Below are 106,558 nucleotides of genomic sequence, written 5' to 3' on the forward strand. Positions count from 1 at the left end.
GACCGAGATCATCCTGCTCAACGGGGCCAGCCTGCGGTCGGACCCGGAACTGGTGGTCCAGCTGTGCGGGCCGTCGGCCCAGCGCGGCAACGCCCTGGCCGCGGTCGCCCTGACGCTGGTCGGCGCGAGAGCCCAGGCTGCCGACGCCGCACGCCATCAGGTCCGTCACCTCATCACCCCGACCCAGCCGACGCCCCCGGACCTTCTACGCCCCGAATTCGTCGCCCTGCTTGCCGAGGCGCTCGATGACCAGGAGCGCAGCGAACTCGGCGAAGCGCTCAAGGAGGGCGTCCTCAATGCAGATCGCCTGGCCATGCAGCGGCAGGAGCACCTCAACGCGCTCGCGAGCCTGGCCGCCAGTCTCACCGTGGAGCAGCGCGCCGAGGTCTACCCCACCGCGCTCGACGCCGCCGAAGGAAACCTCGACGGGAGCGCGGGAGACGAAGACGGCGGCATGCACCCCTACGACCGGTCAGGCATCAACTGGGGCACGACAACGCTTCGCTACGCCGGACTGCGCGCGGCCGCGGCTCTCTCGGACCGGCCCGAGCAGATCGAGACCCTCGCTACCCTCGCGCTGATCCAACTCCCGCACGCCGACGAGGACGAGGCTCTCACTCTCACCCAGGCGCTCACCATGCTGGACCCCGATCACACCGGCCTGCCTATCGAAGCCCTCGCGGCTCACTCCCTGCCCTGGGTCCGTGTCCTTGCTGCCCGGATGTGGTGCGCCGCCCGGGAAGGGCGGCCAGTCGTCGGAGCGAGCCTGGCCCGGGACCCGAGCCATCACGTGCGCCGGACCATGACAGCCTGTCTGACCGACACCGAACTCCACACATCGCTGCGCCTGGATCTGCGCCACGACCCCCGTCGATCGGTGCGTAGGGCAGCCGGGGCCAGCTGAGGGCCTGGATGGTCGGCGGCCGAGCGGGCGTCCCTGCTGTGACTACGCGAAGGGCTGGCCGCGGTGCCGGGGACCCGTACGACCTGCGCGTCCGCCTCTGTCCCCACCGGAGCTGCGGCAGCGGATGCGCAATCTGGCCGACAGGGGCCCCGCCGTGCTCGGGGGTCCACGGCGGGGCGCTGGGACACCAGCGTGCGATGTCTCCCCGATGTCGGCCACCGGCACTCGGCCGAACGGCGGCAGTCACCCCGGAGGTGGAGGCCCAGGTCCGAAGGAAGCGGGGCGGCGTGTCAGCCGGCGGGCGCAGCATGACGTTCAGATGCGGCCGACCTCCTGACCCGTCGGCGGGCTGGCGGTCCCGTACCGAGCCACGTTCTGCCTGGGGAGCCTGGCGGGGCCTGCAGCCGTCACGCAGGTCCTGGACTGGTTGCTCGCTGAGCACAGCCCACCCGGCGTCGCAGCCCACCCCGCGCCCGGAGTGGCAGGCGCGCCCAGCCGGGCAGGGGTCAGGTCAGCAAGTCGCACAACGCGGCGACACGAAGGTGGGCCCGTGAGGCTGCCGCGTCCCCATCAGTGCACCATTGCCCCCATAGCCCGGCCGGGGCGATGAACGGATCGGCCAGGTGGCTGCCGGCGACTTTGTCGATGTGCAGCAGCGCCCCGATCGCCCAGTGCTGGTCGTAGTAGAGATCCCGGCGGCGCAGGTAGCGCTCGAGGTAGAGCGAGAGATGTTGCGCGTCGGCCGGGGTGCCGAGCCTGGCCAGGGCCAGGCAGTATCCCTGGCCGGCGAAGCACATCTGGCTCGGTAGCAGCAGCTCGCCGAGCCGGTCGCGGAACGTCTCACGCCGGTCGGCGGCGATCATCCAGGCCGCGGTCAGCCTTGGGCGCCAATCGGGCTGTGCCAGAAGCCCGGTCAGCTCCCCGTCGCTCACCTGGGCCGCATCCCGGCGCAGAGAGGCAAGGAGATGGTCGCGATCGCGTGGCGGCATGGCGGCCACGTCCCGTGCAGCAGCTTGAGGTAGCGACGCTTGGGCTCATGCAGAGTCGTCACGTAGCGGCGGATCAGATCCGGCGTGCCGGTCCCAGCCTGGTCGGTATACACCCCGCCCATCCTGCCCCGCCTCAGCGGTCCGGCTCCAACCGATTCAGGAGGTCCCGGCGCCCGGTGGAACAGGCGTAGAGGCCTTGAAGGTGTGCGCTGTTGGCGGCCGGGCGCTGGCGCTCCCGGGGCCGCTATCGGTCTTCGTGGGTGCTGGTCCAGGCGGCGAGGGCCTGCAGCGTGCCTTCCGGCATCGCCCCGTCCCATGCCTGTTCGAGGACGGGCGGACGTTGTGGAGGCGCGCGCACAGGGGAAGGCTCATGGGGGGTCGAGGATCGGCTGGGCGAACCAGGCTGGCTCTGGGGGCCGTATCGGGTGAACAGGTGCTGCAGCCGCTCGCGGTGGCGGATCGCGAAGTCCTCCAGGCGGGCCTGGTAGGCCGCCTCGTAGCCGTCTTGGCCGTCGGGCGGGGTCGAGACACGGTCGGCGACGGGCGCCGTGCACTCAGTTCGCGCGAGGAGGCCTGATGCCACGTAGCTGGCAACCCGGGTCGAGAGCTGCCTCGATGGTAGGTGACCGGGGGAAGGTGGTCGCCGGTAGCGGGCCCCGCCCCGGTTGGGTTCCTGTCGGCTGTGCAGCTCTTCGTGGTCCACGCTCCCGGCGTGACCTCCGCAGTCCCGGTCGACCTCTGCCCGCGCGGCCACTCCGGTCGGCGGCTTCCCGACCGATCATGCTGCGCGGGTGGGCGACTTGGCGATCACCTGGCGGAGGAGGTCGGAGTTGCTTTCGGTTCGCTTCAACCGATCGAGGAGCAGCTCGGTGGCAGGCTGGGTGTCCAGGCCGCTGAGGACCCGGCGCAGTGTCCAGGTGGCGGAGGTGCGGGCGGGGCCGAGGAGGAGTTCCTCGCGGCGGGTGCCGGACGCGCGGACGTCGACGGCCGGGAAGATGCGCTTGTCCGCGAGGCGGCGGTCCAGGCGCAGCTCCATGTTGCCGGTGCTCTTGAACTCTTCGAAGATCAGGTCGTCCATGCGGGAGCCGGTGTCGACCAGGGCGGTGGCGGCGGTGGCCGAACACCACAGCCAGACCGGCTTCGGGTCCCGGTCGCCCGGCAGGCGCTCGACCTTCAACTGCACCAACGTGCCATGCAAGACGGGTAGTTCCTCTTCCGCGTGCTCTAGCCAGGGGCCGTGGTGGGCGAGTCTGGGGTGCATCCGGTCCCACGCCGCCGCCCTGCTGCTGGTCGGCGAGGAGGGGCTGAACGAGCTCGGCCTGGAGCCGCTCGGCCGCTACGTCGGCGGCGCCGCCGGGGTCGCCCGGACGTGATGGGCATCGGGCAGATCCGCGCAGTCCGGCGGGTGCTCCGGCGCACCGGCCGGTCGCTGGCCGGCGTGGACACCGCCGAGTCCAACGAGGCCTTCGCCGCCCAGGTGCCCTGGCCTGCGTCCGGGAGCTCGGCATCGCCACGGAGAGGGTCAACCCCCAGACCAGCGCGATCGCCCTGGGCCACCCGCTGGGCGGCTCCGGTGCCCATCTGCTCACCACGGCCCCCGATGCGGCGCGCCGGCGACCGCCGGGGCTCGGCGACCATGTCGGCGTCGGACACGGCACCGCCGTCCTCGTCGACCGCGACTGACCCCGCGCCACGGGGCACGCCTGCGGTCACCGCCATGGCTGCCCGCGGAATCGAGGTGTTCGTGGACGGCCCGGCCGGCCGGGTGCGATCCGGGGCCGGCCGGGCTGCGGTTCAGATTCCGTACACCTCGAACGACCACAGGGAGTAGCCGTAGGCGGTGCCGCGTGCGGTGGCGTTCAGCCGGATGTAGCGGCCCGAACCGGACAGGCCGGTGAGGTCCTGCACTCCTCCGGTACCGGTGGTGGTGGAGTAGATCGTCGTCCACGCGACGCCGTCGTTCGAGGTCTGGATCTGGAAGGCCCGGGCGTACGCCACCTCCCAGGACAGCTTCACCTCGGACACCTGACGCGTGGAGCCCAGGTCGACCTGGAGCCACTGCGGATCCGCCGCCGCGCTGGACCAGCGCGTCCCCGAGCTGCCGTCGGTGGCCAGGTTCGCGGTGAACCCCGTCCCGGACTCGACCGACGAGGCCGTGGTCGGCCGGTTCAGCGCGAGGTCGGCCGGGGTCTGTGTCCCGCCGCTGCCGTACACCTCGAACGACCACAGGGAGTAGCCGTAGGCGGTGCCGCGTGCGGTGGCGTTCAGCCGGATGTAGCGGCCCGAACCGGACAGGCCGGTGAGGTCCTGCACTCCTCCGGTACCGGTGGTGGTGGAGTAGATCGTCGTCCACGCGACGCCGTCGTTCGAGGTCTGGATCTGGAAGGCCCGGGCGTACGCCACCTCCCAGGACAGCTTCACCTCGGACACCTGACGCGTGGAGCCCAGGTCGACCTGGAGCCACTGCGGATCCGCCGCCGCGCTGGACCAGCGCGTCCCCGAGCTGCCGTCGGTGGCCAGGTTCCCGGTGAACCCCGTCCCGGACTCGACCGACGAGGCCGTGGTCGGCCGGTTCAGCGCGAGGTCGGCCGGGGTGACGGTCCAGGTGAAGGAGGCGCTGCCGGCGGTGCCGCTGGTGGCGGTCGCGGTGACGGTGACCGTGCCGGTGCCGGGGCCGGTGGGTGTTCCGGTGATCGTCCCGGTCGACGGGTTGACGGTGAGGCCGGCCGGCAGACCGGTGGCCGAGTAGGTCAGCGGGTTGCCCTTGGAGTCGCTGGCGCTGATCTGCAGCGACGCCGCGCTGCCGACCGTGCTGGACTGGGTGCCGGGGTTGACGACAGTGACGGTCTCGGTGCCGGTCGTGCCCGTCGGGGTGAGGGTCAGGGTCTGGTCGGCGGCGGTGCGGGTGCCTCCGACGCTGCTGCCGGTGGTGTTGGTCCAGGCGCGGGCCGGCGTGGTCTCGACGACCCGCCCGGAGACCGAGGACATGCCGAGCACCAGGCCGCTGTAGCGGTTGACGAGGCGGAACGTGCCGGTGGGCGAGGTGTTCTTGAGGACGAACCACTGCTGGCCGACGGTCGGGCTGCCGGACATGGTGGTGGCGGTCGGCGCGGTGCCCCAGGCCCGGTTCGCCGTGGAGGACGAGTTGACGCCCAGGGCCTGCCCGGTGGCGGCGTTGGTGACGGTGAAGGATCCGTCGCCATTGCCGGTGAAGGACCAGGATTGCAGGGTCGACCCGTTGGCCGCTGCGGACGTGGTCGCGTTGCTACCGGAGACCTGGGCCAGGACCTGGCCGGATCCGTTGCCGATCACGTAGGTCTTGGAGGTGTCGACCGGCGGGAGGGCCGGGGACGACGAGCCGAGCGTGATGTCGGTGTATCCGCCGAAGCTCCCGCACTCGATGACGCAGTAGTAGCGGAAGGTCTTGCCGAGGATGGTGGAGTTGGTGGCGTTCGCACCGTCGACCAGCCAGCGGTACCACGAGGCCTGGGTGTGGCTGCCGGAGTCGGCGGCCAGGTACCACTTCTGGGTCGACAGGTCGTCGGTGACGTAGAACTGCTGGGGCTTGTTGCTGGACTGGTCCGACTGGGGCGTGGCGATGTACAGGCCGAGGTAGGCGCTGTAGGAGATGTTCATGACGGCCAGGGGTGAGCTGGGGGGCAGCGTCCCGGCGGCGATCTGCTGGTCGACGTTGCCGGTGTTGGCCGGGTTGTAGTCCTTGGCGATGGGCGTGTAGCCGTTGGGGTTGGCGGCGGTGGCGGGGACCAGGTTGCTCTCCAGGCCCCCCACTCCGGGCTGGGACCAGGAGCCGTTGTACCACTTCTGCCAGGTGCCGGTCGCCATCTTTCCGGACATCGGCGCGCGGGCGATGTGGGTCAGCCAGTCGGTGCTGCCGCCGGCGCCGCTCTTGGGCACGATCCGGGTGCTGTAGCCCACGTAGAAGTAGCCGGAGGCCTGGTCGACGAAGAGCCGCGGGTCGCCGTCGCCGTAGGCGTAGGTCTGGTTCGGGAACGCGGTGGTGTCGTTGCGTAGGGTGCTGTAGGGGGAGGTGATGGCGTGGCCGGTGATCGTCCAGAGCTTGCCCTGGTTGGTGGAGACGGCGTAGTCGATCGAGTCGTAGTGCAGGCCGTCGCCGAACGGGCTGCCGGTGAACTCGTTGTGCACCAGGCCGTACCAGTTGCCGGTGTCCGGGTCGACCCAGGTGCCGATCAGGTCGCAGTAGTTGGGCAGCGAGTAGCCGCTGCCGGCGGTCGCGGTCACGCCGGTCGGGCTGTTGTTGCAGCGCCAGACCGTGTTGGCGTTGCTGTCCTGGGGGTTGGCGGGGTTGGCCGCGTTGCTGATGGCGGTGTTCTTCGAGGCGGTGTCGAAGTTGGTGCCGCTGTAGAACTGCCAGTAGTGGTTGGGGGAGCTCGCGTCGTCGTACTGCGAGAAGGACTCCTGGAAGTAGAAGGTGCCGTCCTTGTCGATGTACGGGGTGGCGGGGCTGTCCGTCCCGAACGGGAAGGAGCCGCTCGATCCGACCGTGACCGTGTAGGTGGCGCTCGGGGGCGTGGCCGACGCCGTGGCGGGCGCGCCGACCGTTGCGGCACCGGCGAGGAGGGCGGTGACGGCCAGTGCCGTGGCACGGCGTACGGCCGAGCCGAGGCGTGCGGCGTGCGGGGTTGGGGATCTCATGGGTGGTGCTCCTCCGATCAGAGGTGGTGCACGTGGGGGATGCTGACCCGTCTGTCGCACGGGTCAGGTCCTGCTTCCACCGGCTAGTTCGGCGCCCGTGCTCTCTTGCCGTCGAAGGCTGTTTCGGCGGGCGGGGTGCTGGTCGCTGGCGTAGGAGGTGGCGTTCTCGGGAGGTGGGGACACTGCGCCGGGCGGGCGCGAATGCGCTCAGTCCTTGATGTGGGCCACGAGTTCGTCGATGAACGCGGCCCACTCGGTCCGCTCCGCGGGCCTGCCGGGGACACCGGGCCGGCGCTGCCAGGGCAGCGGCCCGTCCGCTCGCCGGTACTCCACGCCGAGGGCGTCCAGCCGGAGCAGGTGCGCGGCGAGGCGGGTGCGGAAGTCGGCGACGTCGCGTTCTCCGGTACTCCAGAGGGCTTCGGCGATGGCGCACAGGCGGGGGAAGGCGTAGTAGTCGACGCTGCGCGGGGAGTCCATGTGCTCGGTCCAGATGTTGGCCTGTCCGCCGATGACGCGGGCCGCCTCCTCGGGTGTGAGGCCGTCGGGCACGGGGTCGAAGCCGTAGGCGTCCTCGAGGGTGAGGGGGACGGCGAAGGGGATCGGCTCATCCGGGTGTTCGGACTGCCGGTAGTCGAGGTGGACCTGGTCGTCGGGGCAGGAGACGACGTCGTAGCCGCGGCGGGCCGCGGTGCGGGCTCCGGTCATGCCGCGCCAGGAGGCGACGACGGTCCCGGCGGATACGGGGCCCTCCAGGATCTCGTCCCAGCCGAAGACCCGTCGGCCGTGCTGGGACAGGTGCGTGCCGAGACGCTCGATGAACCAGGCCTGCAGTCCGCTCTCGTCCGTCAGTCCCCGCTGCCGCATCAGTTCCTGGGTGCGATCGTCCGCGCGCCAGTGGTCCTTGGGGCATTCGTCGCCGCCGAGGCCGATGTGGGGGCTGGGGAACAGTTCGATGATCTCGTCGAGGACGCCGCGGAAGAAGTCGACGGTGCTCTCCTCCGCGTTGAGGATGTTCGGGTTGATCCCCCAGCGGGTGCGGACCTCCAACGCCTCACCGGGGAGCCCGAGTTCGGGATAGGCGGCGATGGCGGCCTGGGTGTGGCCGGGAACGTCGATCTCGGGCACGACGGTAATGTGCCGTTCGGCGGCGTAGCCGACGATCTCGCGGATGTCGTCCTGGGTGTAGTAGCCGCCGTGCGGCCGGCCGTCGCCGGGGGCGTCCTCGGCCGCACCGAGCTGGGACTCGCGGCGCCAGGAGCCGACCTCCGTCAGCCTCGGGTGGCGGCGGATCTCCACCCGCCAGCCCTGGTCATCGCTCAGGTGCAGGTGCAGCACGTTGAGGCGGTGCAGCGCGAGCAGGTCGACGAACCGGAGCAGGTCCCGCTTGGGCATGAAGTGCCGGGCGACGTCGAGCATGACGCCCCGCCAGTGGAACTTCGGCGCGTCCTCGACCGTCACGGCCGGCAGTGCCCAGCGCTGTCCGGGCACCCGGGCGCGGCGTTGGATCACCGGCGGCAGCAGTTGGAGCAGGGACTGGCAGCCGCGGAAGACGCCGGCCGGGGCGCCGCCCTCGATCAGCGCGCTCGCGTCGGTGACGGTGAGGCGGTACGCCTCGGGCGCGAGGTCCGCGCGCAGGCCCAGGCTGATCGGGTGCCGGGCGGCGGGGTCGAGGGGGAGGGGAAGTCCGGTGGCGGGACGCAGTGCGCCCTGGAGCCACACGGCGGTCGCGATGAGCTCGTGGTGGGCCGTGATGGCGGTGGTCTCGTCGAGGAGGAACTCGCCGGTGCCGATCCTGAGTGAGGCGGGGCGGGGCAGCAGCATGGGGTGGTTCAGCCTTTCACCGCGCCGGCGGAGACGCCGGAGACGAGCTTGCGCTGCACGAGCAGGAAGAAGACGACGACCGGGAGGGAGAAGACGACCGAGCCGGCCATCTGTCCGCTGAAGTCGGTGCCGGTGGTGGGCGTGCTGAAGGAGGCCAGCCACACGGGCAGGGTGTAGTGGTCCTGGTTCTTCATGAAGGTGAAGGCGATCAGGTAGTCGTTCCACGCCGTGATGAACGCGAAGACCCTGGAGGCGACGACACCAGGGGCGACGAGCGGTCGGACAGCCGCCGTGCCATCGGCAGGTCGTGCCAGCCCAGGTGTGCCGCCTGCCAGATGACGCCCTGGTCGTCGACGATGCCGGGGCTGGCGACCCGGCCGGGCGCTCGGGTGACCAGGTCTGCGGCCAGTTGCTCGACCAGGTCAGCGGCCCGGTCCGCGAGCGCGTCGCCAATCGGCAGCCGCGCTCGCTCGACCACTTCACCTCGCAGGTTCAGCAGCGCGCCGCGGAAGTGCTCGGCGTGCGAGAGGTCGAGCGCCACCAGGTGCGCGGAGCCGTCCTGGATCTCCATCAGCACGGACGGCTTGCCGAGCCGCCGCTGCGCCCGCACGTCGGGCCCGGTCTCCGCGACCAGCGCGTCGGCCTGCAGTTCGGCGATCAGCGCCGAGACCGTCGGCGCGGTCAGGCCGGAAGCCCGCACCAGGTCGGCCCGGCTCATCGCGCCGTCGTGGAACAGCGCCGCCAGCAGCAGCGCGCGGTTGTGCGGGCGGTTTTCCTGGGTCTGCGCCTTGGTCCGTCCGGCGGGGGGACGCGTTCCCGGTGCCAGGTCGAACAGGCCGCGCGGCGGACGGATCGACTCGGTGGGCGCGGAACGGGCGGAACCCACGGGGCACCTCCTTCGCTGACTGGAAGCCGTTTTTTCTTAGGTGGCCTTAGTTAATGTGCCACGAATGCTCGACGTCCCGACCGGCGACTGTCAAGCCCCCGGCCCCGATTGCGAGTTCCCCTTGACACGGGCCGTCGCCGCCAGCACAGTTTGCGCAAAGCTGCTCGATAGGCCCATGAAGAGTGCACCTTTGATCAACTACGTTGGCTACCCCGGTCCCCCGGCGCCCCCACCTTGCCCGTCGTCGAGAGAACAGCCGACCGCGAGGAGTCAGCCCCGTGCCCCCTCCTCCCGCATCAGCCGCCGCACCGTCCTGTCGGGCGCGGCCGCAAGCGCCGCCACCGGCGCGCTGCCCACCGCCCTCCGGGCCGTACTCGACCGTCCACTCCCCGCGGGCAGCGGCGGCATCGCCGACGTCGCGCACGTCGTCTGTGCGTCCACCCACATCGGCACGTCCACCGTGCCCAGCGGGAGCGGCAACCTGAAGGGGTGGCAGGGCGCTTCGTCGAGTACTACCTCGGCATCGACAGTTACTCGGCCATGCCCCGCGCGGACGTCGTCTTCGGCGGGCCGACGAGCACCGACGCGGGCGGGCTGATCGGCGCGTCGACGGCCAACTATGAGTACGGCGGCTGCGTCGGCCGGTCCAACTACCAGGCCACGCAGGCCGGCAGCGGTACCCACGTGTCCCGTGGGCACCTTTCCGGCGGCGGCGGGAGCGGGAGCGGGCTGGTGCCTGCGGCTTCGGGGCGGTGCCTGGACGATCCTGCGTCCAGTACGACCAACGTCAGGAGCAGGCCCGCGCCCTTCGGGGCGCGGGCCTGCTCGATGCACGCGGACGTGCGCAGCACGGGGTCGCCTCACACAGCGCTACCACCGATTACGAGACAGAGCCAGATGCGCCGGCGGCTTCGCCGGTTGCACAAGGAGGGCCTGGTGGAGAGCGTCGTCCTCCCGCAGGCCGGACGGCTGATGGCCTGGTACCTGACCGAGCACGGCGTTCGGATCGCCGCGACCTTCCCCGGAGTGGTCCGACCTGTATGCCAGGCAACCGGTCGACGCAACTCATGTAACCCCGAGCCGCGTTCCGGATCGATTTCGTGTCGAACGAGACCTTGACTATGGATGCGTCAACTGTCACCGTTTGCTTGAAATTGCTCATAAGGTCCATTGATCAAGCAGATTCAAGCATTGCCGTCCATCAGTCTCAGGGCGCCCCCATGAGATGGCACCACCGTCTGGTCGGCCTCGTTCCGGCGGTCACCCTGGGCAGCAACTCCTCGCAGGTACCTGCATGGCACCTCGACCTGGAGCGGAAGCAGCTGACCCGCCTCGGTTGGGAGCTCACCGACTACGCGAACTGCATGCACCGCTGACGCCGGGAAAGACCAGCACCTGCGTCGGGCTCGATGTGCGACGGCTCCGTCAAAGGATCCACAGCATGACGCAACAGGCCCAAGGTGCCGTCCTGCGGATCACCTGACCGAAGCGGCTGATTCGAGCCCCGCCTGTGAGCACCACGACTCGGCGGATGTCGTTGGTGGGGCGGGGGCGGGGGGCGGGTTCTGCGGCTGCCCTCGACAGAAACGGTACAGATCAGGGTTCCTTTCGGACGGGTGGAAGCCGGGACGCTCGAAGCCCGTCAGTCTCTGACGATCGGGGAGTTCTCGCCGCGTATGGATGACGTTTTCACAGCCGGCCCGTTCCACACGGTGCTGCGCTCGGCGATCGCTGCTCGGGGTCTTGGTCTGGAGCGCCTTCGTGATCGGCTGGCTGCCCGCGGCCTGTCCGTCAGCATCTCCACTCTCAGCAACTGGCAGCGCGGAGTCAGCCGCCCACGCCGGCCGGACAGTCTGCACGTCGTGGCGGTACTGGAGGCCGTGCTCGACCTGCCCGGTGGGACCCTCGGCCGCCTGCTGGACGTACCCGTCCGGGGCGGCCGCGCCGCCAGGCCACCCGGGGCCCAGGGCGCGCCATTGTGGCAGGCCCTGCGTCTGCGGGCCCTGTTCGACGAACCGGTCGACGACGGACTGGATGTCCTCGCCGTTCAGGAGGATGTGACGGTGACCCGTACCGGGTCCACGGCGACGGTCCGCCTCGTCGTCCGCGCCCGCCGCCCCGAAGTGGACCGGCATGTGGTGCTCACACGCGGCAGCGGCGCACTGCCCGAGATCCGGGCCGGCCGCGACTGCCGTCTCGGCCGGGTGCGCACCGATCCGGAGGCCGCCCTGGTAGCCGCCGAGCTGCTGTGGGCCCCGCTCGGCGCGGGTGAGACCTTCGCGTTGGAGTACCACCTCACGGCCGGTCGGCCGGAGCCCTGTCACGGCTGGTGGTTTCGCCGCGCCGGGCAGCGCCTCGACCTGACGGTCCGCTTCGCGCCTGGCACCGGCGTCGACCAGGCGTACCGGGTCTGGCAGCTGGACGGCGGCTCCCCGCACAAGGACGTGGCGACGTTGCGCGTCATCGACGGCCGGGTGCACCTGGCGGACTACGACGTACCGCCGGGCTTCCACGGCATCCGCTGGAACCCGTGACGCATTGCCGGATCGCGGCGGCCAGCACCTCGCGCTCTGCCCTCGGCCGTGTGGAACCTGGGCGGCCCGACGGTGCGGAACAGCGAAGACCCCGGGCTCCCCTGATGGTCGAACGCCGCCCCCTTGAAGGGGACTTGAGACGTCGAATCTGTAATTCAACAGCGGCAGGGACGCGTGACGCGGACATGGCCGCACCGCCACGCTGTCGCACTATGAAGCGAACCCTCCTTGTCGGCTCGCTGGCCCTCGTGGTCGGCAGCCTCGCGATAGTCGGCACGGGCGTCAGTGCGTCCGCCGCCCCCGCCGCTTCGGCAGCCGTGCAGCCCAAGCCCTCCGACGCCCAAGCCCTCCAGGATGCGACCGACCAGGTCACCGCCCACCCCCAGGCGGTCCTGGCCGGCTCCCACGACACGTTCCGGGCCCGCAGCGTGCAGGTGGACGCCGGCGGCACCCGGCACGTCCACTTCGACCGCAGCTACGACGGCCTGCCGGTCCTGGGAGGTGACGTGCTCGTCCACTCCGGCCCCGGTGGCCAGCTCGACGCCGTCACCCTCAGCCTCCGGGCCCCGCTCAGCCTGTCTGTGACCCCCTCGGTCACCGGCAAGGAGGCGGTCACTTCCGCCGCCCCCCTCTTCAGGGGTACCAAGGACAGCACCACCGCCACGCTGACGGTCGACGCCCTGGGCGCCGCCCCGAAGCTGGTCTGGGAGGTCGTCGTCCACGGCACTGCCGCCGACCAGTCGCCGAGCCACCTGCACGTCCTGGTGGACGCCAGGACCGGTGCCGTCGGGCAGAGTTGGGACACCTACTCGACCTTCCTGCCCGAGGGTGTCCACACCGGGCCCGCCGCTGGCGGCACCGCCCTGACCGCCACGGTCGCCGCGTCCGGCGCCGGAAGGGGCTATCAGGTCGGCGCCGTCACGCTGTCCACCACCGGCTCCGCCGCCGGCTACACCCTCGTCGACCCCGACCGCGGCAACGGAGAGACCCGCGACGCCCAGAACAAGACCGTCCTCCACGACTCCCCGCCCGCCGGCTGGGGCAGCGCCTTCACCGACGCCGACAACACCTGGGGCGACGGCACCCTCGGTGACCGCGCCACCGTCGCCGTGGACGCCCACTACGGCATCCAGGCCACCTGGGACTTCTACAAGAACGTGCTGGGCCGCAACGGCATCAAGAACGACGGCGTCGGCGCCCGTTCCTTCGTGCACTACGGCACCAACTACGGGAACGCCGGGTGGGACGACGACAGCTTCTCGATGGTCTACGGCGACGGAGCGGTGGGCTCGAAGCCGTTCACCGAGATCGACGTGGCCGGCCACGAGATGAGCCACGGCGTCACCGCCGCCACCGCGGGCCTGCTCTACTTCGGCGACGCCGGCGGCCTGAACGAGGCCACCTCCGACATCATGGGCACGATGGTCGAGTTCAACGCGAACAACCCGGCCGATGCACCCGACTACCTGATCGGCGAGAAGATCGACATCAACGGCAACGGCACCCCGCTGCGCTGGATGGACGATCCGAGCAAGGACGGCCGCTCGGCCAGGTGCTGGTCGCCCACCACCAAGAACCTGGACCCGCACAACTCCTCGGGCGTGGGCAACCACTTCTTCTACCTGCTCGCGGCCGGCTCCGGCCAGTCCCAGTGGGGCAACAGCCCGACCTGCAACACCTCCGACGTCGCCGGCATCGGCAACGACAAGTCCACCAAGATCTGGTACCGGGCACTGTCGGCCTACATGGTCTCCAACACCGACTACCCGGGCGCCCGCACCGCCACCGTCAAGGCCGCCAAGGACCTTTACGGAGCCGGCAGCACCGAGTGCGCCACCGTGGAGAAGGCCTGGAGCGCCGTAAACGTCGCCGCGACCAGCACCACTTGCGGCGCCGGCACCCCGACACCCACGCCGACCCCGACGCCGAGCGGCAACCTGCTGCTCAACCCCGGCTTCGAGTCCGGCACCACCTCCTGGAGCGCGACCTCCGGCGTCATCACCAACGGCACCGGCGCCACCCCGCACTCCGGCTCCTTCTACGCCTGGCTGGACGGCTACGGCACCGCACACACCGACACCGCCTCCCAGGCGGTGGCCGTTCCGGCCGCCGCCACCGCCGCCAGGCTCAGCTTCTGGGGGAAGATCACCACCGAGGAGTTCGGAACCACCGCCTACGACACCCTCAAGGTCCAGGTCGTCACCGGCACCACCACGACCACCCTGGCCACCTACTCCAACGCGGACGCCACCACCGGCTACGTCCAGCGCACGCTCGACCTGTCTGCCTTCAAAGGCAAGACCGTCACGATCAGGTTCACCGGCACCGAGGACGCCGGCCTCAGAACCAGCTTCCTTATCGACGACACCGCGGTCACCACCGGCTGATCCGCACCAACGACCGGCGGCCCGTGCGGGGAACTGCAGGCCCCCGCTCGGGCCGTCCTCGCCCGCCATGAGCGTCATTGCCGCCTTCACGGCGTTGCGTTCGCCGACACCACGCCCGTCAAGGCAAGGGGCGTTCGGGCTCCTCCCCGCACGGCAGTAGTCGAGGCCCACGCCCCCTCCGGGCGGCGTACGTCGTTTCCGGCACGGCCCGTACCCGTCGGCGCCGGGCTGATCGCCGCACATGGCCTCGTCCTCCCCACTGCTCGCCCCCTCTTCGCGACACCGCCACCGTGGACCGCTCCCCCGCCGTCCTGCCGCCGTCCGGCAGTGGACGGGCGGTAGCGGACGGATCGTGCCGAGTGACTTCGGCCGGATCGTCGCCCCGGACGGCTCGCCGCGAGGGTTGTCCCCTCAGGGACTGTCGACGGCGGTGTGGGGGCCGGGGACGTCGTCGCGGGTGGTGTGGAGCTTCTTGAGCGTCCTGGCGACGTGTTGCTCGACGGTGCGGGGCGAGAGGGAGAGGGCTTGGGCGATGTCCTTGTTGGAGGCGCCAGTGGCGAGGAGCCGGGCGACCTGGGTCTCGCGGGGGGAGAGGCGATCGCCGTAGCCGCGCCGGCCACGCGGTGCCGGGCGGCCCAGGCCGAGTGTGCGCAGGTGCTGTTGGCAGCGGGCGGCGTCGGCGGTGGCACCGAGGGCGGTGAAGACGGTGACAGCGTCGGTGAGGTGGCGGGCGGCGGCGTCCGGGTCGGCGGGGGTGAGGGCGAGTGCGGTGAGTTCGAGGGCGAGGGAGGCGTAGTAGGGGCGGCCCATGGCGGTGAGGATGCGGCGGGCACGGTCGAGGGATTCGGCGGCGCCGGCACCGTCGCCGCCGTACAGCAGAATCCGACCGCGGCTGTAGGCGAGGACTGCGCGGAGAACAGGGGCGTCCTCACCCTCCAGGGCCTCTTCGGCCTCGGCGACGATGTCCTGCGCGGCCTCGGGATGACCGTCGGCGAGCGCAGCATTGACGGCAGCCGCAATGAAGAGGGAGGACTGCCCCCAGTCGGACGTGCCGCGCAGCTTCTCCAGAGCGGAACGGGCCACCGCCCAGGCCTCCTGCGGCTGCCCGCGGTGAATGTGGATGGTGCTGATGGCGGTCGCCGCACGCAGGGCGCAGTCAGCCTCCAGGGCCGTTTCCCCGAGGCGGGCGGCGTGCCGGAGGTGCTCCAGGGCAAGCTCCCACTGCCCGCGGACCGCAGCCACGGCTCCACGGCCCAGGCAGGCCTCCATCAGGATGTCGGCGTTGTCGGGATAGCGCGCAAGGAGGGTCGCATGGTCCTCCTCCAGGTGCTCCCAGCGGCCCGCCATCCAGTCCAGCCGCAGCAGTTGGCTGGCACTGCAGGACTCGATGAGCGGAGCCGTACCCAGCCGTCGGGCGAGGTCGAGGCTCTCCCGCAGCAGGGCTTCCGCTTGGCGGTCGTGCCCGGTCGCGAGGGAGTAGTAGCCGACGTTGAAGAGGGCGCGGGCGCTCTGGCGCAGGACTTCGGGATCGGCGTCGTCGCGGGGCAGCCGCTCGACGAGGTCCCGGACGGCCGCGTCGTTGGCCCTGGCCATCAGCGTGAGACGGGTGGCGTGGACGGCGGCACGCGCGCCACGGTTGGGGCTGTCGTGGACGGCGTCCTCGGCACGCGCCATCCACGCCTGCACCTCCCGCGGGGGCCGGCTCGGGTTCACGGCGAGGGCGACCATCGCGCGGGCGGCCACGTCGGGCCGGACGGTGAGTTCCTCGATCGCCCGCTCCAGCTCGCGTTCGCCGCCCTCCGTGTCGCCTCCCTGGTTGACCATGAGCAGGCCGAGAGCGAGGCGGACCTCGCCGCGCGCAGCAGCCGGCAGGTGGGAAGCGGAGAGGATGCGGCGCAGCGCGGTGGCGCCGGTGGTGTAGTCGACACCGTTGACGGCGATCCGGGACAGCGCCAGGGCGGCGCGGGTGCGCAGGTCACCCTCCAGACGGGGCTGGGCGAGGATCTCGTGGATGAGGGTGGCGGCCGTGCCGTCGTCGCCCAGCGCGATGGCCTGGTCGGCGGCGGCTTCCGCCTGACGCAGCCAGGCCGCGGTGTCGCCGAGGGCGCGGGTGTGATGGGCGATCTGGACCAGGGGAGGCGAGGGGGCGGAGGAGAGTGCCCGGACGGCTTGACGGTGCAGATCGAGGCGGCGAGGGCCGAGGATGCCCCGGTGGACGGCCTGCTGGGCGAGTGCGTGGCGGAAGGTGTAGTGACCAGCGGTGCCTTCGCGGAGGACGGTGGCCCGCAGGGCTTCGGTGAGCGCCGGGCCGGCCCGGTCGGGGTCGATGCGGGCGACATCGGTGAGCAGGTGCTGGTCGGCGGGGACGGCGAGGACGGCGGCGGCTTCCACCAGGGCGACAGCGGAGTCGGACAAGGTCGCCATGCGCGAGGCCACCGCTTCGCGCAGTCCCCGGGGGACCTCCGCTTCCGCCAGCACCGCCACGTCGTCCACCGGAGGGCCGTGATAAAGGTGGCGCGGGCGCGGCTGCGCGGTGAGGGTGAGGAGGTCCTCCTCCACGACGAGGGGCAGGCCCGCGCTGCGTTCGAACAGGGTCCGGCTCAGGGCCGTACTCACGCGTGGGCCGAGGACGGTGGCGGCGAGCTCGTGCACCTCGTTCTCGGTGAGGGGGCCGAGGTGGATGTCCGCGCCGCCGGTTCCCGGCGGGCGGCGGTAGGGAGCGCCGAGGACGGGGGTGTCGTCGGAGAGGTCCTCTCCGCGGTAGGTGAGCACCAGGCCGAGCCGTTTGGGCAGGTCACGGGCGAGGAGCAGGAGCAGTTCGCGGGTGGCTTCGTCCGCCCAGTGCAGGTCTTCCACGACCAGGACGACGGGGCCGACGGCGTCGAGTACGGAGCGCACCGCGCCCATCAGTTGGAAGCGTCCGGCGCGTACGTCCTGCAGCGGCGCCGCGGTGGGGGGCAACCGGTGGGCGAGCGCGGGTAGCAGCGGCGCCAGTGCGCCGGCCTGCGGGTTGAGGCGCTCGGGAGGGGGCAGCCAGTCGGTGGTGTCGCTCAGGGCGTCCAGGACCGGGCCGAACGGCAGTGGTTCACGTAGCGGGTGGCACAGTCCGGTGACCACGCGCACCCCGCGCCTGGTCAGGGCGAGGGTGGCTTCGTGGATCAGGCGGGACTTGCCCACGCCGGGCTCGCCCTCCACCAGCACCACGGCCGGCGGGATCTCCAGCACGGTGAGCAGGAGATCCAGTTCCCGGCGCCGGCCGACCCAGGCGAAACCCCGTCCCGAAGCGGCGTCGGAATCACGGTCTACTGCCACAGCCGGCCTCCAAGGGGCGGCACAGCCCTTGCTCGCGCCCCTCCGGATCCCAACGTAGTCGCCGCCGGCTTCCCTGCCAATGTGCGGATGAGGTGACTGGGGCGGGGCCGGGGGCGGGTGCGATGCGACCAGGGCTGATCCCGGGCGCCGGTTCCTGTCGGAGGTGTGGGTGACGGGGTGAGGAGGCCGGCCTGGGTACATGGCGAAATCCGGCGGTTCGGGGCGTCCTGTGAGGGACGCCCCGAACCACCGGAGCTGTTGTGCGGGTGTGGCGTTCCGCTCGGACGGATCGGGGTCCGCGCGCCTACGTGATCCCTCGTTCACGGGAGGTTTGCGGAACCGCCGCTCGGGCGCGTCGGGCCATGAGGATGCTCCTGAATCCCTACCAGCTGTACACCTGGAAGGACCAGAGCGAGTAGCCGTAGGAGGTGCCGCGGGTGGTGCCGTTCATCCGGATGTAGCGGCCGGAGCCGGTGAGGCCGGTGAGGTCGTCGGTGCCGCCGTCGCCGGTGGTGGTCGAGAAGATGGTGGTCCAGGTGCTTCCGTCGTTGGAGGTCTGGATCTGGTAGGCCTTTCCGTAGGCGGCCTCCCAGGTCAGCTTGACCTCCTTGACGGACTTGGTACTGCCGAGGTCGACCTGCAGCCACTGCGGGTCGGAGTAGGCGCTGGCCCAGCGGGTCGCGGGGTTGCCGTCGGTGGCGAGAGTGGCGCCGAGGGTGCCGGCCTCGGTGGAGAAGGCGGTGGTCGGCCGGCCCAGAGCCAGGTCGCTGCCGGTGACGGTCCAGGTGAAGGTGGCGAAGCCGGAGGCGCCGGTGGTGTCGGTGGCGGTCACGGTGACACTGGCGGAGCCGACGCTGACCGGGGTGCCGGTGATCTGGCCGGTGGCGGAGTTGATGGTCAGGCCGGCGGGCAGGCCGGTGGCGGTGTAGGTGAGGGTCTGGCCGGCGGCGGAGTCGGTGGCGCTGACCTGGACCGGGCTGATGACGGTGCCGGGATTCGTGCTTCGGGCGCCGGGGTTGGTGACGGTGACGGTGTTGCCGGTTTCGGTGGTCCAGATGCCGGTGATGTCGGTGGCGGTCGCGGCGTTGCCTGCGTGGCTGGTCAGGCCGGCCAGGTCCTCCAGGGTGCGCAGCATGTTGTAGTGGTTGTAGGTGGTGGCGGTGGAGCTGCCGGGGGTGACATTTGCGCCGTAGAAGACGGTCGGGATTCGGTTGCCGGAGAGGCGATTGTCTTCGTCGAAGGTGACGACGAGCAGGCTGTTGTGGGCCTTGGCCCAGGTCGCGTAGGCGCCCAGGTTGTTCTGGATCCAGCTGTCGCCGGTGCCGACCGAGCAGTCGTGCATGTCGTTGCAGAGGTCCGGGACGACGAAGGAGACCTTCGGCAGTGAGGCGAAGTCGGTGGTCGGGAACTGGGTCATGGTCTTCGCCGTGCTGGTTGGCACGTTGTTGAAGCCGAACCACGGGTTGTGCTTCTGTGCGTAGTCGCCGCTGCTGCACACGGTCGACCCCTGGCTGGGCAGGCCCTCGTTGTAGCTTGCCCAGGTCTTGCCGGCGGCGATCAGTTCGGAGGCCAGGTTCGGCGCGGACATCGAGCCGACGGACACGCAGCTGTCGTCGGTGCGGCCCTGGTTGGAGCCCGAGAACAGCTGGTAGTAGTTGGGTTCGCTGGGGTGGGTGATGCCGTACGACTGGGTGAGGCTGGCCCCACCGGCCTTGAGGGTGTTGTTGATGTACGGCGCGCTGGCGCTGTCGACGACCTGCGAATAGGCGTGGTTCTCCATCACCACGACCACGATGTGGTCCGGGGCCGGAAGGGTTGCAGCCTGGGCGGTGCCGCCGGTGGCGGCCCAGGCGCCGAGCGATCCGGCGGAGAGGGCCACCGCGCTCGCGAGGGCGGTGAAGGTGCGCCGGGTGGGCTTCGGGGGCCGAACGGTAGTCACGTCCGCGAACTCCTCGGAAAGGCGAATGATGTTTCCATCCTTCGTAATGAGCACCCCTGAATGTAAGGCGTCGAAGGGAAACACCATGCGAATCTGCCATTTCCAAAGAAAACGTAAGTCGTACACGCTCCCATGAATTCGTACTGATCCTGGGACGCGGGGAAGATTCTCGCCGAGAAAAATCTGCCACTTGTATATCCACAGCTCAGAAGGTCTCGCCGCATGCGGCGAGACCTCGCGACATGAACAGTGATCCTCGTATTCGGCGCACGCACCGAATACTTGGAACGGATCTGTGCCTTCCAGATTGCCAAGGCATCTGCGATGGCTGTTTGATCGGCCGCCCCGAAGGTTCCTGGCCGTCCGGTAGCGGGACATTCGGTGGCTTCTCACGGGTCAGGGCCGGCGGCGTGAGAGACGGCGTGAGGAGCCAGCTGGTGCCCGGCTGCCGACGCACCGAACTCCGGTGGTTCGCGGATGCCTCGGAAGGCCACCCCTGAACCACCGGAGCCGGTGCGCGGCCCGTTCGGACGGCTTCCCGCCCGCAGACCTATGCGCTCACTTGGTCACCCATCACGGGATCCTGCAGGAGCTGCTGATCCGACAACTGGGGTGCCGGAATCGTCCCGCTACCAGCTGTACACCTGGAAGGACCAGAGCGAGTAGCCGTAGGAGGTGAGGGCGCGGGTGGTGCCGTTCATCCGGATGTAGCGGCCGGAGCCGGTGAGGCCGGTGAGGTCGTCGGTGCCGCCGTCGCCGGTGGTGGTGGTGTAGATGGTGGTCCAGGTGGTTCCGTCGTTGGAGGTCTGGATCTGGTAGGCCTTGCCGTAGGCGGCCTCCCAGGTCAGCTTGACCTCCTTGACGGACTGGGTGGTGCCGAGGTCGACCTGCAGCCACTGCGGGTCGGAGTGGGCGCTGGCCCAGCGGGTTGCGGGTTTGCCGTCGGTGGCGAGGGCGGCGCCGAGGGTGCTGACCTCGGTGGAGAAGGCGGTGGTCGGCCGGCCCTGGGCGAGGTCGGTGCCGGTGACGGTCCAGGTGAAGACGGCGAAGCCGGAGGCGCCGGTGGTGTCGGTGGCGGTGACGGTGACCGTGGCGGTGCCGACGCTGACCGGGGTGCCGGTGATCTGGCCGGTGGTGGAGTTGACGGTCAGGCCGGTGGGCAGACCGGTGGCGGTGTAGGTGAGGGTCTGGCCGGCGGCGGAGTCGGTGGCGCTGACCTGGAGCGGGGTGATGGCGGTGCCGGGGTTCGTGCTTCGGGCGCCGGGGTTGGTGACGGTGACGGTGTTGGCGGCGGTGCCGCCGACGGCGGTCAGGGTGAGGGTCTGGGCGTTGGCGGGGCGGGTGTCGGAGCCGGTTCCGGCGTTGTCCCAGTTCCGCTGGGGGGAGGTCAGGACGGACTGGGTGCCCTGGTTGGTGAGGCTCAGCGCGAGGCCGCTGTAGCGGTTGACGAGCCGGACGGCGCCGGTCGGGGTGGAGGCGCCGCTGGGGTCGGGCGTGGTGCGGGTGGCCTGGACGGACCACTGCTGGCCGATGCCGGCGGGGGTGCTGAGGGAACCGAGGGTGACGGCGGCGCCCCAGGCGCGGCCGGCGTTGCCGGTGCCGACGCCCAGTGCCTGGCCGGAGGCGGAGTTGGTGATGGTGTAGAAGCCGTCACCGGTGGCGGTGAACCTCCACTGCTGGGAGGGGGCGGTGCCGCTGGTCACCAGGCTGCTGCCGCTCTGGTCGAGGTAGCGGCCGTTGCCCGCGGCGATCTGGTAGGTCCGGCCGGTGTCCACCGGGGACGGCAGGTCGGAGCTGGTGCGGGGCGCGACGGTGATCTCCCGCGAGCTGCTCCCGCAGTCGGTGTGGCAGTAGGAGCGGAACGTCTTGCCGAGGACGGTGTTGTCGGTCTTGTTGCCGGAGTCGACCAGCCACCGGTACCAGGAGGCGTTCTCGGTGCCGGGGACGAGGCCCATGTCGGTCCACTTCTGGGTGGCCAGGTCGTCGGTGGAGTAGAAGTGCAGGGGGGTGAAGTTGCGGGTGTTCTGGGCGATGTTGTTCTGCGGGGTGCCGATGTACTTGCCCAGGTAGGCGTTCCAGGCGATGTTCATCACGGTGAGCTGCGAGTTGTCCGGCAGGGTGCCGGCGGCGACCTGGGCGGCGGCGCCGCCGGTGCTGGACGGCTTGTAGTCCTCACCCGACGGGATGTAGCCGAGGCCGTTGCCGTCCGCGGGGATGATGTTGCTCTCCGCTCCGCCCACGCCCGGACTCTGCCAGGCGCCGTTGTACCACTTCTTCCAGGAAGAAGCCGCCATCTTCCCCGAGATCGGGGCCCGGGCCACGTGCTGCTCCCAGACGTTGCCGCCGGGGCCGGACTTGGTGACGACGCGGGTGGCGTAGTAGACGTAGAAGTAGCCGGAGGCGTAGTCGACGAACAGGCGCTGGTCGCCGTCGCCGTAGTAGTAGGTCTGGTTCGGGAACGCCGCGGTGTCGTTCCTGGTGGTGCTGTAGGGCGAGGTGAGGGCGTGGTCCTGGATGGTCCAGGTGGAGCCGTGGTCCTTGGAGACGGCGGAGTCGATGGCGTCGAAGTGGAGGCCGTCGCCGAAGGGCGATCCGGTGAACTCGTTGTGGACCAGGCCGTACCACCAGCCGGTGTCGGGGTCGACCCACACCCCCACCAGGTCGCAGTAGTTGGGCTGGGAGTAGGTGGTGCCCGGCGCGGTGGCGGTGGCGGTCAGGCCGGTGGGACTGTTGTTGCACCGCGAGGTGGTGTCGCTGTTGTCGGGGGTGTTGCTGATCGGGTCGAGCGTGGCGCTGTCGTAGTTCGCGCCCGAGTAGAAGTTCCAGTACCGGGGGCCGGTGCCGTACTGCGCCAAGGCGTTCTGGAAGTAGAACTTCCCGTCGGCGTCGGTGTAGCCCGAGCTCGGGGAGTCGTCGCCCTGGCTGAAGGAGATGCTGTTGCCCGCGGTGAGGATGACGCCGGGCTGGGGTGCGGCGGCGGAGCCCCACTTCTGGGAGGTCTGCGCGGGGTCGCAGGGGGCGAGACCGATCCGGGCGTTGTTGGCGACGGATCCCTTGACGGCGAGGCACTTGCCGGACTTGGCACTGTAGATGGTGCCGTCGGGCAGGTACTTGAACCTCTGCTGGGGTGCGCCGGCGTTGCAGTCGTAGAGCTGGACGAGCGCGTTGTCCGCGTTGGAGCCGCCGGTGACGTCCAGGCACTTGGTGGTGCTGCCGACGGTGACGGTGAGGCTGCCGTTGTCCTGCCAGGTCCAGTTCTGCGCGCTGGCGCCGTTGCAGGTGAACAGCTGGACGATTGCGCCGTTGGCGGTGCTGAAGTCGGCGTCGTCCAGGCACTTGCCGCCGATGGTGACGGTGCCGGGGGCGCTGGCCGCGTCGGCGGCGGGGGTGATGGTCACGGCCGCGGCCGCGGCCACCGCCAGGGAGAGGGCGGCGGCGACGCCGGCCCGTCCCGCGGTCATTCTTCGGTACATGGCAATCTCCGTACCTCGTGGGGGGGTGGGTGGTGCGCTGAGCGCCGTGGGGGGTGCGCTCAGACCTTGATGTGGGCGACCAGTTGGTCGATGAAGGAGGCCCACTCAAGCCTGGTGGAGGGCTTGCCCTCGATGCCGGGCCGGGTCTGCCAGGGCAGGGGGCCGGTCTCGCGGCGGTACTCGACGCCGATCGCCTCCAGCCTGGGCAGGTGCGCGGCGAGGCGGGTGCGGAAGTCGTCGAAGTCGCGTTCGCCGGTGCTCCACAGCGCTTCCGCGACGGCGCACAGCCGGGGGAAGGCGTAGTAGTCGACGGTGCGCGGGGAGTCCATGTGCTCGGTCCAGATGTTGGCCTGGCCGCCGAGGACGTGTGCCGCCTCGTGCGCGGAGAGACCGGAGGGGACGGGCTCGAAGGAGTAGGCGTCCTGGAGGGTCAGGGGGACGGCGAAGGGGATCGGCTCGTCGGGGTGCTCGGACTGGCGGTAGTCGAGGTAGACCTGGTCGTCCGGGCAGGAGACGACGTCGTGGCCCCGGCGGGCGGCGGTCCGTGCTCCGGTCATCCCGCGCCAGGAGGCGACCGCCGTGCCGGGCGGGACCGGGCCCTCCAGGAGGTCGTCCCAGCCGAAAACGCGGCGCCCTCGGGAGGCGAGGTGTTCTCCCAGCCGGCCGATGAACCAGGACTGCAGCCCGTTCTCGTCCGCCAGCCCCCGCTGCCGCATCAACTCCTGGGTGCGGGGGTCGGTGCGCCACTGGTCCTTGGGGCACTCGTCGCCGCCGATGCCGATGAACCGGCTGGGGAAGAGGTCGGTGATCTCGTCCAGGACGTCGCAGTAGAACGCGACCGTGCTCTCCTCGGTGTTGAGGACGTTCGGGTTGACGCCCCACCGGGTGTGGACCTCCAGCGGCTCGCCGCCGACGCCGAGCGCCGGATAGGCGGCGATGGCGGCCTGGGAGTGTCCGGGGACGTCGATCTCCGGCACCACGGTGACGTGCCGGTCGGCGGCGTAGGCGACGATCTCGCGGATGTCGTCCTGGGTGTAGAAGCCGCCGTGGGGACGGCTGTCACCCGGGGCGTCCTCCTGCGCCCCGAGTTGGGACTCCCTGCGCCAGGAGCCGACCTCGGTCAGGCGGGGGTGGCGACGGATCTCGACCCGCCAGCCCTGATCGTCCGTCAGGTGCAGGTGCAGGGTGTTGAGACGGTGCATCGCGAGCAGGTCGACGAACCGCAGCAGGTCCTGCTTGGGCATGAAGTGCCGCGCCACGTCGAGCATCGCGCCGCGCCAGCGGAACCTCGGTGCGTCCTGCACCGTCACGGCCGGCACCGCCCACCGCTGCCCGGAGGCCCGGGAGCGGCGGTGGACCGCCGGCGGCAGCAGTTGGAGCAGGGCCTGGCAGCCGTAGAAGACGCCCGCCTGGGAGCCGCCCTCGATGAGCACGCACTCGGTGGTGGCGGTGAGGCGGTACGCCTCCTGCCCGAGGTCCGCGCGAAGCCCCAGGCGGATCGGCCGCCGGGCGACGGGGCTGATGGGAAGGGGAAGGCCGGTGGCGGGACGCAGTGCGGACTGGAGCCACAGGGCGCTGGGGGTGAGGTGATCGCCGGCGGCGATGGTGGTGGACGCGTCGAGGAGGAACTCGCCTTCGCCGGTCCGGAGCGAGGCGGGGCGGGGCAGCAGCATGGGGTGGGTTCAGCCTTTCACGGCGCCGGCGGAGACGCCGGAGACGAGCTTGCGCTGGATGATCAGGAAGAACACGACGACCGGGAGCGAGAAGATGACGGAGCCGGCCATCTGGCCGCCGAAGTCGGTGCCGGTGATCGGGGTGCTGAAGGAGGCGAGCCACACCGGGAGGGTGTACTGGTCCTGGTCCTTCATGAAGGTGTAGGCGATGAGGTAGTCGTTCCAGGCCGCGATGAAGGCGAAGATGCTGGAGGCGACGACACCCGGGGCGACGAGCGGGAAGAGGATCTTGTACAGGATCTGCCAGGTGGAGGCGCCGTCGATACGGGCGGCTTCCTCGATCTCCACGGGGACGGCGATGAAGAAGCCCCGCATCACCCAGATGGAGAAGGGCAGGACGACGGCGACGTACGCGAGGATCAGGCCCGCGTAGGTGCCCAGCAGCCCGACCTGGTTGAACACCAGGAAGGTCGGGATCAGCAGGGCGGAGCCGGGCAGCATCTGGACGACCAGGATCGCCACCATGATGGCGCGCCTGCCCCGGAACCTGAACCTGGACAGCGCGGCGGCCGCGAAGATCCCCAGCACGACGGCCAGCAGCACGGTGCCGCCCACGACGATCAGGCTGTTCCACAGGTTGCGGTAGAACGTGGTCTGGTTGATCGCCGCGTCGAAGTTCGCCAGCGTCGGGGACTTCGGGAGGAACAACGGGGTGGATGTCATCGCCTCGGAGCGGGGCTTGAAGGCGGTGTTGACCATCCAGTAGACGGGGAAGACCCACACGAGGCAGAACGCGACGGCGATCGTGTTGGCGAGCGCGCCGCCCTTGGGACTGCCGGCCCGGCTGCGGCGAAAGCGGTTGTTCACAGGTCCTCCCCGGAGCGCAGCAGGTTGCGGATGTAGAGGGCGGTGATCGCCACGAGGATGGCGGTGGTGATGACCGACAGGGCGGCGCCCTGGCCGATCTTGAAGCCGACGAAGGCGGTCCGGTAGGCGAAGATCCCCAGCGTGGTGGTCGCGGAGTCGGGGCCTCCGGCGGAGACGAGCCAGATCTGGTTGAAGACGTTGAAGTCCCAGATCACCGACAGCAGTGAGACGAGCATCAGGGTGGGGCGCAGGAAGGGCAGGGTGATGGACCACCAGACCCGGAGTTCTCCGGCGCCGTCGAGGCGGGCGGCCTCCTGGAGTTCCAGGGGCAGTTGGGTCAGTGCCGCGTACAGGGTGAGGGCGATGAAGGGGACGGCCTGCCAGACGATCAGCAGCCAGATCGACAGGTACGCCAGGAACGGGTCGTTGGCCCAGTCGGTGTCGGTCAGGTCGCCGAAGAGGCCGGCCTGGGTGAGCAGCCAGTTGACGACGCCGTAGCCGGGCTGGAAGAGCCACTTCCACACCAGGGAGGACGCCACGGTGGGCATCGCCCAGGCGAAGATCAGGACGATCGTCACCGTCATGCGCATGGCGGTGGTGAGGCGGGTGAGGAGTTGGGCGACGGCCGTGCCCACCGCGACGCTCCCGGCCACCATGGCGGCGGTGAACAGGACGCTGCGCAGCAGGGCCTGCCAGAACTGCGGGTCTTCGAGCAGCGCGGTGTACTGCTGCAGGCCGACCTGGTGGTAGGTGCCGGTGAACAGGGAGCGCTGGTTGTAGTCGGTGAAGGAGGTGTAGATCAGGAAGACGATGGGCGCGGCGGTGACGGTGATCATCACCAGGCCCGCGGGGGACAGCAGCCACCACGGGGCCCAGGAGGGGCGACGGCGGGGCGGGGTGTGCGGGCGGGGCCTGCTGGTGCGGCTCGTGCCCGCCAGGGATGGGGTTGTCATGGGTGTTCTCTTGTCCGGTCGGCGTAGGGCGTGCCGCACCGTTCGCCTCGTGCGCCCGGCGGTAACGGTGAGGCACGGCCCAGGGCGGGAGGGGGCGCCCCTGGGTCGTCGGGGCGCCCGAGGACGCTACTGACCGGCGTTCAGCGCCTTGGTCGCCGTGGCGTCGAAGGCACTCGCGGCGTCCCGGGTGCTCTTGCTCCCGGAGGCCACCGCGGCGAAGAGGTTGTTGATGTCCTTGTTGGCCTCCAGCTGCGCCCAGTTGGCGTTGGCGGGGGTGGCCTTGGAGCTGAGGGCCGCGTCGAAGAAGCCCTTCTTCAGCTCGCCGACGGAGGCCATGGCGGCCTTGATGCCCTCGATGCTGTTGGGGATGAAGCCCTCGTGGCCGACGACCCACTTGCTCTGGATCTCGGGACTGGCGGCGATCTTCGTCCACTGCAGGGCGAGGTCGGCGTTGGCGCTGCGGGCGGCGATGCCCCAGTCCGAGCCGCCGAGCATGACGGGCTGGGCCTTGCCGGACTTGCCGGGCAGCGGGAAGGTGCCGAGGTCGGAGTCGGTGAGGTTGGGGTTGGCCTTCTGGATGCGTCCGATGAACCCGCTGGTGGCGATGATCGCCGAGGCCTTGCCGTCGGCGAAGACCTGGACCTGGTCGGGGGTGGTGGTGTCGACGGTCCGCGAGGCGGCGGTGGAGAACTGGTTCTGGAAGGCCTTGAAGTCGGCGAGGCCGGCCTGTGCCGCGTCGGCGCCGAAGCCCGCGGTCCACTTCGATCCCGCCTCGGCGGCTATGTCGCCGCCCGCGTCCCAGATGAACTGCATGCCCGCGTACCAGTTCTGGCCGGGGAGGTAGAGCGGGGAGAAGTCGGTGCCGGGGTTGGCGGCCTTGACCTTGGCGAGGTCGTCGGTCAGCTCGGTGAAGGTGGTCGGGGCCTTGTCGATGCCTGCCTTGGCCCACATGGTCTTGTTGTAGATCACCGCGCGGGCGCCGGCGAAGCCGGGGACGGCGTAGAGCTTGCCGTCGACGGTCGCGGGGGCGACCAGGCCCGACAGCCAGGTCTGACCCTGCCTCAGGTCGGCGCCGTAGGGGGTGAGGTCCTTGAGGCCGCCGTTGGCGGCGAAGCTGGCGACCTGGGTGTTGCCGAGGTCCAGCACGTCCGGCGGGTTCGAGGTGGCCAGCGCGGTGGTGACCTTCGTGGTGATCCCGTCCCAGGCCTGGACCTGGACATCGACCTTGGCGCCGGTCTGCTGGGTGAACGTGTCGTTGATCGCCTTGAGCGACTGCTCCGAGTAGTCGCCGTCCATCACCCACAGGGTGAGGGTCTTGCCCTCACCCTTCGCGGTGGCGACGGCCTGCGGAGAAGTGGCCGCGGAGGGCGCCGTGCCGGCGGCCGAGCAGGCGCTCAGGGCGACGGTGACGGCCAGCGCGAGGACGGTGGCGGCAGCGCTTGATCTGTGGTTCATCGGATTTCCTAGCAGTATGTCCGGCGAGTAGGATCACCGGACTGTTGGGTAGTACTCACGGGTGTCTGGGTCGAGCCGGTGCACGCGGTTGCAGCCGCGGTGTCGCCGGGTGGTCTCGACCCAGAGATCAGTGGGTCCGCTCGGAGTTCAGAGGATGCCGAGCTGCGCGGCGAGCACTTGGCAGGCCCCGCCGAGCAGGACCAGGTCGTCGTCCCCGGCCAGCGACCGGATGGTCAGTGACGCGCCGATCGGGGCGAGGGTGCGTGTCTGCACCGTCTCGACGGCCGCGTCCAGTAACGGGCCGTCGATCAGGTCGGCGGGCCCGGTCAGGACGATCTCGTTCAGGTTCAGCGCGCAGGCGATCGGGGCGAGCACCGTACCCAGCGCCTGCCCGGCGGCGGCCAGGATCGCGTCGCGCTCACCGCCCGCTGCTGCGGCCAGGCGCCCGCGCAGGTGCCCGGCGTCGATCATCGGGTCCAGGCAGCCCCGGCGACCGCAGACACACGGCTCGCCGTCGACGTCGACCGTGAGGTGCCCGATCTCGCCGGCCGCGAACTGCTCCCCCTCCACCAACTCGCCGCCCACGACCAGGCCGGCACCGACACCGTGCTCATTGGCGATCACCATCAGGTTCTGCGCCTCGGTGCCCCGGAAGTGCAGCACCGCGAGGGCCGCCGTGTTGACGTCGTTGGCGACGTAGGCCGGGACGCCGAAACGCTCGGTGAGCCGGCGGGCCATCGCCAGGTCGTGCCACTCCAGGTGGGCGGCCTGCCGGACGGTACCCGTGTCGTCCACGATGCCGGGCGAACCCACGCCGATCCCCAGGACCCGGCGAGGGGCACGCTGAAGCAGGTCCGCGACCAACTGGATCACGTGGTCGTAAGCGGCGTCCCCGAGAGCGCCGCCGATGGCCACCTGCGACCGCTCGACGATCTCGCCCCGCAGGTTCGTCACCGCCCCCCGGAAGTAGTCACCGTGCGACAGGTCGAGCACCACCAGGTTCACCGCGTCGTCCTGGATCTCCACCAGCATCGAGGGCTTCCCCCGGCGCCGACCGCCCTCCTGGCGGGGCACGACGTCCGCGACCAGGCCGTCCGCCTCCAGATCCGCGACCAACGCGGACACTGTCGGCGCGGTCAGGCTCGACACCCGCGACAGGTCCGCGCGGCTCATCGCACCATCGCGGTAGAGCGTCGCCAGGAGGAGCGAGCGGTTGTGCGCCCGACTGTCCTGGGTCTGCGCCTTGGTCCGCCCCGCCCGCCGGCGCCGCGTCGGCGGCAGGTCGAACAGGCCTCGCGGCGGGCGGCGGCCCGCGACCGGGGGGGTGTGGACGGACTCAGTCACGGCGACGCTCCTTCCTGCTCCAGCCACCTGAAGTTATCTCTAAGGCGGCTTTACTTAAGATGCTTTGAATAATCAGCCTGCGGCCCAATGCCTGTCAAGGGACCGAAACTCGGCGGTGGTAACGATTTCGCACACCCCGCCGAGGGGCTGAATCCAACCCGAGGGAGACAGGCAACGCAGCGCCTGGCGCGGTCCACCCGTCCGACGACGCACTTCGGCGACCGCCCCGGTCGCGGCGGCGGCCCTCCGGAGGCGGCATCTACTCGGGGTGTTCGTCGGGTGCGTCGGACCGGCGGCGCCAGACGGTCGCGAGCGGTGTGGGCAGGATCAGGATTCGGCGGCATCCTGCGGCGATGAGCACCTGGTACGCCAGCCGGACACGGCGCCGCTCGCTGGAGAAGACCCAGGGCCCCGGTATCAGCAGCACCCGGTGCGAGCCGTCCATCACCGCATGGACGAGCGCCTCGAACTGGGGCCCGGGCCGTGGGCCGTGGGCGCGCGCGAGCTCGTCGACGTAGAGCGCCGGGGCCGGCAGGCCCAGGCGGGCGGCGAAACGCCGAAGGGTCTCACGGTGCACGTCCACCGCCGTCGCGCCGGGCGAAGAGCGGCGGCGCAGGTAGGCCGCGGGCTGCAGAAGGGCGGACGTGTCAGACATGTGCATGTGCATCTGGGCGACCTCCGGAGACGCTCGCCGAAGCACCGCCGGCCGGCACTCCTCGAAGTGGGACGGGTTGGTCGAAGGATCCGCAGTCGCCGGTGAGGGGTCACAGGTCGGCCCAGTACGTGGTGCCGTGGTCTGACGGGTGGCAGCCGTGTGCGGTGGCCAGTCCGGCGATGATGGCGCGGCCGCGGCCGTGCTCCTCGGGTGCACAGCTGGCGGTCCAGGTGCCTTCCTGGGCGGCGGGGCCGCCGTCGTCGACCGCGATGTGCAGCGTGTCGCCGGGGGTGGGGCGGCCGAGGCGGAGGGCTATCGGGGGGAGGGCGTGTTCGATTGCGTTGCTGACGAGTTCGGAGACGACGAGCAGGGCCTGATCGGTGATCTCCTCATCGCAGCTCCAGGCGCGGAGGGCGGCGCGGGTGATGCGGCGGGCGGCCCCCGCCGACGCGGGATGGTGGGCGAGCTCCCAGACGGCGCCCCTTCGGCCGCCGGCTGGCCCGTCGGCGGCGCCGGGATCCGGGGTGATGCCGCCCGCATGGCTCGCAGTGTCAGCGACCGATCTGACGGGAAGGGTGGCTACGGCCTCCATGAGTTCTCCTCTGCCGACACACCGGCCGGAATGTCCGTTCCGTCCCCCTCGCTTCCCCTCAATGAGGCCTCCAAGTGAAGATCGACAGGCGGTCGCGAAGGTCACAGCGAGACAACGGACGGCATCGGTGGTGCGGGGTTCATAGGGGAAGACCAAGTAGTCGGGCACGGAGCCGTAGGTACAACGACAGGCTCCCAGCAGCTGCCGTCCGCGGCCGTCGACCGCCGTCACGGCTGCAGCCGCTCCCGTACGGAACCATGCCTGGGAACAACAGCGCGTGGGACCTTCCCGGCGTCCCGGCCTCGGTCACCTTCGACGTAATCAGCAAGGACACGACCCGGCTGAAGGCGCACGTCCAGAAGCGCGGTGAGGAGGGGGAGCAGCTGGCCTCGGAACTCGACGAACTCGACGAACTCGAACTGCTCGCGAACGTACGAAGCACCACGTCGGTGTCGGGCACGTTCGCGACCGACCTCGACGCTTGGTTGGTGCGGGCGTTGCCAGTCATCGAGGAGGGTGACTCCACGGCCGACGGACAGTTCGACCGGATCAGCGCCGCCGCACGCCTCAACACCATCTACGGGCACGCCCGGGACGTCCTCCTCGCCCGCACGCCGGTGTTCGTGCACTACTCCCAGATCTTCACGGTCCGGCCGCGGATCCACCTCGCCAACCTGGCGCAGCATCAGGCCACCAAACGATATCGATGAGGAGTTCGACTTCGGAAACCTGTGCCTACTGAAACTGCTCGGCTTCACGGCGGCCGAGCTGTCGGCGATGGACAACCAGCCGGCGCCCGACCTACCCGCGAACCAGCAGGACGAGACCAACGCGAGGGCCGCCTACCGGGAGGCCGAGATTCACCGGGCGCAGCCCCGGCAGATCGGGCCCGGCACGGCGCCGCAGGGCGCCGCCCCACCCCACCCACCCGCGCGGCCGCCACCAGGCGGACGCAGAAGAGAAGCCCAGCGCGCCCGACACCGACCAGCCCCAACCCACCCGCTCACTCGCTCCCACGCCAGGCCCAAGGGGCACGGACGGGAGCCGGCGCCGAGCGTGGCGGTGCCCGCCGCGTGATGGCCCGAAGGGTCCCGGCGGGCACCTGCACCGACGCTATCGCCCGGTCCGCCGAACAGGGTGCAGGCCCGCCCGCCAGCCCCGGAGCGCGGGACGGCCGGTTGGTCGAGCGAGAGGCGGGAAGGGCGGTCGGTATGCAAACGCAATGGGTGCACCAATTCCGGGACCGCCCGAACTGAACCGCACCGGGTTCGATAGAGACTCGATTTCGTGTAAGGATTCGAGTCATGGCACGTCCCTCTTCCTACCCGCCTGAGCTGCGCCGTCGTGCGGTGCGCATGGTCGCCGAGGTCCTCGGTGACTACCCGAACGAGTCCGCCGCGCTGCGGGCCGTCGCGGAGAAGCTGGGCATCGGCTCCGCCGAGACCCTGCGCAACTGGGTGCGCCGGGACCAGGTCGACTCCGGACAGCGCCCAGGCACGACCATGGAGGAGTCCGCGCAGATCAAGGCGATGAAGAAGGAGATCGCCGAACTCAAGCGCGCCAACGAGATCCTCAAGGCCGCGGCGAGTTTCTTCGCGGCCGAGCTCGACCGGCCACACCAGCGCTCGTAGCGTTCATCGACGAGCACCGGGGCCGCTTCGGCGGCGTCGAGCCGATCTGCCGCGTGCTCACCGAGCACGGCTGCAGCATCGCCCCCTCCACGTACTACGCGCAGCACAAGCGCCTGGCCTCACCCGCAGCCCGCACCGTGCGCGACCAAGAACTCAAGGAGCTGATCAAGGAGGTCCACGACACCAACTACCGGGTGTACGGGGCACGGAAGGTCTGGCGGGAGCTGGGCCGGCAGGGCCACACGGTGGCGCGCTGCACCGTCGAGCGCCTGATGCGCGAACTCGGCATCACCGGCGCCGTGCGCGGCAAGAAGGTCATCACCACCATTGCCGACCCGACCACCGAACGTGCCCCGGACCTGGTCGACCGCGACTTCGTCGCCGGCGCGCCGAACCGCTGCTGGGTCGCCGACTTCACGCACATCACCACCTGGTCCGGCGTCGTCTACGTCGCCTTCGTCGTGGACACCTTCTCCCGGCGCATCGTCGGCTGGTCGGCCGCGACGTCCAAGGAGACCCGGCTCGTCCTGGACGCGCTGGACATGGCGCTGTGGCAGCGTGACCGCGACGGATTCCCTTACCAGCGTGGCGAGTTGATACATCACTCGGACGCCGGGTCGCAGTACACGAGTTTCCGGCTCGCCGAGCACCTGGACGCCGCCGGCATCGCAGCCTCGATCGGATCCGTCGGCGACGCCTACGACAACGCCCTCATGGAGTCCACGATCGGGCTGTTCAAGACCGAACTGATCAAGCCCCGGAGACCCTGGCGCACCCTCTCGCAGGTCGAACTGGCCACGGCCGAGTGGGTCGACTGGTACAACCACCGCCGACTCCACGGTGAGATAGGCCACGTCCCACCGGTCGAGTACGAGAACACCTACTACCTCACAGCCACAAAACCGCAGGTCACAACCACAACCTGAGATCTCTACCGAACCCGGGGCGGTTCACGTGGAGCCGGTCTGCGGCTCCGGCCACGCTGCCCTCTTCCAGCAACGCGTCCAGGGCCGTCAGCAGGTTCAAATCCAATTGCATGCCAGTCACTATACGAGTGGAGAACATGCACTTGTTGTTAACAGTAGGGCCTCCGACGGTGCTGTCAGAGCTGGCTGCGCCGCACGACGGGCCGGACGGTCGGGGCCTGCTCGGTACGGCGCAGGGCGAGGGCCGCGGTCCGGGTGTGCTCCAGCCGGTTCATGAGCTGGCGCAGCGTGGCGGGGTCGAGGTGGCGGGTGAGGTCGCGGACGACCTGGTGGTCGTCGTCGGTGAGGAGGTGGAGGCCGGCGCGCTCGAGGGCGGTGTTCAGGGGCTGGGCTGCGGCGCCCGCGAGCCCGCGGTGGGCGGCGTCGGTGGTCCGGCGGGCCTGGTAGGCGGCCTCGGCGGCGCGGTCGGCGATGTCGCGGCGGTGGTGCTCGGCGCGTAGCTCGCGCTGGAGGGCGGTGTCGTGATCGGGGTCGTAGCGCTCAGCCCGACCAGGCGGACCCGGACGTGATCACCGACCTGGACGTGCAGGGCGCCGCGAGCGTGCACTTCACCGACCGGTCGAAGCCTGAGGCCGCCCGGCTCTCCGGCATACCGTCCGTCCTTTCCACCGCCCCGGCAGCCCGTATCCGACACTGACACCACCACGGCAAACCACACAGGACCGTCCCGCGCCCGGCAGCCGACCGTGAGACCGCCGGCCCCGCGGGTGCCGGTGGCGACCGGGGACCACGCGAAGGAGGAACGGAAGGCGCGTCCGTGGCGGCCGGGGACCACACGAAGGAGGAACGGAAGGCGCGTCCGCGGCGGCCGTCCCGGGACGTACCGGCCGTCGCGCGTGGGGCCCGGGCCTCCGCACCGCCGGCCGGGGAAGCCCGCCGTACCGTCATGGCCAGCACCTGCATCGATTGTTTAACCTACCATGTGATCTAATGATCGCTCAGATGCGGAGCTCCTGAATCTAGTTGTTGCTCCGTGGCCCTGATGGAAGACCCGCGGAGTTCAGGATGATGCTCACGTCTGCCCGGCCATCGCACGCAGGGGCGTCGGACGTCCCGTGCGGAGCGCCGCCATGTTGTGGAGCAGCGGCCCGGCGATGAGCTGAGCGGCGAGGTGCATGCCTGCCGGTCGGCGCGAGCATATATGTCGTGCGCATGGCAGATAGCCTCCTCCGCGCCCGGTGCTACTCCATCGATCAGTTTCCGCCCCCAGTCTGCCGGCACTCCGAAGGTCGGGCTCTCGTTCGCCGTGAACGAGTGGCTCCTCAACGCCTGGCCTCCGGAGCCGGCTCGAAGCCCCGAGGACCCGACCCTTGACCTCGATTTCCGAGACCGCCGCAGTGGTGCTCGGCGCCACGACCGCAGCCGGAGCCGTAGCTACGGCGCTGCTGGCACGTTCGCGTCGCGCCCTGGTCGCGCGAAGCGCCGTGCAGTCCGAGGCGCTGAGTGCATCCGACAGACGCGGGCAGGAGCTCAGCGACCAACTCCATCTGCTCGGCGACGAGTTCCGGCATCTGGTCGCCGACCGTCTCCCCGGCCTGGCGCTCCACCTCGTCAGTCCGCACCTCCCGGTTCCCGGCCTGAAGCACGAAACCCTGGCCGGGACCGAGTACGCCCCTCTGCACGAGGCCGTTCTCGGCCACTACTCGGACACGATGGTCAAGGAGCGCCGGCGGATCGACGCCTCCGCCCGCGCGGCACTCCGTGGTGCGTGCCAGGACATCCAGGCCCTGTCGTACCGGCTGCAGACGCAGGTGGAGAGTCTGCAGAGCGACTTCGACGACCCGCGTCTGCTCGACAGCCTGTTCAAGGTCGACCACCTCAACGAGCAGGCGATCCGTCTGGTCCAGAAGGCCGCGATCGTGTGCGGAGCCTGGCCCGGCCACGTGCGTCCGGACACGTACGTGGTCGAGATCGTCAGCGGGGCCTCGTCCCGCCTCCACGGCTACGAACGCATCAAGATCAACTCTCGGCTGCTCGCTTCGAACCTCGCAGTCGTCGGGCGCGCCGCGGAGCCCATCGCCGTGGCCCTCACCGAGCTCATGGCCAACGCTCTGGAGCACTCCCGCGACGACCTCGCGGTGGAGATCGGCGTGATCCAGACCGGCAGCGGCAGCGTCTGCGTCACCGTCGACGACGCGGGCACGGGCATGAGCGCGGAAGCCGCCCGCCGCGGTGTCCGCCTGGTCTCGGGCGAGGACCAGCAGGACACGCTCCTCACCGAGCTCGGCGATCCGCCGGCCCTCGGTTTCGCAGCCATCGGCCGGCTCGTCGCCGACCACGGCTTCCAGGTCTCGATCGACCAGGTCTCCCCCTACAGCGGGGTCCGCGCGGTCCTCACCGTCCCCCCGCACCTGCTGACCACGATCGACGAGGACGAGGAACCGATATCGGCGATGGCTCCCCTGCCTGCCGCGCCCCCCGCGGCACCCCAGTGGCCGACGCCGGCCGCACCGAACGACACACCGAACGACACACCGGACGACGCCGGCGACCTGCCCCAGCGCCGCCGCCGCGCTCCCGAGCGCACCCGCGGTGATGCGCCCGTCATCGAGACCCGGGAGTTGAACCCGGAAGAGGCTCGTGACACCTGGAGCCAGTTCCAGGAGGGGCTCGCCGCCGATCGCGACTCCACCGACTCGAAGGACGCACCGTGACCCTCCTCCCCGCCTCGCGCCCTGTGATCGAGGACCCGTCGTGGGTTCTGAATCCCATCACCGAAGTCAGCAAGGAGGTCAGGCACGCCCTGATCATGTCGAGCGACGGCATGGTCATCGGCGCGACGGAAGGGCTTCTCCGCGAGACCGCGGAAGGCATCTCCGCCATGACGGCCGCCCTTCACGGCGCGGCACGCGCCGCGGCCAACGCCGCGCTGGGCGCTGCGGACGGGACCCCCGTCATGACCATCACCGTGCAGAACGCCCACGGCACGTACATGATCATGCCGGCCGGAGCCCGCACCAACACCTTCATCGCGGTCGCAGGAGGCCTCGACATGCCCATGGGTACGGTCGCGCACATCATGGCCCGTCAGGCCAAGAAGCTCGGTGAGCAACTCCTGTCCGTCCCGGCCCGCACACAGGGGGCGTCATGAGCCGCGGCCCGCTGCGGCGACGGATGATCCCCAGCTACCTGGCGACCCGGGGCGTCGGCACCCCGACCCGCAACACCCTCCAGTCGCTCACGGCCGTGGTCGCCACGGGTCTTCCCCCCGCCCCGCACCACACCCCCGTGCAGCAGCGGATCATCACGCTGCTCACGGGAGGCACCCTGACCGTCAGCGAGACGGCCGCCTACCTCCGTCTGCAGACCGGCGTGTGCAAGGTCCTGCTCTCCCAACTCCTCGACGGCGGCCACCTGCAGGTGCGCGTGCCCGCCCCGGACGCCTTACTTCCCAACGCGCAGGCCGACCGTCCGTCCAAAGAACTCCTGGAAGAGGTGCTGAGTGGACTCCGCGCGCTCAGGCAGCACTAGCCCGACTCCTGTGTACCTGCCCGAGGACGACCACCGGCGGCTGAAGATCCTGGTGGCAGGCCCCCTCGGCATCGGGAAGACCACCGCGATCAGGACCCTCTCCGAGATCCCGACGCTCCACACCGACGAGGTGATGACCGACGCCGCCGCATCGGCGGACGACCTCACCCTCGACGGCCTGCGCGGCAAGACGACCACCACGGTCGCCATCGACTTCGGCCGCCTGACCGTGCCGCAGGCCAAGGTGGTCCTGTACCTGTACGGCACCCCCGGGCAGCGCCGTTTCCTGCCGCTGTGGGAGGACATCGCCGACGGCGCCATCGGCGCCCTCGTCCTGGCCGACACCCGCCGCCTGGACCAGTCGTTCGAGGTCATGGACCTCATCGAGGAACGCGGCCTGGACTACGCGGTCGCCGTGAACACCTTCCCGACCTCGCCCGACCACACCCTCGACACCCTGCGCTCCAAGCTCGACCTGGACGAGCACACCCCGCTGGTCACCTGCGACGCCCGGGACAAGAACTCCACCCTGGACGCGCTCATCGCCCTGACCGCCCACCTGATATCCCGAGCCGGAGACGAATCGTCGTGACCGCCACTCCTCCCACCGTCCCGGTGCGCCTCCACGGGCCCGAGCACGACGCGCAGCCCCAGCGCAGCTACGAACTGCTGCGCCTGCAGGGGCCGGTCGGCCTCGCGGAGATCTCCCCCGGCGTCGTCGTCCACGTCGTCACCGACTACCGCGCCGCCATCGACCTCCTCCAGGACACGCACACCTGGTCCAAGGACACCCGCCCGTGGATGGACCAGGTCCCGCCGGACAGCCCCCTCATGCCGCACGTCCAGTGGCGGCCCAGTCTGTTCTTCGCCGACGGCGCCCAGCACGCCCACCTGCGCAGCGTCATCACGGACAGCTTCAGCCTTCTCGACCCCCACGACGTCCGCAACCTGACCTTCCGCTACGCCGACACGCTCCTCCAGCGGTTCGCGGAGGACGGCGAGGCCGACCTGGTCGCCCAGTACGCGCAGCAGATCCCCCTGATGGTCTTCAACGCGCTGTTCGGCATGCCCGACGAGTACGCCCCCCGGCTCCTGAAGGCGTTCACCGGCATGGTGAGCTCCGATCCCGAGCAGGCGGCCCAGGGCGCGCAGGCGCTGAACGAGTACCTCACCAGCCTCTACGCCGCCAAGGCCCGGCAGCGCGGACACGACCTGACCTCGTGGTTCATCGACCACCCGAACGGTCTGAGCCCGCAGGACGTCCTCCAGCAGGTCATCATCGTGCTCGGCGCGGGAAACGAACCGCTGGCCAACCTCATCGCCAGCACCCTCGCCCGCATGCTCTCGGACGACCGCTACTTCGGCACCCTCACCAGCGGGAGCCTGCCGATCCAGCACGCGATCGACGAGGCACTGTGGAACGACTCCCCGCTGGCGAACTACAGCCTCCACTTCCCCCGGCACGAGGTCGACTTCTACGGCACGATCGTTCCGGCCGGGTCACCCGTGATGGTCTCCTACGCGGCGGCCAACTCCTGCCCGCACGGCAACCTGCCGAACGAGGACCACCGGTCCGGCAACAAGGCCCACCTCGCCTTCGCCGCCGGCCCGCACGCCTGCCCGGCCCGCTCCACCGCCGTCCTCGTCGCCACCGCCGCGATCGAACGGCTCACCTCCTACCTCCCCGACGTCAGGCTCACCGTGCCCGCGACGGGACTGACCTACCACGGCGGCCCGATCTACCGGAGCCTGACGGCACTGCCCGCGGGTTTCACCCCGATCCACCCCGCGCACCCGCGACACCACGGGAGCCCCTCCCGGCAGCGACCCACCGGATCGTCCGGGCCGGCCGAACCCGCTCCGGCCCGCATACCGGTGTAACGGCGACCGCACAGCGTACGGGCACCACCCGGCCATAGCATCGTCACGGCAGATCGAGGCATGTTGACGGGGTGTCATCCGCCACATCTGTACCAGGCGTGACAGGTGGATCACCTGGGGATGTGCGTCCGTGACCACATCAGCTCGCCAAAGGACATGCATTGGCCGTTCTTGACCATAAGAGACTCGGGCCGCCCTCGGTCGACGTCGCACCCCATCCCGCCGCACTGGACCTCCCGGCCGTGCGGCGGGATGTCGACGCGGCACTGGCCGCGTTCCTGGACGTCAAGGAACAGTCCGCGCCAGGGCCCGAACTGCCACCCCTCATAGCCCAGCTCCGCACCTTCCTGACCGGGGGAAAGCGCCTGCGCCCCCTGCTGTGCGTGTCCGGCTGGTACGCGGGCGGCGGCGAGGGCGACCACGCGTCGGCGGTCCGGGCAGCGGCCGGCCTCGAACTCTTCCAGGCGTTCGCCCTCATCCACGACGACGTGATGGACGCCAGCGACACCCGTCGGGGCCAGCCTTCGGCCCACCGCGCGCTGGCCTCCGCCTACACCGCCAACGGCGGCCCGGCCCACCGGGCCGCGGAACACGGCCTGGGCGCCGCCGTGCTCCTCGGGGACCTCGCGCTGATCTGGTCCGACGAACTCCTGCACGGCGCGAGTCTGACGGTCCGCGGCCCCGAACGGATCCTGCCGCTCCTCGACGAGATGCGCAGCGAGGTGCTCTACGGCCAGTACCTCGACCTGCAGACCACCGGCCGGCTGTCCGACGACGTCGGGACCGCCCTCCAGGTCATCCGGTACAAGACCGCGAAGTACACCGTCGAGCGGCCCCTCCACATCGGCGCGGCACTGGCCGGCGCCGTCCCAGGGGTCCAGGCGGCCCTGAGCGCGTTCGCACTGCCGCTCGGCGAGGCCTTCCAGCTCCGCGACGACCTCCTCGGGGTCTTCGGCGATCCCCAGGAGACGGGAAAGTCGGTGCTCGACGACCTGCGCGCCGGCAAGGCCACGGTGCTCGTCGCCCTCGCGGTCCAGCGCGCCTCCCGCCGCGACATGCGGTCGCTGCGCGCACGGTTCGGCAGACGCAACCTCGACGAGCGGGACGCCGCCGTCGTCCGGACCATCCTGGAGACCACCGGAGCCCGGCAGGCGGTGGAGGAGATGATCCGGACCCGACGCGGCGAAGCCCTGGCTGCCCTCGACCACGCCCCCTTCCCGGCCGCCGCCGTCGCGGCGCTGCGGGACATCGCCGGATCCGCAACTGCGAGGCACGCATGAACGAGTACCAGCACGACGAGGCCGGTACGTCCCTGGCGACGGCCCTCGTCGAGCACCGGCCGGAGGTCGACGCCCACATCGGCGAAGCGACGAGGCTGATCCGCGCGGTCGACGCCGACCCCTGGGGCAGCGTCCGCCCCTCCCTGTACGAGACGGCCCGCGTGCTGTCCACGGCGCCGTGGCTGCCCGGCGGACAGACCCGGGTCGACCACCTGCTCAACGGGCAGGCCGACGACGGCAGCTGGGGCGACGGCCCCGCGCCCTACCGGCTCCTGCCGACGCTGAGCGCCGTCGAGGCCGTCCTCGCGGTGCTGCAGCGCGAACCCGTGACCGGCGGTGCGACGCACCGTCTCGCCGCGGCGGCGGCCAGAGGGCTCGGCGCGCTCGGCGGCCTGCCGTCGGCCGGGCCGTGGCCCGACACCGCGGCCGCCGAAATCCTCGTCCCGAGCCTGGTCGCCGCCGTCAACGAGCGTCTCGACCGGCCCGGGACCGCCGACCTTCCGCACCTCGGGCCCTGGCACCGCGGCTCCCGTCCCGTCGTCCCGGGCGGCTACCACGCTGCGGCCCCCGAAGCGGTCTCACGCAAGTGCCGGGCTGCCGGCAAAGTCCCCCTCAAGCTCCACCACACCTTCGAAGGCGTCGCCGGACACCTCCCGGAGACGCTGCTGCCCGCGGCGGACGGGCTGCTCGGCAGCTCCCCGGCCGCCACCGCGGCATGGGCCGCCGCCGCACCCCGCTCCGCGCAGCGGCAGCGTGCGATCGACGAACTCGCCGCCGTGGCGCACCGCTACGGCGGCCTCTTCCCGGAAGCGGCACCGATCACGGTCTTCGAGCGGCTCTGGGTCGCCGCCGCGCTGGCCCGGGCCGGCCTGCCGCCCGCCGCCGTGCTCACCCTGCGGAAGTGGGCCGACCGCCTCTACGACCCCGAGGGCGTCCGCGGCACACCCGGACTGATGGTGGATGCCGACGACACCGCCATGGCCGTGCTCGTCGCGGCCCTGGTCGACCGGCCCCGCGACCCCGCCCCGCTCGCCATGTTCGACAACGGCCGCCACTACGACTGCTACATCGGCGAGGACACCGGATCCCTCAGCGCCAACGCGCACGCCCTCCAGGCCCTCCACGCCTACCTCCGCCACCACCCCGAGGCAGCAAAGACGCACCGGCCCGTCGTACACCGGGTGGCCGACTGGCTCGTCGAGCACCAGCAGCCGCAGGGCCACTGGACCGACAAATGGCACGCCTCCCCCTACTACGCCACCGGACGGTGCGTCACCGCACTGGTTTCCCTTCCCGGTCCCCGAGCGCGCCGGGCGGTCCGGGCGGCCACCGCATGGGTGCTGGCCACCCAGCATCAGGACGGGTCGTGGGGCATCTGGGGCGGCACCGCCGAGGAGACCGCCTACGCCGTGAAGATCCTGCTCCGCACGCCCGGGGCGGAGCGGCAACCGGCGCACACCCGCGCACTGGACCACGCCGAGGCCTTCCTGCACACCACGACCCGCACGCCCGGCCACCAGCACCCCGCCCTCTGGCACGACAAGACCCTCTACGCACCGGAAGCGATGATCCAGGCCGAGGTCGTCGCCGCCCGCCACCTGCTGCGGACCCGCACCGAGACGGAGTACCTCCCGTGACCGCCGACGCAACGACCCCGCCGCACGCACCAGGGCGCCTGCCCGTCGTCGGACACGTGATGCCGCTGCTCCGGAACCGGCTGGCGTTCATGCAGCAACTGCGGGGCCACGGCGACGTGGTGCAGATCAGGGTCGGCCCGCGGCCGGTGTTCGTCGTCAACTCGCCGGAGCTCATCTGGGAAATGCTCACCGCGCAGTCCGCGAACTTCGGCAAGGGCCGGCTCTTCGACAAGCTCCGTCTGTTCGGCGGATCACCGCTGCCGGTCGCCGAAGGGCAGCAGCACCTGCAACGCCGCCGCCTGATGCAGCCGTCCTTCCACCGCGAGCGCATCAACTCCTACATCGACACGATGAGCACCACCGCAGAGGCTGCGCTCCGGACGTGGGAACACGGCACTCGACTCGACGTGCTGAACGAGATGCAGCTCATGACCCAGGGCGTCGTCATGTCGGTGCTGTTCTCCTCCGACCCGGAACGCGGCCCGGCACAAGCCATCATGAACAGCGTCGACACCGTCTTCCAGGCGGCCATCCGGCGCGCCGTCGCGCCGGTCTCCGCCTGGGAGAACCTGCCCCTCCCGGGCAACCGCAGGCTCCGCGCCGCGAACGCGCTGCTGCGCCGGACGGTCGGCGACATCGTCGCCGCCCGCCGGACGGAGCCCGAACACCCCGACGACCTCGTCTCCCTGCTCCTCGACGCCCGCGACGAGGACGGCCGGCCCCTGGACGACGACGAGATCCTGTCCGAGATCACCGCCCTGCTGGCCGCCGGCTCCGAGACCACCGCGGTCACCATGGCGTGGCTCCTCCACGAACTGGGCCGGAACCCCGACCTCGAAGAACGCCTGCACCAGGAGGTCGACACCGTACTGGCCGGCGACCGGCTCACCGCCGACCACCTTCCCCGGCTCCTCCTCACCCGCAGACTCGTCACCGAGACACTGCGCCTGCACAACCCCGGCTGGATCGTGACCCGCCAGGCCACCGTGCCCGTACGGCTCGGCACCGCGCTCCTGCCCGCCGGGGCCGACCTCGTCTGGAGCCCGTACACGCTCCACCGGGACCCCGAGCTGTACCACGACCCGCTGCGGTTCGACCCGGACCGCTGGCTTCCCGACCGGCCTCAACCACCCAGGGGTGCGTACATCCCCTTCGGCGCCGGAAAGCGCATGTGCATCGGCGACGGGTTCACCTGGGCCGAGGCGACGGTCCTGACCGCCCTCGTCGCCTCCCGCTGGACGCTGCGGCACGCACCAGGCGCCACCGTCCGGCCCGTACCCGCCATCACCGTCCACCCCTCCTCCCTCCACATGATCGCCGAAGCCAGAGGGACCGCAGCAGCGAGGACGGCAGCGTGACCACCACCGACCGGCCGGGCACCGCCGCCCTGCCCATGCCCGACCTCTCCGGCACCTTCCCCGGCCCCTTCCCGACCAGCCCGCACGCGGACCGCATCGCGGAGCACGTGGCGCAGTGGCTCCACCGCTTCCCACTCCTGGGCCCTTCCGGCGCGCGGCGCACCCTCTGCGACATCGTGGCGCACGGGGTGGCCAGGACCTTCCCCACCGCCGAGCCGGACGGCCTGTTCCTGTGCGCGGACCTCTTCCTGTGGCTCACCGCGTTCGACGACACCTTCGGCGAGGCGACGGCGGCAGGCAGCCCGGCCCGGCTGGTGCGCCGGATCCGGACCTGTGTCCACCTCCTGGCCGACGGCGAGCCACCCGGCGGCGCCGACCCCTTCGACGAGGCACTCCGGGACCTCCTCGTGAGGCTGCGGACCCGGGCCACGGCCGCCCGGTACCTGCGGGTCACCGGGTGCCTCAGGGACGTCCTCTTCGGGATGCTCTGGGAGGCGCACCACCTCGCCGAACCCCACCACGTCACGCTGCACGACTACCGCGCGATACGCCCCCACACCGTGTTCGTGCGGACCCTCATCGCCATGGCCGAGGTCGTGCTGCGGTACGACCTGCCGGAAGAGGCGCGAAACTCCCGGGCGGTGCGGCAGCCGGAGTCGGCCGTCGCCGACCTCGCCGGGGTGCTGAACGACCTCGGCTCCTACGCGAGGGAATCCGCCAAGGGCGTCCCCGACTCGCTGAACCTCATCCCGTTGATCATGAGCGAGCAGAAATGCGACGTCCCCGGCGCCTACGCAGCGGCCTCCCACCTGGGTGAGGAGTACGCCGCAGCGGCCCGGCGCGGAATCGGCTCACTCGCGACCGGCGGCTCGGCACTGCTCGCGCAGCATGCCCAGGCTCTGGAATCCATCGCCTGCTCGTACGTCTGGCACATCGGCCACGCCCGCTACAGCAAGGCCTGAGCCCGCCACGCGCCTGCCGGCCGGTCCGCCGGACACCCCGCGAGGTCCGCGGCGCGGCCGGTGAGGTCCGCCCGCAAGCCGATGCCCACCGCCGTCGAACCGTGACGGCGGTGGGCGGCCACGGCTGCGCACCGGTCCGCGGCGCACTCCACGGACGCCTCCGCTGCCGCGATCACGAAGTCACGTACGCAGGGCAGTCGCCAGTACGCAATCACCCGGCCCTCCGGAAGCCGGGTCCCGCAGGTGCGGCACACCCCGGTAGGTGCGGCACACCCCGGTAGGTGCGGCACACCCCGGTAGGTGCGGCACACCCCGGTAGGTGCGGCACACCCCGGTAGGTGCGGCACACCCCGGTAGGTGCGGCACACCCCGGTGCGGCAGGCAGCGGGTCGCCACGCCGCAGGCTTCGGCCATCTCCGGCAGGGGCCGCGCATCCGGGCCTCCTTCTCATCTTCTCGATGTGGGGTGGTGGGTCAGTTCAGGTCGAAGTCGTCGGGGTCGTAGTGGAAGTCGTCGGCGGTGAAGCCGCCGTATGCGCCGCCGTTGAATCCGATGTTTCCGATCGCCGGCCGGGAGGGTTTTGCCTCCCGGCCGGCTGTTGTGCCGGTCTGCTGTCAGGAGCAGAAGACCTTGGGGTTGGCCCAGTCGGCGTGGTCGTTGCTGTTGCCGTCGCCACCGTCGCCGGCGACGAGTTCGAGGATGGTGGTGCCGGCGGGGATGGGGACGTCGACGGTGCCGGCAGCCGTGTCGCTGCCACGCAGGATCGGGGTGGTGGTCAGGTTGGTTCCGTCGGCCCGGACGCTGAAGGTCACCGAGCCGCTGTTGCCGACTTCGTCGTCGACGCCGACGGTTGCGCTGAACCGGGTGCAGTGGCCGCCCAGGTAGAGGGTGACGCTGCTGTTCGCGTTGGTTCCGATACCCAGGGCGTAGGGGGTGCCGGCGAGGGTCAGGGCCTTGCTGTCGTTGCTCTTGTCGAGCTTGACGCCGCCGTTCCAGCTGTTGGTGGATCCCAGGAACTGCATCGTGCTGACGTCCGTGGTGGTGGTCGGGGCGGTGAGGTGGCGGACGGTTCTGGTGTCGGTGAGCTGCTGGGCGGTGTTCTGCTGGGTGTAGGAGGCGGTGGTGGTGAGGGAGGAGATGGCGGGGAGCGCGCCGCTCGGGGCGGTGACGTTCCAGGTTCCGGTGACGGAGGAGCCGGCGGTGACACCGGCGGCCGTGGTGGTGCCGGTGGGCTGAGCGGTCCAGCCGGTGGGGAGGTCGAGGGCGAGGCTGACGTTCGAGGCGTTCTGCTGTCCGGCGGGCACGGCGAAGGTCGCCGAGACGGGGTAGGTGCCGGCCGGGGCGGCGTTGTCGGGCGCGTTCAGGGTGAGCGTCGCGTTGTGGGCGGCGGGGGTGGTGTAGGTGGCGGCGCTGTAACCGGGGCCCGTGACCGGGGCGGGGTTCAGCGGGGAGGCGGTGGTGCCGAGGTTCTCCAGGGTCACGGTGCCGAGGCCGCCGCTGGTGCCGCCCTCGTTCCACAGGGCGATCGCGATGGTGTTGTCCCCCCGGGGGTTGAGGATGCCGCCCGGCAGCGGGAAGACGTGCTGCGGGCCGACGTTGTTGATGTAGGTGCCGAGCAGCCAGCCGTTGACGTAGATCAGTGCCCGGTACTTGCGGCTCGGGTCGTCGGCGATCTTCAGTCCGATGGAGGTGTCCTGGCCGGCCGGCAGGTCGAGCGTCGTCTTGGTGCGGTACCAGGACACGCCCGGGGTGTTGTCGCGGGTGGCGAGGCCGGTGGTGGTCCAGGAGCTGTCCGGGAAGTCGGGCAGCGTCCAGCCGGCCCGCTCTCCGTACAGGCCGCCGGTGTTCATCGGACCGCGGGCGGTGTCGACGAGGTCCTCGCCACCGCGGGCGCCCTGGATGCGCCAGGTGACCGCGGAGAGGGGAGCGCCGGTGAGGAACGCGCCGGTGAGGCCGCGGGCCGCCTTGTTGCTGTCGTTCATGCCGGGGTTCTGACTGTGGCCCATGTTCGAGACCAGGACCGACACCTCGTTGTCCGTGCCGGGCTTGAACACCCCGGCCGGGAACGGGAAGGCGTGGGCGTTTCCGTCCCCGGTGGTGCCGAGGAACGTGCCGTTCATCCACACCGAGTAGATGCCGGATCCCCCGGTCGCCGCGGACAGGTTGATACCGGTCGCCTCGTTGCCCGCCTTGAAGTGGCCGCGGTACCAGACCTCGCCGTAGTGGTAGCCGTAGTCGTCGGCGAACAGCACGGGCAGCGTGCCCGGCTTGGTGATGCTGTTGGAAGCGGTCTTGTCGGCGACCTTCCACGAGGAGTCGTCGAACCCGCTCTGAGCCTCCGGGGACTCCGCGGTGTGCTTCCAGCCGGAGAGGGCGGGCAGGACGACCGGGGTGGGTCCGGCGAGGTTGCCGGCGGCGGAGCCGCCCGCAACCGGCTGGGTGGCCAGCGCCGTGCCGTTCCAGGTGATCGGACCGGTGCCCTTCGCGAACACCTCGACGGCCTGCTGCACCGAGCTGTCGCCGGTCAGGTCGAGTCCTCCGGAGGACGCGACGGCGGTGCGCAGCAGGTCGCTGCCGTGGACGAGTACCGGACCGTCTGCGGTGTCGGCGCGCCAGAACTTCTTGGCGCTCTGGTCGTCGCCCAGCAGCAGCAGGAGGGGCCGGGTGGCGCCGGGTCCGCTGATCAGGACGCGGGCGAGGCCGTTGTGGGTGTAGTTGAGGCGCAGGTCGCCGGTGGCCGGGTCCCAGGTCTGGTCGACGGTTCCGGAGAGGACCTGGACGTCGGGCTTCTGGGAGTAGTTGAGGACGGTTTCGCCGGCCTGGCCGTTGCGGCCGTAGAGGACGGCGACGTCGCGGTCGCCGATCTGGGCGTGGGTGAGGATCTCGGAGGTGGAGTACTGCAGCTGGCTGGCGCCGAGCCGGTAGTCGGCGACGAGGATCTTGGAGTCGCGGCCGGCGAGGGTGACGGCGGTGTCGGCCTTCTGCGGGACGGTCGGGTAGGTGCGGGTCCTGGTGGTGTCGAGGACGTCGATCGCGTCGACGGAGACGTACTTGGCGTAGCTGGGGGCGGCTGGGTTCTTCTGCCCGGTGACGACGATCTTCAGGGTGTGGTTGCCCGCGGGGAGGTCGTCCTTGTTGAAGAGGGTCTGGTCCTTGACCTCGGCTCCGGCGCCGTAGCCGTCGACGGTGGCGACCTTGTTCCCGTCGAGGTAGACGTCGGCGAGGCCGTGGTTGGCGGCCTTGGAACCGATCCAGCGGACGGAGGTGCCGGTGAAGGGGACGGTGACGCTGTCGCCGGTCGTGTTCGACCATGCCTCGGTACGCTGGTACTCGCCGGCCGTGTAGCTGGCGTTCTGGTCGGCGTGCGTCCAACTGCCGGTGTACTGGAGTTGGGTTCCGGTGTCGTCGTAGGTGTAGCCGGCGTGGTTGGGGCCGACGGTCAGGGCGAGGCCGGTGGAGTCGGAGCCGGTGGACGTGGAGTCCTTGTGCCGGAGCGTGTGGAACTGGGTGCCGGTGTCGGGGTTGCGGCGCGCGGTGTCGGTGACCTTGGCCGAGTTGGTGAGTGCGGGGGCCGCCACCTTGTCGGTCTTGGTGATCGGGGTGACGCTCTGCAGGAAGTAGCCGATCAGCTTGTCCTGCTGGTAGCGGTCGGTGAGCTGCCGCGGCTCGGTGATCGCCGCGCCGTAGTCGTACGAGGTGTAGGTGCCGGTGACGGCCTGGCGGCCCCAGTTCGTGCCGCCGTACGTCATGTAGAAGCTCTGCATGGTCGCGCCGGAGGCGATGTTGTTCTTGTAGAACACCGAGGCGAAGTCGGCGCCCATCTTCTCGCGGCACTTGTCGCCGTCCGTGCCGCCCCAGTAGTTGATGGAGCCGCCCTGGAACTCGGGGAGGTAGAGCGGCTTGCCCGCGGGCTTCTTGCTCGAGTAGTCGGTCACCGGCTTCCACGTCGGGTCGGCGCAGGTGAACAGGAGCGGGTAGTCGTCGTAGCCGTCGATGTCGACGGGGCTGTCGGGGAAGTTGTAGGCGTCCCAGTGGTTCCCGGTGAAGGGGACGTTGATGCCGGCGCCGACGGCCTTCTGCCGCAGGTGCGTGACGTACTCGACGTCGGCGGGCGCGGTGTGCTGGAACTCGTTCTCGAGCTGGTAGGCGATGACCGTGCCCTGGCCGGTGGTGAGCTGGTGGCGGGCGATGATCGGGTTGATCCGGTCGAGCCATTCGTCGGCGTTGGCCAGGTGGTCGGGGTCGGTGCTCTTCTCGTGCCCGGGCGTGGTGTTCAGCCACGCCGGGTAGCCGCCGCCGTCGACCTCGGCCTGGATGTAGGGGCCGGGCCGGGCGATGACGTAGATGCCGACCTCGTTGGCGATGTCGAGGAGTTTGTCGACGTCGCGCACTCCGGTGAAGTCGTAGACGCCCTTCTTCGGGGAGTGGTAGGCCCAGTCGAAGTAGAGGGAGACCGCGTTGAAGCCGCCGGACTTCATCTTCTGCAGGACGTCGCGCCACAGGTCGGGGCTGGGCAGGCGGAAGTAGTGGAACTCGCCGCCCCAGATGTAGGTGGGCTTGTCGTCGATCCTGAGGGAGTGGTCGTCCCAGGTGACGGTGTGGGAGGTGGGGGTCACCGCGGGGGCGGCGGCCGGCGCGGCTTGGGCGGGCATGGTGCCGGCGAGTCCGCCGAGCGCCATGGCCGCACTGACCAGCAGGGCCGGGATCGCCCTGTGACCGGATCTGCGCATTGCTTCTCCTGTGGTGCTGTGGGTGGGGGCCAGCTGTGTCGCTGCCGGAAGCGGTGGTGCGGGCCGTCACGCCGGGGATGACCGGCCCTTGGGGGTGGGGTGGAGCGGAAGGACCCGATCGGGGCAGGCCCCTTCGCGGTGCTCGCCCGCGTCGACCGGGTGGTGAATCGCACTCCGTCCGGGCCGGGCTCCTGCGACCGTCGGCGGCCCGATCCCGATCGCTCCCGGGTGTACGGAAGGGCAGGTCGGAGCGTCAGGGACGCCGGATACTTCCGGTGAGCACTCGCCGGTGGGTGGCGGCGCTGCTGTCCGGAGTCCGACGAACGAGGTTCTCGCTCATGGCGGGCAAGCGGCCGGCGGCATCGAAGGCCCTGCGGCCGTTGGCGTCGACCGGCGCGCGGTTTGCCGTTCGAGGGCGTCCGTGAGGCCGCCGCCGAGTCGGACGGCGGTCGTTCCTGTGTCTGCGGTCCCGCTCCTGCGGGCCGCGGTCGACATGTCGCCCTCGACCCTGGCGACGATCGGGACGGAGCGGAGGTCACGGTCCCAGGCGATGGAACCGGTGGGGAGGGCTGCGGCCGGCCGGCGGTCCGGAGCGGCGGTGAGGCCGGGCAGGCGCTCGGTGCATGGTGACTCCCTGGGACGGCCGCGGCGCCCGACCTCAGCCAGGCAACAGAATCAACCAATAAAAGACTCAGATATTAACGAAATCCAACGTGCTGGCACCAGCAAACGCGTCGTCCACTCAACCGTCAAGGGCCCGGACCCACTCCGCAAGGTTCGATGCCTCGCCGTTACATGAGGCAGACTGAGGCGCACTGTCGGGAAAATGGGCAGCTCGAACGCGCACCTGAAACCGCGGTCGGGCCACCGACAGGGGCAATGTTGGACTTTGTTGCATATGGCCTGGGGCGACAGCTCCGGTGCGAATGTCGCGGAGACGGTTCCAGGCCGGCTCGTGGTGTCGGACCGCGTTCGCACTCGATCCTGGCGGCGTCGACGAACACCTCGAACCAGAACGAGCGGAACAGGTCACCGTCGGCAACGACAGTGGCGGAGGAACGTGCTGCAGGTGGTTGATGTGCTCTCGGGTGCCGGGCCCGGCGTTGGTCCGAAGGTTCCACCCGGTGGTGTGAGGTGCCCGAAGTTGCGGGCGGGGAGGGCGGGGTGGGCTCTACGCGGCTGGTCCGGTGATGGACGGCCCGGGGTTGGGATGCCCGCTGCGGGTGGGACGGGCACGGCACGGCGGGCACCGAAGGGCGGGGCGATGGCGGAGGCGGAACGGGTGTCGGCGGACGTGTTGGGGTCGAAGCGGCAGGCCCTTCATCGGGGGCTGCTGGATCTGAAGGAGCGGGCCTGCAGGTCTGCAGGAGTCCGGGTGATCCCGACCTGCGCGGCGGACAGTTGGGCTGAACGTGAAGAACCGTCAGTGGTGTTGGACAACCGCCTCGGTGCGCCGGGGACCATCCTGGTGGTCCTCCGGGCAATCCTCTCGCAGCCACCAGCCCCGACTCACTAGGCTGACGGCCGACCGATCGAACAAGGGGGGCGGTGCGGATGGTGGTTGCCCAGTGGATGCCGTCCGACGGGGAGCACGTCGGACCCATCTCGACCGGGCCTGCCGTAGCCCTACTCGGGATCGGCGGCGTGGTCGTCGTGGCAGCCGGCCTGGTGGCCGCGCTGTCGTGGCGGGAGCGCGGCGGCACCCAACGCGTGACCGGATGGCTGTTCGGCCTCGGACTGTCCATGTGCCTTCTGGGCGGAGTCGGGCTGCTGACCCGTCACTCCGAGGACCAGCAGGTGAGCGACGGGCTGCACGCGGCCGGCCGGCAGGTCATCAGCGCGGCAACGGACTCGGCCCGGAACTGCGCCACTGCCCCGCCGCAACCCGCCTACGCCTACCCGAGCGGGCTGCTGCCCGGCGGCGCGGCCACCTACACTCCGCCGCCGTGCAGCACCTCACCGCGCGTCGCACTCCTGAACTCGACGGTGCTGACCTCCCTGGGCCCGTACCGGGCCCAGCAGGCGGCCTCCTTCGACACCACGGGGCAGGTGACCGTGACCGACCCGGACAGCGGGAAGCAGGTCTGCGCCACCGTCCCGGACACCGCGGACGGCACCGGCGCTGTTGTCGACGGACGCTGCGGATGATTTCAAGTCCGGTGAGACGGTTGTGACGCTATGGGGGTGGGGTTTGTGGTGCGGGTTCCCCGCGCTTGGCCGGGTCGTTGGTCCAGGCCGTCCGCGGGATCTCAGGTGGTCCGGGGCGGCGGCCGAAGCGTTCGGCGTGCCGGGCGTATGCCTCGGTGAGGGTGACGGCCCGCTGGTCACGGACCTCCTCGGCGGTGCCGAAGTGGACGCCGGCGGGCTGAGGATGTCGATGATGACGTAGGCGTGGTACCAGATGCCCCGTTGAACCTGGTGCTGCCCGGGCCTGCGCGCGGGCGGCCGCTGGAGGTGGCGGTGGCGGGTGGCGCGGGAGCGGCCGGTGGCCGTGGTGGATGGAGGGGCGAGGTAGGGGCGGTGCGCTGTCGTCGCCTCCACGTACGCGGCCGCGGTTTCCGATCGCCGGGCGACGCCGCCGACGTCGAGGGCGGGCGATGTGGTGGTGCGGGGCGAGGCGATGCGCAGAGCCCCGGCCGGCGGCCGGGGCTCCAGGTGCGCGGGACTGGTCACCGGACCGCGGGAGTGTGCTCGGCCGGGGTCGGGGCGGCGTCGTCGCCTCCGCCTGCCGGGGAGCAGGACCAGGACGCGGTGACGGTGCCGCTCTCGCGGTGGCGGGCCGGCACCGCAACGTCCGCGACCCGCGCCGCCCGCTCACTCCTCGGCCTCACGTGATCAAAGCGGACTTCACCGACGAACGCCGAAGCCCTGACTGCGCAACAGAGCCGTTGATTCGACACTCCCGGAGCGCGAGGACCGGCGGCGTGATCATGGCGGTGCTGCTGTTTCGCTCACTTGTCGACGAGCACGATGTCTTCGATGTCGCGGGTCAGCTTGAGGGTGTTGTCGGTGACCGTGACGATGTGCTGGAGGCCTCTGACGGGGTTCTTCTCCTCGGGAACGTAGAACTCCTCGCCCTCACCGGCGAGATAGGCCGGGAAGCAGTTCAGGGACGGGCCGAAGAGGCGGATGTAGTCCGCGAGGCGCCGGAAGAGCTTCGGCAGGATCACCAGGTCCTTGGTGATCGAGGACATGCCGGTGATGGTCGCCCCGGTACTGGTCGCGTCCTTGGCCCAGACGCTGCCGGGAACTGCCGAGGTCCGCGCCTGCTTGGCGGTGTCGGCCATGTCGAGGCGCAGTTCCGTCGGGAGGTTGCTGTAGAAGGTGGGGTAGACCAGGCCGCGGCTGAGCAGGTGGTGGTTGGCGGTCTGGTTCACGAGGTTCACGTCGACGTGGATCCGTTCGCCGTCCTTGGTGTCCGGGGGCAGGGGCCCCCGGCCGGCCATGGCGATACAACGGCCGAAGATGTCGGCGCCGCTGGCGAGGATGTAACCGGGCACGGTCTCCGGGGTCGAGGCGGTGACCTTCTCGTCCTCACCCTGGACGACGTCGGTGAAACCGATCCACTTCAGCAGCTCGTCCCGGGCGGCGTGAGCCCCGTCGCCCACCGGCTGGTTCACGTAGTCCGGCCCGACTCCCAGATAGTGGGTCTCCAGCGCGTCGATCCCGTCCAGGCGCAGCTTGCCGCCGCCGCGGCTGTTCCGGACCACCTGGTTCTTGCCGGCGACGTCGCACCAGAAGCCCGGATCCTGGGGGGTGAAGTGCAGGGTGTCGCCGTCCGGTTGGGTAGCCAGGATGCGGTACGTCCCCTTGATGAGCAGCATCGGCATGGCTGCCTCCCGTCATTAGACTGCTACTCATTGTGATGCCGTTCGTACCCAGACCTTGGGATCGACTCCGGCGAGTCGCCCGGACTCGGGCGCCGCCGACCGGCCGTTGTGCGGCCATCCCTGCGCGGGAGGAACGGGAGTGGCCCACCCCCGCCGGCGCCCGGTGGGGCATGGGGCGGGTGCGGGGCGGTCATGGCGGTGCGGGTTTTGGACTCCGGGCGGTCGAAGACGTGGAGGCCGCGGTCCCGCAGCGTCTCGATGAGGAGTTCCTGTGCGGCGGAGGCTGTTGCGGGTCCGGTGCGGACGAGGAGTTCGCTCGGTCGGGGCGGGCCTGGACGGTGAGGGCGAAGTACCCCGCAGCGCCGGCCGCGGCTTCGGCCGGAGCGACCGCGTGGCGGGCGGGTCCCTCGGACACGGCCGCCGCCGGCGGCACCGCGACCACGGCCGGAGTTGGGATGGCTGCGGGGGCGGGGGCCGGGGCGGTGGGTTCGGGGTCGAGGCGTCCGGCCTGCTTCGACTTGCAGGACAGGTCGCAGCAGCGGCGGGGCCGGGGACGGTCGGCCGCCGAGCGGTACGGGAGGACGGCGGGTGGCGGCGACAGGCCGGGAGCAGCGGGACGGCGGGTGGCGACAGGCCGGGAGCAGCGGGACGGCGGGTGGCGGCGACGGGCCGGAAGCAGCGGGACGGCGGGTGGCGGCGACGGGCCGGAAGCAGCGGGACGGCGGGTGGCGGCGACGGGCCGGAAGCAGCGGGACGGCGGGTGGCGGCGACGGGCCGGAAGCAGCGGGACGGCGGGTGGCGGCGACGGGCCGGGACGGCTGCGGGGCCTCCGTGGCAGCTCCCGCTGATCATGCCGGGACGGGACACCTATCCGTGCGGCCCGTTGAGCCGGATTGTCCCCACCGGCCCCCGTGGTGATTCGGGCTGGCACTCCGGACACAGCACCAGGCCGTGGCCGTCGGGGGCCACGAAGGTTCCCCAGCCTTTGCAGTGCCGGCAGGCGCGGGCACGCTCAAGATCCGGTCGGGGGCTTCGGCAGCAGGACGGGGAGGAGGTACTCATCGGTCAAACTATACTAAAACAGACATAACTATTTGTTGATAGTTCAATCCATTTGCGACGACTCGCCGACGGTCAGGTCGGCTCGTCCAACGGCAGCCCACCGATCTCCCGCCCCACGGGTCGGGCTGGGCGGGGGCGTCCCCCCTCGGCAGCAGCCGTCCTGTACGCGCCCACCGCCGCCCGGTGCCCGCCGGGCCGCCATCCGCACCCGTCGGCCTCTGACGCACCACGGCGCGCCTCGCGCCGGACCCGCTGGCCCCATTGCTGCGCGGCAACCCTCAAGCTTCTCAGCGAGATCGGTCACCTCCAGGAACAGCCCCATCCGGACCAGAAGGCGATTGCGGTCCTCAGGCAGAGATTGGAAAGCCTGGAGGAGCAGCTCAAGCAGGAGGAGCTGTCCATCGACACCCTGGAGCAGGTGATCAGCGAGAACTGCTGATCGGCGGGAAGCCCTGGCCGCCACCGAGCGGCTCGGTCAGCTGGATGCGCCGGGGGTGCTCCCCCAGGTAGGGCCAGCGTTCGGTCGTACCGACCGGCCCTCCGAATTCGAGAGGGTGTCGGGCACGACGCCGTCCACCGGGCCGGGAGGCGAGCGAAAGCGTGCCGGTCCGACGGCCGGGGGCACTCCGTACCGGAAGACGCGGGGTGCCCCCCGCCCTGGCGTTCACCCGGAGAGCAGGGGGAGCCCTGCGTGTCGGCGGGCCAACTCCAGCCGATGAGGTCGGCTCCGTACCGGTGAAGGAAATTGCCGTAGGTCGTCGGTACCGGCTGCCCGGCGTCGATCTCGGCCCGGACGTCACCGGGACCGGATCACCTGGGATGACACCCGGCTTCCGAAACCGTCCAGGGGCGGCCTCAGCGTCACCGAGGTCTGCTTCGCGATCGGCTGTACGTCGCCGGGCACGTTCACCACCCGATTCACCGAGCTGGTCGGCATGCCGCCCGGGGCTTTCCGGCGCCAGGCGGTGGATGTGGCCGCTGACGATGCCGCGGGTGCGGCGTACGATCCGGGCTGGGTGATCAAGGCGGAGGGGATGCCCGCGTGCGTGGCGGAGCAGGTCGCGAGACCGGTCAGGAATCGAGAAGCCCCGGCCGCCGCGCGGCCCCTAGCGTGATGGTCATGGCAACCACCGCTTCCACCGCAGCCCGCACCTCCCTCGTCTCCGTCACCCTTGAGGTGGCCGACCTTGAGGCCGCCCACCGCTTCTACGCCGCCTTCGGTGTGGACACGTACCTGCGCCTGCGGGCGTCGGAAGCGCAGTCCACCGGATTCCGCGGCTTCACCCTGGCGCTGACGGTGTCCGGGCCGGCCACCGTCGACGGCTTCGTCGCCGCCGCCGTGGACGCCGGCGCCACCGTCCTGAAGCCCGCCGCGAAGTCGTTGTGGGGCTACAGCGGCGTCGTCCAGGCCCCGGACGGGACGATCTGGAAGATCGCGACCTCGGCGAAGAAGGACACCGGCCCCGCCACCCACGAGATCGACGAGCTGGTCCTGCTGATCGGCGTCGAGGACGTGAAGGCCACCAAGCAGTTCTACGTCGGCCAAGGCCTGACCGTGGCCAAGAGCTTCGGCGGCAAGTACGCCGAGTTCGCCGCCGGCACCTCCAGCCCGGTCACGCTGGCCCTGTACAAGCGCCGCGCCCTGGCCAAGGACCTCGGCGTCCCCGCCGACGGCACCGGCTCGCACCGCATCGCCCTCGGCAGCACCACCAGCACCTTCACCGACCCGGACGGCTTCGCCTGGGAGGCCGCAGCGTAGTTCGCTGCCACGCCGCCCTGACTCCGCCCGAGTCCCGCCCGACCCCGGGCCGACGGCCGGGAGGGACCACGGCCAACAGGCGGCCGGGCGAGGACCACGACCAGGCGCCACGGGTACGGCACTCCCCCTCCCCCACCCGACCCGGCGGCCGGGACGGCTGGCAGCGGGCTGATGCTCGGCCTTGCATCGCGGCAGCGACCCGGCGTGTCGAGCTGGAGCGCACTTCTTCGGTGACAGGCGTCCATTCGTCCTGTACCTCCCCGGGGGAGAGCGGCCGGCCGGCAAAGAACGTCTTGCGTTTGCGCCCTCTCCCTGCCGCCGCTGCCCGCCGCCTCACCCGGCGGTGGGGGCGTGCCGTCGGACGTCGCGAGGGCCCCTGCGCCGGGGGACTCGGCGGGCCGGCGCCAAGGCGGCGCCGGCCGGCCCGGAGGGAGGCGGTCGCCCCCGTCCGCGAGCGACGATCAGGCGGCGTACACCCGGAACTCAGAGATCTGCCCGGCCGGCCAGCCGGTGTTGGCGGTGAGGACGAGTCGGACGTACCGGGTGGTCGTGGTGGCGGGGCAGGGTCAGCGTGGCGGTGTTCCCGGTGGCCGGGTCGAAGGTGCAACCCGTGGCGCCCAGGAGCTGCCCGAAGGAGCTGCCGTCGGTGCTGCCCTGGACGGCGACGGTCTGCGTGCGGGTGGCCCAGGCGGTGGCCGGCGGCAGCGTGAGGACGATCCGGCGGACCCCGGTGGCCGTGCCCAGGTCGACCTGGAGCCACTGCGGGAAGGCGTTGTTGGCGCTCTCCCAGTAGGTGGCCGGGTCGCCGTCCACGGCGTTGCCCGATCCGTAGACCTGGGTGTGGCTGCTCTCCGAGGTGGGCCGCTGCAGGGCGAGGTTGACGGTGGGCGAGCTGCCGGCCGACGTCGTGGCGGTGACCTGGCCGGAGGGCGCGGAGACGCTCCCGGCCGCGTCGAGGGCCTGCACGTCGAAGACGTAGGACGTCGAGGCGGTGAGCCCGGTGACGGTGAACGCGGTGGCGTTCCCGGGGGCGGTGCCGACCGGGGTGGCGGCGGAGCCGGTGACCTGGCGGATCCGGTAGCCCGTCACGCCGACGTTGTCGGTGGACGCCGTCCAGGCCAGCGCCACGGTGGTGTCGCTGCGGGCGGTGACGTGCAGTGCGCCGGGGGCGGTCGGCGGCACGGTGTCGCCCCCGCCGCCGACGACGACCGGCTGGGTGGGCCGCACGGCGGTGAGGGCGATCTGGCCCTTCAGCATCCGGCCGCCGTCGCCGGTCAGCCGCAGGTAGTAGTCGGAGGAGCAGGCGGTGCCGTCCTCGTCGAGCGCGAGGAAGTTCGATCCGGCCGGTACCCAGGCCTGGGACTCGGCGGTCTTGGCGATCTGGTTGCCCTCGTTGTACTCGTCGAACATCGAGATGTAGACGCTCGGCACCCCGGCCCGGCCCATGTTCCAGAACTGGCGCCACATGAAGTCGCCGTGGGCGCGCTGCCGGCCCGAGACCCCGCCGGGCAGCACGCACGGCTGGTAGTCGATGCCGTGCGCGGCGCACTCGGCGAGGTCGGGCACGGTCGCGACGTTGTAGAAGTTGTCGGCGTCCGCGACGTTGCCGATCCGGCCGACCATCCACGGCGAGAGCATGTCGAAGGCGTGGTAGACGTCGGCGAACCCGGGCCGGGAGTCCCGGTCGCCCGTGCGCCACCAGGTCGGCACCCCGCCGATCACGTAACAGCCCTGCGCCTTGAACCAGTTCACCACCTCCAGGCAGGGGCCCGGTGCGAACGGCCGCTGGTTGTCGTTGAAGCCGAATCCCCAGATGCACACCACGGGCCTGCCGTTCTGCCGCGCGTAGGCGGACGAGGCGGTGTGCGCCCGCATCTTGTTCGTCCAGTCGGTCTTGATGTCCGCCTGCATGGTCGCCCAGTCGGAGACGTCGTACATCACGTAGAACTTGACGCCCTGGGACTCCGCCGCGCTGCGTACCTTGCCCGCCATCGCGTCGCGGGTCGGCCCCTCGCCGCCGGTGGGGTTGAAGCGCTGGAGGGCCGCGGTGTCGATGCCGTACTGCTTCATCCAGCGGAAGTGCACGTCGACGGTGGCCTGGTCGTAGGAGGAGAACAGGGTGGCCGGCTGCCCGTTGCCGAGGCTGCCGTAGGCGGTGCGGTAGGTCGTCGGGTAGTCCCGGACGTCCGGCCAGGCCACGACGGCGCTGTTGGAGGGGGACGGCGCCTGGCCCCAGTTCTGGGCCCAGTGCCACCAGCCGTTGATCGGGGCACCGTCCCCGGCGCAGGCGAACCAGCCCTGGTAGCCCACGGTCACCTTGCCGACCACATCGCCGGGCGCGCTCGCCGCGGCCGCGGGCCCGGCGAGCGCGCCCTCCCCGAGCCCCATCGCCCCGGCGACCCCCGCCGCAGCTGCGGCCTGCAGAAACGCCCGACGCGTGACACCCATCTGGATCTCCTTCGATTGGTCGTCAACTCCGCAGCGGGAAAGGACGGTCGAGCGTTGGCGGCAGCGCGGAGCCCGATGCGGGGGATCGTAACGAGATGGACATGCAAACGCAATAGACGGCTCACTTAGCGCAAAAAAGTATCGCAGCAACGCAATAACGTGCCTTCCGCGCAAGGTGGCTGCGCGCGCACCCGGAACACCCGATGTGGCCGTTCACACCCCGAGGCCCCTCCGGAGAACCGGAGGGGCCTCGGAAAGGGCCTCGGAAAGGGCCTCGGAAGGGCCTCGGAGGGCGAACGCGTGCGGGCTGCGGGCGGGGCCGCTCAGCGGCCGGCGCCGAACGTCGCGCCCTCGGCCAGCGAGGTCTGCCACTGCGGGCTGTCGAAGTAGTGGTTGTCGTACGTCTGCGAGCTGTCCCTGATCTCCTGGACGGTCGCCTCGCCGCGGTACACGCGCTCCAGCAGCCGGTAGTAGTCGAACCGGTGCAGGCCCGGCGTGAAGACGACGAGCAGCTCGGCCGTGCTGTCCGGCGCGGGCGCGAAGGCGTGCGGCACCGTGGGCGGCACGCTCAGGAAGTCGCCCTTCCCCAGCGTCAGCACCTCGTCCTCGACGAGGATCCGCATCCTGCCGTCGAGCACGAGGAACAGCTCCGTCGCCTTCGTGTGGAAGTGCGCGGGGGCGCCCGGCGAACCCTTCTCGAACGTGGCCTTGTTGGCGGTGAACGCGCCGCCCGTGTCGCCCGCGTCGGCCAGCAGGGTGATCAGGCTGGTGGCGCCGTCCTGCAGGGTCTCGGCCTGTTCGGCGCGGACCAGGACGGGACGCTGCGGCCGGTTGTCGGCAGTCATCAGGATTCTCCTCGTGGCGTGGTGCGGCGGGATGCGCGCGGTCGGTCCGGTGCTGCGCGCCGGCGGCAGTGCGACCCGAGGTGCCCGTCGGCGTCGCCGTGTTGCGACTGCGGGGTCTCCCCCGGTCGGCGGCGGCCGTCGACCGACGACCGCCGCCGACCGGCGTTCGGGCGACCGGCGTTCGGGCGACCGGTCCCGATCGCGTCGCGTTGCTGTTCTCATCAGCAGTCACGAATCTAGATCGGTGCGCCCCGGCGGGGTGTGCGAGGTGTGCAGAGCGCCTCAACACTTCGTGCGATCAGGGTTGACGGCCGCCGGCGCGGTGTTCGGTGGGGGTGATGCCGTACTCCTCGCGGAAGGCACGGCTGAAGGCGGTGGCGCTGGAGAAGCCCCAGTGGGTCGCGATCTCCTGGATCGTCCGGCTGCTCAGCGTGTGTCGGGTGAGGTCGACGCGGCAGCGTTCCAGCCGGCGCCGGCGGATCGTCGCGGCGACGCTGGAGGACTGCCCGTCGAACAACGCGTAGAGACCGCGCAGGGAGATGCGGTGGTGGTCGGCGATCGCCCGGGGGGTCAGGCCGGGATCGCCGAGGTTGTGGTCGATGAAGCCGTGGATCCGTTGCACCATCAACTGGGCGCGGGCTTCGGCCGGCGCCTCGTCCAGGACGCCCAGTTGCTGGGCGAGACAGGCGGTGGCCAGGTCGAGCGTGATGGATCCCAGGCGGGACAGTTCCTCCGGACGGCAGCCGGGCCCGTGGTGGAGCAGGGTGGTGAGGAACCCGGCGACGACGGCCCCCGTACCCTCGGTCGCCGGGATGCCCCGGGCGAGCAGGCGGTCCACCCGGTCCGGGTGCAGCGGCAGGACGGCCCGGGGTATCTGCAGCATGATCGCGCCGGCCCGTCCGTCCTCGCCGGCCGACACGTTCTCCATCGGGCGCGAGGTGTCCGTCAGCACCAGATCGCCGGAGACGAGCGACTCGTTGCCGCGCTGGGAGGTCCGGAAGGTGCCTTCCGTGATCAGCGCGAGCTGGTACTCCTCGGGATCGCCCTGCCGGACATGGGCCGAGGTGCGGCGCGCCCGCGCCGGCGAGAATGCGAAGGCCGACACCTGAACGGGGCCCAGCTCCACGTTCGTGATCTCCGCACGGAAGCCGGCCGCCCGCTCCGGACTGACCGCGACGGGCATCAGATCGGTCGACAGCCTCTCGCGGAACCACTCGAACCCGTCCGCCGGCGCCACGACGGCGGACGACACACTTGTCCATCCCACGAAGTCCTCCACCTGCTCACGATGTGACGCTCGTTCGCCCCGCCCGTGCGGGAGCCTGCTACGGCGTTCACCATGATCGACCAGAATCTGTCCTGCACACGACGAAACCCACGGCGGGGTGGCGACAAACACACCGGTTCACGGCCGGGGCCGACGCCGGGCGTGCGGCCGCGCAGCGGTGTGCCGGGCTGTGCCCGGAACGGCGGCGACGACAGCGATCACGGGCGGGGCCGAACGGGCGGGGCCGGACGGTGGCGGGGCCGGACGGTGGCGGCAGGTGGTGACTGGTCCCCTGCGGCCCGGCCGGAGCTCGTTGGAACCGGCCGGACCGTCGCCCGAGGTCAGCGAGGGGTCAGGAGGCAGAACTCGTTGCCCTCCGGGTCGGCCAGAACCGTCCAGGAGATCGCTGACCGGTCGATACCCGGATCGGTGGCGCCCAGGGCGCGCAGTCGGGCTTCCTCCGCCGCCAGGTCGTCACCGGGGTAGGGGCAGACGTCGAGGTGGACGCGGTTCCACACGCTCTTGGTGTCGGGGGTGCGGACGAACTCCAGGTAGGGGCCGACGCCTTGGGCGGAACGCATGGTCGCGTGGTCGTCGGCGACCTCGTGCAGCGTCCAGTCCATCGCCTCGTCCCAGAACCGGGCCATCGCCCGCGGGTCGGCGCAGTCGACCACCACCGCGGCGATCGGCCCGGTGTCCCGGTAGACCGGGCGCGGCTCCAGGACGCAGAACTCGTTGCCCTCCGGGTCGGCCATGACCGTCCAGGGGACATCGCCCTGACCCACGTCGGCGAGCGTCGCACCGAGATCCTTCAGGCGCGCGACCAACTCCGCCTGATGGGCGGCCGAGGTGGTGGCCAGATCAAGGTGCACCCGGTTCTTCACCGTTTTGGGTTCCGGCCGGGCGATGATGTCGATGCAGACGGCCACGGGGTCGGGGTAGGCGAAGTTCAGGGGTTCGAGGTTGGTCACGCCGGGTCCCTCGCTGTCGACGCCCCAACCGAGCGCCTCCGCCCAGAACCGGCCGAGCGTGGAGTCGTCCCGGGCCTTCATGTTGATCTGCACGAGTCTTGTTGCCATGCGGCAGATCCTAGAAGCTGCCGCCGGGACGGGACGGACGAGCCGACGGCCCGGAGCGCCCACATCGCCTCCACCGCAGACGGCGACTCAGGGCCGACAACGGAAGAGCGAGCCGGCAGTGCCGGCGTCGACTGCCGCGGGAGCGAGTACGTCCCGCAGGACGAGTCTCTCCGCCCTGCGACAAGCCGTGCGATACATTGCGGGCGACACAGGAGAAGAGCTCGCATGGACTCCCGCATCCCGCGGCTGCGACGCAAACTGACACGCATCCCCTGGACGCCCGGCCGAAGCCACTCCTTCGGGGAGGAACGGCACGAGTTCCGCCTCGGCCCCCGCCTGCCCAAAGCTCGGGCCGACGCTTTCGAGGCCGAGCATGGCGTGGAACTTCCCCGTCCCTACCGGGACTTCCTCGCACACATGGGCGGCAGCGGCGCGTCTCCGTACTACGGACTGATCCCGTTGGAGAACTGCACGCTCTTCACGATGAACGTCAAGGACGGCGGCCAGGACGGAAGAGGATTCCGCCGGGCCCATCGCCCCACGAGCCGAGGTGACCTGTTCCTGCACATCATCGAACGCGGCTGCAGCGATCTCGTCCTCGTAAGCGTGAGCGGCCCTCTCACCGGGCGCGTACTCATCGGCAACGCCGACGGCTTCTGGGGCCCGAACGTCTCCTCGGCCCCGGACTTCCTCGCCTGGTACGAACGATGGCTCGACCATATGGCCGCCGGACAGGACAACCGGGCCCTGGAACTCACCTCGCCCCGACTCCGAACACATCCCGATCGGCATCGACTCGCCCCCAAGATCTGACCCGCCGTGACCGCTCCACAGGGCCGGGGCCGCAACCCGTTCCAGCACCCGGACGACGGCCGGGGAAACGCCCGGGCAGCGACCGGGACCAGCGCCGGGAAAACACCCGGGCACCGAGGACGTCGAGGACACCGGCGCGATGGGGCGCGGCCGCTCCCGTCGGGCGGGTGGATCCCGTAGGGTCGGCCGATGGCGAAGTACTTCGACGTGCACCCGCAGACCCCCCAGGCCCGCACCATCGGCACCGTGGTCGACAGCATCCGCTCCGACGCCCTCATCGCGTATCCGACCGACTCCTGTTTCGCCCTCGGCTGCCGCATGGGCAACCACGAGGGCCTGGAGCGGATCCGCTCCATCCGGCGGCTCGACGACCGCCACCACTTCACCCTGATGTGCGAGAACTTCGCCCAGCTGGGGCAGTTCGTCCAGATCGACAACGACGTCTTCCGCGCCGTCAAGGCGGCGACGCCGGGCAGCTACACCTTCATCCTCCCCGCCACCAAGGAGGTCCCGCGCCGACTGATGCACCCGAAGAAGAAGACGGTGGGGGTCAGGATCCCCGACCACGTCGTCACCCGCGCCCTGCTCGCCGAACTCGGCGAACCCCTGGTCTCCAGCACCCTGCTGCTCCCCGGCGAGAGCGAGCCGATGACCCAGGGCTGGGAGATCAAGGAGCGGCTCGACCACGTGCTGGACGCCGTGGTCGACTCCGGCGACTGCGGTACGGAGCCGACGACGGTCATCGACTTCTCCGAGGGCGAGGCGCACATCGTCCGGCGCGGGGCCGGCGACCCCGCACGCTTCGAGTGACGCCCGGACACGGTCGGCCCGACGGCACGCCTCGCCCGAGGCGTGCCGCTGCCACGCCGGCCGTGCGCCGGTAGCGGGTCCGGCGGCGCCGCGGGGCGGGCCTGGCGGCGGCTCAGTCGGCGGTCGGGTCGTCCGTGGTGGCCTGGGGTCGGCCGGGGCGCATGCCGGCCTTGAGGTCGCCCATCACCGCGCGGGCCACCTGATCGACGGGGTCCTTCTCGGCGAACCCGTAGTCGATGGCGCCGTCGCGGTCCCCGGCGGCGGCGAAGAGCCATCGCGGGCCGTACTTGGTCGCCCCCAGCCACACCTCGAACTCCTCCCCGGCGTGGGCGAACCGGACGGACCCGGCGCCGCCCGCCGTGACGACCTGCCCGTCCAGCCGGTAGGCGAGCTCCTGCAGGGGCGTGCGCTCCTGGTCGCGGGCGGCCTCGAGCCGGACGGCGAGGACCGAGGACAGCGGCCCCATGACGACCGCGCCCTCGTCCGTGGTGATCCGAAATCCGGGCTGTCCCCCGATGTGGGCGGAACTGCCGTCCGTGGCACCGGCGAAGGCGAACGGACCGGTGACGAACGTGCCGGCCTTGACCTCGTGCCAGCCGTCGGCCAGCAGTACGGCCGCCACCTCGTTCGCGTTGACGTGCAGGTTCATCACTGGTTCCTCTTCTCGGTGGCGCAGGTTCTCGGTGGCGCGGGTTCTCGGTGGCGCGGGTTCTCGGTGCCGCGGGTTCTCGGTGCCGCGGGTTCCCGGTGCCGCGGGACGCCCTCCGCTCCGCGAGGTGCCGCATCGCACGGTCGGGCATCAGGCGGTCCGGGCCGGCGGGTCGCCCGTACGGCCGCCACGACGTCGGCGACGGGCCCGGGACCACCGCGCACCCGGCGGAGGCGAACAGGTCCGGGACGAGAGGCCCCTGGGCGAGAGGGCCGGACCGCCCTGCGGCCTGCGGGCGGGCACTGAAGCCCGCCCGGCGCTCCCCCGGCGCACCTCCCTCCGAGGGCGGCGGGGCGGCCGGGGGCGGGGAGCGGCTGTGCGGCGCCGTCGTGGTCCTGACCGCGTGTCATCGAGCTCCGACGGCGCCGTGATGTCGTCGTCAGAGGACGTCGTAGGTCAGGTGCGTCGCGGTCGACGTCGGGACGGCGCTGCGCTGCACCAGTGTGCGCGGCACCGCGCCGGTGAACAGGGGCGTCCCGGCGCCCAGGAGGACGGGCGACAGGTGCAGCGAGAGCAGGTCGACCAGCCCGGCGTCGAACGCCGAGCGGATCAGGGCGCCGCCTCCCATCAGGACGACGTCGAGGTCCTTGCCGCTGCTCGTCGAAGCCGCTTCGGCGCGCCCGCGGGCGGTGGTGACGGCGTCGGGCAGACCGGTGGTGACGAACGTCCAGTCGAGGGCGGCGAGCCGGACCGCCGGCGGTGGCGAGCTCGTCACGACGACGAAGGCGGGGGTGCCGACCTCCCCGGCACCGTAGCCGGTCTCGTCGTCCCAGCCGCCCGGCCCGTCGACCAGGTCGAAGAGGCGGCGGCCGAGGACGACGGCGCCCGAGCGGACGGTCCCCTCGTGCAGGACCCGGCGGTCGTCCGGGTCGTCGGAGAACGCCCAGGTGTGCAGCGCCTCGCCGCCGGTGCCCAATCCGTTCTCCGGGCCGGGGTCCGGGCCGGTGACGAAACCGTCGAGGGAGACCGAGATGTCGGCGATGATTCGCGTCATGTCGAGGTGGACCCGGTCTGCTGCCTGAACCCGTCGCTCATGCATGAAGTATGTGACCCGCTCCGCTCGGGCTTCAACGGCACACGCCCGAAGTCGCCGACACGGCCCAGCGGCGGCCGGGGCGGGGAGCAGCGCGAGGTCCGGACGGCGGGCGGGTGGCGGCCGGGGCGGGCCGGGCGGTCGAGGCCGCCTCCTGCCGGGCCGCTGCCCGGTGGCGCCGGCTGTCGGGCCGCTCCCGTGGTGGTGCCGGAAGGGTGTTGACCGTGGTGGCGTCCGGGGGGGGCTCAGCCGGCCCGGTGGTCGCGGGTGGCGGCGAGCTCGCGCACCGCGTCGGCGACGGCTCCGAAGTCCTTGCGGAGGATCTTGGAGTGGTTGCTCGGGACCTTCGAGCCGACCCGGATGTTGGGGTTGCGGGCGAGCACCGGGTCGAGGTTGGCGCGGATCTGCTCCATCAGTTGCGGGTCGCCGCCGAGGTTGCCACCCGTGGCGAGCACGTACCGGACCGGTACGGTCAGGCGGTCCAGGACCGGGTCGAGGGCGGCGGGCGCGCAGAGTTCGTTGGCCTCGATGTTGATCTCGGCGTGCTGCGCGGCGCTCATCCGCGCGGCCAGGCCGAGCCGGCGGGCGACCGGGAAGAGCGGGCTCATCCGGCGGAACAGCTTGCGGATCTGCGCCCGGGCCGCGTCGTCGAGCCATTCGTGCGGCAGGGCGCCGTCGACGGACACCACCCCCAGGGCGCGGTCCGGGTTCCGGGCGGCCCAGTGCACGGCGATCATCGCGCCGTAGGACCAGCCCACCAGGATCGGCCGCTGCACGCCCCGCGCCCCGAGGACGGCGTCGAGGTCTCGGACGCAGGCCTCGAAGGAGTAGTCCGCCGAGCGCTTCGAGCGGCCGCGGGCGCGCTCGTCGTAGGTGATGTGCCGGTGCTCGCCGCCGAGGTCGGCGATGACGCGCCGCCAGTGCGACCGGTCGGCGTAGGAGCCGTTGAGGTAGACCACGGGGCGGCCGGGCCCGCCGGTGTCGGTCACGGCCAGTGCGGTGTCGTCGACCGGCACGGTGCCGGTCCAGGCGGACTGCTCGGCGTTGCTGGTGCTGGTGCTGGTGCTGGTGCTGGTGCTGGCCATGGTGTCTTGCCCCCGGGGTCGGCGGTGGATCAGGAGTGGTGGACGGTGCGGTCGCGGTGGCGGGTCGTGACGGCGGTGCTGCTGCTCAGTGGCTGTGGGCGGTGATGTCGCCGTGGGTGGTGGTGGCCCGGATGGTCAGGTCGGGGGTGCCTTCGGTGTTCCTGAGGGTGTTGCGGATGCGGCCGAGGGTGGTGCCGGCGTCGAGGGCCGCGGAGGTGGTGCGGGCGGCGCCGACCGTGATGTCGCCGGCCAGGGTGTGCAGGGTGAGGGTGCCGCGGGTGGCTTCGGTGATGTTCAGGTCGCCCTGCTGGGTGCTGATCCGCGCGGGGCCGCCGAGGCGGCCGACGGTGATGTCGCCGGCCTGGAGGGTGAGGTGGGCGCCGGCGGTCTCGTCGAGCTTGACGGTGCCCTGCGCGCCCTCGAAGGTGACCTCGCCGAGGCGCCCCACGCCCCGCAGTTCGGCGGCGGCGGCCTTGGCCTCGACCCGGGAGCCGGCCGGCAGCTGGACGGTCACCTCCACCGACCCGGAGTTGCCGAGGATCCGGTTCTTCGCCGGCGCGGCCCCGATCCGCAGCACGCCGTCGGCGTACTCGACGGTGATTCGCTCCGCCGCCTTCACGTCCCGGCCCTTGGCGGCGTCCGCCGGCAGGACCTCCACCGTGCTGTCCGCCCGGTCGGCGGCGATGAACCGGATCCGCCCGGCGGGGATGTCGAGGACGGTGGTGATCGGGGTGGGGGTGTCGAACTTCAGCATCGCTGTCTCCTTCGTCGGTGGCGGGCGCTCCGTCGGCCCGCTGTTTCCGATGAGGGAAAAGCTACGTTGCGTTCAAGGATCACGCAACAACTTCATTGCGAACTATCATCATCAGCACAGGCCAGAGCAGCTATTTCGTTGCAACGACTCTGAATTCAACGCAACGACAGACCTCGCATCCGTTGCATTGATTGGAGGTGAACGCTATGCCGGGGCGCCCGGTGACGCCCTGGTCGCGCGGGCCGCCGGACGCTGCTCCCCGAGCTCGCCGCGGACGTGGGCGACACGGCCGACGGCAGACGCACGCAGTGAGATGCCGGGCCTCGTGAAGCACGAGGCCCGGCATCCGGGGCGAGCGAGGTGGCGCGGGCACGACCGGGAGCGTCGGCGCGCGGGCCGACTGCCGGTTCAGTGGGTGGGCGGGGTCCAGTCGGCGGGCAGGCCGGACTGGGCGAGGACGGTGGCGAGGCTGTAGTGGTCCTGGTCGGAGGAGATCCGACCGTGGCCGTCGACGTCGAGCAGGGTGGTCATCGGCACGGCGAAGGACTTGGGCGCGCCCTTGAGGTGGCCGGCGTAGAAGGCCTCCACGGTGATGCGCCAGCCGTCGCGGCGGGCGGTGCGCACGATGACGTGGACGTTGTCGATGAGGCTGTCCGCGCGGGCCTTCCACCCCGAGATCTCCTGGCGGCCGTGGAAGGTGACCCCCACGCCCAGGTCGGTGTAGACGCCGTCGACGGTGAACAGGGCGCCGAGCGCCCGGGGGTCGGTGCCGTTCCAGGCGCAGGCCCAGTCGGCGACGGTCCGCGGCGGGCGCCGATGGGCGTCCTGCGCGGCGTAGGCGGTGGTGGCGGGCACGGCGGACAGGGCTGCGGCGGCGATCAGCGTGGTCATGGCGCGGGGCAGGCGGGACATCGTGGTGGCTCCTCGAAGGTGCGCGGCGGTCGGTGGGTTCACAGGTGCGGGTCCGCGAGTGCGGGGCCGCAGGTGCGGGTGCGGGTGCGCCCGGCCGGCGGGCCCCGGCGGCCCGCCGGCCCCGACCGGTGGGGCGACCTGCCTGCCGCCCCTGCCTGCGTGCGTGCATCGTTCATGGCGCACAGACTCGTCCCGACCGGTGTCCACTCTCCAGCTCCGGCGGCAACGGGAACTGTCCACCTCTGTCCGCACCTGTCCGCCTGCCTCCACCTGTCCGGCGCCTTCGCGGGCCGGCGCGCGACCGCCGCGCGACCGCCGCGCGACCGCCGCGCGACCGCCGCGGGGGCCGTACTGCTCCTGCTGCCACCGCACTTCACCGGGCAGGCCGGGCGCCGACGCGGCGCCGACACGGCCGGAAGGCCGCCGGGCCCACCGTCGGTGCCCGGCCCCTCCCCCAGGCCCGCCGTGGCCGCCGGACGCGCCGAGGCCACCGACGGCCGGGCCCGGAAGGGACGCTCCGTCAACGCCTGCCGCTCACCTGCGACGTTGGGGCTGGAGGAGGACCAGCAGCTTGGTGCCCGGCACCAACTTCCGGTTGACGGAGGTCGATTGGACGAACACGGTGTACGACGGGTTGTCACCCGGCTTCACCGTGGCCTCCGACGCCGGCAGGCCGAGGAGCTGGCGGGCCGCCGGGCCGGAGAACACCCTGCCGGTCATCCGGCCGGTGGCCGGGTCCTTCTCGGCCACGGCGAGCTGCTTGCTGCCCTGGATCTTCTCGCGCTTGGACAGCTCGTAGAAGGCGCAGCCGGTCCTGTACCGGTGCCCGGCGCCGGTGACGAAGTCGCGGATCGGTGTCTGCTCGTCGACGGGGACCAGGATGTACTTGCCGGTCTCCATCGCGTCGAGGTTGGCCTTCACCTCGGCGGTGCTGAGGTCCTGGCCCATGGAGAAGAGGTTCCTGGTGCCGCGCACGCCCTTCTCGCGGCCCCGCAGGAAGCTCGTGGCGGCCGTCTTGACGGTGCCGATGGCCTCCTCGACGCCCTTGCTGGAGTCCGCGTCCCAGATCGCGATGTTGCCCGCGGGGAAGCCGTACTCCTGGGCGGTGCGCTTGGCCAGGGAGTTCGGGACCAGGATGGCCGAGGTCCAGTGGTCGGGGAGGTTGTCCAGGGCTCCGTGGATGCGGTCCATCCAGGTGCGCAGGACGGCGGTGCCCTTGCCGGCGGCCATCCGGACGTGCATCTTGCCGGTCTCCGAGCAGCCGGAGGCGTTCTCCGCGCCGTCGGTGACGACGACCTGGAGGAAGGAGTGCTCCCCGTACCCCTCCCAGATGTTCTTCAGGTCGTCGATGGACTTCACGGCCGCCTCGATCAGTGCCGTCGCACCGTTGTCGACCTTGTAGAGGCCCTTCAGGGACGGCAGGTGCTTGACGTCCATGTCCCAGACGAGGTTCTGCACCTCGTGGTCGAAGGCGTAGAGGCTGATACGGGTCTCGTGGCCGAGCCGGTCGGACTCCTCCTGAAGGCCCTTCACGAACTCGTCGACCACGCGGACGAGCTGCGCCTCGTGCTGACGCATCGAGCCGGACCTGTCGACCACGAGGGAGACGTGGTTCACCTTGTGGTCGATCCTGTTCGCAGTCATGGTTCCGCCCCTTTTCCAACGCCGTTTTCGACGCCTTTCCGGCGTCCCCTCCAGCGTTGTTCCCACTCTATGACGAGGCACTGACAGTGCCCTTGACCTGGTGTTCCACGGCGTCCGGCCACTCGCGCCGTAAAAGGGGGGATACGCTCCGAGAGATTGCCGGAGGGGGAAGTCCCGGCGATATTCCGTTCCTTGAGCTGCTTTCAGGGGAATCGGTGGGTGATGCGCCGGGGATGTGCCCGCGCAAGGCCGAGTCCGCGGTGCGCGACGAGCGGTGCGCCGTACGTGGTGCGCCGTACGTGGTGCGCGGTGTGTTGTTCCGGGATCTGTCACAGTCTGCCGATCTCTCCCCCGCGCCGGCCGGCGGCCGTTAGAACGTCGTCATGACCGCCGAACCCGCCGCTGCCGCCCCTGCCTGGCCCCACTGCGCGGAAGGGGCCTCCGCCGCCGACCCGGTGGGCTGCCGGGGCGTTCAGGTGGCGGACGGCGGGCGCTGCCTGAAGCACCTTCCGCCCGCGCGGCGCGCCGCCGTCCTGGCCGCGCTCACCGCCGGCGGTGACCTCGACCTGCGCGGCACCACCGTCGACGAGGACCTGCTGACCGCCCTGCGCGGCGCCTGCACGGACGGCGCCTCCGGACGGGCGTGCTTCGGTCGGGCCGACTTCACCGAGGCCCTCTTCACCGGCGACGCCGAGTTCGTCGCGGTGGCCTTCGCCGGCGAGGCCCGGTTCAACGGCGCCACGTTCGCCGGCCTCACCAGTTTCGACTCGGCGGTCTTCGCCGGCGAGGCCCGGTTCAACGGCGCCTCCTTCGCCGGGCACGCCAGTTTCGACTCGGCCGCCTTCACCCGCCATGTCTGGTTCGAGGCGGCCGCCTTCGCCCAGGGCGCCCGGTTCAACGCGGCGGCGTTCGCCGGCGGCGCCAGGTTCGGCTCCGCCACGTTCACCAGCGGCGTCCGGTTCAACTCGGCCTCCTTCACCGGTCACACCAGCTTCGAGGCGGCCGCCTTCGGGGGCGAGGCGAGGTTCAACTCGGCCTCCTTCACCGGCGACGCGCACTTCGACGCGGCCGTGTTCGAGGGGCTGCAGCACCTCGGGCCCTTGACCTGCGCGGGCCTGATCGATTTCGGCGGTGCCCGGTTCACCGGCGCGCAGGTCACGATCGAGGCGGGTGCCGCCGTCGTCGTCTGCGAACGGACGGCGTTCGAGGGTTCGGCGGTGCTGCGCCTGCGGTACGCGACGCTGGACCTGAGCCGGGCGACGCTGTCGGCGCCGGTGGCGCTGCAGGGCTGGCCGGTGCCGTTCACCGACCAGCGCGGTGGCGAGCTCGACGAGGGCCTGCTCGCCGCCGGCGGCGCCCCGCCCGCCGTGCGCCTCGCCTCCCTGGAGGGGGTGGACGCGGCCCATCTGGTACTCACCGACGTCGACCTGAGCCGCTGCCGGCTCGTCGGTGCCTTCCACCTCGACCAGGTCCGGATCGGCTTCGGCTGCCGCTTCGCCGGGCCGCCGGCCGGCTGGCACCGCCGTGGTGTGCGCCCGGCCCGCTGGTCCCGGCGCAAGGTGCTCGCCGAGGAGCAGCACTGGCGGGCCGCCGCGGGCGGGGCCGGGGCCCGGGGGTGGCCGGCCGGGCCGCATCACGGGACGCCGGGGCGCGGGCCGGGTCCGGAGGATCTGGCCGGGGTGTACCAGCAGGTGCGCCGGGCGTTCGAGGAGGCGGGCAACGAGCCGGACGCCGCGGACTTCTACTACGGCGAGATGGAGATGCGCCGCCTCGACCGCCGGCGCCCGCGGGCCGAGCGCCGGCTGCTCGGGGCGTACTGGCTGGTGTCCGGCTACGGGCTGCGGGCGTCGCGGGCACTGGCCTGGCTGCTGGCGGCGATGGCCGCCAGCCTGCTGCTGCTGGTGCTGTTCGGGCTGCCCGACGACACCCCCGACCCGCGGAGCACCGGTACCTACGCGGCCGGCAGTGTCCGGTTGACGACCAGGACCCCGGAGCCGGTGCTGACCCTCCCCTGGGAGCGGCGGGTGACCGGAGCCAGGGTGGGGAGGGCGGCCCTGGTGGTGGTGAACTCGGTGGTGTTCCGCTCCGGCGGGCAGAACCTCACCTTGCCCGGTGCCGTCGTCGAGATGGCCTCCCGGATCGGCGAGCCGGTCCTTCTCGGTCTGGCCGCCCTGGCCGTCCGGAGCCGCGTCAAACGCTGACCGCCCCGGACCGCCGGTGTGCCCGGGACGGTGTGCCCGGGACGGTGTGCCCGGGGTCGGTGTGCCGGGGTCGGGTCTACGGGCGGAAGTGGTCGCGGTGTTCGTCGAGGAAGGCGTCGAGGGTGCGGGGCGGGCGGCCGAGGATGTCGGCGACGGTGCTGGTGGGGGTTTCGGGCCGGGCGACGGCGAGTTGCTGGATCTCCGCCACGTGGGCGGCGAGCCAGGCGGGCATCCGGGCCTGACGGACGAGGTTGTCGCGCAGGTCGTCGGGGGTGAGGTCGACGTACCGGATCGGGCGGCCGGTCAGGGCGGTCAGCCGGGCGGCGAGGTCGGGGTGGGCGACGGCCTCCGGCCCGGTGAGTGTGTAGCTGCCGCCCATGACGTCGGCCCTGGTGAGCGCGGCGGCGGCGACGTCGCCGATGTCGCGGCAGTCGACGTAGTTGCAGGGCGCGTCCCTCATCGCGCCGACGACGAGGCCCTGGGCGACGGTGGGCGCCAGGCGCAGCAGGTTCTGCATGAACGCGTAGGGGCGCAGGACGGTGTGGGCGAGTCCTGAGGCGCGCAGGTGTTCCTCGACGGTGTGGTGTCCGCGGGAGACGGCGACGGGTGAGTGGGGTTCGGCGGCGGGTGCGGAGATCTTGACGATGTGTCCGATCCCGGTGCGGGCGGCGACGTCGATGACGCGGGTTTCGAGTTCGACCTGGTCGGGGCTGTTGGCCATGGCGAGGAAGAGCTGGTCGGCGCCCTGGAAGGCGGTGCGCAGGGAGTCGGGGTCGGTGGCGTCGGCGTACTCGACCTGGACGGGCCGCAGGTGTGCGCCGCCGGCGGCGGCGGGGAGCGGCCGGTGGGGGGTGCGGGTGAGGGCGCGTACGGGGGCGTCGAGTGTGCGGAGGCTGTGGAGCAGGGCGGTTCCGGTGGTGCCGGTCGCTCCGATGACAACGATCATGGTGTGTCCTCGTCGGCTGTGTTCGCCCCGGCGGCGGGTGCTGCCGGGTGGGTTCGGTCGGGTCCGGCGCCGGTGGCCCGGTGGGTGCGGTGCCGGGGGGCTGTGTCCGGGGGTGGGCGGGATGCCGGGTGGGCTATGTCCGGGGTGCGGCGAGGGTGCTGCGCCAGCGCAGGGTGATGACGGCGGTGGCGAGGGCGGCGGAGACGGGCAGGTCGATGCGCAGGCGTTGCAGCCAGAGGGCGGTGGCGAGCGGGGTGTGGGCGGGCAGCCACTGGGCGGCGAACCATCCGGCCGCGGCCGCAGTGCCGGCGGTGGCGACGACGAGCAGCGCGGTCAGGACGAGGCGTGGCAGGGCCGTGGTCCAGGGTCGTGGGCGGCCGCCGCGGCGCAGCCAGGTGCCGACCAGGAGCGCCACCACGGCCGAGGTGCCGGCGATGGAGGTGGCGGCCGCCAGGGTCAGGTCCGGTTGGCCGGTGAGGGCTCCTGCGGTGCCGGCGGTCAGTGCGGGGGCGGCGTAGGCGGTCAGTACCTCGCGCCACAGCGTGAACGGCCGGGAGGCCGCCCGGCTCGGGCGGGTCCTGTCCTTCGTTGCGGGCATGCTGGCCTCTTCTTCTCGTTCGTGTTCCGGCGGGGCGGAAAGGGCGGAAGGGTTCGGCGGGGCGGTCGTGGAGGCCGTCCCGCATATAATTAGGAGGCTAATTATTACGTCGCGAAAAAGGCCCCCACCCGTAGGACGGGAGCCGGGACCGGCCTGCGGCCGGGTCAGTCGGCGGTCAGGGCCGCGCTGCCGCGCACGACGCGGGCGAGCAGGTCCAGGAACACCGTGCGCTCCTGGACGGTGAGCCCGCCCACCATCGCCTCCAGCCGCCCGAAGTGCTCGGGCGCCATGTCGCGCAGGCGCTGCGCACCGCGCGCGGTCAGGACCGCCACCGTGCCCCGCCCGTCCTCGGCGGACGGGCGCCTGGCGATCAGGCCCTCGCGTTCGAGGCCGTCCAGGAGGCCGGTGACCGTGGCCCTGGAGACGCCGAGGTCGGCCGCCAGTTGCGAGGGGGACTTCTCCCCGCCGTGGTCCTCCAGGTCGGCGAGCAGGCGGTAGCGCCCCGTCGACAGCCCGTACCTGGCGAAGTGGACCTCGGTCGCCCGCCCGACCCGCGCACCCGCGGCGATCAGTCGCACCGCGACCAGCACCGCCTGCGGATCGGCCTCCAGGCCGTAGTGCCGCAGCTGCCGCGCGGCCTGGTCCAGCGTGGGCGTCTCGCCGTCGACCCCGTCCCTCGTCATATAACTAATATGGCGGCTAATCACTGGGGCTGTCAAGACACCCGGGCCGGCGCCGCCGGACGCCGGCCGATTCCGCCGGCGACGCGGGCGACGCGGGCGACCGAGGGCGACGCGGGCGACCGAGGGGCCGGACCGGCCGAAGCGGGGCGGGAGCGCGCGGGCGAAGCGGCCCGGGGCCCGGGGCCCGGGGCCCGGGGCCCGGGGCCCGGGGTCGAGCCATGGGGCGCACGTCGGCCACGGCAACGGGCCGGCGGTGCGGCCACCATGACTCCCGACCCGAACGACCGCGGAACCGCAAGCACCGTTCGAAGACGAACCTATGTCGTGCCTGTCGGTGTGCGACCCACTACTGATGGTAGTTTCCAGCTGCCGCCCGGCCGGGGCGGCACTGCCGACCCACCATTCGAAGGAGCGAACCATGACCCAGGTCAGCGCGACCGCCGCGGAGACCAAGAAGTCGATGGCCAGGGAGGCCGCGGCGACGAAGACCTGGCGCCACGTCATCCAGCCGGACGCGGACGCCGCAGCCAACTACCTCAACCTCGACCCCGCCCAGGGACCGGGCGAGGCGACCATCACCACCCGACCCGACGGACAGATCGACGTCCTCGTCCTGCTCTGAGGACAAACCCCCGAACACCGCCGGTACCGCGGCGCTCCCCTCGCGCCGCGGCACCGGCGCGAGCGGCCACCGCCGCCGACGGCCTCACCGGCGGCCGGAACGCCGGCCGAGTACCCTCCGGCAGATGATCCTGACGGTTCGCCGGGCGAGTCCGACCGGCCGGAGGTGACACGTCGGCTGCGGGCGTCGCGACCGTCCCCCTCACGGCAAGGCCGTCGCCATGGTCGTCGTCGGCGCCGGCGCTCTCCCGGACGTTGATCCAGCCGTGGTACTCGAACATGGGCGCAGACCACTGCCCGCCCCGGCGTCCACGACCGAAAATGGCATGTCCGCGCCCGAATATTGCCTGGTCACAAGCCTTTTCGGCGGGCTCGTGCGGGTCTAGCATTCCCGGCACGGCAGCCCCACCATCCCCACCGGACGGGCTGCCGAGCAGCCCGGCCGCTCTCCCCCGTGCGGCCGGAGCCTCCCACGGCCGGGACCCGGGCGCCCCCCTCCCGCGGTCCCGGCCGGCACTCACGACCGGCCCCGCCGGACGCCCGCCCCCTGCGCCCGGCCGTTCGCCGGCTCCCTTGCGCCGGCCCGGCGAACGGCGACACCCCGGACGTCCGGACCGGTGTCGGTCGGGACGTACGGGGTGTCACGTGTGCGGGCGCGGCTGCCGGAACTGCCGACGGCCGGCTGCGCGGCGGGTTCAGTCCAGCGAGGTGGCCAGTTCCCCGCCGGTCTCGTCGGGCACCACCACGAAGGCCGCCTCGGGCTCGGGGCGCGGGCGCAGGCCGAACCAGATCAGGGCCACGCTGACCAGGGTCACCGCGACGTTGACGCTCAGGGCGAGGTGGATGCCGGTCAGTTCGGCGCTCCGGGTGGCGGCGATCGAGCTGAGGATCGGGATACCGACGGTGATGGCCACCTGCTGGGTCATCGAGGTCAGGCCGGTGGCCAGGCCCTGCTCCTCGTTGGGCAGGCCGGAGGTGCCGGTGACCGTGTACGCCACGATGGAGGTGACGTGGCCGAAGAAGCCGATGAACAGCGCGGGGATCAGGACGGCGAGCGCGATCCGGGCGTCGCCGACGAAGACCAGCGGGAGGGTGGCCAGGCCCTGCACGGTCATGCCGACGGCCAGGACCTTGCGGCTGCCGTAGCGCCCGATGGAGCGTCCGGCGACCACGCCGGCGCCCACGGCCGCCAGGCCCGGGACGCCGAAGATGAGGCCGGTGACCAGCGGGGAGAAGTGCAGCACGTTCTGCAGGTAGAGCGTCATCAGGAAGATCATGGCGGTCTCCATGCTGAAGACCACCAGCCCGGCGTAGTTGCCCCACTTGACGGTGGGGCGCTTGAGGATGCGCACCGGGGCGAGGGGTGCGGGCGAGCGGAGCTCGATGGCCCAGAACGCGCCCAGCAGCAGGACGCCGACGACGGCGGCGGGGATGCTGCCCTCGATGACGGCGTAGACCACGGCCAGCAGGCCGCCGCTGGCGGTGACCGCGCCCGGCACGTCGAGCTTGACCCGCTCGGGCAGGGTGCTCTCGCCGATCACGTAGGGGGTGACCACCAGGATGACCAGGGCGACGGGGATGTTGATGAAGAACGCGGCCCGCCAGCTGAACAGGCTGACCAGGGAGCCGCCGACCAGTGCGCCGACGGTGAAGCCCGCGGAGAGCAGCGCGCCGTTGAGGCCGAGGATGCGGTCGCGGACCGGGCCCTCGGCGAAGGTGCTGGTGAGCAGGGCGAGCGAGGCGGGGGTGGCCATCGCGGTGGCGAAGCCCTGCAGGACGCGGGCGGTCAGCAGCATCTGGGGGTTGGAGGCGAACCCGCCGAGGAAGGAGGCCCCGATCAGCAGGGCCGCCCCGGACAGGAACATCCTGCGGCGCCCGAACAGGTCTCCCAGGCGGCCGAAGAGCAGGGTGAAGCCGGCCGCGGGCAGCGCGAACGCGGAGGCGATCCAGGGCAGTCCGGTCAGTCCCAGTCCGACACCCTCGCCGACCTTCGGCAGTGCGACGTTGAGGATGGAGAAGTCGACGGACAGCATGAACCCGGCGCCGAGCAGGAGGAAGAGGATTAACCGTTCCCTGCTGGTGATGCGTGGGGTCGGGGCGGTGTCGGTGGTCATGGGACGTTCCCTTCTTCAAGGCTCCGGTGCCGCCGGTGACCGGCGCGCCGGCCGGGCGGGCCGCCCTGCGGCGTCGCTCCTGCGGGTGCCCGCGGACACCGTCCGGGCCGCGCCGACAGCGGGACGGCGGCCGCGGCGGCCCGCGGTGCGTGACGGGCGGTACGGGCGGTACGGGCGGTACGGGCGGTACGGGGGCGGGGCGGGGGGACGGACGGGACGGAACGGTTGCGTGGGGCGGGCGGGTCCTGGGGGCCGGGGTGGGTGCCCGGACAGCTGGAGGACCGGGTGCCCGGGGTGCCGGGGCCCCGGGGGCCGGAACGCTCGTCCGTCCGGTGGCGGTGCGTCAAACTGCTCTGCGTACGGTGGCTTTGCTTCCGGCGGCCGTGCCTCCGGCGGACCGGCGGCCGGGTCACCGGCCGTGCATCTGCGCAATACGGCGGTCTTGCAGGGGAGTTGGCCGGTACGGCTGCCGGGTGGAGCCGGACGGGCGGGCCGCCGCGGGCGGCGGGCCCGGGGTGTCCCGGCCGGGCCGGTTCCCGCCGCGTGTCACGGCGGGAACCTTCGGCCGGGCTCTACCGGGAGTCGCGTTCGGCCGCCTCGGCGACGCGTTTGACGTCCGCCAGCCGGTGGTCCCAGTCGGCGGCCAGCGCGGACATCCACCGCGCCGTGGTGTCCAGCGCCGCGGGCCGCACCGCGTACCGCACCTCGCGTCCGACCCGGTTGCCGGCGACCAGTCCGGCCGCGTCCAGGACGGCGAGGTGCTTGACCACCGCCTGGCGCGAGACGGGCAGCCGTTCGGCCAGCGTCGTCGCGGTGACCTGGCCCTGGGCGGCGAGCAGGTCGAGCAGCTGACGTCGTGTCGGATCGGCCAGCGCCGCGAGGACGCTGTCGACCGCCGCGACGGAGCCGGGGCGTTCCTCCGTCACACGGACGTTTCCTCGACGCGCTTCTTGAAGGCACCCAGCACCTGCGGCCAGCCGCCGGCGTTGTCGTTCAGCGCCTTCTCGCGCACCTCCTCGGAGGCGGCCAGCTGCCCGAAGCCGCTCTCGACGACGCGCAGGCGGGTGTGGCCGCCCTCGGGGATCAGCGTGAACTCCACCAGGGTGCTGTTGTTCTCGCTCAGCTCCTCGCCGGGGAACGCGCTGGCCCAGCGGTAGGCCACGTACGTCGGCGGCTGGACCTTCTCCACCCGCACCGGGAACGAGCCGTACTCGGCGTTCTTCGCCACCATCGACTCGCCCTCCTTGGCGACGGTGCCGGCCAGGCTCGCCTCGTCGGCCACCCAGAAGCCCGGCTGGGCCACCAGCGACCAGACCCGCTCCAGGGGGGCCTCGATGAGGGTTTCGCGTTCGATCAGTTCCGCGCTCATAAGGGGACTCCTTCGCTACGGCCATTGAATGCACCCTTATGGTTGCACGTCCCTCCTCCATCCGCAACCAAAGAGTTGCACCCCGATCGGGTGAAACCCCAGCCCCGGGCCCCCGCTCCGGGCCCCCGCTCCGGGCCCCCGCTCCGGGCGCCGTCCCCCGCCGCCGCCACCGCCCTCACGCAGCCCTGTCCGGCACCCTCCGCCCCTGTTACGTGCCCCGCCCCGCGCCCCTGCCTCCCGCCCGACCGCCCGAAGCCGGGCAGCGGCGCGGGCAGCACGAAGCGGGGCGGGAGGGGGCGGGGCCCGTCCGCCCTACGGCGCGCCCCGCCCCCTCCCGCCCGCCCGGCCCGCCCCGGCCGCCTCCGGCGCCCGCACCGTCGCCCCGACGGACGGATCCCGGACCCGATCCCGGACCGGATCCCGGACGCCCGGACCCCCGAACGTCCCTGTACGGCGGGCGTGTTGTGCCGGGCCGGACGGCCGCCGCGCGGGGCCCACCCCGGCCCGCCCGGCACCGGTCCCGACCCGGCACACGGCGAGTATGCGGGCCGCGGCGGGCCCGGCGACTACCTCCGGATTGCCCCCCTCCGGTGCGGGCCGGACGGCGCCGGTACACGCGGCGGAGGCAGAAAAGGAGAGCACGATGGAAGAGGTGGCCGGACGTCAGAGCCACTGATGATGGCTCATGGTCACGGTGTGACAAGGCGGTTCACCCGCGGCCGTCCCGGGACAGATCCCCGGGGCACCGAATCGGAGCACGGCTCGGCAGACATGTCCCGGCCGCCAGGAAAGAGGAATGGGAACAGTGACCACGAACACGCCCGAGGAGGGCACGCCGGCAACGGGCGCGGCCGTCCCCACCGACGCCGAGCTCGCGCAGTCGCTGGCCGGGAACTTCCGCAGCGACCACATCACCGTGGAGGGCCTGCGCCTGCACTACGTCGCCGGCGGGGAGGGCAGGCCGCTGGTGCTGCTGCCCGGCTGGCCGCAGACCTGGTGGGAGTTCCGCAAGGTGATGCCCGCGCTCGCCGAGGCCGGCCGCCGGGTGATCGTGCTGGACCTGCCCGGCATGGGCGGCTCGGACAAGCCCGCCGGCGGATACGACAAGAAGACGATGGCCGGCGTCGTCCACGGGTTCATCCGCGCCCTGGGCTACGACCAGGTCGACATCGCCGGCCACGACGTGGGCTCGCAGGTCGCCTTCAGCTTCGCGGCCAACCACCCGCAGGCCGTCCGCAAGGTCGCGCTGCTGGACGTGCTGCACCCCGACGCCTCGCTCTACCAGATCCCGATGCTCCCGGCGCCGGGCATGCCCTTCCACCCGTGGTGGTTCGCCTTCAACTCGGTCGCCGGCCTGCCCGAGCAACTGCTCGCCGGACGCGCCCGCCACCTGGTGGACTGGGTCTTCGACGGGTTCCTGCTGGACCGCGGCGCCGTCGACGAGCAGGCCCGCGCCGTCTACACCCGCGCCTACGACACCGCGGACGGGATCCGCGGCGGCAACGGCTGGTACCAGACGTTCGGCCAGGACATCGTGGACCTCGGCACCTACGGCAAGATCGCCGCCCCGGTGCTCGGCCTGGTCTCCAACCTCGCCGACGGCCTCTTCGCCGCCCAGATGCAGGCCACCCTGCCCACCCAGGCCGGCGACGTGCGGGTCGTCGTGGTCCCCGACGCGGGCCACTACTTCGTCGAAGAGGCCCCGCAGGCCGTGATCGACGAGTTCAACACGTTCTTCGCCTGACCCGCCCGTCCCCGCCCCGGCCCCTCGCACCGGACCGACCCGCCCACCGCCACCGGCGGCAACGGCGGTGACGGCAACGGCCACCGGCAGCCGGCAACGGCACGACCGCGGCGGCGCGGTGCGGGACACCCCGGACCGGACGCCCCGCACCGGAGCGCGCACCGCGCCCGCCCGCGCCCGCCCGAACACCCCGTACCGACCCCGTACCGACCCCGGCCACGAGCGGCCGCCGACGCGGCATGCCCGCGTCCGCTCCCGGCCGGGCGGCCGCACCGGGCGGCGGGCGGGCGCCCCCGGTGCCCGGGCGGCGCGGCCCGGGTGCCGGCGCGGTGGCGGGGGGCGTGATCAGCGGATTCCGACAGATCCAGTTGTTCCGGCTAAATCCAGTAGATCCAGCCAAGGAGAAGGCATGTCCACTTTCGCCGTCCCGTCCCGGGACGACCTGCTGCGGCGGGTGTCGGAGACAGCGCCCGTGCTGCGCTCCCACGCCGCGTGGTCGGCGGAGAACCGCCGGCTGCACGAGGAGACGGTCGAGGCCCTGAGCGGGGCCGGCCTGTTCCGGATGCGGATCCCGCTGCGCTACGGCGGGTACGAGGCCGACGCGCGGACCATGGTCGACGTGGTCACCGAGGTCGCCCGCGCCGACGGGTCCGCCGGCTGGGTGCTGGCCAGCTCCCTGATCGCCGGCTGGGGCCTGGGCCTGTTCCCCGACGAGGTCCAGGACGAGGTGTTCGCCGACCCCGACGTGCGGGTCTGCGCCACCATCGGACCGGGCACCGCGACGGCCGTCCCCGTCCCCGGCGGCATCCTGGTCAACGGCTCCTGGCCGTTCATCAGCGGCGCCCTGAGCAGCCAGTGGCAGCAGAGCGCGGCGATCTTCCTCGACCCGGCCGGGCAGCCCTACCCCGTGATGGCGCCCGTCCCGATGGCGGAGCTGGAGATCGTCGACGACTGGCACACCAGCGGCCTGCGCGGCACCGGCAGCGTCACCACCACCGCCAAGGACGTGTTCATCCCCCAGGAGCGCGTCCTGCCCGCGCCCGCCGTCCTCGGCGGCCAGTCCGTCTCCAAGCTCAACGCCGACACCCCGATGTACCGCGCCCCGTTCATCGTGGTCGGCGCCGCCACCACCGTCGGCGTCGCGGTCGGCCTGGCCCACGCCGTCCAGGACGCCTTCTTCGAGCGGCTGCCCGGACGCAAGATCGCCTACACCGAGTACCCCAGCCAGAGCGAGGCCCCGGTCACCCACCTGCGGGTCGCCGAAGCCGCCATGAAGATCGACGAGGCCCAGTTCCACGCCCAGCGCCTGGCCGCCCTCGTCGACGCCAAGTGCGCCTCCGGCGACAGCTGGGAGATGACCGAACGCGCCCGCAGCCGCGCCGACGAGGGCGCAGCCGCCCGCCTCACCCTGGAGGCCGCGCAGATCCTGGCCGGCTCCAGCGGCGGCTCCTCCGCCTACACCAAGGTCCCGTTGCAGCGCATGGTCGGCGACCTCCAGACCTTCAACCTGCACGCCATGATGAACCCCGACGTCAACGCCGAGACCTACGGCCGCGTCCTGTGCGGGCTGGAGCCCAACACCTACTACATCTGAGCACCGGCCGGCCGGGCCCGGCGTCCGGGCACCGCACCTCGTAATTCCGGTGCCGGTGACCGGAGTTCGGGACCCGGGCCGGGGGCGGTGGCCGGCTTTCGACGGTGGCCGGGGCGGTGGCGGTGCCCGGCCACCGCCACCGCCGGACCGCGCCCCCGGCCGCCCCGGCCCCGCCTGCCCCGGCCCCGGCCGCCGGCCGGCGGCCGGCGGCCGGCGGGCGTCGCCCCGATCCGTCGTCCCGGCCGCCCGCACGGCCGCCCGCACGACGGGCCGCCCGCCGGCACCCCAATGACCACAAGTCCCAACCCACGAAAAGGAACCGAGACATGCCCACCCTTGGAATCATCGGCAGCGGAAGCATGGGTACGGCCATCGCGAGGCTCGCGGTCGCCGCGGACGTCAAGGTCGCGATCGCCAACTCCCGCGGCCCCGAGACCCTCACCGCGCTCGTCAGCGAGCTCGGCCCGCTGGCCGGCGCCGGCACCGTCGAGCAGATCGCCCAGGACGCCGACCTCATCGTGCTGGCCGTGCCGATCCTCGCCTACCGCAGCGTCCCGGCCGCGCCGCTGCGCGGCCACACCGTGCTCGACACCAGCAACTACTACCCGATCCGCGACGGCCGGATCCCCGAGCTGGACTCCGAGAAGCTGACCACCAGCGAACTGGTGCAGCAGCACCTGGAGGGCGCGCACCTGGTGAAGGCGTTCGGCAACATCCTCGCCCACCACATCACCCAGCTCGCCCGCCCCAGCGGCGCCCCCGATCGCACCGCCCTGCCCATCGCCGGCGACCACGCCGCGGCCAACACCGCCGCCGCGGCCCTCGTCGACCGGATCGGCTTCGACACCCTCGACACCGGCCCGCTCGCCGACAGCTGGCGCTTCGAGCCCGAGACCACCGCCTACACCTGGCTCTACATGGCCGACCAGAACACCGCCTTCGAGGACCGCTTCGAGGCCCCCGGCGCGCCCTTCCCGATCGCCTCGCTGCGCACCGCCCTGCTGGACGTCAAGCGCGTGCGGGTCGCCGAACGCACCTTCTGACCCCGCACCACCACGCACCACCGCGCACCACCGCGCACCGACACCGACCTCCCCGTCAGGGTGGGTGCGCGGCGCACCGGCGGGGCGGCGGCGGGGCAGCGGGGCGGCGGGCCACGAACGGGTGAACGCGGCGCACCCGCACCTGTCCAAGGCCGCGCCGCGCCCGTTCCCCGTCCCGCAGCACCCCGGCCGCCGGGTCCCGGCCGGCCGGGACCGAAGGACCGTACCGGGCAGGGTGGTTGGTCCACCCGGCCCGGACGTCCGCCGGCCCCGGCCGCGGGCCACGGCGCGGACCCGTCCCGCTCCGTGCGGCGCTCCCGCGGTCCGCGTGCCGCGGTGGTGCGCCCGCCGGGCGCATGACATATTGCTGGGCACACAACCGAGCCAGGTCCCGGGGGGACACACCGATGAGCGACACCGACCAGCAGCAGACCCACACCGGCGGCTGCCTCTGCGGGGGGATCAGGTTCACCGCCACCGGCGCGCCCTTCTACCCCCATGTGTGCAGCTGCGACCACTGCAAGAAGCTCTCCGGCGGCCCGATGATGACCTGGGTGGGGTTCCCCCTGAAGGGCTTCAGCTGGGACGGCGAGGGCGGCGAACCCACCTGGTACGCGGAGTTCCCCGGTGCCGGACGCGGGTTCTGCCCCACCTGCGGAAGCCGGCTGTGCGCACTGGACGACGGCTCGGACGCGGTCTTCGTCACCCTGATGAGCCTCGACCGGCACGCCCTCGTGCCGGAGAACCAGCACTTTCGCGACGACGCCGTCAGCTGGCTCCCCCAGGTGCCGCACAAGGACCCCGCCCCCACCCCCTGAGCCGGGCGCCGCGGCGGGGGCGCAGCCGACGGGGGCGGTGCCCGGTCAGGGGATCAGCAGCAGCTTGCCGATCGAGCGGCGCTCCTCGAGGTCGGCGTGCGCGGTGGCGGCCTGCGCCAGCGGGTAGGTGGCGCCGATCGGGACGGTCACGCCGTCCGTGTGCACCCAGGAGAACACCTCCTGGGCGCGGGTGAGCAGTTCCTCGCGGGTGGTGATGAAGTCGGGCAGGGTGGGGCGGATCAGCCGGATCGAGCCCCGCGCGCCCGGCCCCATGTCCAGCGGGGGGACCACGCCGCTGGGCTGTCCGTAGAGTGCCAGGGTGCCGCCGATGCGCAGGGACGCCACGCTGCCGTCGAAGGTGGCGACCCCGACACCGTCGTAGACCACGTCCACGCCGCGGCCCTGGGTCAGCCGGGCCACCTCCGCGACGAAGTCGACCTCGGTGTAGCGGATGACCTCCTGCGCGCCCGCCTTGCGGACCGCCTCCTCCTTGGCCGCGTTGGAGACCGTGCCGATCACGCGGGCGCCCAGCAGTCGCAGCACCTGGGTCAGCAGGAGGCCCACGCCGCCGGCGGCGGCGTGCACCAGGGCCGTCTCGCCCGCGCGCACCGGGTGGCTGTCCCGGGTCAGGTAGTGGACGGCGAGGCCCTGCAGGAACACCCCGGCGGCCTGCTCGGCGCTCAGTCCGGCGGGCACCGCCACGACGCGTTCGGCGGGTGCCACGACGTGCTGCGCGTAGGCGCCCGGTGCCGACACCTCCATCGTGACGACCAGGTCCCCCACCGCGACGCCGTCGACACCGGCGCCCAGGGCGGCCACCACTCCCGCACACTCCAGTCCGGGCACGAACGGAACGGGTCGTGGATAAAGTCCGCTCCGCTCGTAGAGATCGTGGTAATTCACGCCGATCGCCGCCACGTCGATCAGTACCTCGCCCGGGCCGGGAGTCGGGACGTCCCGGTCTGTCGACACCAAAGCCCCAGGACCGCCGGTCCCGTTCACCACAACAGCACGCATCTTCTTTTTCCCTCCGAAGGTCGTGACTCGAATGTATGCAGCGCCCCGGACCATCACTTCTTCCGAATTGCCCCCCACCGTCCCGGTGTTACGCCTTCGTGCGGGAAATCGGATCCCTCACCCCGTCCGGCGCTTCCACCAGACAAGCCCCACCGCTCCCACGGATGTGCCCCGCGCGCCCGCCGGCGGGCACGGACGGCGGGACGGACGGCGGGCGCGGACAGCGGGCGCTTCGGTGACGGGCGCTCAGGCGCCGGGCGCTCAGGCGCCGTACGCTCAGGCGCCGTACGCTCAGGCGCCGTACGCTCAGGCGCCGTACGCTCAGGCGCCGTACGCTCAGGCGCCGTACGCTCAGGCGCCGTACGCTCAGGCGCCGTACGCTCAGGCGCCGTACGCTCAGGCGCCGTACGCTCAGGCGCCGTACGCTCAGGCGCCGTACGCTCAGGCGCCGTACGCTCAGGCGCCGTACGCTCAGGCGCCGTACGCGAGGCGCCGGCGCCGCCCCGGGTGCCGGCACCGGCATCCCGGCGTGTGCGGGGGCGCCCGGCGCGGAACCCGCCTTCGGGAGGATGGGACGGGACGACCGGTCAGCGGGGGCGCAGCCCGTCGAGGACGACCTCGAGGATCCGCTCCCGGGCCGCCGGGTCCGCTGCGAGCTGTTCCATCGCCTTGGTCGTGCCGGTCAGCAGGGCGATCAGTTCGGGCAGGCCCAGGTCGGGGCGGACCGCTGCGGCCCGTTGTGCCCCGGCCAGCAGTTCGGTCAGCTGTTCCTTGATCACCGTGCTCGACTCCCGCAGGGCGGAGTGCGCGTCCATGCCGGCCGCGGCGAGTGCCCGGGTGAACTCGTCCTTGCCCGCGGACTGTTCGACCACCAGGCGGAAGCAGTCGAAGAAGGCGTCGGCGGGCCGGGATTCGGCGGCCAGCCGTGTGGTGCGGGCCGCCAGTGTCTCCAGCCTGCTCACCATCACCGCCTCCAGCAGGGCCTCTTTGGTCGGGAAGTGCCGGAAGAGCGTGCCGACCCCGACCCCGGCGGCCCGGGCGATCTCCTCGGTGGTGACGGCGACGCCCCGGGTGGTGAACTCCTGGGTGGCGATGTCCAGCAGTCTGGCCCGGTTGCGGGCCGCGTCCGCGCGCAGCGGGCGTTGTCGGTCGCCGGTCATGCCTGTCTTCCCTTCACGGTCGGCGGCCGGAGGGCCGCCCTGGACAACCGGATTCGCCGGTCCGTATCGTTCTTACCGGAGTCGCCAGTCCGGTTCTGGTGACGATCCTGCCGGAGGTTGATCATGTCCGAAACGCTGTCGTCGCGCGAGGTCTTCCTGGAGCTGCTCGCGGGCATCACCGCGGGACGGTTCGCCGAACTGGCCGAACTCTATGCCGAGGACGCGGTGGTGGAGACCGTCTTCCAGCCGGTGGGGCCGCGCCGGCTGGAGGGGCGGGCCGTGCTGCGGGCGCGGTTCGCGGAGGTCGCCGCGCACTCGCCGCTGGATCTGACCGCGAGGAACGTGGTGGTCCGGGAGACCGACGACCCGGAGGTGGTCGTCGCCGAGTGGGACTACCAGGTGCACCACCGGGAGAGCGGGCGGGCCTTCGAGGCCGCAAACATCCAGGTGCTGCGGGTGCGCGACGGCCTGATCGTCCACAGCCGGGACTACCACGACCACCTGGCCCTCGCGACGGCCGGCGGCAACCTGCCGCAGCTGGTGGCGGCACTGGAGGGCGAGTAGCGCGAAATAAGGGGCCCCGGGGACCGGCTGCGGGAGCCGGGAGCCGGGGGCCGGGTCGGCGGCGTGCCCGGGCCGCCGCGGGCGCTCAGAGGGGCCGGACCCGGGCCCGCAGAAGGCAGAATTCGTTGCCCTCCGGGTCGGCCAGGACGTGCCAGCTCTCGGTGCCGCTCTGCCCGACGTCGACGGGCCGCGCACCGAGGGCGAGCAGCCGCTCCAACTCCGCGTCCTGGTCCCGGTCGGTGGCGCTGACGTCGATGTGCAGCCGGAGCTTGCCGGTGCGCGGGTCGCCGCCGGGGCTGAGGACCAGGGTGGGCTGCGGGCCGCCGAACCCGGCGTCGGGCGGCCCGATCTCGATGCTCCCGTCGTCCTCCCGGCCGAGTTCCCGGTACCCGAGGACCTCGCTCCAGAACGCGGCGAGCCGCTCGGCGTCGACGCAGTCGATGACCAGCTCACTGATGCGGCATGCCATGCCCGCCAGTGTACGCAAGCCCCCGGAGGCGGCTGACGGGTCGTCCGCCGCCCGGCCGGGCCCCGGATCTCGACACCGGAGCCGGCCGGACGTGCGACGGGGCCGGCGTCGGCTCGCTACGGTGGAAGGGTGCCGTCTGCCGCTCGGGAGGTCCGATGAAGTTCCCGCGGCCGGTGAAGTTCCCGCGGCCGGTGGAGCTGCGCACCTCCCGCCTGGTGCTGCGGGCCTGGCGGCCCGCCGACGCGCAGCCGTTCGCCGAACTGAACGCCGACCCCGAGGTCATGGCGCACCTTCCGGCGCCCCTGGACCGGGCGGCCAGTGATGCCCTGGCCGACCGGGCCGCCGCCGCGCTCCGGCGGGAAGGCTGGGGGTGGTGGGCGGTGGAACTGGCCTCCACCGGCGCCTTCATCGGCTTCACCGGCCTGTCGCGGACGACGTTCGAGGCGGCCTTCACCCCGGCGGTGGAGGTCGGCTGGCGGCTCGCCAGGCCGGCCTGGGGGCACGGGTACGCCACCGAGGCGGCCACCGCGGCCGTCGGCTTCGGCTTCGAGGCGCTGGACCTGGCGGAGATCGTCTCCTTCACCGCGGTCGGCAACCTGCGCTCGCGTGCCGTCATGGAGCGCCTGGGCATGACGCACGACCCGGGCGAGGACTTCGACCATCCGCGACTGCCGGCCGGGCACCCCCTGCGCCGGCACGTGCTCCACCGACTCACCCGCCCGGCGGCCGGCCCGCGCCCTCCCGGGCACTGACCGCGTGGCGCGCACGACCCGGCACGCGGCGCGACGGCCCGGAACGGCCGTACGCGGCGGTGGGACGGCCCGCCGCCCCGGCCGGTGGTCGGGGCGGCGGGCCGTCGGTGGTCAGGAGGGCTGCGCCGGTCCGGCGGCGGTGATCACCGCGAAGGTGCCGCCCTGGGGGTCGGCGAGGACCGCCATCCGCCCGGCCGGCATGTCGAACGCCGGGGCCATGACGCTGCCGCCGGCCCGGACGGCGGCGTCCTGGACGCTGTCGACGTCGTCGACGCTGAAGTACGACAGCCAGTGCGGCGGCACCCCGGGCGGCAGGGCGGAGAGGTTCATCATCCCGGCGACCGCGCGGTCGGCGACCTTGAACTCCGTGTACCCCTCGGCGCCCGGCATCTGTGTCGGGGCCGTGGTGATCGGCAGCACGGCCGTGTAGAACGTGGCGGCGGCGTCGGTGTCGCCGGTGTTCAGCTCGTTCCAGGTCAGCGCGCCGTGCTCGTTGACGATGCCCGCGCCGTCGAAGGTCCCCGGCTGCCAGAGGCCGACGACGGCGCCGGTCGGGTCGGCGACGACCGCCATCCGTCCGAGGTCCATGACGTCCATCGGGCCCATCATGACGGTGCCGCCGGCGTCGGTGACCGTCTTGGCGGTGGCGTCGAGGCCGTCGGTGGACAGGTAGGTGGTCCACACCGTCGGCGGCATCGGGTCGGGGGTGGAGCCGTCGGGGTTGGAGGCGCGCATGATCCCGGCCACCGGCTTGCCCTTGAGGGTGCAGACCGAGTAGCCGCCGGTCTCCGGCGGGCCGATCTCCCCCTGCCAGCCGAACAGATCGCGGTAGAAGTCGAGGGCGGCCTGCTGGTCGGGGACCATCAGGTCGATCCAACAGGGGGTACCGGGCTTGTAGGGGCCGTTCATGTCGGGCACGGATGCCTCCGAGGCGATCGCTTACCGATGAGGGACGGGCGGTTGCCTCCATACCCGACCAGCGCGGGCCGAATCGGGCCATCTGGCTGATTCTGGCCCCGGTGCGGCCGGTGCGGCCCGACCACGGGCGGGAGCCGCCGGGGCGGGAACGGCCGTGGGAGACCCGCGTTCGGCTCTCCCGGTCGCGCACGACCGGGGCCGGGGGCGGCCGAACGGGCGAGCGCCGTGGCCGGGCGGACGTCCTGCCCGGCGGTGCGGGGAAGAGCCCCCGCGGTGCGGCGGAGGGCGCCGCGGGTGCCTGCGAGCCGGCCCGGGCCGATGGTGTGTCGCAGCGCCCGCGACGGTCGGCCCGGCGGCGAGGATGGGCCGCAGCGACGAAGGAGGCTGCGGTGCGGGCGAGGAATCTGCGGAGATACGAGGAGCGCGCCGCGGACCGGATGATCTTCTTCTCCGACGCCGTGGTGGCGATCGCCATCACCCTGCTGGCCCTCGAACTGCCGGTACCCGAGGGTCCGACGGTCCCGGCGTTGCGGACCGCGGTCCGCGAGAACCTCGACCACTACCTGGCCTTCCTGATCAGCTTCGCCGTGATCGCCGGCGCCTGGGGCCAGCACAACCGGATCTTCCGCTACACCGAACGCACCGACGCCAGGCTGCGTACGCTCAACGCGTGCTGGCTGCTGACGATCGTGCTCAACCCGTTCGCGACCAAACTCCTCACCACGGAGGGGGACGACACCGACACCGTGGGCCTGCGGTTCGGCTTCTACGCGCTGCTGCAGTTCCTGGCGCTCGCAGCGGTGATCGCCATGGAGCGCCGGATGACCTCGCGCCGGCTGCGCGACCCGGAGGTCCCCGCCGAACTGGTCTCGGCCGGGGAGCCGGTGCTGTACGGGATGCTGCTGGGCTTCGGGCTGTCCGTCCCGGTGTTCTTCCTGACGCCCTACGGCTGGGTCCTGTGGATCGTGCTCCCGCAGGCCGCCGGGCGGCTGTTCCGGAGCCGACCGCACCCGTCGGCCGGCGGCTGACCGGCGATCGCGCCGGTCGGCCCGTCAGGACAGCGAGCGGGTACGGGCGGTGCGGCGGGGCCGCCCCGCCCACCCGAATCCTGCGCCATCCGTCCTCGGCCCACGGCCCGGTGCCGGGGACGACCAGGTCGGGGCGCAAGCGGTCCGTCGGGAACTGCTCGGCCCGCCGGTCGCCCGCCCGGTGGTCCTCGGCCAGGTGCCGGTCGAGCGCGGCCGGCAAGGCGGTCGTGGTGAGCAGCAGCAACGGGTAGCCGTCGACCCTCCACCGGGCGGGCCCCGGCGGCGCGGATGCGGTCCGGGACGGTCCGCGCGGCTTCGGGTGACGGCCCGCACGGAAGCCCGGGCCGACGAGCACGTCGCGTTCACCTCACCGCGGCTGCCGGCCGGCTTCGAGGCCGAGGGCCGGCACCGCCCGGCCCCGGAGTTCGTCGAGGGAAGCCCGGTCGACCTCGCACCGGGCGCCTGCTGCCCGCCCGGATCGCCGCCGAGGAGCCGGTGACCGTGATCCTCCCCGGCGAGCTGCCGGTCCACGCCTTCGGCCGACCCGCCCGGGGGATCCGACGCGCGCCTGCCAAGGGCGCTTCGTGTACAACGGTAGCGTCGAGCGAGGCGGACGGAGAGGCACGTATGCGGACACGGGTACGGGGTGCGGTCGGGGTGGCCCTGATGCTGGCGGCGGTACTGACCGGCTGCGGCACGGCGGACCAGCCACCGACAACGACCAGTACGACGGACGGCGGTGGCGGCAGCGGTGGGACGGCACCGGGGGCGAACGAGTTCTCGCAGTTGCCGACACCCAACGTGAGGACCAACCCGGGCAATCCCGGGGGCGGCGGCAACCCGTCCGTCGGGGTGGGCTGCCCGCCCGTCCCCTCCCCGTCCACCGGGACCGAGCCGCCCTGTCCCTCGCCCGACCCGAGCGACGAGCCCGGCACCGGGGGGAGCAGCGAGCCGGGCGTAGGGGAGAGCAGCGAGCCGCCACCGCCCGGCACGTGACCGAGGCCCCCACCCGGCCGACGGCGGACACCGACTCGGCGACGCCCGTCGGCCTGATCAAGTCGGTGGTCGCGCAGGCCTCCTTCCTCGCGGCGCTGATGTTCTACGCCGGCGTGCTCTACGACAGCGCGTACTTCGGCTACTTCCACCTCTCGTCGCTGTCGATCGGTTTCACCTTCGCCGAACTGGTGGTCCAGAGCCTGCGGCTGATGGCCGTTCCGCTGCTCGCCCTGCTCGCGGTCGGCCTGCTGCTCATGCAGGTGCCGGACCTGGTGCGGCGACTGCCCGGCCGTTTGGCGACCATCGACGTCGGAGCCTTCGCGGCGACGGCCCGCTGCCACGCGCTGGTGCTACTGGCCGGCGTACTCATGCTGCTGTTCTGGCGGCCGCTGCAACTCCACGGCTGGGGCTGGGTCGCCCCGGTCACCATCGCGGCCGGTCTGCTGCTCGGACAGACCAGGGCGGCCAACGGCGGGCGGAGGCCGCACGGGCTGTTCCGCCACGCCGTCCCCATTTTGGCCGCCGGTGTCTTCCTGCTCTGGGCGGTCGCCCTGATCGCCGCGCTGACCGGCCACAGCGACGCCGAGGCCGACGCCCGGCGTATCGAGGATCGCCCCGCCGTGGTGGTGTTCAGCTCCAAGAGCCTCAAGCTCAGCCCGCACCCCGAACTTCACGAGCAGTGCCTGGCGGCCGAGTCCGACACCCTCTACCGCTGCCGCTACGTCGGCCTGCGCCTGCTGATCACCCGCGGCGGCCGCTACTACCTGTTCCCGGTCGGCTGGCGCCACGACACCGATCCGGTCTACGTCCTCCAGGAGGGCGGGGGCCTGCGCGTCGAACTCCTCCCCGGCACCCGCTAGCGGGCACCGGACCGATCCCTCACGGCGAGCCGGGCGGCCGGCACCTGGGCGTAGCGGTGGACCGGGCGGCGAGTCAGCGCGCCGCCGGCCCAGCCCCGCCCGCCGCCACCCGCCGCCGGACGGCGCCGGGACTGCGGCGGACGGCGCCGGACGGCGGCGGGACAGCGGCGGACGGCGGCGGGACAGCGGCGGACGGCGGCGGACGGCGGCGGGACAGCGGCGGGTGGCCGACGGCGGGCGGGGTGTCGGCGCAGGGCCCGTCCGGTCAGCCGGCGGGCGCGGGGATCGGGTTGTCCGGCGCGAAGCGGGCGGCGATCTGCGCGGCGATCAGCTCGGCCGTGTTGACGTCCGGCGAGTCGGGGCCCTTGGTGGTGGAGACGGCGATGGCCAGGTGCTCGCACGGCAGGTAGGCCTGGATCGCCGCGTACCCGGAGAAGGACGGGTTCTGGAGGATCCAGCCGTTCTCCACCAGGACGGTGAAGCCGAAGTGCAGCGCCTCGGTGTTGTGGAGGCAGACCGTCGGCGGGCAGATGTCGGTCGGCCCGCCGAGGCCGACCGTGCCCGGGTCGAGCTGGGTGCGGAAGCCCTCCGGCGAGAGCAGTTCACCGGTGCCGATGGCCTGCGCCGAGCGGGCCAGGTCGCAGATGTCGGTGGTGATCACGGCGCCCCGCGCGGTCGTCCACGACGGGTTCCAGAAGGTGGACTCCTCGTAGATGCCGCGGTCCGAGGTGAAGGCGTGCAGCACCGGGGCCGGGATCTCGGGGGTGAAGTTGTTCCGCGTGTTGCGCAGCCCGAGCGGGCCCGTCACGCGCTGCTCCAGCAGCTCGTCCAGCGGGGTGCCGGTGATCTTCTCCAGGGCCTCGCCGAGCAGCACGAAGTTGGCGTGCGAGTAGCTCCAGTTGGTGCCCGGCTCGTACCAGAGCGGGTGGCTGTAGGGGTAGGCGAGCACGTCGTCGTCGGTCCAGTGGCGGAACGGGTGGGCCTCCAGCTCGGCGAGGAAGGCCGGGTCGGTGACGTAGTCGTGCAGGCCCGAGGTGCTGGAGCCGAGCATCCGCAGCGTGATCCGGTCGGCGTGCGGCACGTCCGGCAGCCAGCGCGAGATCGGCTCGTCGAGGCCCACCACGTGCTCGTCCACCAGCTGCAGCAGCACCGTGCCCATGTACGCGATGCCCACCGAACCGGCCCGGAAGTGCATGTCCGGCTCGGCCGGCACGCCCGTCATGGACTCGCCGAGCGCGGTGGTGATCAGGTCGTGGCCGTCGACGGTGACCTTGAGGAGCACCGAGTTGAGGCCGTACTGCTCCTTGCTCTGCCGGGCGATGTCGAGCACCGCCGCGGCCGGCCCGGAGGAGGGCTCCGGGGAGCGGACGCAGGCGTGCCCGCCGTGGGCGGAGCCGGTCAGGGCGAGGGCGCCCGCGGTGCTCGGCAGGGACGTGGCGATCATGATGGCGGCGGCGAGAGCCAAGGCCGCTCTGGTGCGTGTCATTCCGCACTATCTACGGACGGATGCAACGAAACCGGGCAGGACACTCGGCGCGGTCCTCCATCCGGCTGACACCCGCCGCACCACCGCCCGCACCCGGGCGGGGCCCACCCGCCGCGAGGCCCACCCGCCGCGAGGCCTTGACCGCCTACGACGCGGGACGGCGACGCGGGACGGCGACGCGGGGCGGCGGAGGTCGGTGCCGCGGTCCGCCGGGCGGTGACGACCCCTCGGGCGGTGACGACCCCTCGGGCGGGAGCGGCCCTTCGGGCGGGAGCGGTCCTTCGGGCGGGAGCGGACGGGGTCGGGCCCGGGTGGGGCCGGGCCTGGGTGGGGTCGGGAAAGGGTGGGGTCGGGAAAGGGTGGGGTCGGGAAAGGGTGGGGTCGGCGAATTCTTGACAGCAAGGCAAGGCTTGCCTAACTTAACCTCTCATGTCTTGGAACTTCTCCGGCCCGGCGGGTCCGCCCCCGGCCGCGCACGAGCCCGCCGGTGCCACCGAGCCCCCCGCCCCGGGGCAGGGGCGCCGTGCCGGGTCCTCGCGCCCCGGCGCGGACCGGCGTCGGCCGCTCCCGCGGGTGCCGGCCGGCCGCGTGGGTGGCGGCGAACTGCCCGGCGGGAGGCGCTGACATGCTCCCCATCGATCCGCAGGCGGACATCGGCCGGCGCGCCTGGGCGCCCTGCCCGACCTGCCGCACGCACGAGACCTGCGACTCCTGCCGTGACGGGCGGAACTGCGCGGACCACTGGCGCTACCTGCTCTCCAACACCGGCAGCCTCCTGCACCTCCAGTGCCCCGGCTGCACCGACGTCTGGGACCACGAGACGGGCTTCGGGGCCACCCGATCCGGCCTCGGCCGGCTCCTGCGACGGGCCCTCGGGCCCGGGTAGCACCCGGACGTCCGCCCGCCCCGGGCCGGCCCGGGGCGCCGTGCCACCGCGCCGAGGAGCAGGCGGCGGCGCACCACCGCCGGGGGCCTCGACCCGGGTCGCCCGCGAGAAGCCCACCCCGGCCCCCGCCCCCTGCCGGAGACCGCAGCGCGGTCTCCGGTGCCGTGGGTTCGGCTGCCGTGGACTCGGCTGCCGCCGGCTCAAAGGCTGCGAGCGGTGATGTCGCCGTGGGCGGTGGTCGCGTGGACGGTCAGCTCGGCGGCGCCGCCGGTGTTCCGGAACGCGTTGTGGATCCGGCCGTAGGAGGTGCCGGCGTCCAGGGCGGCGCCGACCCCGCGGGCGGCGCCGATCGTGATGTCACCGGCCAGGGTGCGCAGTTCGACGGTGCCGCGGACCGCCTCGGTGATCGTGATGTGGCCCTGCTGGGTGCTGATCCGCGCGGGGCCGCCGAGGCGGCCGACGGTGATGTCGCCGGCCTGGAGGGTGAGGTGGGCGCCGGCGGTCTCGTCGAGCTTGACGGTGCCCTGCGCGCCCTCGAAGGTGACCTCGCCGAGGCGCCCCACGCCCCGCAGTTCGGCGGCGGCGGCCTTGGCCTCGACCCGGGAGCCGGCCGGCAGCCGGACGGTCACCTCCACCGACCCGGAGTTGCCGAGGATCCGGTTCTTCGCCGGCACGGCCCCGATCCGCAGCACGCCGTCCGCGTACTCGACGGTGATTCGCTCCGCCGCCTTCACGTCCCGCCCCTTCGAGGCGTCCGCCGCCAGGACCTCCACCGTGCTGTCCGCCCGGTCCGCGGCGATGAACCGGATCCGCCCGGCCGGGATGTCGAGGACGGTGGTGATCGAGGTGGGGGTGTCGAACTTCAGCATCGCCGTCTCCTTCGTCGGTGGCGGGCGCTCCGTCGGCCCGCTGTTTCCGATGAGGGAAAAGCTACGTTGCGTTCATAGATCTGGCAACGCATTCGTTGCGCACAGCGCCTTTCACTGCAGGCCGAGGACACTATTTCATTGCAATGGCCTCAAGGGTAACGCAACAAACCCGATCAAGACGTTGCAATGGAATGAGCGTGAACGCTATAGTCGGGGACACCACGGACGACGAAGGAGACCGCGATGCCGGGAGGCAGGCTCACCCAGCAGGAACGTCAGCAGATCGCGCTGGGACTGGCCGACGGCCTCGCCTACGCCGAGATCGCCAGACGCCTCGACCGCCCCACCTCGACGATCACGCGCGAGGTGATGCGCAACGGCGGCCCCACCGGCTACCGCGCCGACCTCGCCCACCGGGCCACCGAGCACCGCGCCCACCGGCGCAGGCAGGCAGCCCCCCGGGGGTCGGAGGCGCTCCCGCAGGCCCACGGGCGCGACGCCGAGGCCGTGCGCCAGTACGAGGAGGTCTTCACGACCGTCATGATGCAGTCGGGCATGCCCCAGATGACGGCCCGGGTGATGACCGGCCTCCTGCTCTCCGACACGGGCAGCCTCACCTCGGCCGAACTCACCCAGCGTCTCCAGGTCAGCCCGGCGTCCGTCTCCAAGTCGATCACGTTCCTCGAAGGCCAGGGCATGGCCCGCCGGGAACGCGACGAACGCCGCCGTGAGCGCTACATCGTCGACAACGACATCTGGTACCAGTCGATGATGGCCAGCGCCCGCTCCACCGCCCAGATCGTCGAGACCGCACGGCAGGGCGTCAGCGTCTTCGGCTCCGACACCCCCGCCGGCGCCCGCCTCGAAAACGTCGCCCGCTTCCTCGACTTCGTCTCCGAGAGCATCGCCCGCGCCGCGGAACAGGCCCGCGAGATCCTCCACGCGATGCCGACGACCACGGACGGCGCCGCCCCGCCGGATCCGGACGGCGCACGGACGGCCGTCCCGGACGAGGACTGACACCACGCGCCGGTCCGGGCCGCCGGCCGCCACCGGGAAGGACGGTCGCCCCCCGACCGGGCCCCGAGCGGCAGGCCCGGCACACCGGTCGGACCGGCTCGGAGCGTCGGGGGGCGGGGCGTCCGGGCGGCATCCACACCGGCGGCCACTCCCCCACCCGGTTCGTCCCCCACCGCACCGGGGCAACGGCGCCCGGGCGCAGGTCCGGCCGGCGCATCCAGGCGGCCCGCCGCTGGGCGGCCGGGTCCGGGTCGAGGACCAGGTACAGTCGCGGCCCGGCCAGGCCGGGCAGCACACCGGGGTCGTGGCGCTGCAGGCGGTACCCGTACAGGCCCGCCGCCCGGAGCTGCTGCGCCAGCTCGGCGCCCCGGCAGAAACTCCTGACCGTGACCTCGGCGCTCCTGCCGTCCAGCCGGTGGACCAGCGCGGAATGGTCCATCACCTCGCCCACCGCCCCCGGCGGCCTGCTCCGCCCGCTCCGACCGCTCCGACCGCTCCGCCCAGGAGCGGGCCGGGGCATCGCGGGGCTCGCACCGCCCGGTCCGGCGACGGCGCAGCGGGGCGCCGCGCGCCCGGGAGGGTCTGCCCCTCCCGGGCCGCGGGCCGCCGCGGATCCGGGTCAGGGCCAGGGTCAGGGTCCTGCGGTTGACCGGTCCGGTGCCGGGACGTCCCCTGCGTCACCATGCCCCCCCGGCAAGGTCGTACGGGCACCGGCCGCACCCTGGCGCGGCCATCGCCTCGTCGTCATGAGCTACGGACGTCCGCGGAGGGCGGCCGGTTGCGGCCGTGCTCCCCTGACCCGGGGCCGTACGGACCGGGGTCCGGGACCGTACGGACCGGGGTCCGGGACCGTGCGCACCGGGGTCCGGGACCGGCGCCGGCGTCGCCCGCGGCCGCCCGGTGCACCACGTCCGGGTCGTTGCGCCACCGGGTGTGGTGCTGCGCGTCCTCGGGGCGCAGCGGGCGCAGTCCTACCAGCGTTCCATCGATGATCATCACGAAGTGGTGGGCGGCGCTCCTGCGGTCGGGGTCGGGGCTACTGCTTCCCGGTGGGCGTCAGGGGGCGCTTGTAGTACCGCCAGGGGAACCAGCCGGCGCCGACGGGGATCCAGCCCTCCGCCTCCATGCGGCGGTGGCGGCCGAGGGCCGCGAGGGTGACGCGGCAGTGCTCCCAGGGGTGTTCGGAGGCTTCGACCTCGTGGTACCAGGCTCCGTAGCCGACCAGGTGCCAGCCGTCGCGGCCGGCCTCCGTGAGGGCGGCCATCTCGTTGAAGGCGGTGAGCGGGGTCAGGATGCGGCGTTCGGGGTCGTGGGGGCCGGTGGTGGCCGGGTGGGGCGGGGCGGCGTTCGCGCCCTTGTCGGTGAAGCGTTGCTGGGCGGCCTGGCGGCTGACTCCCAGGACGCGTCCGACGGTGTCCCAGCTGTGGCCGGCGGCCCGGGCGCCCTGGACCGCCTCGCGGAGCAGTCGGCTGCTCTCCTCGGCGCCGACGCGGGTGGCGTCCACCAGGCGCAGGTAGCCGGCGGGGTCGTGTTCGAGGGAGTCGGCCAGGCCTTCGGGGGCGGCGAGGACGGTGGCGGCGATGCCTTCCCGGATCCGGGTGATCTCCTCGGGGCCGAGCAGTGGTTCGTCGTTCATCGCGTGGTGCTCCCGGGGGTGGTGGGGCGCAGGGGTTCGAGGCGGTCGAGGGTCTCCTGGTCGCGTCGGGCCTGGTCGCGTCGGGCCCGGTCGGTGGCGCGCGTGCCGGTGGCGCCGGTCGTGGTCCCGGCCTTGCGGCGGGCGACCAGGGTGCCGGCGGCGGCGATGAACGCGAGGTCCGCGCCGATCAGGGCGATCGATGCCGGTGTGCCGAGCCGGTCGGCGAACAGGCCGGTGAGGGCCGGCAGGATCACCGTCAGCGGGACGAGGGCCGGCAGGGCGGGGGCAGGCACGGGGTGGGGCGTCGTCGACGGCGTCAGGATCGGCATGTGTCAAGGAAACCTTGACACCCTCACCCTTGTCAAGACTTCCTTGACAAGGGTGGGTCGGCGGGGCGGGGCCGCCCCTCGCGGGGAGCACCGGTCCGACCGGGCGGGCCGTCCGGGCAGGCTGACGGGCCGTCCGGACGTACTGACGTACTGACGTACTGACGGAGCGTCCGTCCGCCCGGGTCCGGCCCGGCGCCCCGGGAAGGACGGGGGCCGGCGGGGCGACGGCGAAGGCGGGGCGACGGTTCCTCCGGCACCGCCGCAGACGCGCGCGGCGGATCGGTGACCCACCGTCGGCGGCCCGGCCCACCGGCCCGTCCAAAGCGGCCCGGGGAGAGTCGGGAACGCCCGCTCGGGGCCCGTCCGCAGGCCGGAGGTAACGATCCGGCCACGCACCGGGACGGGACAGCGGCCCGGCCCTCTTGGATGGGCGTAACACCTCGACCCGTCCAAGCCGCCAGTCACAGGGACCCCCATGCCGCGCCGTCCGTCGCCCTCGCCACACCACCCCGGTGCCCCGGCTCCGGAACCCGCACCGGCCTCCGCACCAGCACCGCCGTCCGGACCGACACCGCCGGCCGGCCCGCAGGCGCAGCGGCCGGCCGGTGCCGAGGCGCCGGAGAGCGACGAGCGGCTCACCGCGCGGGTGCGGGCCGGGGAGGAGGGCGTCGTCGCCGAGCTGTACGAGCGTCATCACGGTGCGGCCACCGCCTACGCCCGTACGCTGACGCGCACCGCCGAGGGTGCCGAGGACCTGGCGAGCGAGGCTTTCGCCCTCACCCTCCAGGCCGTCCGCAGCGGCGCCGGCCCGGACCAGAGCTGGCGGCGCTACCTGCTCACCGTCGTCCGCAACACGGCCGTCGCCTGGAGCACGGCGCAGCGCCGGACCCTGCTCACGGCCGACTTCGGCGACTGGGCGGACCGGCAGGACGAGACGCCGACCCCCGACGAATTGCTGGCCGCCGGCGCCGAGCACCGGTTGGTGGCGGCCGCGTTCGGGGAGCTGCCGGAGCGGTGGCGGACGGTGCTGTGGCACGCGGTGGTCGAGCAGCAGGCGCCCGAGCGGATCGCGCCGCTGCTCGGTCTGACGCCCAGTGGGGTGTCGTCGCTGGTTTCGCGGGCCCGGGAGGGGCTGCGCGAGGCGTACCTGAGCGCGCACGTGCGCCGGGCCGACGCCTCGCCGGAGTGCCGGGCCTACGCGGACCGGCTGGCGGCGCTGGTGCGGCGCCCCGAGCAGCGGCAGCCCCGGAGCCTGGTACGGCATCTCGACGGGTGCGAGCGGTGCCGGTCCTGCGTGGAGGAGATGCGGGACGTCAACCGGCGGCTGCGGGCGGTGGGCCTGGCCGCCTTCCTCCCGTGGGGCGGCGGGCACGACTACCTGGCGGCGGTGTCGGGGGGCGCCGTGCCGGCCGGTGCGGCGGCGGGCGCCGGCGCGCCGCCGGCGGGCCTCGGCGCGAAGGCCGTGGCCGGGAAGACGGTGGCTGGGAAGACGGTGGCCGGGGTGGCCGCGGTCGCGGTCGGCGCCGTCGTCGCGGCCGCCCTGGGGGCCTCGGCCTCCCACCCCCGCCCCGCGGCTGCGCCGGCCGGCGGCGGGCGGGCGGCGGCCGCGGCGGCGCCCGGCGCAGCGAGCGTGAGCCCCGTGGTCGCGCCGGCCCAGGCCGACCCCGTGCCCGCCGTGGCCCCGACGTCCTCGGGCGGCCCCACGCCCGCCGTGGCCCCGACGTCCTCGGGCGGCCCCGCGACCGGCCGGGCCACCGCGGGTGCGCGTGCCACCACCGGGGCGGCCTCCCGCGCGCCGGCGGCCAAGGGCGGCGGGCTGAGCGCGACCATCTCCGCGGGGACGACGCCGGCCCCGAGCCAGCCCGGTGACCAGGTGGTCGAGCTGCGGTTCGCGGCGCAGAAGTCCTGCGTGAGCGTGGAGGGCTACGAGAGCGTGGAGGGCTCCGCCCCCTACTTCGTCCCGTGCGAGTCGACGACGGACCAGCGCTGGTACCTGCGGCCGGGTCCGTCCGGCGGACGGCTGCGGGTGGTCAGCGCGGGCAACGGCGGGTGCCTGCGGCCCGGCAGCGGGTCCGGCCCGGCGGTGGAGGGCACCTGCGGCAGCGGCACCAAGGAGGAATGGCAGACGGTCTCCCTCGGGGGGAAGGACGTCGCCCTGCGACACGTCGACACGGGGCAGCTCCTGGGCGCCGCGCGGGACGGGAGCGACGACGACGTGCTCGTGCTCCACCCCGCGACCTGCGCCACCGACGCCACGTGCAAGGACCAGGTGACGTTCCTGCTCTGAGCCCGACACCCCTTCCCCGACCGCGAGGGGCCCGGCCCGGGGAGGGCCGACGCCGGAACCGCCCGGCCCGGGAACCGCCCGACCGCGAGGGGCCCGGCCCGGGGACCGCCCGACCGCGAGGGGCCCGGCCCGGGAACCGCCGACGCCGGAACCGCCCGGCCCGGGGACGGCCGGCGCCGGGCGGTCCCCGGGGGCTTCAGCGGTCCCCGGGTCGTTCAGCGGGCGGGGAACTCCCGGGCGGGGGCGTCCCCGTGGTGCCGGCGGAGGAGGGCGAGGGGGCGGGCGGCGCGCTGCTCGGGGAGGACGTCGGCTGCCGGCTGGACGGCGCCGCCGTCGGGACGGACGGGGCGCGCGGCGAGGGCGGCGCGTCGCGGACGACCGGCGGGAGCCCGGTGACCGCCGGCACCGGCCGCGGGCTCACGGACGTCGCGGCCGGGCCCCGGGAGGCGGGCGGCGAGGACGGCCGCGGGCTCACGGACGTCTCGGCGACGCCCGTGGGACCGGCGCTCTGCGCCGCGGGCGGCACCTCCACCTGACCGGGGGGATCGGAGTGGACCGCGCCGGTCGGCGAACCCGACACCGCGGCCGCCGCGGCGGGCGGAGAAGGCTCTGCGGGCCGCTGCGGGGCCGTCGGCCCGAAGCTGCGCCGGCCGTTTCCCCCGCCCTCGTGCCCCGGAGCCACCGCCAGTGCCACGACGGCGCCGGCCGCGGCCGACGCGGCGAGCACCCAGACCGTCGCGCGTCGCGGCAACCGCCACACGGCCGCCGGCGGGACCCTCAGCGGGGTCACCCTCTCCCGCACCGGCGACGCGAGCGGCGCCCGGACGACACCCAGGACGAGCGTGTCCTCCTCCGGCCCCTGCCCGCCCCCCGACCCCGTACCCGCGCCCGTGCCCGCGCCCGTGCCCGTGCCCGGTTCTGCTTCCCTGGCCGTCTCCGTCTCCGTGCCTGCGTCCGCGCCTGCGCCTGCGCCTGCGCCTGCGGGCGGGTCGGCCTGCGCGGCCGGCCCGGGAGGCAGCGCCGCGCCGCGCGCCGCCCCGGGCCGCAGGCCCGTCGCGCCCTCGGGCCCGACACAGAGCAGGCAGCCACCGCGCCCCGAAGGGGGCGGTGACGGCGCGTCCTCCCGCCGGCCCGCGGCCTCGCCCAGCGCCGTCGCCACCTGCCGGCACGCCTGATCGGCGATCCGGACCAACCGCGCGCGCACCTCGTCCACCTCGTCCTCGAAGCGGGAGCGGCCCGGGGCGCCGGACAGCCCGCCCGTACTCGCCCCCGGGCCCGGGTCCCCCCGCTGCGCCGCCGCCAGTGCGGCACGCAGCAGGGCCACCCGACAGTCCTCGGGAGCCGCCAGGACGGCCCGCAGGACCATCGCCTCCCGGCGGGTGCGGACGGTCGACGGCTCAAGCACCTGACCGCCCTCGGACGGACGGACGGCGACACCCGGGGGCGTACGGACGGCGACGCCGGCATCGGCGGGCGACCGTTCGCCCGGGCGACCGGGCGACCCGTCCGACGCGGGCCGAACGCCCGGCACCGGGACGGGCCCGGACGCCCGGAGGTCGACGGCGGCGCGCTCCCCGCCCTCCCCCTGAGGAACTCCGGCGGGGGACGCGCTCACGTTCGGCCTGAACGCGTTCCACGAGACGGGCTCTGACACGGTTCTCCTTACGTCGGATGCTGGGGGGTGCCTCGACGGAGCACGGCGGCTCCTCGCGCTGGCGCAGCGGTGCCGGATGCGGTGCCGCACGCGGTGCGCTCCGGGCCGCTCCGGGCGATGCCGGACGGGGACGGACGGGGACGGGGGCGGGGCCGGACGGGGCCGGACGGGGACGGACGGGGACGGGGGCGGGTTGCGCGGGCCGGGGCGGTTCAGCCGTGCCGGGCCGCGGACCTGCGGCGGCGCAGCAGCACCAGGGTGCCGGTGCCGAGGGCGAGCGCGGTGGCGCCGGCGGCTGCCGTCAGCAGGGTGCTGCCGTCGGCGCCGGTCTGGGCGAGGTCGCGCTCCAGGGTGTCGGCGGTGGCCTTCGCCCTGGCGACCGCGGCGGGGGTGATCTGCAGCGGAGGGAGGGCGGGGAGGCTGACGGGGAAGGCGATCGGCAACTGGTCGGGGTCGATCGGGGTGGTGACCGGCTGCGGCGAGGCCGAGGCCGAGGCTGTGGCTGTGGCTGTGGCTGTGGCTGTGGCTGTGGCTGTGGCTGTGGCTGTGGCTGTGGCTGAAGCCGGGGCGGGGCCGGCGGATGAGGCGGACCTGACCGCGCTCGGGCTCGGACTCCCGGCTGCGGTGGCCGACTTGACCGTGCTGGGTGTCGGGCTGGACGGGGCCGTTGTCACCGCGCTCGGGCTCGGGCTCGGGCCGGGGCTCGTACTCCTGCTCGGGGTAGGGCTGGGGCTGGGGCTCGCGGCGGGCCGGGTCGAAGCGGGTGCCGCCGGGGTCGACTTCACCGGGCTCGGGCTCGGGCTGGGGCTCGACGTGACGACGGGGGCGGGTGCCTTGATGGTGAATCCGGCGCCGATGACGCACTCGCAGGCGTAGCTCCCGACGCCCACCGGCTCCCCGGTCCGGTCGTCGAGCGGTGTGGAGAAGAGGACCGGCACCACGCCGGCCGGGCCCTGGGGGGCGTCGGCGGTGAAGGAGGCGCGCACCTTGACGGACACGTTCCTGGACTTCCTGACGGCGAGCAGCGCGTCGTCGGACGGGTGGCCGGCCGGGTCCTGGGCGCCCAGCAGGAACAGCGCGCCGCCGTCCGGGCGTCCGTCGGCGCCGCCGCCGGGGGCCACGGAGGCGGGCAGCCAGGCGCGGGTGCCGAGCGGCTGGTACTCGACGTGGACGGCCGCGGGGCTCAGAATTCCGCTGCTGCTCCGGAATTCGAGCAGCGGAAGGGCGACGAAGTCGTTGCCCGCGCGGTTGTCGATCCTGAGGGAGAATTCGCGGACGTCCCCGCCGGCGACGAATGTCCTCGGTACACCGACCATCCACAGGTCGAGATGACGGCCCAGGGCGGCCCCCGCCCACGCGGTGTCGGGCGACGGGGACCCGGCGGCAAAGGCGGTGGAGGCGTCGGCGCCGGCCAGTCCCACGGAGGACGTGAGCGTGGCGACGGCGGCGAATTCGAGTATGCGGCGAACAGGCAAGGGGAACCTCGTTGAGGAATGGGGTTAATGCCTTTGACAGGTGCTCGACTGCGGCCCGAAGTACCGTGGCCCATTTTGGGCGTTGCCGCGATCCGCGGGGTGCGGGCAGCGGGACGCGAAGGACCCGCGGATCGGGTTGCCGCAGTGTGCGGTTCGCCACTTTGCACGGGATCGGCGCGTGATGCAACCGCCGGTTCGCGGGCCCGACGCCGCTCAACTCGGTTGCGGCCCGGCGAATCTCACGCGCCGTCAAAGCCATTGATAACGTTGCGATAAACGTCCGGGACGGGCGCGGCGGGCCGTTCTCCTCTCACGGTGACAGCGCACCCCACCACTTCGCCGGAGGACTCTCATGCCGCCCACCGCGACCGCCCGCCCCACGCCCCGCGCCGGCCGGCTCGCCCGCCGGGTCGCCCGCCCCGCGGCCCGGCGGAGCGGCCCGGCCGGCACACCGGCCCACGTACCGGCGGCCGTACCTGCTGGTACGGCCGACCTCGTGCCGTACGACGCCGCGGCGTACGACCTGGCGGCGTACGCCGTGGCGGCGCCTTCGCCCGGGTCGGGCCCCTGCGCGGCGATCGACGGCGCGGGGCCGTCCGCCCGGTCGCCGCGACCCGCACGGGGTGCGGGCACGGCCGCCGGGTTCCACGTTCCCGACGACGGGAATTCCCTCCGGGCGGAACGCCCCGGCACATCGGCGCGGTGCGACCCGGCGCCGCTTCGCTTTCGCGTCCCGACGGCCGGGCGATTGCAGGTTTCCGCCTCTCGGTGCGATCCCGCGCCCGGCGGTTCGGTGCCCGGATCGGCGAACCCGGGCGTGAAAGCGGTGACGGCGCTGTGCGCGCACGACGGCGGCCGGCTGCCGAATTGCACCGGCAGCGCGGCGGGACGGCCCGGGAGGTCCATCTGCCGCTCGGCGCGGCGCGGTTCGGTCACGGGAACCGGCGGCCTCTCGGCATTCTCGGCAGCACCCGGGCGGCCGCGCAGAAACCCGGCGCCGTCGTGGCGGGAAAGGGGTCCGCGGCCACCTCCCGGCGCGGGACCGACAACGACCACCACCGCGATCCGCCGGCGATTCCGCTCAGGACGGGAATCCGTCACCGCTTCCGGCGGCCGGAAAGGAACACCGGCCGCGGCGCGGGCACACCGGGGCTGAATTCCGTTCGTCGACGCCGTCAACGTCACCGACGGTCCGGTGAATGCGCCGGAACAGTCTCCGGATTCGTCGCGGGCGGTGTCGCGGGGACGGTGCGGACGCTCCCTTGGCGAGCCCGGCCACCGCCGCACCGGCACCGGTGCGGGCGCGGAGCGGCCGGCGGTGCGGGCGCGGAGCGGCGGTGCGGGCGCGGAGCGGCGGTGCGGGCGCGGAGCGGCGGCTGCCGGGGCACGGGCACCGGCGCCGGCGCGGGGTGCCGGGCCCCGGCAGCCGCCGCTCCGCCGAACAGCTGACATCGCGTCGGCGGGACGTGGCGTTGCCCCGTGCCGCTGCGACGTCCGGGCAGGGTCGGTGGGTGGACCGGGCGCGGTCCCGCGGCCCGGCCCCCGGCCCGGTCGGGGGCGGCTTCCTCCCGGTCGTCAGGCGTGGGGCCGGCGTGCGGCGGGCCCGAAGGACGGAAGGACGAGGCGGATGGCAGGCCGGCGGCCCGACCCCACCCCGCAGGGCTGCGCGCCCGTGGCGGCCAGCCAGTCGCTGACGCTGGCGGCGATGCTGTTCGCGGTGTCGATGACGTTCATCGACCAGACGATCGTGTCGATCGCCGCGCCCGACATCATCCGCGAGCTGGGCCTGTCGGCGGTCGGCATGCAGTGGGTGGTGAACGCCTACCTGCTGTCGCTGGCCGCGTTCTTCGCCCTGGGCGGGCGGCTGGCGGACGTGCTGGGCCACAAGCGGATGATGCTGGTCGGGACGCTGACCTTCGTGGTCGCCTCGGCGCTGTGCGGGGCGGTGCCGTCCGGGGAGGGCGCCGAGACCTGGCTGATCTGCTTCCGGGCGGTGCAGGGCCTGGGTGCGGCCCTGATGTTCCCGGCGGCGCTCGCGGTGGTGGTGGAGGTGTTCCCGGTGGAGCGGCGCGGGCGGGCGCTGGCGCTGTTCTTCGGGGTGGCGGGCGGGCTGACGGCGATCGGCCCGCTGCTGGGCGGCTGGCTGACCGGCTGGACCTGGCGGGCGATCTTCTGGGTCAACGTGCCGGTGGCGGTGGTCGCGGTGGTGCTGACGGTGCTGGCCGGGATCCGCAACACCGCGCGCCGGGAGCCGATCGACTGGACGGGCGCCGTCCTGGCGGCGGCCGGGATGGGGCTGAGCGTGCTCGGCCTGCAGCAGGCGGCGTCCTGGGGCTGGGGCAGTTGGGCGACCTGGCTGTGCATCGTGGGAGGCCTGCTGGTGCTGGCGGTGTTCGTGCTGGTGGAGCTGGGCACCGAGCATCCGCTGATCAAGCTGCGGGTCTTCGCCGACCGGGCGTTCGCGGCGGACAACGCGGTGCTGTTCTTCGCCATGATCGCCTTCGTGCCGGTGTTCTTCTTCGCCTCCGTCTACGCCCAGGTGGCGCTGGAGCAGTCGCCGAGCGAGGCGGGGCTGTACCTGCTGGTGTTCTTCGCCGGTTTCGCCCCCGGCTCGCAGGTCGGCGGGCGGATGCTGGACCGGCGCGGCGCGCGCCCGCCGATACTGCTGGGCACGGCGGTGTCCGCGGTCGGCTTCGCGCTCTGGGCCTGGAAGATCACCGACCTGTCGCTCGGCGCGCAGTGGCCGTACATCGTGCTGGCGGGCGCGGGGATCGGACTGCTGCTGACGCCGGCCTCGACGGACGCGGTCAACCGCGCGATCGACGCCTCCTACGGCGAGGTCACCGGGATCACCCAGACCGTGCGCAACTACTCGGCCAGCCTGGGCCTGGCCGTGCTGGGCACCGTCCTGCTGCACAGCACCACCCGCAACGTGCAGCAAACGCTGGTCGCCGGCGGCGTCCCGGCCGACGCCGCGCCCGCGGTGGCCGCCACCATCACCGGGAGCATCACCGGCCACGGCCCGGGCGGGCAGAACCCCGCCACCGGCGTCGGGACCACCCTGCTGGACGCGATCCGGCACGACTTCGCCGAGGCGAACGCGCCCGTGCTGTACGGCATGGCGGCGGCCCTCACGGTCGCCTTCCTGTGCGCCCTGGCACACCCGGGCACCCGGGTCACCGCCGCCGGCGGCGACGCGTCCGCGCAGGCCGCCGCCCGCGCGAGCGGGAGAACGGCCTGACCGCAGGGCGGCGGCCCCAGGCCCGGGCCCGGCGACGCCGGGCCCCCGACCGGGGACGGGAGGACCCAGACCGGCGGCGCAGGGTCCCGACCAGGACGCAGGTCCCGACCAGGACGCAGGTCCCCCGGTGGGGCCGCCGTGACGGCCGGCCCGCCACCGCCCCGGGGCCGGTCTCCTTTCAGGAATGATCAATTCCCGTAGGCGCCTGACAGGGCATCAGCTCAGCCCCTAATCTGGCGCGTGCCACGCCCGGTCAACCTCCAAGGGGGGCGACGTATGTCCCGAAGCCGCAAGCTCCACCGCCTCAGCAACCCCGACACCGACGAGCGCCGCGCGCAGCGGATGCTGTTCCGTCACCTGCGCGACGACACCAACGCCAATCGCGGCCGGATGACGAAGCGGGTGCACGAGCTGCAGCTCCTGCTGGCGATGGACCCGGTGGAGTTCGAGCAGCTGATCGCCCGGCTGATGGAGGCGATGGGCATGAAGGTCGAGCTGACGGCCCGCTCGCGGGACGGCGGGGTGGACGTGCGCGGCATCGACACCGACCCCTTCCGCGGGGGGAACGTGATCGTGCAGGTGAAGCGGTACCGGGACACGGTGACACCGTCGGCGGTGCGGGACCTGTACGGCACGCTGCAGCACGACCGGGCCGCGACGAAGGCGGTGCTCGTCACCACCAGCAGGTTCGGGCCCAGCTCGCACCAGTTCGTCGCGGGCAAACCGATCGCCCTGATCAACGGCGCCGAGCTGGTCGGTCTGCTCAAGCACCACGGCTTCCACGAGGTGTTCGCGGCGGCCCGGTTCGGGGGCGCGGGCGGCGGGGAGGAGCTGCCCGAGGTCGAGGTCGCCGCCGAGCCCGCCCGGCTGCTGCTGCACTGGACCGGCGAGCAGGAGTACGACATCGCCGCCCTGGTGTGCCGGGGCAACAGGGCACTGTCGGACGAGCACCTGGTGTTCTACAACAACGGCTCGACGCCGGACGGCTCGGTGCGGCTGGTCACCGGCTACGGCGACGCGAACGCCTGCCTGATGGTCGACTTCGACGCGCTGCCCGCCGACGCCGACCGGCTGGTCATCGTCGCCGCGGCCGACACCGGCAACCACCCCGCGGCGACCATGGCCGGGTTCGCGGGGCCGGCGCTGATCCTGGAACCCGGCGCCGACCAGGCCCCGGCCGTGGTGCACCTGGCCGACGGCGCCCGCACCAACACCGCGATGCGCCTGGGCCGCTTCGACCGCGACAGCGCCGGCGACCGGGACTTCACCCCCGCCCTCGCCGGGTACCCGGGCGGACTGCACCAGGCCGTGGTCGCCTACGGCCTGGAGGTGGACGACGCGTAGCGGACGGGCGGGCCGGCCGGCGCCGGCGGGCCGACGCGGGCGGGCCGACGCGGGCGGGCCGACGCGGGCGGACCGGCGCGGGCGGACCGGCGCGGGCGGACCGGCGCGGGCGGACCGGCGCGGGCGGACCGGCGCGGGCGGACCGGCGCGGGCGGGCCGGCGCGGGCGGACCGGCGCGGGCGGACCGGCGCGGGCGGGCCGGCGCGGGCGCGCGACTCAGACCGGGTAGCGGACCAGGTCGCCGGTGGCCAGGTCGAAGGCGAAGGGCGCGGGGATCGGCACCAGGTCGCCGAAGCTGCCGCTCCAGCGCTGGCGGTGGACGCCTGCGGCCGGTGCCGGGTACAGCACGATCGCGCCGTCGCGGGGATCGATCAGCAGGTACAGCGGAATGT

80 protein-coding genes and 4 pseudogenes (1 of these 84 only partly in view) are annotated in these 106,558 nt (G+C 72.5%); 40 read left to right on the forward strand and 44 right to left on the reverse strand.

The annotated features are described in order from the left end of the window. On the forward strand, nt 1-904 hold the 3' portion of the coding sequence (locus OG689_RS43575) for a hypothetical protein (RefSeq protein ID WP_266329104.1). 995 nt of this gene lie to the left of the window's left edge; only the last 904 of its 1,899 coding nucleotides appear in the window; its start codon lies beyond the left edge, outside the window; the stop codon is at nt 902-904. Nucleotides 905-1,410: 506 nt separating this feature from the next. Here OG689_RS43575 and OG689_RS43580 read toward each other — a convergent pair. Both OG689_RS43580 and OG689_RS43585 read right to left on the reverse strand, forming a co-directional pair. Continuing rightward, nucleotides 1,411-1,893 (reverse strand): DUF6000 family protein, encoded by a 483-nt coding sequence (locus tag OG689_RS43580; protein ID WP_266329166.1) that lies wholly within the window; start codon nt 1,891-1,893, stop codon nt 1,411-1,413. A 778-nt stretch (nt 1,894-2,671) separates the two neighbouring features. Next, nucleotides 2,672-3,001 (reverse strand): annotated as a pseudogene (locus OG689_RS43585) (transcription termination factor Rho); the annotation flags it as partial. A 163-nt stretch (nt 3,002-3,164) separates the two neighbouring features. Here OG689_RS43585 and OG689_RS43590 point away from each other — a divergent pair. Continuing rightward, a pseudogene (locus OG689_RS43590) lies at nt 3,165-3,576 on the forward strand (3-oxoadipyl-CoA thiolase); the annotation flags it as partial. A 111-nt stretch (nt 3,577-3,687) separates the two neighbouring features. Here the strand turns inward: OG689_RS43590 and OG689_RS43595 are convergent. The 4 genes from OG689_RS43595 to OG689_RS43610 form a co-directional block, all read right to left on the reverse strand. After that, the gene (locus tag OG689_RS43595; RefSeq protein WP_266329106.1) at nt 3,688-6,567 is read right to left on the reverse strand and encodes a discoidin domain-containing protein; all 2,880 of its coding nucleotides are present in this window, start codon (nt 6,565-6,567) and stop codon (nt 3,688-3,690) included. Nucleotides 6,568-6,774: 207 nt separating this feature from the next. Then, nucleotides 6,775-8,388: a beta-N-acetylhexosaminidase gene (locus OG689_RS43600; protein ID WP_266329108.1), complete on the reverse strand. Its 1,614-nt coding sequence runs from the start codon at nt 8,386-8,388 to the stop codon at nt 6,775-6,777. Between the two features lie 8 nt (nt 8,389-8,396). Beyond that, entirely contained in the window at nt 8,397-8,582 is a 186-nt protein-coding gene (locus tag OG689_RS43605) for a hypothetical protein (RefSeq protein WP_266329110.1), read from the reverse strand. Between the two features lie 14 nt (nt 8,583-8,596). Further along, nucleotides 8,597-9,274 (reverse strand): ROK family transcriptional regulator, encoded by a 678-nt coding sequence (locus OG689_RS43610; protein WP_266329112.1) that lies wholly within the window; start codon nt 9,272-9,274, stop codon nt 8,597-8,599. Nucleotides 9,275-10,494: 1,220 nt separating this feature from the next. On the opposite strand from OG689_RS43610, the gene OG689_RS43615 reads away from it, so the two are divergent. The 3 genes from OG689_RS43615 (at nt 10,495) to OG689_RS43625 (ending at nt 14,195) form a co-directional block, all read left to right on the forward strand. After that, nucleotides 10,495-10,650 carry a hypothetical protein gene (locus tag OG689_RS43615; RefSeq protein ID WP_266329113.1) on the forward strand — a complete coding sequence of 52 codons (156 nt, stop codon included), beginning with the start codon at nt 10,495-10,497 and terminating at the stop codon, nt 10,648-10,650. Nucleotides 10,651-10,950: 300 nt separating this feature from the next. Beyond that, nucleotides 10,951-11,808, forward strand: a complete 858-nt coding sequence (locus OG689_RS43620) for a hypothetical protein (protein ID WP_266329114.1) — start codon at nt 10,951-10,953, stop codon at nt 11,806-11,808. Nucleotides 11,809-12,020: 212 nt separating this feature from the next. Then, nucleotides 12,021-14,195: a M4 family metallopeptidase gene (locus OG689_RS43625; RefSeq protein ID WP_266329115.1), complete on the forward strand. Its 2,175-nt coding sequence runs from the start codon at nt 12,021-12,023 to the stop codon at nt 14,193-14,195. 411 nt (nt 14,196-14,606) lie between these two features. On the opposite strand, the gene OG689_RS43630 is transcribed toward OG689_RS43625, so the two are convergent. From OG689_RS43630 to OG689_RS43680, 11 genes and pseudogenes are all read right to left on the reverse strand, one after another. Then, nucleotides 14,607-17,507, reverse strand: coding sequence for an AAA family ATPase (locus OG689_RS43630; RefSeq protein WP_266329116.1), 2,901 nt, complete (start codon nt 17,505-17,507; stop codon nt 14,607-14,609). A 382-nt stretch (nt 17,508-17,889) separates the two neighbouring features. Continuing rightward, nucleotides 17,890-18,573, reverse strand: coding sequence for a discoidin domain-containing protein (locus OG689_RS43635; RefSeq protein ID WP_266329168.1), 684 nt, complete (start codon nt 18,571-18,573; stop codon nt 17,890-17,892). Continuing rightward, nucleotides 18,559-19,446 (reverse strand): annotated as a pseudogene (locus tag OG689_RS43640) (alkaline phosphatase family protein); the annotation flags it as partial. The gene OG689_RS43635 and the pseudogene OG689_RS43640, both read right to left, overlap by 15 nt. Nucleotides 19,447-20,075: 629 nt before the next feature. Then, complete coding sequence (locus tag OG689_RS43645; protein WP_266329117.1) at nt 20,076-22,919, reverse strand: RICIN domain-containing protein; 2,844 nt, start codon at nt 22,917-22,919, stop codon at nt 20,076-20,078. Between the two features lie 59 nt (nt 22,920-22,978). Then, the gene (locus OG689_RS43650; protein WP_266329118.1) at nt 22,979-24,592 is read right to left on the reverse strand and encodes a beta-N-acetylhexosaminidase; all 1,614 of its coding nucleotides are present in this window, start codon (nt 24,590-24,592) and stop codon (nt 22,979-22,981) included. Between the two features lie 9 nt (nt 24,593-24,601). Then, nucleotides 24,602-25,459: a carbohydrate ABC transporter permease gene (locus OG689_RS43655; RefSeq protein ID WP_266329119.1), complete on the reverse strand. Its 858-nt coding sequence runs from the start codon at nt 25,457-25,459 to the stop codon at nt 24,602-24,604. Further along, nucleotides 25,456-26,412, reverse strand: coding sequence for a carbohydrate ABC transporter permease (locus tag OG689_RS43660; protein WP_266329120.1), 957 nt, complete (start codon nt 26,410-26,412; stop codon nt 25,456-25,458). The genes OG689_RS43655 and OG689_RS43660 overlap by 4 nt, the downstream gene beginning before the upstream one ends. Nucleotides 26,413-26,538: 126 nt before the next feature. Beyond that, nucleotides 26,539-27,867 (reverse strand): extracellular solute-binding protein, encoded by a 1,329-nt coding sequence (locus OG689_RS43665; protein ID WP_266329121.1) that lies wholly within the window; start codon nt 27,865-27,867, stop codon nt 26,539-26,541. A gap of 147 nt (nt 27,868-28,014) precedes the next feature. Then, nucleotides 28,015-29,211, reverse strand: coding sequence for an ROK family transcriptional regulator (locus OG689_RS43670; protein WP_266329122.1), 1,197 nt, complete (start codon nt 29,209-29,211; stop codon nt 28,015-28,017). 259 nt (nt 29,212-29,470) lie between these two features. Continuing rightward, the gene (locus tag OG689_RS43675) at nt 29,471-29,866 is read right to left on the reverse strand and encodes a hypothetical protein (protein ID WP_266329123.1); all 396 of its coding nucleotides are present in this window, start codon (nt 29,864-29,866) and stop codon (nt 29,471-29,473) included. A 109-nt stretch (nt 29,867-29,975) separates the two neighbouring features. Further along, the gene (locus tag OG689_RS43680; protein ID WP_266329124.1) at nt 29,976-30,458 is read right to left on the reverse strand and encodes an ATP-binding protein; all 483 of its coding nucleotides are present in this window, start codon (nt 30,456-30,458) and stop codon (nt 29,976-29,978) included. A 257-nt stretch (nt 30,459-30,715) separates the two neighbouring features. Between OG689_RS43680 and OG689_RS43685 the strand changes: the two genes are divergently transcribed. From OG689_RS43685 to OG689_RS43740, 12 genes are all read left to right on the forward strand, one after another. Beyond that, complete coding sequence (locus OG689_RS43685; RefSeq protein ID WP_266329125.1) at nt 30,716-31,168, forward strand: hypothetical protein; 453 nt, start codon at nt 30,716-30,718, stop codon at nt 31,166-31,168. A gap of 594 nt (nt 31,169-31,762) precedes the next feature. Further along, nucleotides 31,763-33,015, forward strand: a protein-coding gene (locus OG689_RS43690) for an IS3 family transposase (protein ID WP_266328083.1) whose coding sequence is annotated in 2 segments (ribosomal slippage) — nt 31,763-32,045 and nt 32,045-33,015 — 1,254 coding nt in all. Because the reading frame shifts where the segments join, the coding sequence is not laid out codon by codon here. A gap of 170 nt (nt 33,016-33,185) precedes the next feature. Next, a complete protein-coding gene (locus OG689_RS43695; RefSeq protein ID WP_266329126.1) occupies nt 33,186-33,515 on the forward strand; it encodes a hypothetical protein in 330 nt (109 codons plus the stop codon). A gap of 870 nt (nt 33,516-34,385) precedes the next feature. Next, a complete protein-coding gene (locus OG689_RS43700; RefSeq protein ID WP_266329127.1) occupies nt 34,386-35,729 on the forward strand; it encodes an ATP-binding protein in 1,344 nt (447 codons plus the stop codon). Next, nucleotides 35,726-36,166, forward strand: a complete 441-nt coding sequence (locus OG689_RS43705) for a roadblock/LC7 domain-containing protein (protein WP_266329129.1) — start codon at nt 35,726-35,728, stop codon at nt 36,164-36,166. Before OG689_RS43700 ends, OG689_RS43705 begins: the two co-directional genes overlap by 4 nt. After that, nucleotides 36,163-36,546 (forward strand): DUF742 domain-containing protein, encoded by a 384-nt coding sequence (locus OG689_RS43710; protein ID WP_266329131.1) that lies wholly within the window; start codon nt 36,163-36,165, stop codon nt 36,544-36,546. Before OG689_RS43705 ends, OG689_RS43710 begins: the two co-directional genes overlap by 4 nt. A 10-nt stretch (nt 36,547-36,556) precedes the next feature. Continuing rightward, nucleotides 36,557-37,138: an ATP/GTP-binding protein gene (locus OG689_RS43715; protein ID WP_266329133.1), complete on the forward strand. Its 582-nt coding sequence runs from the start codon at nt 36,557-36,559 to the stop codon at nt 37,136-37,138. Continuing rightward, nucleotides 37,135-38,427 carry a cytochrome P450 gene (locus tag OG689_RS43720; RefSeq protein ID WP_266329135.1) on the forward strand — a complete coding sequence of 431 codons (1,293 nt, stop codon included), beginning with the start codon at nt 37,135-37,137 and terminating at the stop codon, nt 38,425-38,427. The genes OG689_RS43715 and OG689_RS43720 overlap by 4 nt, the downstream gene beginning before the upstream one ends. A 161-nt stretch (nt 38,428-38,588) precedes the next feature. After that, entirely contained in the window at nt 38,589-39,707 is a 1,119-nt protein-coding gene (locus tag OG689_RS43725) for a polyprenyl synthetase family protein (RefSeq protein WP_266329136.1), read from the forward strand. Beyond that, nucleotides 39,704-41,344 (forward strand): prenyltransferase/squalene oxidase repeat-containing protein, encoded by a 1,641-nt coding sequence (locus tag OG689_RS43730; protein WP_266329138.1) that lies wholly within the window; start codon nt 39,704-39,706, stop codon nt 41,342-41,344. Before OG689_RS43725 ends, OG689_RS43730 begins: the two co-directional genes overlap by 4 nt. Next, on the forward strand, nt 41,341-42,702 hold the full coding sequence (locus OG689_RS43735; RefSeq protein ID WP_266329140.1) for a cytochrome P450: 1,362 nt from the start codon (nt 41,341-41,343) through the stop codon (nt 42,700-42,702). Before OG689_RS43730 ends, OG689_RS43735 begins: the two co-directional genes overlap by 4 nt. Continuing rightward, nucleotides 42,699-43,664 carry a terpene synthase family protein gene (locus tag OG689_RS43740; protein ID WP_266329142.1) on the forward strand — a complete coding sequence of 322 codons (966 nt, stop codon included), beginning with the start codon at nt 42,699-42,701 and terminating at the stop codon, nt 43,662-43,664. The genes OG689_RS43735 and OG689_RS43740 overlap by 4 nt, the downstream gene beginning before the upstream one ends. A 614-nt stretch (nt 43,665-44,278) precedes the next feature. Here the strand turns inward: OG689_RS43740 and OG689_RS43745 are convergent. Next, nucleotides 44,279-48,394: a beta-galactosidase gene (locus OG689_RS43745; RefSeq protein ID WP_266329144.1), complete on the reverse strand. Its 4,116-nt coding sequence runs from the start codon at nt 48,392-48,394 to the stop codon at nt 44,279-44,281. 1,554 nt (nt 48,395-49,948) lie between these two features. On the opposite strand from OG689_RS43745, the gene OG689_RS43750 reads away from it, so the two are divergent. Beyond that, nucleotides 49,949-50,542, forward strand: coding sequence for a hypothetical protein (locus tag OG689_RS43750; RefSeq protein WP_266329146.1), 594 nt, complete (start codon nt 49,949-49,951; stop codon nt 50,540-50,542). Between the two features lie 803 nt (nt 50,543-51,345). Here the strand turns inward: OG689_RS43750 and OG689_RS43755 are convergent. Next, nucleotides 51,346-52,224 (reverse strand): nuclease, encoded by an 879-nt coding sequence (locus OG689_RS43755; RefSeq protein ID WP_266329148.1) that lies wholly within the window; start codon nt 52,222-52,224, stop codon nt 51,346-51,348. Between the two features lie 1,907 nt (nt 52,225-54,131). Here OG689_RS43755 and OG689_RS43760 point away from each other — a divergent pair. After that, a pseudogene (locus OG689_RS43760) lies at nt 54,132-54,401 on the forward strand (helix-turn-helix domain-containing protein); the annotation flags it as partial. A 5-nt stretch (nt 54,402-54,406) separates the two neighbouring features. After that, on the forward strand, nt 54,407-55,045 hold the full coding sequence (locus OG689_RS43765) for a glyoxalase (RefSeq protein WP_266329150.1): 639 nt from the start codon (nt 54,407-54,409) through the stop codon (nt 55,043-55,045). Between the two features lie 483 nt (nt 55,046-55,528). Here OG689_RS43765 and OG689_RS43770 read toward each other — a convergent pair whose 3' ends face one another. The 4 genes from OG689_RS43770 to OG689_RS43785 all read right to left on the reverse strand — a co-directional run bounded on the left by OG689_RS43770 (nt 55,529) and on the right by OG689_RS43785 (nt 60,684). Beyond that, the gene (locus OG689_RS43770) at nt 55,529-57,493 is read right to left on the reverse strand and encodes a discoidin domain-containing protein (RefSeq protein ID WP_266329152.1); all 1,965 of its coding nucleotides are present in this window, start codon (nt 57,491-57,493) and stop codon (nt 55,529-55,531) included. A gap of 323 nt (nt 57,494-57,816) precedes the next feature. Continuing rightward, on the reverse strand, nt 57,817-58,338 hold the full coding sequence (locus tag OG689_RS43775) for a cupin domain-containing protein (protein ID WP_266329154.1): 522 nt from the start codon (nt 58,336-58,338) through the stop codon (nt 57,817-57,819). 298 nt (nt 58,339-58,636) lie between these two features. Beyond that, nucleotides 58,637-59,605, reverse strand: coding sequence for a helix-turn-helix domain-containing protein (locus OG689_RS43780; protein WP_266316428.1), 969 nt, complete (start codon nt 59,603-59,605; stop codon nt 58,637-58,639). Nucleotides 59,606-59,946: 341 nt separating this feature from the next. Continuing rightward, complete coding sequence (locus tag OG689_RS43785; protein ID WP_266316429.1) at nt 59,947-60,684, reverse strand: VOC family protein; 738 nt, start codon at nt 60,682-60,684, stop codon at nt 59,947-59,949. Nucleotides 60,685-60,909: 225 nt separating this feature from the next. On the opposite strand from OG689_RS43785, the gene OG689_RS43790 reads away from it, so the two are divergent. Both OG689_RS43790 and OG689_RS43795 read left to right on the forward strand, forming a co-directional pair. Beyond that, a complete protein-coding gene (locus OG689_RS43790; RefSeq protein ID WP_266316430.1) occupies nt 60,910-61,497 on the forward strand; it encodes an SMI1/KNR4 family protein in 588 nt (195 codons plus the stop codon). Nucleotides 61,498-61,686: 189 nt separating this feature from the next. Next, on the forward strand, nt 61,687-62,307 hold the full coding sequence (locus tag OG689_RS43795; RefSeq protein ID WP_266316431.1) for an L-threonylcarbamoyladenylate synthase: 621 nt from the start codon (nt 61,687-61,689) through the stop codon (nt 62,305-62,307). Between the two features lie 112 nt (nt 62,308-62,419). Here OG689_RS43795 and OG689_RS43800 read toward each other — a convergent pair whose 3' ends face one another. The 6 genes from OG689_RS43800 to OG689_RS43825 form a co-directional block, all read right to left on the reverse strand. Beyond that, complete coding sequence (locus OG689_RS43800; RefSeq protein WP_266316433.1) at nt 62,420-62,956, reverse strand: hypothetical protein; 537 nt, start codon at nt 62,954-62,956, stop codon at nt 62,420-62,422. Nucleotides 62,957-63,395: 439 nt separating this feature from the next. Then, nucleotides 63,396-64,010: a dihydrofolate reductase family protein gene (locus tag OG689_RS43805; RefSeq protein ID WP_266316434.1), complete on the reverse strand. Its 615-nt coding sequence runs from the start codon at nt 64,008-64,010 to the stop codon at nt 63,396-63,398. A gap of 284 nt (nt 64,011-64,294) precedes the next feature. Beyond that, entirely contained in the window at nt 64,295-65,134 is an 840-nt protein-coding gene (locus OG689_RS43810; RefSeq protein WP_266316437.1) for an alpha/beta fold hydrolase, read from the reverse strand. An 85-nt stretch (nt 65,135-65,219) separates the two neighbouring features. Next, a complete protein-coding gene (locus OG689_RS43815) occupies nt 65,220-65,888 on the reverse strand; it encodes a DUF4097 family beta strand repeat-containing protein (protein ID WP_266316438.1) in 669 nt (222 codons plus the stop codon). 408 nt (nt 65,889-66,296) lie between these two features. After that, nucleotides 66,297-66,800, reverse strand: a complete 504-nt coding sequence (locus tag OG689_RS43820) for a nuclear transport factor 2 family protein (RefSeq protein WP_266316439.1) — start codon at nt 66,798-66,800, stop codon at nt 66,297-66,299. A gap of 534 nt (nt 66,801-67,334) precedes the next feature. Beyond that, on the reverse strand, nt 67,335-68,444 hold the full coding sequence (locus OG689_RS43825) for a vWA domain-containing protein (protein ID WP_266316441.1): 1,110 nt from the start codon (nt 68,442-68,444) through the stop codon (nt 67,335-67,337). Between the two features lie 383 nt (nt 68,445-68,827). On the opposite strand from OG689_RS43825, the gene OG689_RS43830 reads away from it, so the two are divergent. Further along, nucleotides 68,828-70,645, forward strand: a complete 1,818-nt coding sequence (locus OG689_RS43830; RefSeq protein WP_266316443.1) for a pentapeptide repeat-containing protein — start codon at nt 68,828-68,830, stop codon at nt 70,643-70,645. 76 nt (nt 70,646-70,721) lie between these two features. Here OG689_RS43830 and OG689_RS43835 read toward each other — a convergent pair whose 3' ends face one another. From OG689_RS43835 to OG689_RS43845, 3 genes are all read right to left on the reverse strand, one after another. Further along, nucleotides 70,722-71,591, reverse strand: a complete 870-nt coding sequence (locus OG689_RS43835; protein ID WP_266316444.1) for an SDR family oxidoreductase — start codon at nt 71,589-71,591, stop codon at nt 70,722-70,724. A gap of 133 nt (nt 71,592-71,724) precedes the next feature. Then, nucleotides 71,725-72,189, reverse strand: a complete 465-nt coding sequence (locus OG689_RS43840; RefSeq protein ID WP_266316445.1) for a hypothetical protein — start codon at nt 72,187-72,189, stop codon at nt 71,725-71,727. Nucleotides 72,190-72,353: 164 nt separating this feature from the next. Beyond that, complete coding sequence (locus OG689_RS43845; protein WP_266316447.1) at nt 72,354-72,872, reverse strand: MarR family transcriptional regulator; 519 nt, start codon at nt 72,870-72,872, stop codon at nt 72,354-72,356. 418 nt (nt 72,873-73,290) lie between these two features. Here OG689_RS43845 and OG689_RS43850 point away from each other — a divergent pair, with 418 nt between their 5' ends. Beyond that, a complete protein-coding gene (locus OG689_RS43850; protein ID WP_266316448.1) occupies nt 73,291-73,494 on the forward strand; it encodes a hypothetical protein in 204 nt (67 codons plus the stop codon). Between the two features lie 694 nt (nt 73,495-74,188). On the opposite strand, the gene OG689_RS43855 is transcribed toward OG689_RS43850, so the two are convergent. The 3 genes from OG689_RS43855 to OG689_RS43865 form a co-directional block, all read right to left on the reverse strand. Next, a complete protein-coding gene (locus tag OG689_RS43855; RefSeq protein WP_266316449.1) occupies nt 74,189-75,607 on the reverse strand; it encodes an MFS transporter in 1,419 nt (472 codons plus the stop codon). Between the two features lie 572 nt (nt 75,608-76,179). Then, the gene (locus tag OG689_RS43860; RefSeq protein ID WP_073925854.1) at nt 76,180-76,533 is read right to left on the reverse strand and encodes a helix-turn-helix transcriptional regulator; all 354 of its coding nucleotides are present in this window, start codon (nt 76,531-76,533) and stop codon (nt 76,180-76,182) included. Next, nucleotides 76,530-76,976: an SRPBCC domain-containing protein gene (locus OG689_RS43865; protein WP_266316453.1), complete on the reverse strand. Its 447-nt coding sequence runs from the start codon at nt 76,974-76,976 to the stop codon at nt 76,530-76,532. The genes OG689_RS43860 and OG689_RS43865 overlap by 4 nt, the downstream gene beginning before the upstream one ends. Nucleotides 76,977-77,781: 805 nt before the next feature. On the opposite strand from OG689_RS43865, the gene OG689_RS43870 reads away from it, so the two are divergent. From OG689_RS43870 to OG689_RS43885, 4 genes are all read left to right on the forward strand, one after another. Continuing rightward, nucleotides 77,782-78,720, forward strand: coding sequence for an alpha/beta fold hydrolase (locus OG689_RS43870; RefSeq protein WP_266316455.1), 939 nt, complete (start codon nt 77,782-77,784; stop codon nt 78,718-78,720). Nucleotides 78,721-79,129: 409 nt separating this feature from the next. Then, nucleotides 79,130-80,314 carry an acyl-CoA dehydrogenase family protein gene (locus tag OG689_RS43875; RefSeq protein WP_266316457.1) on the forward strand — a complete coding sequence of 395 codons (1,185 nt, stop codon included), beginning with the start codon at nt 79,130-79,132 and terminating at the stop codon, nt 80,312-80,314. A 122-nt stretch (nt 80,315-80,436) separates the two neighbouring features. Further along, nucleotides 80,437-81,357, forward strand: a complete 921-nt coding sequence (locus OG689_RS43880; protein WP_266326758.1) for an NADPH-dependent F420 reductase — start codon at nt 80,437-80,439, stop codon at nt 81,355-81,357. Nucleotides 81,358-81,764: 407 nt separating this feature from the next. Further along, the gene (locus OG689_RS43885; protein WP_266316459.1) at nt 81,765-82,175 is read left to right on the forward strand and encodes a GFA family protein; all 411 of its coding nucleotides are present in this window, start codon (nt 81,765-81,767) and stop codon (nt 82,173-82,175) included. A gap of 45 nt (nt 82,176-82,220) precedes the next feature. On the opposite strand, the gene OG689_RS43890 is transcribed toward OG689_RS43885, so the two are convergent. Together OG689_RS43890 and OG689_RS43895 are read right to left on the reverse strand one after the other, a co-directional pair. Continuing rightward, a complete protein-coding gene (locus tag OG689_RS43890; RefSeq protein WP_266316461.1) occupies nt 82,221-83,147 on the reverse strand; it encodes a quinone oxidoreductase in 927 nt (308 codons plus the stop codon). A 632-nt stretch (nt 83,148-83,779) separates the two neighbouring features. After that, nucleotides 83,780-84,352: a TetR/AcrR family transcriptional regulator gene (locus OG689_RS43895; protein WP_266316463.1), complete on the reverse strand. Its 573-nt coding sequence runs from the start codon at nt 84,350-84,352 to the stop codon at nt 83,780-83,782. A 123-nt stretch (nt 84,353-84,475) separates the two neighbouring features. Here OG689_RS43895 and OG689_RS43900 point away from each other — a divergent pair, with 123 nt between their 5' ends. Beyond that, nucleotides 84,476-84,916 carry a nuclear transport factor 2 family protein gene (locus tag OG689_RS43900; RefSeq protein ID WP_266316465.1) on the forward strand — a complete coding sequence of 147 codons (441 nt, stop codon included), beginning with the start codon at nt 84,476-84,478 and terminating at the stop codon, nt 84,914-84,916. A gap of 85 nt (nt 84,917-85,001) precedes the next feature. On the opposite strand, the gene OG689_RS43905 is transcribed toward OG689_RS43900, so the two are convergent. Next, a complete protein-coding gene (locus OG689_RS43905) occupies nt 85,002-85,385 on the reverse strand; it encodes a VOC family protein (protein WP_266316467.1) in 384 nt (127 codons plus the stop codon). 155 nt (nt 85,386-85,540) lie between these two features. Between OG689_RS43905 and OG689_RS43910 the strand changes: the two genes are divergently transcribed. Then, complete coding sequence (locus OG689_RS43910) at nt 85,541-86,137, forward strand: GNAT family N-acetyltransferase (RefSeq protein ID WP_266316469.1); 597 nt, start codon at nt 85,541-85,543, stop codon at nt 86,135-86,137. A gap of 111 nt (nt 86,138-86,248) precedes the next feature. Here the strand turns inward: OG689_RS43910 and OG689_RS43915 are convergent, their stop codons facing one another. Then, nucleotides 86,249-87,046 (reverse strand): VOC family protein, encoded by a 798-nt coding sequence (locus tag OG689_RS43915; protein WP_266326760.1) that lies wholly within the window; start codon nt 87,044-87,046, stop codon nt 86,249-86,251. Nucleotides 87,047-87,444: 398 nt separating this feature from the next. Between OG689_RS43915 and OG689_RS43920 the strand changes: the two genes are divergently transcribed. The 4 genes from OG689_RS43920 (at nt 87,445) to OG689_RS43935 (ending at nt 89,939) form a co-directional block, all read left to right on the forward strand. After that, nucleotides 87,445-88,083 carry a TMEM175 family protein gene (locus OG689_RS43920; protein WP_266316471.1) on the forward strand — a complete coding sequence of 213 codons (639 nt, stop codon included), beginning with the start codon at nt 87,445-87,447 and terminating at the stop codon, nt 88,081-88,083. A gap of 319 nt (nt 88,084-88,402) precedes the next feature. Beyond that, nucleotides 88,403-88,582: a hypothetical protein gene (locus OG689_RS43925; protein WP_266316472.1), complete on the forward strand. Its 180-nt coding sequence runs from the start codon at nt 88,403-88,405 to the stop codon at nt 88,580-88,582. A 128-nt stretch (nt 88,583-88,710) separates the two neighbouring features. Further along, nucleotides 88,711-89,079 (forward strand): hypothetical protein, encoded by a 369-nt coding sequence (locus tag OG689_RS43930; RefSeq protein ID WP_266316474.1) that lies wholly within the window; start codon nt 88,711-88,713, stop codon nt 89,077-89,079. Then, nucleotides 89,076-89,939, forward strand: coding sequence for a hypothetical protein (locus tag OG689_RS43935; RefSeq protein ID WP_266316476.1), 864 nt, complete (start codon nt 89,076-89,078; stop codon nt 89,937-89,939). Before OG689_RS43930 ends, OG689_RS43935 begins: the two co-directional genes overlap by 4 nt. A gap of 265 nt (nt 89,940-90,204) precedes the next feature. On the opposite strand, the gene OG689_RS43940 is transcribed toward OG689_RS43935, so the two are convergent. Then, the gene (locus OG689_RS43940; RefSeq protein ID WP_266316477.1) at nt 90,205-91,425 is read right to left on the reverse strand and encodes a serine hydrolase domain-containing protein; all 1,221 of its coding nucleotides are present in this window, start codon (nt 91,423-91,425) and stop codon (nt 90,205-90,207) included. 625 nt (nt 91,426-92,050) lie between these two features. Between OG689_RS43940 and OG689_RS43945 the strand changes: the two genes are divergently transcribed. Beyond that, nucleotides 92,051-92,311, forward strand: a complete 261-nt coding sequence (locus OG689_RS43945; protein WP_266316478.1) for a hypothetical protein — start codon at nt 92,051-92,053, stop codon at nt 92,309-92,311. 200 nt (nt 92,312-92,511) lie between these two features. Here OG689_RS43945 and OG689_RS43950 read toward each other — a convergent pair whose 3' ends face one another. Continuing rightward, nucleotides 92,512-93,180 (reverse strand): DUF4097 family beta strand repeat-containing protein, encoded by a 669-nt coding sequence (locus OG689_RS43950; RefSeq protein WP_266316479.1) that lies wholly within the window; start codon nt 93,178-93,180, stop codon nt 92,512-92,514. A gap of 243 nt (nt 93,181-93,423) precedes the next feature. Between OG689_RS43950 and OG689_RS43955 the strand changes: the two genes are divergently transcribed. Then, nucleotides 93,424-94,200, forward strand: coding sequence for a helix-turn-helix domain-containing protein (locus OG689_RS43955; RefSeq protein ID WP_266316481.1), 777 nt, complete (start codon nt 93,424-93,426; stop codon nt 94,198-94,200). Nucleotides 94,201-95,236: 1,036 nt separating this feature from the next. Here the strand turns inward: OG689_RS43955 and OG689_RS43960 are convergent. Together OG689_RS43960 and OG689_RS43965 are read right to left on the reverse strand one after the other, a co-directional pair. Further along, nucleotides 95,237-95,836, reverse strand: coding sequence for a hypothetical protein (locus OG689_RS43960; protein ID WP_266316483.1), 600 nt, complete (start codon nt 95,834-95,836; stop codon nt 95,237-95,239). Beyond that, on the reverse strand, nt 95,833-96,165 hold the full coding sequence (locus OG689_RS43965) for a hypothetical protein (RefSeq protein WP_266316485.1): 333 nt from the start codon (nt 96,163-96,165) through the stop codon (nt 95,833-95,835). Before OG689_RS43965 ends, OG689_RS43960 begins: the two co-directional genes overlap by 4 nt. Nucleotides 96,166-96,640: 475 nt before the next feature. On the opposite strand from OG689_RS43965, the gene OG689_RS43970 reads away from it, so the two are divergent. Together OG689_RS43970 and OG689_RS43975 are read left to right on the forward strand one after the other, a co-directional pair. Then, complete coding sequence (locus OG689_RS43970) at nt 96,641-98,452, forward strand: sigma-70 family RNA polymerase sigma factor (protein WP_266316486.1); 1,812 nt, start codon at nt 96,641-96,643, stop codon at nt 98,450-98,452. Nucleotides 98,453-98,703: 251 nt separating this feature from the next. Continuing rightward, nucleotides 98,704-98,988 (forward strand): hypothetical protein, encoded by a 285-nt coding sequence (locus OG689_RS43975; protein WP_266316488.1) that lies wholly within the window; start codon nt 98,704-98,706, stop codon nt 98,986-98,988. A gap of 1,330 nt (nt 98,989-100,318) precedes the next feature. Here the strand turns inward: OG689_RS43975 and OG689_RS43980 are convergent. Continuing rightward, complete coding sequence (locus tag OG689_RS43980; protein WP_266316489.1) at nt 100,319-101,581, reverse strand: LPXTG cell wall anchor domain-containing protein; 1,263 nt, start codon at nt 101,579-101,581, stop codon at nt 100,319-100,321. 1,627 nt (nt 101,582-103,208) lie between these two features. Here OG689_RS43980 and OG689_RS43985 point away from each other — a divergent pair. Then, entirely contained in the window at nt 103,209-104,822 is a 1,614-nt protein-coding gene (locus tag OG689_RS43985; protein ID WP_266316491.1) for an MFS transporter, read from the forward strand. A gap of 276 nt (nt 104,823-105,098) precedes the next feature. After that, nucleotides 105,099-106,166 (forward strand): restriction endonuclease, encoded by a 1,068-nt coding sequence (locus tag OG689_RS43990; protein ID WP_266316492.1) that lies wholly within the window; start codon nt 105,099-105,101, stop codon nt 106,164-106,166. Nucleotides 106,167-106,558 lie beyond the last annotated feature (392 nt).

Source organism: Kitasatospora sp. NBC_00240, from assembly GCF_026342405.1.
Taxonomy (GTDB): domain Bacteria; phylum Actinomycetota; class Actinomycetes; order Streptomycetales; family Streptomycetaceae; genus Kitasatospora.

Coding starts and splice junctions, on each gene's coding strand:
- OG689_RS43580 (WP_266329166.1), bottom strand. CDS start 1,893: ATGCCGCCACGCGATCGCGACCATCTCCTTGCCTCTCTGCGCCGGGAT.
- OG689_RS43595 (WP_266329106.1), bottom strand. CDS start 6,567: ATGAGATCCCCAACCCCGCACGCCGCACGCCTCGGCTCGGCCGTACGC.
- OG689_RS43600 (WP_266329108.1), bottom strand. CDS start 8,388: ATGCTGCTGCCCCGCCCCGCCTCACTCAGGATCGGCACCGGCGAGTTC.
- OG689_RS43605 (WP_266329110.1), bottom strand. CDS start 8,582: ATGAAGAACCAGGACCACTACACCCTGCCCGTGTGGCTGGCCTCCTTC.
- OG689_RS43615 (WP_266329113.1), top strand. CDS start 10,495: ATGAGATGGCACCACCGTCTGGTCGGCCTCGTTCCGGCGGTCACCCTG.
- OG689_RS43620 (WP_266329114.1), top strand. CDS start 10,951: ATGGATGACGTTTTCACAGCCGGCCCGTTCCACACGGTGCTGCGCTCG.
- OG689_RS43625 (WP_266329115.1), top strand. CDS start 12,021: ATGAAGCGAACCCTCCTTGTCGGCTCGCTGGCCCTCGTGGTCGGCAGC.
- OG689_RS43645 (WP_266329117.1), bottom strand. CDS start 22,919: ATGTACCGAAGAATGACCGCGGGACGGGCCGGCGTCGCCGCCGCCCTC.
- OG689_RS43650 (WP_266329118.1), bottom strand. CDS start 24,592: ATGCTGCTGCCCCGCCCCGCCTCGCTCCGGACCGGCGAAGGCGAGTTC.
- OG689_RS43660 (WP_266329120.1), bottom strand. CDS start 26,412: ATGACAACCCCATCCCTGGCGGGCACGAGCCGCACCAGCAGGCCCCGC.
- OG689_RS43665 (WP_266329121.1), bottom strand. CDS start 27,867: ATGAACCACAGATCAAGCGCTGCCGCCACCGTCCTCGCGCTGGCCGTC.
- OG689_RS43675 (WP_266329123.1), bottom strand. CDS start 29,866: ATGTCTGACACGTCCGCCCTTCTGCAGCCCGCGGCCTACCTGCGCCGC.
- OG689_RS43680 (WP_266329124.1), bottom strand. CDS start 30,458: ATGGAGGCCGTAGCCACCCTTCCCGTCAGATCGGTCGCTGACACTGCG.
- OG689_RS43685 (WP_266329125.1), top strand. CDS start 30,716: ATGCCTGGGAACAACAGCGCGTGGGACCTTCCCGGCGTCCCGGCCTCG.
- OG689_RS43710 (WP_266329131.1), top strand. CDS start 36,163: ATGAGCCGCGGCCCGCTGCGGCGACGGATGATCCCCAGCTACCTGGCG.
- OG689_RS43730 (WP_266329138.1), top strand. CDS start 39,704: ATGAACGAGTACCAGCACGACGAGGCCGGTACGTCCCTGGCGACGGCC.
- OG689_RS43745 (WP_266329144.1), bottom strand. CDS start 48,394: ATGCGCAGATCCGGTCACAGGGCGATCCCGGCCCTGCTGGTCAGTGCG.
- OG689_RS43750 (WP_266329146.1), top strand. CDS start 49,949: ATGGTGGTTGCCCAGTGGATGCCGTCCGACGGGGAGCACGTCGGACCC.
- OG689_RS43755 (WP_266329148.1), bottom strand. CDS start 52,224: ATGCCGATGCTGCTCATCAAGGGGACGTACCGCATCCTGGCTACCCAA.
- OG689_RS43765 (WP_266329150.1), top strand. CDS start 54,407: ATGGCAACCACCGCTTCCACCGCAGCCCGCACCTCCCTCGTCTCCGTC.
- OG689_RS43770 (WP_266329152.1), bottom strand. CDS start 57,493: ATGGGTGTCACGCGTCGGGCGTTTCTGCAGGCCGCAGCTGCGGCGGGG.
- OG689_RS43775 (WP_266329154.1), bottom strand. CDS start 58,338: ATGACTGCCGACAACCGGCCGCAGCGTCCCGTCCTGGTCCGCGCCGAA.
- OG689_RS43785 (WP_266316429.1), bottom strand. CDS start 60,684: ATGGCAACAAGACTCGTGCAGATCAACATGAAGGCCCGGGACGACTCC.
- OG689_RS43790 (WP_266316430.1), top strand. CDS start 60,910: ATGGACTCCCGCATCCCGCGGCTGCGACGCAAACTGACACGCATCCCC.
- OG689_RS43795 (WP_266316431.1), top strand. CDS start 61,687: ATGGCGAAGTACTTCGACGTGCACCCGCAGACCCCCCAGGCCCGCACC.
- OG689_RS43800 (WP_266316433.1), bottom strand. CDS start 62,956: ATGAACCTGCACGTCAACGCGAACGAGGTGGCGGCCGTACTGCTGGCC.
- OG689_RS43805 (WP_266316434.1), bottom strand. CDS start 64,010: ATGACGCGAATCATCGCCGACATCTCGGTCTCCCTCGACGGTTTCGTC.
- OG689_RS43810 (WP_266316437.1), bottom strand. CDS start 65,134: ATGGCCAGCACCAGCACCAGCACCAGCACCAGCACCAGCAACGCCGAG.
- OG689_RS43815 (WP_266316438.1), bottom strand. CDS start 65,888: ATGCTGAAGTTCGACACCCCCACCCCGATCACCACCGTCCTCGACATC.
- OG689_RS43820 (WP_266316439.1), bottom strand. CDS start 66,800: ATGTCCCGCCTGCCCCGCGCCATGACCACGCTGATCGCCGCCGCAGCC.
- OG689_RS43825 (WP_266316441.1), bottom strand. CDS start 68,444: ATGACTGCGAACAGGATCGACCACAAGGTGAACCACGTCTCCCTCGTG.
- OG689_RS43830 (WP_266316443.1), top strand. CDS start 68,828: ATGACCGCCGAACCCGCCGCTGCCGCCCCTGCCTGGCCCCACTGCGCG.
- OG689_RS43835 (WP_266316444.1), bottom strand. CDS start 71,591: ATGATCGTTGTCATCGGAGCGACCGGCACCACCGGAACCGCCCTGCTC.
- OG689_RS43840 (WP_266316445.1), bottom strand. CDS start 72,189: ATGCCCGCAACGAAGGACAGGACCCGCCCGAGCCGGGCGGCCTCCCGG.
- OG689_RS43845 (WP_266316447.1), bottom strand. CDS start 72,872: ATGACGAGGGACGGGGTCGACGGCGAGACGCCCACGCTGGACCAGGCC.
- OG689_RS43850 (WP_266316448.1), top strand. CDS start 73,291: ATGACCCAGGTCAGCGCGACCGCCGCGGAGACCAAGAAGTCGATGGCC.
- OG689_RS43855 (WP_266316449.1), bottom strand. CDS start 75,607: ATGACCACCGACACCGCCCCGACCCCACGCATCACCAGCAGGGAACGG.
- OG689_RS43865 (WP_266316453.1), bottom strand. CDS start 76,976: ATGAGCGCGGAACTGATCGAACGCGAAACCCTCATCGAGGCCCCCCTG.
- OG689_RS43875 (WP_266316457.1), top strand. CDS start 79,130: ATGTCCACTTTCGCCGTCCCGTCCCGGGACGACCTGCTGCGGCGGGTG.
- OG689_RS43885 (WP_266316459.1), top strand. CDS start 81,765: ATGAGCGACACCGACCAGCAGCAGACCCACACCGGCGGCTGCCTCTGC.
- OG689_RS43895 (WP_266316463.1), bottom strand. CDS start 84,352: ATGACCGGCGACCGACAACGCCCGCTGCGCGCGGACGCGGCCCGCAAC.
- OG689_RS43900 (WP_266316465.1), top strand. CDS start 84,476: ATGTCCGAAACGCTGTCGTCGCGCGAGGTCTTCCTGGAGCTGCTCGCG.
- OG689_RS43905 (WP_266316467.1), bottom strand. CDS start 85,385: ATGGCATGCCGCATCAGTGAGCTGGTCATCGACTGCGTCGACGCCGAG.
- OG689_RS43910 (WP_266316469.1), top strand. CDS start 85,541: ATGAAGTTCCCGCGGCCGGTGAAGTTCCCGCGGCCGGTGGAGCTGCGC.
- OG689_RS43915 (WP_266326760.1), bottom strand. CDS start 87,046: ATGAACGGCCCCTACAAGCCCGGTACCCCCTGTTGGATCGACCTGATG.
- OG689_RS43930 (WP_266316474.1), top strand. CDS start 88,711: ATGCGGACACGGGTACGGGGTGCGGTCGGGGTGGCCCTGATGCTGGCG.
- OG689_RS43940 (WP_266316477.1), bottom strand. CDS start 91,425: ATGACACGCACCAGAGCGGCCTTGGCTCTCGCCGCCGCCATCATGATC.
- OG689_RS43945 (WP_266316478.1), top strand. CDS start 92,051: ATGCTCCCCATCGATCCGCAGGCGGACATCGGCCGGCGCGCCTGGGCG.
- OG689_RS43950 (WP_266316479.1), bottom strand. CDS start 93,180: ATGCTGAAGTTCGACACCCCCACCTCGATCACCACCGTCCTCGACATC.
- OG689_RS43955 (WP_266316481.1), top strand. CDS start 93,424: ATGCCGGGAGGCAGGCTCACCCAGCAGGAACGTCAGCAGATCGCGCTG.
- OG689_RS43960 (WP_266316483.1), bottom strand. CDS start 95,836: ATGAACGACGAACCACTGCTCGGCCCCGAGGAGATCACCCGGATCCGG.
- OG689_RS43965 (WP_266316485.1), bottom strand. CDS start 96,165: ATGCCGATCCTGACGCCGTCGACGACGCCCCACCCCGTGCCTGCCCCC.
- OG689_RS43970 (WP_266316486.1), top strand. CDS start 96,641: ATGCCGCGCCGTCCGTCGCCCTCGCCACACCACCCCGGTGCCCCGGCT.
- OG689_RS43985 (WP_266316491.1), top strand. CDS start 103,209: ATGGCAGGCCGGCGGCCCGACCCCACCCCGCAGGGCTGCGCGCCCGTG.
- OG689_RS43990 (WP_266316492.1), top strand. CDS start 105,099: ATGTCCCGAAGCCGCAAGCTCCACCGCCTCAGCAACCCCGACACCGAC.